Source organism: Terrabacter sp. R4-6 (assembly GCF_057529065.1).
Genome location: NZ_CP197224.1, coordinates 1,140,700 through 1,249,437, shown reverse-complemented (window position 1 = coordinate 1,249,437; position 108,738 = coordinate 1,140,700). Strand labels below are relative to the sequence as shown.

Annotated in this window: 116 protein-coding genes, 3 tRNA genes and 1 pseudogene (1 of these 120 only partly in view); 88 read left to right on the top strand and 32 right to left on the bottom strand. The window is 70.9% G+C overall.

The window, feature by feature from the left end; genetic code table 11:
* Positions 1–75 precede the first annotated feature (75 nt).
* Positions 76–402: a hypothetical protein gene (locus ACSSS0_RS05875; protein WP_487230376.1), complete on the top strand. Its 327-nt coding sequence runs from the start codon at positions 76–78 to the stop codon at positions 400–402.
* A 42-nt stretch (positions 403–444) separates the two neighbouring features.
* Complete coding sequence (locus ACSSS0_RS05870) at positions 445–1,689, top strand: D-arabinono-1,4-lactone oxidase (protein ID WP_487230375.1); 1,245 nt, start codon at positions 445–447, stop codon at positions 1,687–1,689.
* Between the two features lie 37 nt (positions 1,690–1,726).
* On the opposite strand, the gene ACSSS0_RS05865 is transcribed toward ACSSS0_RS05870, so the two are convergent.
* Complete coding sequence (locus ACSSS0_RS05865; RefSeq protein ID WP_487230374.1) at positions 1,727–2,206, bottom strand: MarR family winged helix-turn-helix transcriptional regulator; 480 nt, start codon at positions 2,204–2,206, stop codon at positions 1,727–1,729.
* A gap of 202 nt (positions 2,207–2,408) precedes the next feature.
* Here ACSSS0_RS05865 and ACSSS0_RS05860 point away from each other — a divergent pair, with 202 nt between their 5' ends.
* Positions 2,409–2,600: a BldC family transcriptional regulator gene (locus ACSSS0_RS05860; RefSeq protein ID WP_487230373.1), complete on the top strand. Its 192-nt coding sequence runs from the start codon at positions 2,409–2,411 to the stop codon at positions 2,598–2,600.
* Here the strand turns inward: ACSSS0_RS05860 and ACSSS0_RS05855 are convergent.
* Entirely contained in the window at positions 2,597–3,847 is a 1,251-nt protein-coding gene (locus ACSSS0_RS05855; RefSeq protein WP_487230372.1) for an AGE family epimerase/isomerase, read from the bottom strand. The genes ACSSS0_RS05860 and ACSSS0_RS05855 overlap by 4 nt on opposite strands.
* Positions 3,848–3,906: 59 nt before the next feature.
* Positions 3,907–4,479, bottom strand: a complete 573-nt coding sequence (locus ACSSS0_RS05850; protein WP_487230371.1) for a MarR family winged helix-turn-helix transcriptional regulator — start codon at positions 4,477–4,479, stop codon at positions 3,907–3,909.
* Between the two features lie 61 nt (positions 4,480–4,540).
* Between ACSSS0_RS05850 and icmF the strand changes: the two genes are divergently transcribed.
* Together icmF and ACSSS0_RS05840 are read left to right on the top strand one after the other, a co-directional pair.
* Entirely contained in the window at positions 4,541–7,810 is a 3,270-nt protein-coding gene (gene icmF / locus ACSSS0_RS05845; protein ID WP_487230370.1) for a fused isobutyryl-CoA mutase/GTPase IcmF, read from the top strand.
* Between the two features lie 43 nt (positions 7,811–7,853).
* Complete coding sequence (locus tag ACSSS0_RS05840; protein ID WP_487230369.1) at positions 7,854–8,609, top strand: helical backbone metal receptor; 756 nt, start codon at positions 7,854–7,856, stop codon at positions 8,607–8,609.
* 127 nt (positions 8,610–8,736) lie between these two features.
* Here the strand turns inward: ACSSS0_RS05840 and ACSSS0_RS05835 are convergent, their stop codons facing one another.
* Entirely contained in the window at positions 8,737–9,984 is a 1,248-nt protein-coding gene (locus tag ACSSS0_RS05835; protein ID WP_487230368.1) for a cupin domain-containing protein, read from the bottom strand.
* A complete protein-coding gene (locus ACSSS0_RS05830) occupies positions 9,984–10,256 on the bottom strand; it encodes a hypothetical protein (protein WP_020143298.1) in 273 nt (90 codons plus the stop codon). The genes ACSSS0_RS05835 and ACSSS0_RS05830 overlap by 1 nt, the downstream gene beginning before the upstream one ends.
* Positions 10,257–10,367: 111 nt before the next feature.
* Between ACSSS0_RS05830 and ACSSS0_RS05825 the strand changes: the two genes are divergently transcribed.
* Complete coding sequence (locus ACSSS0_RS05825) at positions 10,368–10,571, top strand: hypervirulence associated TUDOR domain-containing protein (protein ID WP_435984904.1); 204 nt, start codon at positions 10,368–10,370, stop codon at positions 10,569–10,571.
* Between the two features lie 13 nt (positions 10,572–10,584).
* On the opposite strand, the gene ACSSS0_RS05820 is transcribed toward ACSSS0_RS05825, so the two are convergent.
* Complete coding sequence (locus tag ACSSS0_RS05820) at positions 10,585–11,406, bottom strand: MBL fold metallo-hydrolase (protein WP_487230367.1); 822 nt, start codon at positions 11,404–11,406, stop codon at positions 10,585–10,587.
* A gap of 59 nt (positions 11,407–11,465) precedes the next feature.
* Here ACSSS0_RS05820 and ACSSS0_RS05815 point away from each other — a divergent pair, with 59 nt between their 5' ends.
* Positions 11,466–12,365: a hypothetical protein gene (locus ACSSS0_RS05815; protein ID WP_487230366.1), complete on the top strand. Its 900-nt coding sequence runs from the start codon at positions 11,466–11,468 to the stop codon at positions 12,363–12,365.
* A 50-nt stretch (positions 12,366–12,415) separates the two neighbouring features.
* On the opposite strand, the gene ACSSS0_RS05810 is transcribed toward ACSSS0_RS05815, so the two are convergent.
* The gene (locus ACSSS0_RS05810) at positions 12,416–13,792 is read right to left on the bottom strand and encodes an AI-2E family transporter (protein ID WP_487230365.1); all 1,377 of its coding nucleotides are present in this window, start codon (positions 13,790–13,792) and stop codon (positions 12,416–12,418) included.
* A 138-nt stretch (positions 13,793–13,930) separates the two neighbouring features.
* Here ACSSS0_RS05810 and ACSSS0_RS05805 point away from each other — a divergent pair.
* From ACSSS0_RS05805 to ACSSS0_RS05780, 6 genes are all read left to right on the top strand, one after another.
* Positions 13,931–14,003: transfer RNA gene (locus ACSSS0_RS05805), tRNA-Thr, on the top strand.
* Between the two features lie 61 nt (positions 14,004–14,064).
* Positions 14,065–14,141, top strand: a tRNA-Met gene (locus tag ACSSS0_RS05800).
* Positions 14,142–14,310: 169 nt separating this feature from the next.
* Positions 14,311–14,481 carry a 50S ribosomal protein L33 gene (gene rpmG, locus ACSSS0_RS05795; RefSeq protein ID WP_020143294.1) on the top strand — a complete coding sequence of 57 codons (171 nt, stop codon included), beginning with the start codon at positions 14,311–14,313 and terminating at the stop codon, positions 14,479–14,481.
* A gap of 103 nt (positions 14,482–14,584) precedes the next feature.
* The gene (locus tag ACSSS0_RS05790) at positions 14,585–15,031 is read left to right on the top strand and encodes an FAS1-like dehydratase domain-containing protein (RefSeq protein ID WP_435984908.1); all 447 of its coding nucleotides are present in this window, start codon (positions 14,585–14,587) and stop codon (positions 15,029–15,031) included.
* Positions 15,031–15,486 carry a MaoC/PaaZ C-terminal domain-containing protein gene (locus ACSSS0_RS05785; protein ID WP_487230364.1) on the top strand — a complete coding sequence of 152 codons (456 nt, stop codon included), beginning with the start codon at positions 15,031–15,033 and terminating at the stop codon, positions 15,484–15,486. The genes ACSSS0_RS05790 and ACSSS0_RS05785 overlap by 1 nt, the downstream gene beginning before the upstream one ends.
* A gap of 17 nt (positions 15,487–15,503) precedes the next feature.
* Complete coding sequence (locus ACSSS0_RS05780) at positions 15,504–16,577, top strand: UDP-N-acetylmuramate dehydrogenase (protein WP_487230363.1); 1,074 nt, start codon at positions 15,504–15,506, stop codon at positions 16,575–16,577.
* Positions 16,578–16,665: 88 nt separating this feature from the next.
* Here ACSSS0_RS05780 and ACSSS0_RS05775 read toward each other — a convergent pair whose 3' ends face one another.
* The 4 genes from ACSSS0_RS05775 to ACSSS0_RS05760 form a co-directional block, all read right to left on the bottom strand.
* The gene (locus ACSSS0_RS05775) at positions 16,666–17,349 is read right to left on the bottom strand and encodes a hypothetical protein (protein WP_487230362.1); all 684 of its coding nucleotides are present in this window, start codon (positions 17,347–17,349) and stop codon (positions 16,666–16,668) included.
* Between the two features lie 125 nt (positions 17,350–17,474).
* Entirely contained in the window at positions 17,475–18,503 is a 1,029-nt protein-coding gene (locus ACSSS0_RS05770) for an adenosine deaminase (protein WP_435984912.1), read from the bottom strand.
* Between the two features lie 91 nt (positions 18,504–18,594).
* On the bottom strand, positions 18,595–19,116 hold the full coding sequence (locus tag ACSSS0_RS05765) for a DUF5709 domain-containing protein (protein ID WP_487230361.1): 522 nt from the start codon (positions 19,114–19,116) through the stop codon (positions 18,595–18,597).
* Positions 19,113–20,519 carry an aspartate aminotransferase type Ic gene (locus tag ACSSS0_RS05760; protein ID WP_487230360.1) on the bottom strand — a complete coding sequence of 469 codons (1,407 nt, stop codon included), beginning with the start codon at positions 20,517–20,519 and terminating at the stop codon, positions 19,113–19,115. Before ACSSS0_RS05760 ends, ACSSS0_RS05765 begins: the two co-directional genes overlap by 4 nt.
* A 269-nt stretch (positions 20,520–20,788) precedes the next feature.
* Between ACSSS0_RS05760 and ACSSS0_RS05755 the strand changes: the two genes are divergently transcribed.
* The 5 genes from ACSSS0_RS05755 to rplA all read left to right on the top strand — a co-directional run bounded on the left by ACSSS0_RS05755 (position 20,789) and on the right by rplA (position 23,561).
* Positions 20,789–20,861 (top strand) — tRNA-Trp (locus ACSSS0_RS05755).
* A gap of 116 nt (positions 20,862–20,977) precedes the next feature.
* A complete protein-coding gene (secE, locus tag ACSSS0_RS05750; RefSeq protein WP_435984915.1) occupies positions 20,978–21,247 on the top strand; it encodes a preprotein translocase subunit SecE in 270 nt (89 codons plus the stop codon).
* Between the two features lie 83 nt (positions 21,248–21,330).
* Entirely contained in the window at positions 21,331–22,197 is an 867-nt protein-coding gene (gene nusG, locus ACSSS0_RS05745; RefSeq protein ID WP_487230359.1) for a transcription termination/antitermination protein NusG, read from the top strand.
* A gap of 97 nt (positions 22,198–22,294) precedes the next feature.
* Positions 22,295–22,726 (top strand): 50S ribosomal protein L11, encoded by a 432-nt coding sequence (gene rplK, locus ACSSS0_RS05740; protein WP_147066061.1) that lies wholly within the window; start codon positions 22,295–22,297, stop codon positions 22,724–22,726.
* A 118-nt stretch (positions 22,727–22,844) separates the two neighbouring features.
* Positions 22,845–23,561 (top strand): 50S ribosomal protein L1, encoded by a 717-nt coding sequence (gene rplA / locus ACSSS0_RS05735; RefSeq protein ID WP_435984917.1) that lies wholly within the window; start codon positions 22,845–22,847, stop codon positions 23,559–23,561.
* Positions 23,562–23,704: 143 nt separating this feature from the next.
* On the opposite strand, the gene ACSSS0_RS05730 is transcribed toward rplA, so the two are convergent.
* Complete coding sequence (locus tag ACSSS0_RS05730) at positions 23,705–24,940, bottom strand: IS30 family transposase (RefSeq protein WP_487228385.1); 1,236 nt, start codon at positions 24,938–24,940, stop codon at positions 23,705–23,707.
* 340 nt (positions 24,941–25,280) lie between these two features.
* On the opposite strand from ACSSS0_RS05730, the gene ggt reads away from it, so the two are divergent.
* Both ggt and ACSSS0_RS05720 read left to right on the top strand, forming a co-directional pair.
* Entirely contained in the window at positions 25,281–26,981 is a 1,701-nt protein-coding gene (gene ggt / locus ACSSS0_RS05725; protein WP_487230358.1) for a gamma-glutamyltransferase, read from the top strand.
* 237 nt (positions 26,982–27,218) lie between these two features.
* On the top strand, positions 27,219–28,475 hold the full coding sequence (locus tag ACSSS0_RS05720) for a choice-of-anchor P family protein (protein WP_487230357.1): 1,257 nt from the start codon (positions 27,219–27,221) through the stop codon (positions 28,473–28,475).
* A 98-nt stretch (positions 28,476–28,573) separates the two neighbouring features.
* Here ACSSS0_RS05720 and ACSSS0_RS05715 read toward each other — a convergent pair whose 3' ends face one another.
* Positions 28,574–29,524 carry a DUF3152 domain-containing protein gene (locus ACSSS0_RS05715; protein ID WP_487230356.1) on the bottom strand — a complete coding sequence of 317 codons (951 nt, stop codon included), beginning with the start codon at positions 29,522–29,524 and terminating at the stop codon, positions 28,574–28,576.
* Positions 29,525–29,844: 320 nt separating this feature from the next.
* Here ACSSS0_RS05715 and rplJ point away from each other — a divergent pair, with 320 nt between their 5' ends.
* Positions 29,845–30,429, top strand: coding sequence for a 50S ribosomal protein L10 (rplJ, locus tag ACSSS0_RS05710; RefSeq protein WP_020143278.1), 585 nt, complete (start codon positions 29,845–29,847; stop codon positions 30,427–30,429).
* A 69-nt stretch (positions 30,430–30,498) separates the two neighbouring features.
* On the top strand, positions 30,499–30,885 hold the full coding sequence (gene rplL / locus ACSSS0_RS05705; RefSeq protein ID WP_020143277.1) for a 50S ribosomal protein L7/L12: 387 nt from the start codon (positions 30,499–30,501) through the stop codon (positions 30,883–30,885).
* 268 nt (positions 30,886–31,153) lie between these two features.
* On the opposite strand, the gene ACSSS0_RS05700 is transcribed toward rplL, so the two are convergent.
* The 3 genes from ACSSS0_RS05700 to ACSSS0_RS05690 all read right to left on the bottom strand — a co-directional run bounded on the left by ACSSS0_RS05700 (position 31,154) and on the right by ACSSS0_RS05690 (position 35,003).
* Entirely contained in the window at positions 31,154–32,389 is a 1,236-nt protein-coding gene (locus ACSSS0_RS05700; protein ID WP_487230355.1) for an IS30 family transposase, read from the bottom strand.
* Between the two features lie 95 nt (positions 32,390–32,484).
* Positions 32,485–33,612 (bottom strand): pyridoxal-phosphate-dependent aminotransferase family protein, encoded by a 1,128-nt coding sequence (locus tag ACSSS0_RS05695; protein WP_487230354.1) that lies wholly within the window; start codon positions 33,610–33,612, stop codon positions 32,485–32,487.
* Complete coding sequence (locus ACSSS0_RS05690) at positions 33,612–35,003, bottom strand: FAD-binding oxidoreductase (protein ID WP_487230353.1); 1,392 nt, start codon at positions 35,001–35,003, stop codon at positions 33,612–33,614. Before ACSSS0_RS05690 ends, ACSSS0_RS05695 begins: the two co-directional genes overlap by 1 nt.
* A 172-nt stretch (positions 35,004–35,175) precedes the next feature.
* On the opposite strand from ACSSS0_RS05690, the gene ACSSS0_RS05685 reads away from it, so the two are divergent.
* Positions 35,176–36,177 carry a hypothetical protein gene (locus ACSSS0_RS05685; RefSeq protein WP_487230352.1) on the top strand — a complete coding sequence of 334 codons (1,002 nt, stop codon included), beginning with the start codon at positions 35,176–35,178 and terminating at the stop codon, positions 36,175–36,177.
* Here ACSSS0_RS05685 and ACSSS0_RS05680 read toward each other — a convergent pair.
* Complete coding sequence (locus ACSSS0_RS05680; protein WP_487230351.1) at positions 36,153–36,629, bottom strand: DUF4178 domain-containing protein; 477 nt, start codon at positions 36,627–36,629, stop codon at positions 36,153–36,155. The genes ACSSS0_RS05685 and ACSSS0_RS05680 overlap by 25 nt on opposite strands.
* Positions 36,630–36,780: 151 nt before the next feature.
* Here ACSSS0_RS05680 and ACSSS0_RS05675 point away from each other — a divergent pair, with 151 nt between their 5' ends.
* The 13 genes from ACSSS0_RS05675 (at position 36,781) to ACSSS0_RS05615 (ending at position 50,196) form a co-directional block, all read left to right on the top strand.
* Entirely contained in the window at positions 36,781–37,749 is a 969-nt protein-coding gene (locus ACSSS0_RS05675; RefSeq protein WP_435984924.1) for an ABC transporter ATP-binding protein, read from the top strand.
* 1 nt (position 37,750) lies between these two features.
* Positions 37,751–38,521, top strand: coding sequence for an MlaE family ABC transporter permease (locus ACSSS0_RS05670; RefSeq protein ID WP_435984925.1), 771 nt, complete (start codon positions 37,751–37,753; stop codon positions 38,519–38,521).
* A 10-nt stretch (positions 38,522–38,531) separates the two neighbouring features.
* On the top strand, positions 38,532–39,395 hold the full coding sequence (locus ACSSS0_RS05665) for an MlaE family ABC transporter permease (RefSeq protein WP_487230350.1): 864 nt from the start codon (positions 38,532–38,534) through the stop codon (positions 39,393–39,395).
* Positions 39,392–40,723: an MCE family protein gene (locus ACSSS0_RS05660; RefSeq protein ID WP_435984927.1), complete on the top strand. Its 1,332-nt coding sequence runs from the start codon at positions 39,392–39,394 to the stop codon at positions 40,721–40,723. Before ACSSS0_RS05665 ends, ACSSS0_RS05660 begins: the two co-directional genes overlap by 4 nt.
* On the top strand, positions 40,720–41,751 hold the full coding sequence (locus tag ACSSS0_RS05655) for an MCE family protein (protein ID WP_487230349.1): 1,032 nt from the start codon (positions 40,720–40,722) through the stop codon (positions 41,749–41,751). Before ACSSS0_RS05660 ends, ACSSS0_RS05655 begins: the two co-directional genes overlap by 4 nt.
* Positions 41,748–42,779, top strand: a complete 1,032-nt coding sequence (locus tag ACSSS0_RS05650; RefSeq protein ID WP_487230348.1) for an MCE family protein — start codon at positions 41,748–41,750, stop codon at positions 42,777–42,779. Before ACSSS0_RS05655 ends, ACSSS0_RS05650 begins: the two co-directional genes overlap by 4 nt.
* Complete coding sequence (locus tag ACSSS0_RS05645) at positions 42,779–43,993, top strand: MCE family protein (protein ID WP_435984930.1); 1,215 nt, start codon at positions 42,779–42,781, stop codon at positions 43,991–43,993. The genes ACSSS0_RS05650 and ACSSS0_RS05645 overlap by 1 nt, the downstream gene beginning before the upstream one ends.
* Positions 43,990–45,228, top strand: coding sequence for an MCE family protein (locus ACSSS0_RS05640; RefSeq protein WP_487230347.1), 1,239 nt, complete (start codon positions 43,990–43,992; stop codon positions 45,226–45,228). Before ACSSS0_RS05645 ends, ACSSS0_RS05640 begins: the two co-directional genes overlap by 4 nt.
* On the top strand, positions 45,225–46,523 hold the full coding sequence (locus tag ACSSS0_RS05635; protein WP_487230346.1) for an MCE family protein: 1,299 nt from the start codon (positions 45,225–45,227) through the stop codon (positions 46,521–46,523). Before ACSSS0_RS05640 ends, ACSSS0_RS05635 begins: the two co-directional genes overlap by 4 nt.
* An 85-nt stretch (positions 46,524–46,608) precedes the next feature.
* The gene (locus tag ACSSS0_RS05630) at positions 46,609–47,220 is read left to right on the top strand and encodes a hypothetical protein (protein ID WP_487230345.1); all 612 of its coding nucleotides are present in this window, start codon (positions 46,609–46,611) and stop codon (positions 47,218–47,220) included.
* Complete coding sequence (locus ACSSS0_RS05625; RefSeq protein WP_487230344.1) at positions 47,204–48,022, top strand: hypothetical protein; 819 nt, start codon at positions 47,204–47,206, stop codon at positions 48,020–48,022. The genes ACSSS0_RS05630 and ACSSS0_RS05625 overlap by 17 nt, the downstream gene beginning before the upstream one ends.
* Before the next feature lie 147 nt (positions 48,023–48,169).
* A complete protein-coding gene (locus tag ACSSS0_RS05620; protein ID WP_487230343.1) occupies positions 48,170–49,132 on the top strand; it encodes a nitrilase-related carbon-nitrogen hydrolase in 963 nt (320 codons plus the stop codon).
* 53 nt (positions 49,133–49,185) lie between these two features.
* Complete coding sequence (locus tag ACSSS0_RS05615; protein ID WP_487231191.1) at positions 49,186–50,196, top strand: agmatine deiminase family protein; 1,011 nt, start codon at positions 49,186–49,188, stop codon at positions 50,194–50,196.
* Positions 50,197–50,293: 97 nt separating this feature from the next.
* On the opposite strand, the gene ACSSS0_RS05610 is transcribed toward ACSSS0_RS05615, so the two are convergent.
* On the bottom strand, positions 50,294–50,797 hold the full coding sequence (locus ACSSS0_RS05610; protein WP_487230342.1) for a DUF4282 domain-containing protein: 504 nt from the start codon (positions 50,795–50,797) through the stop codon (positions 50,294–50,296).
* Positions 50,798–51,295: 498 nt separating this feature from the next.
* Between ACSSS0_RS05610 and rpoB the strand changes: the two genes are divergently transcribed.
* The 8 genes from rpoB (at position 51,296) to tuf (ending at position 66,054) form a co-directional block, all read left to right on the top strand.
* The gene (gene rpoB, locus ACSSS0_RS05605) at positions 51,296–54,778 is read left to right on the top strand and encodes a DNA-directed RNA polymerase subunit beta (protein WP_435984937.1); all 3,483 of its coding nucleotides are present in this window, start codon (positions 51,296–51,298) and stop codon (positions 54,776–54,778) included.
* Between the two features lie 121 nt (positions 54,779–54,899).
* Positions 54,900–58,796 (top strand): DNA-directed RNA polymerase subunit beta', encoded by a 3,897-nt coding sequence (locus ACSSS0_RS05600; protein WP_435984938.1) that lies wholly within the window; start codon positions 54,900–54,902, stop codon positions 58,794–58,796.
* A gap of 209 nt (positions 58,797–59,005) precedes the next feature.
* Positions 59,006–60,568 carry a D-alanyl-D-alanine carboxypeptidase/D-alanyl-D-alanine endopeptidase gene (gene dacB, locus ACSSS0_RS05595; RefSeq protein ID WP_487230341.1) on the top strand — a complete coding sequence of 521 codons (1,563 nt, stop codon included), beginning with the start codon at positions 59,006–59,008 and terminating at the stop codon, positions 60,566–60,568.
* 35 nt (positions 60,569–60,603) lie between these two features.
* Entirely contained in the window at positions 60,604–61,221 is a 618-nt protein-coding gene (locus ACSSS0_RS05590; RefSeq protein WP_487230340.1) for a hypothetical protein, read from the top strand.
* A gap of 437 nt (positions 61,222–61,658) precedes the next feature.
* Complete coding sequence (gene rpsL / locus ACSSS0_RS05585) at positions 61,659–62,033, top strand: 30S ribosomal protein S12 (RefSeq protein ID WP_020143255.1); 375 nt, start codon at positions 61,659–61,661, stop codon at positions 62,031–62,033.
* Entirely contained in the window at positions 62,033–62,503 is a 471-nt protein-coding gene (gene rpsG, locus ACSSS0_RS05580; RefSeq protein ID WP_056752779.1) for a 30S ribosomal protein S7, read from the top strand. Before rpsL ends, rpsG begins: the two co-directional genes overlap by 1 nt.
* 132 nt (positions 62,504–62,635) lie before the next feature.
* On the top strand, positions 62,636–64,753 hold the full coding sequence (fusA, locus tag ACSSS0_RS05575) for an elongation factor G (RefSeq protein WP_435984941.1): 2,118 nt from the start codon (positions 62,636–62,638) through the stop codon (positions 64,751–64,753).
* Between the two features lie 104 nt (positions 64,754–64,857).
* Positions 64,858–66,054: an elongation factor Tu gene (tuf, locus tag ACSSS0_RS05570; protein ID WP_020143252.1), complete on the top strand. Its 1,197-nt coding sequence runs from the start codon at positions 64,858–64,860 to the stop codon at positions 66,052–66,054.
* 271 nt (positions 66,055–66,325) lie between these two features.
* Here tuf and ACSSS0_RS05565 read toward each other — a convergent pair whose 3' ends face one another.
* From ACSSS0_RS05565 to ACSSS0_RS05545, 5 genes and pseudogenes are all read right to left on the bottom strand, one after another.
* Positions 66,326–67,153 (bottom strand): class I SAM-dependent methyltransferase, encoded by an 828-nt coding sequence (locus ACSSS0_RS05565; RefSeq protein ID WP_487230339.1) that lies wholly within the window; start codon positions 67,151–67,153, stop codon positions 66,326–66,328.
* Between the two features lie 63 nt (positions 67,154–67,216).
* Complete coding sequence (locus ACSSS0_RS05560) at positions 67,217–67,708, bottom strand: hypothetical protein (RefSeq protein ID WP_487230338.1); 492 nt, start codon at positions 67,706–67,708, stop codon at positions 67,217–67,219.
* Entirely contained in the window at positions 67,705–68,424 is a 720-nt protein-coding gene (locus ACSSS0_RS05555) for a hypothetical protein (protein ID WP_487231233.1), read from the bottom strand. The genes ACSSS0_RS05560 and ACSSS0_RS05555 overlap by 4 nt, the downstream gene beginning before the upstream one ends.
* A 189-nt stretch (positions 68,425–68,613) precedes the next feature.
* Positions 68,614–68,847: pseudogene (locus ACSSS0_RS05550) on the bottom strand (WXG100 family type VII secretion target); the annotation flags it as partial.
* 117 nt (positions 68,848–68,964) lie between these two features.
* Positions 68,965–69,714, bottom strand: a complete 750-nt coding sequence (locus tag ACSSS0_RS05545) for a DUF2785 domain-containing protein (protein ID WP_487230337.1) — start codon at positions 69,712–69,714, stop codon at positions 68,965–68,967.
* 121 nt (positions 69,715–69,835) lie between these two features.
* Between ACSSS0_RS05545 and ACSSS0_RS05540 the strand changes: the two genes are divergently transcribed.
* The 27 genes from ACSSS0_RS05540 to ACSSS0_RS05410 all read left to right on the top strand — a co-directional run bounded on the left by ACSSS0_RS05540 (position 69,836) and on the right by ACSSS0_RS05410 (position 86,354).
* The gene (locus tag ACSSS0_RS05540) at positions 69,836–71,140 is read left to right on the top strand and encodes a M18 family aminopeptidase (RefSeq protein WP_487230336.1); all 1,305 of its coding nucleotides are present in this window, start codon (positions 69,836–69,838) and stop codon (positions 71,138–71,140) included.
* A gap of 127 nt (positions 71,141–71,267) precedes the next feature.
* A complete protein-coding gene (locus ACSSS0_RS05535; protein ID WP_487230335.1) occupies positions 71,268–71,666 on the top strand; it encodes a thiol-disulfide oxidoreductase DCC family protein in 399 nt (132 codons plus the stop codon).
* Positions 71,667–71,995: 329 nt separating this feature from the next.
* Complete coding sequence (gene rpsJ, locus ACSSS0_RS05530; protein ID WP_009775966.1) at positions 71,996–72,304, top strand: 30S ribosomal protein S10; 309 nt, start codon at positions 71,996–71,998, stop codon at positions 72,302–72,304.
* 13 nt (positions 72,305–72,317) lie between these two features.
* The gene (rplC, locus tag ACSSS0_RS05525; protein WP_028785453.1) at positions 72,318–72,971 is read left to right on the top strand and encodes a 50S ribosomal protein L3; all 654 of its coding nucleotides are present in this window, start codon (positions 72,318–72,320) and stop codon (positions 72,969–72,971) included.
* Entirely contained in the window at positions 72,968–73,603 is a 636-nt protein-coding gene (gene rplD / locus ACSSS0_RS05520; RefSeq protein ID WP_487230334.1) for a 50S ribosomal protein L4, read from the top strand. Before rplC ends, rplD begins: the two co-directional genes overlap by 4 nt.
* Positions 73,600–73,899 (top strand): 50S ribosomal protein L23, encoded by a 300-nt coding sequence (rplW, locus tag ACSSS0_RS05515; protein ID WP_435984949.1) that lies wholly within the window; start codon positions 73,600–73,602, stop codon positions 73,897–73,899. Before rplD ends, rplW begins: the two co-directional genes overlap by 4 nt.
* 28 nt (positions 73,900–73,927) lie before the next feature.
* Complete coding sequence (gene rplB, locus ACSSS0_RS05510; protein ID WP_026864142.1) at positions 73,928–74,764, top strand: 50S ribosomal protein L2; 837 nt, start codon at positions 73,928–73,930, stop codon at positions 74,762–74,764.
* Positions 74,765–74,779: 15 nt separating this feature from the next.
* Entirely contained in the window at positions 74,780–75,061 is a 282-nt protein-coding gene (gene rpsS / locus ACSSS0_RS05505) for a 30S ribosomal protein S19 (protein ID WP_020143240.1), read from the top strand.
* A 26-nt stretch (positions 75,062–75,087) separates the two neighbouring features.
* On the top strand, positions 75,088–75,456 hold the full coding sequence (rplV, locus tag ACSSS0_RS05500; RefSeq protein WP_020143239.1) for a 50S ribosomal protein L22: 369 nt from the start codon (positions 75,088–75,090) through the stop codon (positions 75,454–75,456).
* Entirely contained in the window at positions 75,456–76,280 is an 825-nt protein-coding gene (rpsC, locus tag ACSSS0_RS05495; RefSeq protein WP_020143238.1) for a 30S ribosomal protein S3, read from the top strand. Before rplV ends, rpsC begins: the two co-directional genes overlap by 1 nt.
* Before the next feature lie 2 nt (positions 76,281–76,282).
* Complete coding sequence (gene rplP, locus ACSSS0_RS05490) at positions 76,283–76,702, top strand: 50S ribosomal protein L16 (protein ID WP_020143237.1); 420 nt, start codon at positions 76,283–76,285, stop codon at positions 76,700–76,702.
* Positions 76,702–77,088, top strand: coding sequence for a 50S ribosomal protein L29 (gene rpmC, locus ACSSS0_RS05485; RefSeq protein WP_435984950.1), 387 nt, complete (start codon positions 76,702–76,704; stop codon positions 77,086–77,088). The genes rplP and rpmC overlap by 1 nt, the downstream gene beginning before the upstream one ends.
* On the top strand, positions 77,085–77,375 hold the full coding sequence (gene rpsQ / locus ACSSS0_RS05480; protein ID WP_020143235.1) for a 30S ribosomal protein S17: 291 nt from the start codon (positions 77,085–77,087) through the stop codon (positions 77,373–77,375). The genes rpmC and rpsQ overlap by 4 nt, the downstream gene beginning before the upstream one ends.
* Positions 77,376–77,450: 75 nt before the next feature.
* Positions 77,451–77,819, top strand: coding sequence for a 50S ribosomal protein L14 (gene rplN / locus ACSSS0_RS05475; RefSeq protein WP_020143234.1), 369 nt, complete (start codon positions 77,451–77,453; stop codon positions 77,817–77,819).
* Between the two features lie 2 nt (positions 77,820–77,821).
* Positions 77,822–78,202: a 50S ribosomal protein L24 gene (rplX, locus tag ACSSS0_RS05470; RefSeq protein WP_435984951.1), complete on the top strand. Its 381-nt coding sequence runs from the start codon at positions 77,822–77,824 to the stop codon at positions 78,200–78,202.
* 2 nt (positions 78,203–78,204) lie between these two features.
* A complete protein-coding gene (gene rplE / locus ACSSS0_RS05465; protein WP_030194240.1) occupies positions 78,205–78,765 on the top strand; it encodes a 50S ribosomal protein L5 in 561 nt (186 codons plus the stop codon).
* 1 nt (position 78,766) lies between these two features.
* Positions 78,767–78,952: a type Z 30S ribosomal protein S14 gene (locus tag ACSSS0_RS05460; RefSeq protein WP_435984952.1), complete on the top strand. Its 186-nt coding sequence runs from the start codon at positions 78,767–78,769 to the stop codon at positions 78,950–78,952.
* 133 nt (positions 78,953–79,085) lie between these two features.
* Entirely contained in the window at positions 79,086–79,484 is a 399-nt protein-coding gene (gene rpsH / locus ACSSS0_RS05455) for a 30S ribosomal protein S8 (protein ID WP_020143230.1), read from the top strand.
* 12 nt (positions 79,485–79,496) lie between these two features.
* Positions 79,497–80,033: a 50S ribosomal protein L6 gene (gene rplF, locus ACSSS0_RS05450; RefSeq protein ID WP_028785452.1), complete on the top strand. Its 537-nt coding sequence runs from the start codon at positions 79,497–79,499 to the stop codon at positions 80,031–80,033.
* A 3-nt stretch (positions 80,034–80,036) separates the two neighbouring features.
* Entirely contained in the window at positions 80,037–80,411 is a 375-nt protein-coding gene (rplR, locus tag ACSSS0_RS05445) for a 50S ribosomal protein L18 (protein ID WP_435984953.1), read from the top strand.
* 40 nt (positions 80,412–80,451) lie between these two features.
* On the top strand, positions 80,452–81,108 hold the full coding sequence (gene rpsE, locus ACSSS0_RS05440) for a 30S ribosomal protein S5 (RefSeq protein WP_020143227.1): 657 nt from the start codon (positions 80,452–80,454) through the stop codon (positions 81,106–81,108).
* Positions 81,108–81,290, top strand: a complete 183-nt coding sequence (gene rpmD / locus ACSSS0_RS05435) for a 50S ribosomal protein L30 (RefSeq protein ID WP_020143226.1) — start codon at positions 81,108–81,110, stop codon at positions 81,288–81,290. The genes rpsE and rpmD overlap by 1 nt, the downstream gene beginning before the upstream one ends.
* A gap of 2 nt (positions 81,291–81,292) precedes the next feature.
* Positions 81,293–81,769 (top strand): 50S ribosomal protein L15, encoded by a 477-nt coding sequence (rplO, locus tag ACSSS0_RS05430; RefSeq protein ID WP_020143225.1) that lies wholly within the window; start codon positions 81,293–81,295, stop codon positions 81,767–81,769.
* 179 nt (positions 81,770–81,948) lie between these two features.
* Positions 81,949–83,271, top strand: coding sequence for a preprotein translocase subunit SecY (secY, locus tag ACSSS0_RS05425; RefSeq protein WP_435984954.1), 1,323 nt, complete (start codon positions 81,949–81,951; stop codon positions 83,269–83,271).
* Positions 83,272–83,323: 52 nt separating this feature from the next.
* On the top strand, positions 83,324–83,893 hold the full coding sequence (locus ACSSS0_RS05420; protein WP_435984955.1) for an adenylate kinase: 570 nt from the start codon (positions 83,324–83,326) through the stop codon (positions 83,891–83,893).
* 111 nt (positions 83,894–84,004) lie between these two features.
* Positions 84,005–84,859, top strand: coding sequence for a type I methionyl aminopeptidase (gene map, locus ACSSS0_RS05415; protein ID WP_435984956.1), 855 nt, complete (start codon positions 84,005–84,007; stop codon positions 84,857–84,859).
* A 64-nt stretch (positions 84,860–84,923) separates the two neighbouring features.
* Positions 84,924–86,354 (top strand): serine hydrolase domain-containing protein, encoded by a 1,431-nt coding sequence (locus ACSSS0_RS05410; protein WP_487230333.1) that lies wholly within the window; start codon positions 84,924–84,926, stop codon positions 86,352–86,354.
* 129 nt (positions 86,355–86,483) lie between these two features.
* Here ACSSS0_RS05410 and ACSSS0_RS05405 read toward each other — a convergent pair whose 3' ends face one another.
* Both ACSSS0_RS05405 and ACSSS0_RS05400 read right to left on the bottom strand, forming a co-directional pair.
* Entirely contained in the window at positions 86,484–87,224 is a 741-nt protein-coding gene (locus ACSSS0_RS05405) for a hypothetical protein (protein WP_435984958.1), read from the bottom strand.
* 36 nt (positions 87,225–87,260) lie between these two features.
* Positions 87,261–87,482 (bottom strand): hypothetical protein, encoded by a 222-nt coding sequence (locus ACSSS0_RS05400; RefSeq protein ID WP_487230332.1) that lies wholly within the window; start codon positions 87,480–87,482, stop codon positions 87,261–87,263.
* A 119-nt stretch (positions 87,483–87,601) separates the two neighbouring features.
* Between ACSSS0_RS05400 and ACSSS0_RS05395 the strand changes: the two genes are divergently transcribed.
* A complete protein-coding gene (locus ACSSS0_RS05395) occupies positions 87,602–87,946 on the top strand; it encodes an iron chaperone (protein ID WP_435984959.1) in 345 nt (114 codons plus the stop codon).
* On the opposite strand, the gene ACSSS0_RS05390 is transcribed toward ACSSS0_RS05395, so the two are convergent.
* The 5 genes from ACSSS0_RS05390 to ACSSS0_RS05370 all read right to left on the bottom strand — a co-directional run bounded on the left by ACSSS0_RS05390 (position 87,915) and on the right by ACSSS0_RS05370 (position 93,097).
* Positions 87,915–88,712 carry a M15 family metallopeptidase gene (locus ACSSS0_RS05390; protein ID WP_487230331.1) on the bottom strand — a complete coding sequence of 266 codons (798 nt, stop codon included), beginning with the start codon at positions 88,710–88,712 and terminating at the stop codon, positions 87,915–87,917. The genes ACSSS0_RS05395 and ACSSS0_RS05390 overlap by 32 nt on opposite strands.
* Positions 88,709–89,815 (bottom strand): D-alanine--D-alanine ligase family protein, encoded by a 1,107-nt coding sequence (locus ACSSS0_RS05385; RefSeq protein ID WP_487230330.1) that lies wholly within the window; start codon positions 89,813–89,815, stop codon positions 88,709–88,711. The genes ACSSS0_RS05390 and ACSSS0_RS05385 overlap by 4 nt, the downstream gene beginning before the upstream one ends.
* Complete coding sequence (gene alr / locus ACSSS0_RS05380; protein ID WP_487230329.1) at positions 89,812–90,996, bottom strand: alanine racemase; 1,185 nt, start codon at positions 90,994–90,996, stop codon at positions 89,812–89,814. The genes ACSSS0_RS05385 and alr overlap by 4 nt, the downstream gene beginning before the upstream one ends.
* 128 nt (positions 90,997–91,124) lie before the next feature.
* Positions 91,125–91,766 carry a response regulator transcription factor gene (locus ACSSS0_RS05375; RefSeq protein ID WP_487231190.1) on the bottom strand — a complete coding sequence of 214 codons (642 nt, stop codon included), beginning with the start codon at positions 91,764–91,766 and terminating at the stop codon, positions 91,125–91,127.
* 8 nt (positions 91,767–91,774) lie between these two features.
* Positions 91,775–93,097 (bottom strand): ATP-binding protein, encoded by a 1,323-nt coding sequence (locus tag ACSSS0_RS05370; RefSeq protein ID WP_487230328.1) that lies wholly within the window; start codon positions 93,095–93,097, stop codon positions 91,775–91,777.
* Between the two features lie 257 nt (positions 93,098–93,354).
* Between ACSSS0_RS05370 and infA the strand changes: the two genes are divergently transcribed.
* The 7 genes from infA to rplQ all read left to right on the top strand — a co-directional run bounded on the left by infA (position 93,355) and on the right by rplQ (position 97,529).
* Positions 93,355–93,576 carry a translation initiation factor IF-1 gene (gene infA / locus ACSSS0_RS05365; protein WP_013493543.1) on the top strand — a complete coding sequence of 74 codons (222 nt, stop codon included), beginning with the start codon at positions 93,355–93,357 and terminating at the stop codon, positions 93,574–93,576.
* A gap of 155 nt (positions 93,577–93,731) precedes the next feature.
* Entirely contained in the window at positions 93,732–93,845 is a 114-nt protein-coding gene (rpmJ, locus tag ACSSS0_RS05360; protein ID WP_006592630.1) for a 50S ribosomal protein L36, read from the top strand.
* A 225-nt stretch (positions 93,846–94,070) separates the two neighbouring features.
* Entirely contained in the window at positions 94,071–94,445 is a 375-nt protein-coding gene (gene rpsM, locus ACSSS0_RS05355; RefSeq protein WP_020143209.1) for a 30S ribosomal protein S13, read from the top strand.
* 71 nt (positions 94,446–94,516) lie between these two features.
* Positions 94,517–94,912, top strand: a complete 396-nt coding sequence (gene rpsK / locus ACSSS0_RS05350) for a 30S ribosomal protein S11 (RefSeq protein WP_034801606.1) — start codon at positions 94,517–94,519, stop codon at positions 94,910–94,912.
* A gap of 32 nt (positions 94,913–94,944) precedes the next feature.
* On the top strand, positions 94,945–95,553 hold the full coding sequence (gene rpsD, locus ACSSS0_RS05345; protein ID WP_045191881.1) for a 30S ribosomal protein S4: 609 nt from the start codon (positions 94,945–94,947) through the stop codon (positions 95,551–95,553).
* A gap of 164 nt (positions 95,554–95,717) precedes the next feature.
* Entirely contained in the window at positions 95,718–96,749 is a 1,032-nt protein-coding gene (locus ACSSS0_RS05340) for a DNA-directed RNA polymerase subunit alpha (protein ID WP_020143206.1), read from the top strand.
* A gap of 72 nt (positions 96,750–96,821) precedes the next feature.
* Complete coding sequence (rplQ, locus tag ACSSS0_RS05335) at positions 96,822–97,529, top strand: 50S ribosomal protein L17, sunset domain variant (RefSeq protein WP_487230327.1); 708 nt, start codon at positions 96,822–96,824, stop codon at positions 97,527–97,529.
* Positions 97,530–97,605: 76 nt separating this feature from the next.
* On the opposite strand, the gene ACSSS0_RS05330 is transcribed toward rplQ, so the two are convergent.
* Positions 97,606–98,148 carry an AMIN-like domain-containing (lipo)protein gene (locus tag ACSSS0_RS05330; RefSeq protein WP_487230326.1) on the bottom strand — a complete coding sequence of 181 codons (543 nt, stop codon included), beginning with the start codon at positions 98,146–98,148 and terminating at the stop codon, positions 97,606–97,608.
* Between the two features lie 126 nt (positions 98,149–98,274).
* On the opposite strand from ACSSS0_RS05330, the gene truA reads away from it, so the two are divergent.
* From truA to ACSSS0_RS05295, 7 genes are all read left to right on the top strand, one after another.
* Positions 98,275–99,141, top strand: coding sequence for a tRNA pseudouridine(38-40) synthase TruA (gene truA, locus ACSSS0_RS05325; RefSeq protein WP_487230325.1), 867 nt, complete (start codon positions 98,275–98,277; stop codon positions 99,139–99,141).
* Positions 99,142–99,203: 62 nt separating this feature from the next.
* Entirely contained in the window at positions 99,204–99,827 is a 624-nt protein-coding gene (locus ACSSS0_RS05320; protein ID WP_487230324.1) for a hypothetical protein, read from the top strand.
* 16 nt (positions 99,828–99,843) lie between these two features.
* On the top strand, positions 99,844–100,470 hold the full coding sequence (locus ACSSS0_RS05315) for a hypothetical protein (protein WP_487230323.1): 627 nt from the start codon (positions 99,844–99,846) through the stop codon (positions 100,468–100,470).
* A 65-nt stretch (positions 100,471–100,535) separates the two neighbouring features.
* Positions 100,536–102,218 carry an ABC-F family ATP-binding cassette domain-containing protein gene (locus tag ACSSS0_RS05310; protein WP_435984969.1) on the top strand — a complete coding sequence of 561 codons (1,683 nt, stop codon included), beginning with the start codon at positions 100,536–100,538 and terminating at the stop codon, positions 102,216–102,218.
* Between the two features lie 80 nt (positions 102,219–102,298).
* A complete protein-coding gene (locus ACSSS0_RS05305) occupies positions 102,299–103,348 on the top strand; it encodes an NAD(P)H-dependent flavin oxidoreductase (RefSeq protein WP_487230322.1) in 1,050 nt (349 codons plus the stop codon).
* A gap of 225 nt (positions 103,349–103,573) precedes the next feature.
* Positions 103,574–105,373: a carbohydrate-binding module family 20 domain-containing protein gene (locus tag ACSSS0_RS05300; RefSeq protein WP_487230321.1), complete on the top strand. Its 1,800-nt coding sequence runs from the start codon at positions 103,574–103,576 to the stop codon at positions 105,371–105,373.
* Between the two features lie 115 nt (positions 105,374–105,488).
* Positions 105,489–106,019 (top strand): YbaK/EbsC family protein, encoded by a 531-nt coding sequence (locus ACSSS0_RS05295; protein WP_487230320.1) that lies wholly within the window; start codon positions 105,489–105,491, stop codon positions 106,017–106,019.
* Between the two features lie 8 nt (positions 106,020–106,027).
* Here ACSSS0_RS05295 and ACSSS0_RS05290 read toward each other — a convergent pair whose 3' ends face one another.
* Positions 106,028–106,309, bottom strand: coding sequence for a WhiB family transcriptional regulator (locus ACSSS0_RS05290; RefSeq protein WP_020143197.1), 282 nt, complete (start codon positions 106,307–106,309; stop codon positions 106,028–106,030).
* A gap of 183 nt (positions 106,310–106,492) precedes the next feature.
* Here ACSSS0_RS05290 and ACSSS0_RS05285 point away from each other — a divergent pair, with 183 nt between their 5' ends.
* Complete coding sequence (locus tag ACSSS0_RS05285) at positions 106,493–107,578, top strand: MerR family transcriptional regulator (RefSeq protein WP_487230319.1); 1,086 nt, start codon at positions 106,493–106,495, stop codon at positions 107,576–107,578.
* Between the two features lie 159 nt (positions 107,579–107,737).
* On the top strand, positions 107,738–108,738 hold the start of the coding sequence (pulA, locus tag ACSSS0_RS05280; RefSeq protein WP_487230318.1) for a pullulanase-type alpha-1,6-glucosidase. 4,795 nt of this gene lie beyond the right edge of the window; the window shows 1,001 of its 5,796 coding nt (coding positions 1–1,001); it begins with the start codon at positions 107,738–107,740; its stop codon lies off the right edge, out of view.

Sequence of the window (108,738 nt, the reverse complement as noted above, 5' to 3'; positions counted from 1 at the left end):
TTCGCGCGCAACGGGCCTCACGCGGAGCCGACGGGAGTACCGTCGGGAGTGACGCATCGGACCCCGGAGGTGCCCATGGGTGATCGTGTAGGACTCCTCGTCATGCTGGCCGTCGTCGTGATCCTCGTCATCGGCCTGCTCGTCGTCGGACCCCGTCGAGCCGGACGCGACCCCAGCGAGTCCCTCAACAAGCATCGCGACGACACCGAGCAGGCGCGTCGCGACCATCCCGAGGGCGCCGAGCGCTCCCACCTCGTCGGCAACCCGCCGGTCGACACGATCACCCCTGACGGCTGGGGCGTGGCCCGTCCGGGTGAGGGCGCCGAGCCCGAGGAGCTGCCCGAGGACGTGCACCCCGAGCTCCACGAGGACCGCAGCCGCCGCCGGCGCCACCAGGCCTGAGACCGTCGGGTCGAGGTCCCCGGTCGCGGGCAGACTGGGGCCATGGCGGAGACCAACTGGGCCGGCAGCCACACCTACCGGTCCCCGATCGAGCGGGTGCGCTCGGTGGAGCACCTGCAGGAGATCGTCGCGGCGGCGCCGCGCGTCCGCGCCCTCGGGTCGCGGCACAGCTTCACCGACCTCACCGACATCACGGATGCCGACGACGCCGTGCTCGTCTCGCTCGTCGACCTGCCGACCGCCGTCGTCGTCGACCCGACGAGCCGCACCGCCCGCGTGACGGGCCATGCGGCATACGGCCAGGTGGCGACCCAGCTGCAGGCGGCGGGGTGGGCGCTCGGCAACCTCGCCTCGCTCCCGCACATCTCCGTCGCGGGTGCCGTGGCCACCGGCACCCACGGGTCGGGGGTCGAGAACGGCTCTCTCGCAACGGCCGTCGCCTCCCTCGACCTCGTCGGCCCGGACGGCGAGCTGCGCACGGTGAGCCGCGGGGACGCCGACTTCGAGGGCATCGTCGTCGCCCTCGGCGCCCTCGGGGTCGTCACGTCCGTGACCCTCGACGTGGAGCCGACCTACGACGTGCGCCAGGACGTCTTCACCCGGCTGTCGTGGGACGCGCTCGCGTCCGGGCTCGAGGCCGTCACGAGCAGTGCCTACAGCGTCAGCCTCTTCACCCGGTGGGGCGACGCGGGCATCGACCAGGTCTGGCTCAAGAGCCGCGGTGACCGGGCCCCGGCCGCGCCCTCCGGTGCCGTGGCGGCCACCTCGACGATGCACATGCTCGACGGCGCCGACGTCGACGCGGTGACGGCCCAGGGCGGCGTGCCCGGACCGTGGCTCGACCGGCTGCCGCACTTCCGGATGGGGTTCACGCCGAGTCGCGGCGCGGAGCTCCAGAGCGAGTACCTCCTGCCCCGCGAGCTCGCCCCGACCGCCGTCGAGCGACTGCGCGGGCTCCGCGACCGGATGGCGCCCGTGCTCCAGGTCGGCGAGCTGCGCACCGTCGCCGCCGACGGCCACTGGCTCAGCGGCTCCCACGGCCACGACGTCCTGGCCGTGCACTTCACGTGGGTCCGCGACGTGGAGCGGGTGTATGCCGTCCTGCCGGCGATCGAGGCAGCGCTCCTGCCGCTCGGGGCGCGGCCGCACTGGGGCAAGTGCTTCGCCGCGGGCGTCGAGGAGCTCGAGCCGCTCTACCCGCGGATGGCCGACTTCCGGGCGCTGCGGCGCCGGGTCGACCCCGACGGCGTCTTCGGCAACGCCTTCCTCGACCGCGTCATCGGCTGAGCCGGAGCGGGGGGCGGGTGCGGGCCGGCGGGACGGCTCAGCGGCGCTTGCGGCGCCCGGGGCTCGAGGTCGAGGAGGCGTCGATCCGTTCGGTGACCTCCCGCAGCGAGGCGGCGACGGTTTCCAGGGTGGCGGCCACCTCGGACAGGTCGCCGGCGTCGAACACGTCGAAGGCCTGGGGCATCCAGTCGCGGACCTCGCGCAGCCTGCGCACCCCGGACTCCGGCAGCTCCACGGTGCTGCGACGTCGGTCGTTCGGGTCGGGCACGCGGCGCACCATCTCGCGCTGCTCGAGACGGTCGAGCAACGTCGTCGTCGAGCTCGTCGTCAGGCCCAGGGCGGCCGAGAGCTCGGTCTGGCCCATGGGGCCGCGGGCGAGGAGGTAGCTGATGGCCCGGCTCTCGTTGACGGTGAGGTCGAGGTGCGCGGCCACGGCGATGCGGTAGCGCTCGCCGGCGAGGATCAGCTCTCGGAGGGCGACCGTCGCGTCGTCGCGTGCCTGGGCGCGGGGGCTCATGCGCCCAATGTACTGACGTCACCTCGTTCGTTGATCTGGTCGCTTGATTGTCGAATGAACTATCCGTACCGTGGCACGTGTCGGGAGCCCGGCGACGACCGCCCAGGCGGACCGGGGACCGGGATCCACCGGACTCGGGGTTGAGCAGCCAGCCCCGAGTCCGAGACCTCCACTGATGCTGCGATCGGGCGAGGGGACTGGCATGGACGGCGACGACACAGCGGTCGAGAGGCTGTTGACCCCGGCGGAGGTCGCGACGATCTTCCGCGTCGACCCCAAGACGGTCAGCAGGTGGGCGCGGACCGGCCGGCTCCACGCGCTCCGGACGCTCGGCGGTCACCGCCGCTACCCCGAGAGCGAGATCTGGGCCCTGCTCGACCGGCTGCAGGACTAGGCGGTCGGGGCCGACTGCAGGTGCCCGTCCCGGAGGGCCCCGGCGAACGACGTGATCTCCCCGAGCGCGCCGACGAGGCACGCCTGGTAGGCGTGGTAGACGTCCGGGCGTCCCTGCCAGACGACGCTCGACGGGGCGAGCTCGGGTGAGAGCTCGTGGCGCCACGACCCCTGCTCGGGGTCGACGAACCACTCGTGGGCGTGCTCCCACCACCGGTCGTACCACGCGGCATACGTCGGGTCGCCGGTCGCGAGGTGGAGCGTGCGTGCGGCGCCGATGGCCTCGGTGACGACCCAGTGCAGCCGGTCACGCACGACGGGCCTGCCCTCGAAGTCGGTGGTGTAGACGAAGCCCTCGTGGCCGTCGACGTCCCAGCCCTCGTGCACCGCGACGTCGAAGAGCGAGCGCGCCTCGTCGAGCAGCCAGGCGGGAGCCTCGGCTCCGAGCGCGTGCCGCAGGTGCAGCGAGAGCCTGGACCACTCGAGCAGATGCCCGGGGGTGACGCCGAACGGGCGGAACTTGTCGGTCGGGTGCTCGCGGTTGTAGTCGGGGCGCGGCTCCCAGCTCGAGTCGAAGTGCTCGGGAAGGCGGTAGTTCCACGACCGGGCGAAGCCGTGCACGACGCGCTCGGTGATCCGGAGCGCGTGGCCGAGCCAGCGCGGGTCGCGCGTCACGTCCCAGGCGGCGAGCAGCGCCTCGAGGGAGTGCATGTTGGCGTTGACGCCGCGGTATTCCTCGAGGTCGGTCCACGTGCGGTCCCACACGTCGAGGGCGAGGCCGTCGGACTCCCGCCAGAAGCGCTGCTCGTAGGTCTGCAGCGCCCGGTCGAGCAGGTCGTCCGCCCCCGGGCGCCGGGCGGCCGAGGCGGACGTGGCGGCGAGCACGACGAACGCGTGCTCGTAGGCCCGCTTGTCGGACACGTCCGGCGTGCCGTCGCCGTGGACCGACGCGAACCAGCCGCCGTGCTCGGGGTCGTGGAGCAGGCCGCCGGGGGCGAAGGTCGCGACGCCGTGGTCGACGACCGCCTCGAACGAGGTGTCGCCCTCGAGCACCGCCAGGGCGGCGACGTGGGTCATCCGCGCCGTGATCCACAGCTCGACGCCGTAGGCCGGGTCGAGCCTCCCGTCGTCGTCGAGCCACCCGAAGCCGCCGCCGGGTCGCTGCGCGGCGCGGGCGAGCGCCCGCAACGACCGCCGCTGCTCCGCGAGCCGGTCGAGGTGGTCCGGGGGCAGCGGGGTGTCGGGCATGGCTCCCAGTCTGCCGAGGTCGCGCCCCGGCCGCTGGCGGTCCGCGTAACGAACTGGGCTCAGAAGTCGCCCGCGCCGCGTCGAAGGCGGGTCAGCACGTCGACGAGCGAGCGCACGTCGGTGGCGCCGAGGTCGGGCTGCTCGAAGACCTCGGTGTTGAGGGCCTTGGTGGCACGCTCCGCGAGCTCGCGACCGCTCGGGGTGAGGGCGACGAGCATGGCGCGGCGGTCCTCGGGGTGCGTCGACCGGGTCACGAGCCCGGCGTCCTCGAGACGGTCGACCGCGTTGGTGACGCTCGTGGGGTGCACCTGCAGGCGGCTGCCGATGACCTTCATCGGGAGGGACCCGCGCCGGCTGAACCACAGCAGCATGAGCACCTCGTAGCGCGCGAAGGTCACGCCGAGCGGCCGCAGGGTCGCCTCGACGCGGGCGAGGACGATCTGGTGGGCGCGCATGAGGGAGGTGATCGCGGCCATCCCGTCGGCGGCCGGGCCCCAGCCCTGCTCGACCCACTGCTCCCGCGCCCGGGCGATCGGGTCGAAGCCGAGGCCGGACCCGGCGGCGACCCCGGCGGCCACGCCGGTCGTGACCCCGACGCTCGCGCCGCCCGCGGCGTTGGTCTGCGCACTCATGGCGCCATCGTAGGACGCCGACGCGTTGACGTCCATTAGTAGGAAGTCCTACTATTTTTCCATGTCCGACGCAGCGAAGCGCGATCACCACCAGCCGTCCCACCACGTCCGCCTCGTCACGGCGAGCAGTCTCTTCGACGGGCACGACGCGTCGATCAACATCATGCGGCGCATCATGCAGACGCAGGGGGCCGAGGTGATCCACCTCGGGCACAACCGCTCCGTCCAGGAGGTCGTCGACGCGGCGATCGAGGAGGACGTCCAGGGCGTCGCGGTCAGCTCCTACCAGGGCGGCCACGTCGAGTACTTCGAGTACCTCGTGCAGCTGCTCAAGGAGAACGGCGCCGGCCACATCCGCGTCGTCGGCGGGGGCGGCGGCGTCATCGTCCCCGACGAGATCGCGCGGCTGCGCGAGTCCGGCGTCACGATCTTCAGCCCCGAGGACGGCCAGCGCCTCGGCCTCGCCGGCATGATCAACACCGTCGTCGCCGACTGCGACTTCGACCCGTGGGAGCTGGGCGCACCCTCGCTCGAGGCCGTGCTCGCCGGCGAGCGGGCCTCCGTCGCACGCGCCATCACCGGCGCGCAGGAGGGCGACATCGACGACGCCATGCTGTCGGGCATCCGCGAGGCCGCCGGCCGACGCCGCGTGCCGGTCCTCGGCATCACCGGCACCGGCGGCTCGGGCAAGTCGAGCCTCACCGACGAGCTGGTCCGCCGCCTGCGCCTCGACCAGCAGGACAAGCTGCGTGTCGCCGTCCTCGCCGTCGACCCGACTCGCAGCCGTGGCGGCGGCGCGCTGCTCGGCGACCGCATCCGGATGAGCTCCCTCGACGGCGACCGCGTCTTCTTCCGCAGCCTGGCCACGCGCGGCGGCTCCCAGGTGCCGACCCACCTCGACGACGTCCTCGACGTCGTGCGGGCCGCAGGCTTCGACCTCGTCATCCTCGAGACGCCGGGCATCGGCCAGGGCGACGCCGCCGTCATCGACTACGCCGACGTCTCCCTCTACGTCATGACGCCGGAGTTCGGCGCGAGCAGCCAGCTCGAGAAGATCGACATGCTCGACCGTGCCGACGTCGTCGCCATCAACAAGTTCGAGCGCCGTGGCGCCGAGGACGCCCTGCGCGACGTCGGCCGCCAGATGGTGCGCAACCGCGAGGCCTTCGGCAAGAGCCCCGCCGACATGCCCGTCTACGGCACGTCGGCCGCCACCTTCAACGACGACGGCGTCACCGCGCTCTACCAGGAGCTGCGAGACCTGCTCGCCGACCACGGGATGCCGGTCGACGAGGGTGCGCTGCCGCGGGTCGCCACGAAGCAGTCCACTCGCATCGCGACGATCGTGCCCGCGTCCCGCGTGCGCTACCTCGCCGAGATCAGCGACACCGTCCGCGGCTACCACGAGGCCACCGAGCGGTATGCCGCCGCGGCCAGCCGGGTGCAGCGGCTCGAGTCCGTGCGCGCCGAGCTCGCGGCCGCCGCGGCGGCGGACGACCTCGACAGTGCCGAGAGCGCGGTCGGCGCCGTCGAGGCGCTGCTCGACCACGCCCGCACCGACGTGCCGGCCGACGTGGCCGGCGCCCTCGCCGCCTGGCCCTCCGTCGTCGAGTCCTACTCCGGCGACGAGCAGGTCGTCACCATCCGGGGCAAGGAGATCCGCAACACCCTGACCCGGGAGTCGCTCTCGGGCAACAAGATCCCCCGCGTCTCGCTGCCGCGCTACCGCGACCACGGCGAGCTCGTCAGCTTCCTGCGCCGCGAGAACCTCCCCGGCTACTACCCCTTCACCGCGGGTGTCTTCCCGTTCAAGCGCGAGGGTGAGGACCCCGCCCGCATGTTCGCCGGGGAGGGCGACCCGTTCCGCACCAACCGCCGCTTCAAGCTCGTCTCCGAGGGGCAGCCGGCGACCCGCCTGTCGACGGCCTTCGACTCCGTGACCCTCTACGGTCGCGACCCCGACCCGCGCCCCGACGTCTACGGCAAGGTCGGCACGTCCGGCGTCTCCGTCGCCACGCTCGACGACATGAAGGCGCTCTACGACGGCTTCGACCTCGTGTCCCCGACGACGAGCGTCTCCATGACGATCAACGGCCCCGCACCGACGATCCTCGCCTTCTTCCTCAACACCGCGATCGACCAGCAGGTCGACGCCTTCCGGGCGCGGGAGGGCAGGGAGCCGGGCGACGCCGAGCGCGAGGAGCTCACGGCATACGCCCTCGCCAACGTCCGCGGGACGGTGCAGGCGGACATCCTCAAGGAGGACCAGGGCCAGAACACCTGCATCTTCAGCACCGAGTTCAGCCTCAAGATGATGGCCGACATCCAGGAGTGGTTCATCGAGCGGAAGGTCCGCAACTTCTACTCCGTGTCGATCTCCGGCTACCACATCGCCGAGGCGGGCGCGAACCCCATCAGCCAGCTCGCCTTCACCCTCGCCAACGGCTTCACCTACGTCGAGAGCTACCTCGCGCGCGGCATGGCGGTCGACGACTTCGCGCCCAACCTCAGCTTCTTCTTCAGCAACGGCATGGACCCCGAGTACTCCGTGCTCGGACGCGTCGCCCGGCGCATCTGGGCCGTCGCGATGAAGGAGAAGTACGGCGCGGGGGAGCGGTCCCAGAAGCTGAAGTACCACGTGCAGACGTCGGGTCGGTCCCTGCACGCGCAGGAGATGGACTTCAACGACATCCGCACGACGCTGCAGGCGCTCATCGCGATCTACGACAACGCGAACTCCTTGCACACCAACGCTTTCGACGAGGCCGTGACGACCCCGTCGGAGGAGTCGGTGCGTCGCGCCCTCGCCATCCAGCTCATCATCAACCGTGAGTGGGGGCTCGCGATGAACGAGAACCCGCTCCAGGGCTCCTTCGTCATCGACGAGCTGACCGACCTCGTCGAGGCGGCCGTCCTCAAGGAGTTCGACCGCATCACCGAGCGCGGTGGCGTGCTCGGCGCCATGGAGACCGGCTACCAGCGTGGCCGCATCCAGGACGAGTCGATGCTCTACGAGCACCGCAAGCACGACGGCAGCCTGCCGATCATCGGCGTCAACACCTTCCGCAACCCGCACGAGGGGGAGGTGCCCCGCACGGTCGTGCTGGCGCGCGGCACCGAGGAGGAGAAGCAGAGCCAGCTCGCGCGGGTCCGGGCGTTCCGCACGGAGCACGAGGTCGAGGCGACGGCCGCGCTCGAGGAGCTCAAGGCGGTCGCCATCGAGGGTGGCAACGTCTTCGACGTCCTCATGCGCGCGGCGCGGGTGTGCTCGCTCCAGCAGGTGACCGAGGCCTTCTTCGAGGTCGGCGGCCAGTACCGCCGCAACGTCTGACCCCACCCCTCCACCCGTCGAGAGGCCATGAACCGTGTCGCCGGTGACGCTCGCAGACGACCTGGCGTATGCCGTGTCGTTGCCGACACCGCCACGCCGGGTCGTGTCGTTGGTGCCGTCCATCACGGAGGCGCTGGCGACGACGTGTCCGGAGCGACTGGTCGGCGCGACCGACTGGTGCACGCACCCGGAAGGGCTTGCGGTGCAACGGGTTCGGGGCACCAAGAACCCTGACCTCAAGGCCGTCGCTGCCCTGGCGCCGGACCTCGTCGTGGCCAACAAGGAGGAGAACCGCGAGCTCGACGTCCGTCGGCTGCGCGACGCCGGCGTGCCCGTCTGGGTCACCGACATCGAGACGGTGCCGGCCGCTCTGGACTCCCTCGGACGCCTCTTCGCCGAGGTGCTCGACGTCGGCACGCCCGACTGGCTCGTCGCGGCCCGTGACGAGTGGGGTGGTCCGGTGCCCCCGCCCGTCGTCGACGTGGCCGTGGCGATCTGGCGCGACCCGTGGATGGCCGTAGGTCGCGACACGTTCACCGGCGACCTCGTGGCCAGGCTCGGCTGGCGCAACGTCCTCGCCGACGCGTCGGAGCGATACCCGCACGTCGACGTGGCAGACCTCGACCGGGAGGATCTCGTCGTGCTGCTCCCTGACGAGCCCTACGTCTTCACCGCCGACGACGGACCCGAGGCGTTCACCCACGCCCGCACGGCTCTCGTCAGCGGTCGCCTGCTCACGTGGTACGGCCCGAGCCTCGTCGGCGCCCGGGCGTCCCTCACCGCAGCGTTCGAGCGCTGACCCCGGGAGCGACAACGCGCTCAACGCGCCGAGCAAAGCACGCACCGGCCGCCCGGCGCGAACGCACGCTGGCCACAAACTGGGTCCGTCCAAGAGGCGGGCCGGGGACCGGGGCTGTGTCGCTCCGTCAGTCGTCGGCGACGACGAGCAGCCCGGCGAGCATGAGCCGCCGCGCGAGCTCGAGACGGACCATGTCGGCACGCAGCACCCCGCCCGCCACGAGCGCGACGAAGGTCCCGACGTCGTGCGGCTCGACCGCGAAGTCGGCGAGCCGGCTGCGCAGGGTCGCCGGACCGAGACCCGTGGGAACGAGACGGGCGGCCACGTGCGGCCGGAGGTGGAGCAGCGTGTCGCCGCGCAGCGACTCGGCGGCAGCCACCTGAGCCAGGGGGCTGATCGGTGCGGGGCGCTGGGCGCCGCGCGCCCGCGCCTCGAGCGCGTCGACGACGGTGGCCGTGTCGATCTCGCCGAGAGCGCGCACGAGTGCGGCCCGCACGAGCTCGACGTCCGGGGCGATGGCCTCGTGGTCGAAGCCCGTCGGTGCGACGTCGAGCGAGGCGCGCACGCTCTCGTCGCGGCTGGCCTCGGCCAGCGCGATCGACACGAGCTCGTCGGCCACGTGGCGTCGTGTCCAGACGTGGACGCCCAGGGTGAGGTGCGTGCTGACCCCACCGAGCGCGGTCGCGGAGTGCAGCCAGCCGCGCGGCAGGTAGAGCACGTCCCCGGGGCGGAGCGTGAACTCGTGGTCGGGTGCCCGCCGTCCCGCCTCCTCGACCTCGGCCCGGTGGTCGGTCCACGGCTCGTCGCGCAGCGGTGACTCGTGCACGGGCGGCCGGACGCGCCAGCGCTTCTCGCCGCCCATCTGGAGCACGAAGACGTCGTGGACGTCGTAGTGGTCGCTGAAGCCGGTGTTCTGGCTGGGGGTGACGTACGCGTTGGCCTGGACCGGGTGACCCAGCTCCTCCGCGAGCTGCTGCGTGAAGTCGATGAGCGGACCCCACGTGCGGTGCAGTCCCTGCAGCACGATGGTGGCGCCGTCGGCGAAGAGCCCGAGCAGCTTGTCGTCGCTCACCTGGTCGGCGACGGAAGCCCCGACACCCCCGCTTTGGGTGAACTCCCGATCGCCGAGGGTGCGGCCGCTCCTGGCGACCCGCAGGAAGGGGGCGCGCAGCCCGCGCCGGGAGACGAGCTCGTCGACGGAGCCGTCGGCGAAGAGGTCGGACAGACCGCCCGGAAGGTCGGCGGCCCGGGTGACGACAGGCGTGTGCGCCCAGTGGTCCCGGGCGAACTCGTCGGCAGCGAAGGGGACGAGACGTGCCAGCGCCGAGCGCCCACGCTCGTGCGTGGGCGCCCGGCTCGTCGTGCCGGCGGTCATCAGATCGAGCTGGTCGGGTCCGCTCCGGCCCCACCGTCGGCGCCGCCGTCGTGGCTGCTCGTGTCGGCTCCGCCGTCAGCGGGACCTTCGGTGTCGGCGCCGCCGTCGGCGCCGCCGTCGTGGCTGCTCGTGTCGGCTCCGCCGTCAGCGGGACCTTCGGTGTCGGCGCCGCCGTCGGCGCCGCCGTCGTGGCTGCTCGTGTCGGCTCCGCCGTCAGCGGGACCTTCGGTCGTCGGGTCGTCGCTCACGGGGTCCAGCGGGTTGTCGCTCATGGCTTCTCCTCCACGGGGTGTGGCGCGGCGCCGGACGACGCCGTCGTCCCTGCACCTACCCGCTCCGAGCGCCTCTGGCACACGCCCTGGAGGCGTGTTCTCATCGGTGTCATGGCGATCTCGAAGGGTGACACCGTCCACTGGAACACGTCGCAGGGCCGCACCACCGGCACGGCGGTCGAGAAACGCGTCTCGGGGTTCACCTTCGAGGGCCAGACGTTCAACGCCTCGGAGGACGAGCCGTACTGGATCGTCGAGTCCGGCAAGACGGGTGCGAGGGCCGCGCACAAGGAGTCGTCGCTCGACGCTGGATGACCCCCGCGACGGCTCAGGTCAGGTGGTCGAAGTCGCCGCGCGTCCAGGCCGCATGGCGGTCGGCGGACCGCCGCAGCACGGCCTTGGCACCAGAGGGCACGACGGCGCCGAAGTTGTTGTAGAGGCGGTCGAAGTGCAGCGCCTCGAGCTGGCCCGCGACACGCTGGACCACGTTGCCCGACAGGGGGATCCGGTTCGGGTAGCTGCGCATGAAGCTGACCGAACGGCGATCGGGGTTGGGGAAGACGGCATCGCCGGCCAGGAGCACGCCACGCCCCTCGGCGCCCGCCGTCCACTCGACGACGGCCTGGCCGCGGAAGTGTCCGCCCACGCGGTGCAGCGTCAGTCCCGGTGCGACCTGGCGCTGCTCGTCGTAGAGCTCGACCAGCGGGTCCCGCCGCCGCACCCACTCGGCGTCGGGCGCGGCCACGAGCACCGGCACGTCGCCGAGGGCGCGGGCCCACTCCGTCTGCACGCCGTACATGTGCGGGTGGCTCGCCGCCACGGCCAGCGTCGGCCCGAGAGAGCGCACCAGCTCCACGGCGGCGTCGTCGATGTAGCCGACGCAGTCGAAGAGGAGCACGCCCTCGGGCACGCGGACGACCATCGTCTGCTGACCGATGCCGACCTCGGGCTCGGCGCGCAGGCCCCACAGGTCGGTCTCGACCGCGTCGACGGTGATCCGCGTGCCCGCCGCCCGCAGTTGCCCCAGGGTCGTCCACCGTTGGCCGTCGGCCGGCACCCACTGTCGCTCGTCCTCGCAGACGGCACACGGGCCCGGGGGCTCCGACAGGTCATCGGTCTCGACGGCGCACGTCGCACAGATCCAGATCACGGGCCAAGCCTGCCCCTCCGTCGCGGGCCGCACCAGCAGGTTTGCGGGAGGATGAAGGGGTGATCCTGCACCTGCGCGCCGCCGTCGAGCAGCTGTATGCCGCCCCACCCGCTCGTTTCACCCCGCTGCGTTCCGAGCTGGTGGCCCAGGCGAGGTCGGCCGGCGAGAAGGACCTCGCCGCCTCGGTGGGTGCCCTGCGCAAGCCGACCCTCGCCGCGTGGGCGGTCAACCACTTCGTCCGCGAGCACGCCGACGAGCTCGAGGAGCTCCGGTCGTTCGCCGAGCTGCTCCGTGAGGCCCAGCGCAGCCTCGATGCCGACCAGCTGCGGCTGCTCGGCCGCGAGCGGGCCGCGCGCGTCGACGCCCTGGCCGACCGCATCGCCGAGGTCGCGGCCGAGGACGGCGTGAAGCTGGGCGCCGGAGCCGCCCAAAAGGTGCGCGAGACCCTGACGGCCCTGATCGCCGACGAGGACGCCGAGGCCTCGGTCCTCACCGGTGCGCTCGTCAAGGCGCTCAGCTACTCCGGCTTCGGCTCGGTCGACGTGGCGGACGTCGTCGCCATCACGGACCCCGAGGACGACGACGCCGACGACGCCGGCACCGCCCGCGGCCGACCCTCGCTCTCCGTCCTGCCCGGCGGGGGAGGCGACCCCGTCGACCTCGAGGGACGACGTCGAAGCCGGCGCACCGCCGAGCGCGCGCGGCTCCAGTCGGCGCTCGAGGCCGCACGCACCGACCTGCGGGCCGCCGACCGGCAGGTCGCGGTCCTCACGGCCCGCCAGGAGGAGGTCACCGAGGGCATCGCCGACCTCGAGCGGCGCCTCGCGACGGCGAGGGCTCGGCTCGAGAAGGTGACGGGCGAGCTCGACGAGGCGGGCGGCATACGCAGTCGCCGCGAGCAGGAGGAGGCGGCGGCCCAGCAGGCGCTCGACGCGCACGACGCCCACGACGGGGAATGACCGGAAGCGGCGGTCCGCGTGCACCGCGACGGCGGCGCCACCTCCCGGGGCTACTTCTGGGGTCCGGACGCGTGGTCGCGGGAGAACCAGCGTCGCAGGGTCGCGCGCAGGCCCGTCGTGGGCTTCTCGACCGCCGGGGCGGCCGCGGCTGCGGCCTTCACCCGAGCGCGGGCCAGCCCGGGGAGGCGGGCCGTGAACGCCGCGTGCTGATGGTCGTCCCGGTGGTGCTCGACGGGCTGGACGTCCGCGAGCTGGGGGAGCAGCTCGTACTTGCGCGAGTAGATGTCGAAGAGCGCGAGGAGGAGTGCGGCGACGGGCACGGCCACGAAGGCTCCGGCGACGCCGAAGAGCGCCGCGCCGAACATCACCGCCGCGAACGAGACGGCAGGGTGCACGTCCACGGCGTCGGCCGAGATGCGTGGCTCGATGGTGACGTTCTCGATCTGCTGGTAGACGAGCGCGAAGCCGAGCAGCGCCAGGCCCTGCCAGGGCTCGGGGCCGACGAGACCGACGAAGACCGGCAGCGCGATCGCGATGTAGGTCCCGATCGTCGGCACGAACTGGGCCACGAGTCCGGTCCAGATGCCCAGGGCCAGCCAGTAGTCCATGCCGATGAGCAGCATGAACAGGCTGGAGAGGCCTCCGCAGATCGCGGCGAGCACGAGCCGGGCCGAGACGTAGCCACCGGTCTTGATGACGGCCAGGTCCCACGCGACGCCGATGACCTCCTGCTGGCGCGGCGGTGCGAGCTGGGCGACCCAGCGACGCAGGCGCAGGCTGTCGGCGGAGAAGTAGAAGGTGAAGAAGAAGAAGGTGATGGACGAGAAGAAGGCTCCCAGCACGGCGGCGACGGCGCCGATGAGGCCGCCGGCGACGCTGCCGGCGAGGCTGCTGAGGCCGCCGACGTCGTCCGTGAACTGGGCGAGCAGCTTGTCCGGGCTGAGATCGGCCCCGAACGTCTCGTTGGCCCAGGTCGTCGCGGCCTGGACCAGCGTCGGGATCGACGCGACGAAGGTGACGAGCTGGTCGGCGAGCAGCTTGCCGAAGGCGAGCATGAAGACGATGCAGAAGACGAGCACGCCGAGCATGACGGTCATCGTCGCCACACCGCGCCGCATCCGGCGGGAGAGCCGGGCGACGGCCGGCTCCATCGCGATGGAGGCGAGCATGGCCATGATGAGGGTGAAGATGACCGAGCCGCCGTCGTCGATGACGAACTTGCCGAGGGCGGCGATCGCGACGATGGCGACCGTGAGCCAGCCCGCGCGCCACACGCTGCGCCGGTCGAAGCGGACCTGGACGTCGACCAGGCGCGTCTCCACGTCACCGGCGTCGGATCCGGACGGGTCCACCTCGGACCCGACCCCCGCGTCCGGCGGCTCGGTGGCTGGACTCGGGCCGTGCCGACCATCGATGGGACCGCTCATGCCCTGATCCTCCCAGTCGGGACGCCGGCCGTCGGGGATCTGCTCGATTTCGTATCCGCGCCGCCGACCGTGTAGTCTCACCGTCGCACAACAGGTCGTCCTGAAGGCGTTCTCGCAACGTTCATCGGTGTCGACCGCGCCCCAATAGCTCAGTCGGCAGAGCGTTTCCATGGTAAGGAAAAGGTCTAGGGTTCGATTCCCTATTGGGGCTCTGGTCGGTCGGTTCCCGGTCCCCGTCGCAGTTCGCGGCGGGCCGGGGGACGACAGCCCATGGCGGGGTAGCTCAGCTGGTTAGAGCGCACGACTCATAATCGTGAGGTCGCGGGATCGAGCCCCGCTCCCGCTACCACTTCCGCGCGCACCCGGTTCGATTTCTCGAATCATCGGGGTGTCGCGTAACCTTGGACGTCGCGCCTGCGTGTCACCCCGGGATGCCGCCCGGAACGCGTGACGCGCCGCGCGACACCCGTCGCAAGACGACCGAACACCCAAGTACGTTCCCGAAAGAGCAGGTTGCCGTGGCCAGCAAGAGCAGCGACGTCCGTCCGAAGATCACGATGGCGTGTGTGGACTGCAAGGACCGCAACTACATCACCAAGAAGAACCGTCGGAACAACCCCGACCGTCTCGCCATGAACAAGTTCTGCCCGAAGTGCGGCAAGCACACGGAGCACCGCGAGACCCGCTGAACCCAGCGCTTTCCTCGACGCTCCCTCGGCCACCGGCCGGGGGAGCGTCGTCGTTCCCGGACGCCGTCGGGCCGCTGGTGGCGCCGGTCGATAGGCTGCCCGTATGCCGGTGAACGCAGACTTCCAGGGCCGGGTCTACCCGCCCACCGAGACCTATCGGGTCAGTGCCGCCAAGATCCGTGAGTTCGCCGAGGCCGTCGGCTCCGCCGATCCGGTGCACGTCGACGCTGAGGTGGCGCGCGCCCGCGGCTACGCCGACGTCATCGCGCCGCCGACGTTCGCCGTGCTCATCGCCCAGCAGTGCGACGGCCAGCTGATCCGTGACCCCGAGGCGGGCATCGACTTCTCCCGCGTCGTGCACGGTGAGCAGCGCTTCGTCCACCACCGGCCCCTGACGGCCGGCGACGCCGTCGTCGGCACGCTCCACGTGGACACGGTGCGTGAGGCCGGGGGGCACGCCATGGTGACGACGCGCACCGAGCTCGCCACCGAGGCGGGTGAGGCCGTCTGCACGGCCACGTCGACCATCGTCATCCGAGGAGCCGAGTGATGAGCGCCCAGCCGAGCACCCCGACGCCCACGCCGGTGCGGTCCATCTCCGACGTCGCGGTCGGTGACGCGTTGCCGCCGGTGACCGTCCACGTCGACCGCGCGCGTCTCGTCCAGTACGCCGGCGCCTCCCTCGACCGCAACCGCATCCACTGGGACGAGCCCTTCGCCAAGGCGGTCGGGCTGCCCGACGTCATCGCGCACGGGATGTTCACGATGGGTTCGGCCGTCACCCTCGTCACCGACTGGGTCGGCGACGCCGGCCGTGTCGTCGAGTACGGCGTGCGCTTCACCCGCCCGGTCGTCGTGCCCTACGACACCGGCGCCGACATCGAGGTCTCCGGCGTCGTCAAGTCCGCCGACCCCGAGACGAAGCGGGTCACCGTCGAGCTGACCGCGACCGCCGCCGGCGAGAAGGTCCTCGGCCGCGCGCTCGCCGTCGCGGTCCTCGACTGAGCCGGCCGGTCCAGCGCGTGCAGGAGCAACACGACGTCCCCCTGTCGACCCTCACGACGATGCGGGTCGGCGGCCCGGCGTCGCGCGTCGTCACCGCCTCGACCACCGACGAGCTCGTCGACGCGGTCCGTGAGGTCGACGACGCCGACGAGCCGCTCCTCGTCGTCTCGGGAGGGTCCAACCTCCTCGTCTCCGACGACGGGTTCGAGGGCACCGTCGTGCGCGTCGCCACCTCGGGGATCACGCCCGAGTCCGCCGACTACTGCGGGGGCGCCGTGGTCCGGGTGGCCGCGGGCGAGGTGTGGGACGACGTCGTGGCGCACGCCGTCGCGCAGGGGTGGGCCGGTGTCGAGGGGCTGAGCGGCATACCCGGTCTCACGGGCGCCACGCCCATCCAGAACGTCGGCGCCTACGGCCAGGACGTCTCGCAGACGGTCGCCCAAGTGCGCACGTGGGACCGCCAGGAGCAGGCGGTGCGGACCTTCATGAACGCCGACTGCGCCTTCACCTACCGCCACTCGCGCTTCAAGGGGCACTCGCGCTACGTCGTGCTCGACGTGGTGTTCCAGTTCGAGGTCGCCGACCTCAGCCGCCCGGTGGCGTATGCCGCCCTGGCGAAGGGTCTCGGGGTCGAGCTCGGCACGCGCGTCCCCCTCTCGGACGCCCGTGACGCCGTCCTGGAGCAGCGCCGGGCGCGCGGCATGGTGCTCGACGACGCCGACCCCGACACGTGGTCGTGCGGGTCGTTCTTCACCAACCCGATCCTCAGCCGCCACGAGTTCGACGACCTCGTCGAGCGCGTCGGGGAGCGGCTCGGGTGGGAGGGGCCGACGCCCCCGCGCTTCCCCGAGCCCGGGGGCCGGGTCAAGACGAGCGCCGCGTGGCTCATCGAGCACGCCGGGTTCGCCAAGGGCTTCGGCCTGCCGGCGCCGGCTGCACTGTCCACGAAGCACACCCTGGCCGTCACCAACCGCGGCGGTGCGACGACGTCCGACGTCCTCGCGCTCGCCCGGCAGGTGCGCGACGGGGTCCGCGACACCTTCGGCGTGACGCTCGTCAACGAGCCGGTCATCGTCGGCGACCAGCTCTGACGGCAGGCCCTCCAGGCACCCGGTCACACGGCAGAGGCCCCGGTTCCGTTGGGAACCGGGGCCTCTCGCGTCTGGACGTCCGCCGCGGCTACTTCGTCAGGACGACGGAGAACGTCTTGGCCGGGATGTTCTTGTCCGTCGTGCTGACGGCGTAGGCCGGCCGGTTGAAGGCCAGGCGCAGCGCGCTCGTCGTGCCCTTGTCGACCTTGAAGAAGACCCAGCCGCGGTCGCGGTCGTCGCGCTTGGTCGTCAGGAGCGGGTCGGCCTTGTAGGCCTTGCCGAACTCCGCCGTCGGCGCGACGTTCTGCTTCGGGCTCGTCGCGATGAGCGACAGCATCTTCGGGTCGAGCGACGCGGAGTAGCGCGAGCCGGCGTCGAACTCGACCTTGACCCCGACGATCTCGAAGGCCTCGGCCCCGACGGGCTGGTTCTTCGGGAAGGGCAGGTTGCGCGAGATGCGCAGCGCCGTGATCGTGTGGCCCAGCTGGGGGTCCTCGATGACGGCCTTGATGGTGCGCGTCGAGTACTTCGCCGGGGCGGCGGTCGTCGGCGCGGCGGTCGTGGTCGGCGCGGTCGACGTGGTCGTCGTCGAGCTGCTCGTCGCGGCCGGGGTCGTGCCGGCCGGAGCCGTCGGATCGGCGGTGACGGGCGACTCCCCGCTGCACGCCGCGAGCGCGACGACGGGGGCGACGAGACCGGCCACGGCGAGTCGTCGCAGGCGGGCGCCGGAGGCGGTCGATGGGCGTGTGGGAGCGGGGGCAGAAGTCTTCATCTCCCGACCAGCATGACCGGGCGCACCGATCCTGAGCAAACCCGGGGGGAGTGGGCGAGGGTCCCGGCCCCGCTCGGAGGAGCCCGTTACGCCCGGTTACGGCCCGGTCCGGCGTGTGGCCGGTGTCACGCCGGGCCGGCCAGCCAGGCGTCCACGTCGGCGAGCGCGGCCTTGCGCAGCCGGTCCGGCATCCGGCTGCCCTCGAGCGAGCCTCGAGCCAGCCGGGCGAGGCCCTCGTCGTCGAAGCCGAGCTCGCGGGCCGCGGCGTACTGCGCGGCCAGGCGGGAGCCGAAGAGGAGGGGGTCGTCCGCGCCCAGCGCGACGGGGATGCCCGCCTCGACGATCCGGTGCAGCGGCACGTCGCGGGCGTCGGCGTAGACCCCGAGCGCGACGTTGCTGCCGGGGCAGACCTCGAGCGTCACGCCTGCCTCGGCGACGGCGTCGAGCACCTGAGGGTCCTCGACGCTGCGCACGCCGTGGCCGATGCGGTCGGGGTCGAGGTGCTCCAGCGTCTCCATGACCGACTGCGCGCCGAGGAGCTCTCCGCCGTGCGGCACGAGGGCGAGGCCGGCTCGGCGGGCGATGGCGAAGGCCGGCGCGAAGTCGGCGACGGCCCCGCGCCGCTCGTCGTTGGACAGGCCGAAGCCGACGACGTCGCCGGCCTCCTCACCCGCGTGGTGGGCCGCGAGCCGGGCGAGCGTGCGGGCCTCGAGGGGGTGGCGCATGCGGCTCGCGGCGACGACGACACCGACGCCGATCTCTCCCTCGGCCGACACGGCCCGCGCCTCGTCGAGGACGATCTCGAGCGCCGGCGTGATGCCGCCGACGAAGGGTGCGTACGACGTGGGGTCGACCTGGATCTCGAGCCAGCGCGACCCCTCGGCCGCGTCGTCGGCCGCGGCCTCGCGCACGATCCGGCGCATGTCGTCCTCGCCGCGCACGCAGGCCCTGGCGGCGTCGTAGAGGCGCTGGAAGCGGAACCAGCCGCGCTCGTCGGTGGCCCGGGCCAGGCGCGGTGGCCAGCCCGTCACGAGGGCGTCGGGCAGACGGATTCCGTGCCGGGCGGCGAGGTCGCGCACCGTGTCGATGCGCATCGAGCCGGTGAAGTGCAGGTGCAGGTGCGCCTTGGGCAGATCCTGCACCGCTCGCGTCATGCGGGTCAGTGTGTCATCCGGCACCGGTGGGTGCGCAGAGGCCACGGCGGGCTGTTGCCCGGCCGTGGCCTCCCGTGGGTGCGTGCTGTTCTCAGTCCTCGTCGGGCTCGTCGGCGATCTCGTCGACGACGTGCATCGCCGCCTCCTCTGCCGACGCGCCGGCCCCGTCGACGCCGACGTCGCTGGCCCAGGCCTGCTTCTCGTCGTCGTCGTGCGCGCCCTCGTCGTCGGCCACGAGGCGGCCGGCGCGGGCGTCGCCCACCTCGTGGTCGCCGAGCCAGTCGTCCTCCGCGTCGATGGAGTCGGGGTCGTCGCCGCCCAGACGGTCGCCGTCGAGGCCGCTCTCGTTGTCGGGTGCGCCGTAGGCCGAGTTCGGGTCCGGCACCTCCTGGCGGATGCGCTCGTCGATCGTCTCGTCGATGGACTCCTCGTAGGCCGTCGTGCCGTGGGCGGTGACGCCCTGCGGCCGGTCGTTGGGGGAGTAGCCGCGGTCGAGGACGTCCTCGAGGTCGCCGTCGTCGAGGGTGTCCTCGGGCTGGAGCTGGTCCTCGTCGTCGACGCTGTAGGCCGTCAGGTCGTCGGCGATGGTCTCGTTGGGATCCTGGTCGCTCATCGCGAGGCTCCTTCGGTGGCGGTGGCGGTGGCGGTGGCGGTGGCGGTGTTCGAGGGGCTCGGGGCGTCCTCGGACGACGGCGTCGCGCCGTCGCCCTCTGCCCCTACCCCGGCGGCTCGGTCCTGCGTCAGCTTCTCGGCGGCGGCGAGGGCCACGCAGGTCGCGACACCGGCCATGGCCGTGCGCACCTCGTCGAGCACCGGGAAGGTCGGGGCGAGCCGGATGTTGCGGTCGCGGGGGTCGTGGCCGAGCGGGAAGGACGCGCCGGCGGGCGTCAGCGCGATGCCGGCCTCCTTGGCGAGCGCGACCACCCGTGACGCGGTGCCGTCGAGCACGTCGAGGTTGACGAAGTAGCCGCCGGTCGGGTGGCTCCACTCGGCGACCTCGAGGCCGGCGAGCCCGGTCGTCAGGGCCTCGTCGACCGCGGCGAACTTCGGCGCGATGATCTCGCGGTGCCTGCGCATGTGGGCGCGCACGCCCTCCGCGTCGTGGAAGAACTCGACGTGGCGCAGGTGGTTGACCTTGTCCGGACCGATGGAGCCCATCGCGAGGTGTCCGAGGTACCACTTCACGTTGGCAGTGCTCGCGGCGAGCACGGCCACGCCGGCGCCCGCGAAGGTGATCTTCGAGGTCGAGGCGAACATGATCGGCCGGTTCGGGTGCCCGGAGGCGGCGGCGAGGCTGAGGATGTCGGCGCTCTTGGCCTCGACCTCGGTGAGGTGGTGGAAGGCGTAGGCGTTGTCCCAGAAGATCGTGAAGTCCGGCGCCGCGGTCGGCATGGCCGCGAGGCGCGCGGCGACCTCCTGCGACACGACGGCGCCCGACGGGTTGGCGTAGGTGGGCACGATCCAGATGCCCTTGACGCTCGGGTCGTCCTTGACGAGCGCCTCGACGGCGGCCATGTCCGGCCCGTCCGAGTGCATGTCGACGGTGACCATCTCGATGCCGAAGGCCGCGAGCATCGAGAAGTGACGGTCGTAGCCCGGCACGGGGCAGATGAAGCGGACCGTCTCCTCCTGGCTCCACGGCCGCGGCGACTCGACGCCGCCGAAGAGGAGGAAGTCGACGATGGTGCTGTACATCATCGTCAGGCTCGAGTTGCCGCCGGCGACGACCTGGCCCGGCTCGACCCAGAGCAGCTCGGCGAACAGCTCGCGCAGCTCGGCGAGTCCCTCGAGGCCGCCGTAGTTGCGCACGTCGACGCCGGCCCGGTCCTTCGTCGCGGTCGGAAGGTGCAGCAGGTCGTTGGAGAGGTCGAGCTGCGCGGCGGACGGCTTGCCCCGCGTCAGGTCGAGCTTGAGCCCGCGCGACTGGAGCGCCGCGTAGGCTTCACGCTGCTCGGCGAGGAAGCCGGCCAGGTCGTCGTCGGACAGGGACGCGAGGGAGGTGCGCGGGTTCGTCACGTCTCGATCCTGCCACTGTGCCGCGGCGGCCGGGCGTCCGAGTCCGTATGCCGGGTCGCCCGGTTCCGGGCAGCCGCCCGGGCCGCTGCCCGGCAGAGCCCGACGGGTGCCCGACGCCGGCCCCACGGGCGTCCACGCCGGGCCTGCGCAAGGGGTTTCGGGTCGGTTCGCGTTGGGGCGCATCCGTCCCGTATGATCGTCCCTCGGACGGCTTCGCTGGCCATGCTGACGCATGCCGTCCCGCCGTGGGCACCCAACGTCCGCGGCGAAGGGCAATAGCTCAATTGGTAGAGCACTGGTCTCCAAAACCAGCGGTTGGGGGTTCGAGTCCCTCTTGCCCTGCGCATCCCAGTGATGTGGTCGTCGTGCAAGGCGGCACGCGGCTTCTGCCCTGACGTGGGTCACCACGGTCCGGGTGTGGCGCCCGCGGGCCGACACCCAGGCAGAAAGAAGGAATCGTGACGGAGACGAGCGCCAAGCGCGGGTCCGGCCGTGCCGACAAGGCTCGCGGCGGCAACCCCGTGTCGCGCCTCTTCGGCGCGATCAGCCTCTTCGTGCGCCAGATCCTCGACGAGCTGCGCAAGGTCGTGCGGCCGACGGGCCCCGAGCTCGTGCGCTACACGACCGTCGTGGTCGTGTTCGTCGTGATCATGATGGCGCTCGTGTCAGGGCTCGACTTCGGTCTGAGCCGGCTGGTCTCCTGGGTCTTCACCGGCTCGGCGACCTGACGCGCGAGCCACCCGGCCCCGGTCACGGGATGTCACCACTAGCCGTCACCGGCTGGTCCACGAGCAAGGAAGTAGGTCAGAGCGTGTCCGAGCAGTTCGCCCACGAGGGCGCCCCGAACGGCGAGAGCACCGAGAGCGACGTCGTCGACCCCGCGGTCGAGACCGACGAGCTCACGGCCTCCGACGTCGAGTCGGGTGCTGAGGACGACGCCACCGACTCCGACTCCGTCGACGAGTCCGACGCCGCCGAGCACGACGATGACGACGCGTCCGCCGAGGATGCCGCCGAGTCCGAGGGCTCCGACGAGTCCGACGACGAGCCGGCAGCCCAGGGCAGTGGCGACCCCGTCGCCGACTTCAAGGCCGACCTGCGCACCCGCTTCGGTGACTGGTACGTCATCCACTCCTACGCCGGTTACGAGAACCGCGTGAAGGCCAACCTCGAGACGCGTATCCAGACGCTCAACATGGAGGACTTCATCTTCGAGATCGAGGTCCCCATGGAGGAGGTCACCGAGATCAAGAACGGCCAGAAGAAGCAGGTCCGTCGCGTCCGGATGCCCGGCTACGTCCTCGTCCGCATGGACCTCACCGACGAGAGCTGGGGCGCCGTGCGCCACACGCCCGGCGTCACCGGGTTCGTCGGCAACGCCCACCAGCCGGTGCCGCTGTCGATCGACGAGGTCTTCACGATGCTCGCGCCGAACTTCGAGGCCGCCGCGGCCGCCGACGGCTCCGGCGCGTCGTCGGGCTCCAGCGCCCCCAAGGACGTGCGCGTCGTCGACTTCGAGGTCGGCGAGTCCGTCACCGTCATGGAGGGGCCCTTCGAGACCCTTCCGGCCACGATCTCCGAGATCAACCCCGACACCCAGAAGCTCAAGGTGCTCGTCTCCATCTTCGGCCGGGAGACCCCGGTCGAGCTCTCCTTCGCCCAGGTCGCCAAGATCTGATCGAGGGTCGTACGACCTCGTGCGGCTGACCGCACGAGGACATGCAACCGGGTCATCGCCCAAGGCGTCGGCCCAGCAACACAGAAGGTAGGCATCCATGCCCCCCAAGAAGAAGGTCTCCGGCTTCATCAAGCTGCAGATCCAGGCCGGTCAGGCCACCCCCGCCCCGCCCGTCGGCCCCGCCCTCGGTCAGCACGGCGTCAACATCATGGAGTTCGTCAAGGCGTACAACGCCGCGACGGAGTCCCAGCGCGGCAACGTCATCCCGGTCGAGATCACGGTCTACGAGGACCGCTCGTTCACCTTCGTGACGAAGACCCCGCCCGCCGCCGAGCTCATCAAGAAGGCCGCCGGCGTCGCCAAGGGCTCGGGTGAGCCGCACAAGACCAAGGTCGCCAAGCTCTCCCGCGACCAGGTCCTCGAGATCGCCCGCCAGAAGATGGAAGACCTCAACGCCCACGACGAGGAGATGGCGGCGCGCATCATCGCCGGCACCGCTCGCTCGATGGGCATCGACACCGAGCTCTGAGTCCGCTCAGCTCGACGTCACCCCGGCCGCACGGCATACGGACCGTATGCCGTCGGCCACGTGGGAGGGCCAGCGCTGGCCCGCACCACGACTCCACCACCACGCAAGGAGCAGTTCCATGAAGCGCAGCAAGAACTACCGCGCAGCCGCCGAGCTCATCACGCCCGGCAAGGTCTACGCCCCGCTCGAGGCCGTCCGCGTCGCCAAGCAGACCGCCAAGGCCAAGTACGACGAGACCGTCGAGGTCGCCATGCGCCTCGGCGTCGACCCCCGCAAGGCCGACCAGGCCGTCCGCGGCACGGTCAACCTGCCGCACGGCACGGGCAAGACCGCCCGCGTCCTCGTCTTCGCCAACGGCGACAAGGCCGAGGCCGCCCGTGAGGCCGGCGCCGACCACGTCGGCTCCGACGACCTGCTCGAGAAGGTCCAGGGCGGCTGGCTCGACTTCGACGCCGTCGTCGCCACCCCTGACCTCATGGGCAAGGTCGGTCGTCTCGGCAAGGTCCTGGGCCCCCGTGGTCTCATGCCGAACCCGAAGACCGGCACCGTGACGATGGACGTCGCCAAGGCCGTCGCCGACATCAAGGGCGGCAAGATCGAGTTCCGCGTCGACAAGCACGCGAACCTCCACTTCATCATCGGCAAGGCGTCCTTCGACGAGACGAAGCTCGTCGAGAACTACGCCGCTGCCCTCGAGGAGATCCTGCGTCTGAAGCCGGCCAGCTCCAAGGGCCGCTACATCGAGAAGGCCACCGTCTCCACGACGATGGGCCCGGGCATCCCGCTCGACTTCTCCAAGACGCGCAACCTCCTCGCCGAGGAGGACCAGGCCTGATCGCCTGACCCACGCAGCGCAGAGCCCGTCACCCCTCGAGGGTGGCGGGCTCTCGCCGTCGTGCGCCACGGACGCCGCTCCCGACCGCCGACACGACTCGCTCACTCGAGTGAGCGCTCCGTCCCACTCGAGTGAGGGCGGTTTCAGGGCGTGTGCGCAACGGTGAGTAGTTCGTTGAGTTTAGAGGCGGGGGTCTGGAAGCCGAGGGTGGCTCGGGGCCGGGTGTTGAGCAGCTGCTCGACGCGGGTGATCTCCTCGTCGGGGACGGTGGTGAAGTCGGTGCCTTTGGGGAAGAACTCGCGGATCAGGCCGTTGGTGTTCTCGTTGGTGCCGCGTTGCCAGGGCGAGTGCGGGTCGCAGAAGTAGACCGTGCAGTCGGTGGCGACGGTGAACCGGGCGTGGTCGGCCAGTTCGGCGCCTTGGTCCCAGGTCAGGGTCTTGGCCAGGTGGGCCGGGAGCGTGGTGATCATCGTGGTGAGCCGGTCGGTGACGGTGGCAGCGTCGCGCCGGCCCGGCAGCCGCGCGAGCATCAGGTACCGGGTGGCCCGCTCGACCAGCGTGATCACGGCGCTGGAGCCGCGGGCGCCGATGACCAGGTCGCCTTCCCAGTGCCCGGGAACGGCGCGGTCGGCCGCTTCGGCCGGGCGGGCGGTGATCGCGGCGTCCCCGACCCAGGACTTCCCCCGGGGCCGGGCGGCCAGCTTCGAGGCCGGCACCCGCGAGGTGCGCCCGCTGCGCAGCGCCTTCTCCCGGGCCAGCTCGGCGCGCAGGCTGCCGCGGCCCTGCACGTAGAGGGCCTGGTAGAGAGTTTCGTGACAGATCCGCATGGACTCATCGTCCGGGAAGCGCAGGACCAGCTCGCCCTGGATCTGCTGCGGGGACCAGTGCGAGGTCAACCCGTGCAGGACGACCGCGCGTAGCGCGGCGTGCTCGGGCCGGTCCAGCTTCCGCGGCTGGGGACGGGCCCGGTTGGCGCGGGTGCGGGCCTGCGCGACCCGCACCGAGTACACCCCGGCGACGCGGTTGCGGTGCAGCTCCCGGGTCACGCTCGAGCGGTGCACGCCCAGCTCGGCCGCGATCCGGGCCGGGCACCGGCCCTCACGCAGCCGCAGCGCGATCAGGCCCCGACCGGCCTCGGTCAACCGGCCCCGCGGGTCGGTGAAGTCACCGCGCACCGACGGCGCCGCCAAGGTCGGGTTGACCATCCCACCGACCGGTCCGATCCGCATCCTCATGCCGGCCACCTTGGCCCACCGGGCCACCGCGAACCGGTCCACCCCGACCTGCCGGGCGACCTCCAGCCCCGACAGCCCCTGCTCGAGCAGCCCCAACGCCTGCTCCCGCTGAGATAGCGAATACCTCCTCAGTCCACCAGCCATCGTCCCGCCTCCACACGACATCCGTGTTGCGCAGACGATCTGAGACCGCCGAGCGCTCCGTCCCAGTCGAGTGGCCTCGTACTCACACGGGTCCCGGACCTCGGATCGGTGGGGTGCTCGACGCGATCTGTGGTGTTTGCGCGGGTACGGTCGAAAGATGAGTCGTCACAGCGCACGCACCACGACACGTTCCCGCTGGGTCCTCGGCGCTCTCGTCGTCGGACTCCCTCTGTCCCTGTTGCCGGCCACGGCCGGTGCGCAGCCGGCGGTGGCTCCTGCCGCCGCAGCGGCTGACCGGGGCTGGCACGGCCATCCCACACCGTTGCCGAAGGTCCCCGTCATGACGGGGTCCGGTGGCGCGGTCAGCTCGGTCGACCGCGACGCCTCGCAGGTAGGCATCGACGTGCTGGCCCGGGGTGGCAACGCCGCTGACGCGGCGGTCGCGACGGCTGCGGCCCTCGGCGTCACGGAGCCCTACAGCGCCGGCATCGGCGGCGGTGGCTTCCTCGTCTACTACGACGCGCGCAGCAGACACGTCTCGACCATCGACGGCCGCGAGACGGCTCCGGCGACGTTCACCGACAAGACCTTCACGGACCCGGCGACGGGCAAGGCCATGGACTTCACCACCGTCGTCAACTCAGGGCTGTCGGTCGGCGTCCCCGGCACACCGGCGCTGTGGGCCAAGGCCCTGCGCGACTACGGCACGTTGTCGCTCAACGCCGCGCTCAAGCCCGCCGAGCGGCTCGCCGCCAAGGGTTTCGTCGTCGACCAGACCTTCGCCGACCAGACGGCGGCGAACGCCGCGCGCTTCTCGGTGTTCCCCGAGACGGCGAAGGTCTTCCTCCGCGACGGCAAGGCCCCGGCCGTGGGCACCGTCTTCACCAACCCCGACATGGCCAGGGCGTACCGCACGCTGCGCACGCAGGGCACCGAGGCGCTGTATGCCGGCCGGCTCGGCCGGGCGATCGTCGCGGAGTCCTCGGCCCCGCACACCAAGGCCGGGACCACGGTCATGGGCGGCCAGATGACGATGACCGACCTCCGGGCCTACCGGGCCCTGACGAAGGCGCCGATCCACTCCGAGTACAAGGGCTACGACGTCTACGGCATGCCGGTCCCGAGCTCGGGCGGCATCGCCGTGGCCGAGATCCTCAACCTCGTCCAGGCCTACGAGGACCGCACCGGGGTGTCCACGTCCGACCTGTCCGACGTCGACTACCTGCACCGCTTCTCGGAGGCCTCGGCGACGGCGTTCGCCGACCGCAACCGCTGGGTCGGTGACGTCCCGGGCGTGCCGGTCAAGGAGCTGACCGCCCCGGCCTTCGCCGCCGAGCGCGCCTGCCTCTTCGACCCGATGAAGGCCCAGGCCCGGCCCATCCCGTTCGGTTCGCCCGACGGCGCGTACACCTCGTGCGCGCCCGGCACGCTCGCACAGAACGAGCCCTACGAGGGGCAGTCGACGACGCACCTGACGGCCACCGACCGCTGGGGCAACGTCGCGTCCTACACCCTGACCATCGAGCAGACCGGAGGCTCGGGCATCACGGTGCCGGGCTACGGGTTCCTGCTCAACAACGAGCTCACCGACTTCAACTTCACGCCCCTCACGGCGGGCGTCCCCGACCCCAACCTGCCCGGCCCGGGCAAGCGGCCGCGGTCGTCGATGAGCCCGACGATCCTGCTCGACGACGGCAAGCCGTTCCTCGCGGTGGGCTCGCCCGGTGGCGCCACGATCATCACGTCGGTGTCGCAGACGATCCTCGGCTACCTCGACCGCGACCTGTCGCTCGTCGACGCGATCGCCGCCCCGCGCCTCAGCTCACGCAACGGCGCGAGCGAAGGAGCCGAGCCCGCGATCCTCGGAGGCCCGACGGGTGCGGCGCTGACGGCGATGGGGCACAAGCTCGCCTCCGCCGGCACGCCCAACGAGATCGGAGCCGTGACGGCGATCCGCAGCCTGGGCGGTGGCCTGTTCGAGGCCGCCGCGGAGACGACGCGCCGCGGCGGTGGCTCGGCGATGGTGGTCCACCCGCGCTGACCCGAAGGGCGGCGAGAACGACCACGACCACGAGCCCGGTGAGGCCGGTTCCCGACGGGGACCGGCCTCACCCGCGTCCTGGCGCCTGAGAGGTGGTTGAAACCGCAAAGGCTCCATTAGCACACAAACCTTGTGATCCCCGCATTCTGCCCATAACACGCCGCGGGGCTGCCTCGTTGGAAGCAGTACATCGGTCAGGGGATCGATGAGCAGGGCATCGATGACAGGAGCTCGACCATGAACAGGAAACTCACCGCGGTCCTCGCGGCGGCGGCCATCTCCGCGATGGCCGCGCCTCTCGGTGCCGCACCGGCATCCGCAGCCGCCCCGGCAGTCGGGGTCTCGGCCTCCGCCTACGGCACCTACGTCGTCGTCGGAGGCCTCGTGCGTTCCGGGCCCACGGCCCTCGCCTCGATCGGCTGCACGACCGCCTTCGGCCGCACGGTCACCGGATCCACGGCCACCGTCACCGTGCCGGCGGTCGGCTCGGTGGGCGCGACGCGCACGTCGGCTGCGACCTCGACGACGTCGGCCTACCGAACCAGCCGCTCCACGGCCACGACCGGAGCGGTCAACCTCCTCGGCGGTCTCGTCCGGGCCGACGCGGTCACGGCCGCCAGCACGGCGAACCTCAGCACGTCGGGTGCCTACACCGGGGGCAACCGCTCCGAGCTGCTCGGCCTCAAGATCGGCGGCCGAGCCCTCAACGCGAGCCCAGCCCCGAACTCGGCCATCACGCTGCGCACGTCGACCGGTGCGGCCCTCGCGACGGTCTACCTCAACACTCAGACCAAGGCGTTCTCCGGCAACGACTGGCGGGTCGGCACGACCGCCCTGCGAGTCGTCATCACGGCGAAGAACTCCCTCGGTCTGCCGATCGGGTCGCGCATCGACGTGGATGTCGCCAACACCTCGCTGTCGCGCCCGGTCCTGGGCCTCGTCTCCGGCATGGGCTACGCCACGTCGGCCAACCTCGCCGACGGCGCCGTGGCCTCGAGCCGCACCGCCCTCGCGTACCCCCCGTGCACGGGAGGCTCGGGGCGTGCGACGGTGGCCACCGCAGGTGTGCCGGGAGTCGTGTCGTCCGGCACGACGACCACCGACGTCCTCTCCACCATCACGGCCACGTCCCGACGGAGCCAGGTGAAGACCACCATCGGGGCGCCGCGTGTGCTGAGTGGCCTGATCAGCGCCGACACGATCGTCGCCGACACCTCGGCCGCCCAGACCAGTGCCGGCGCGACCCCGGTCACCACCGACGCCTCGCGGTTCGTCGGGCTGCGCATCGCGGGACTGCCGGCCATCACGTCGTCGGTCAAGCCCAACACGGTCCTCACCGTGCCTGGCCTCGGCCGCGTCACCCTGCACAAGGTGACGCGCACGGCGAAGTCGGTCGAGGTCGTCATGATCGAGGCCGTCACCGACCGGGTCCTGGGCTCGCTGCCGACGGGCTCCGTCGTGCGGGTCGGCTACTCCGCGAGCTCGCTGCTCTGACGCAGCGACGCCCGTGACGGGGCCGCGGCCGGCATCGCCGACCGCGGCCCCTCGCCTGAGTGGGTAAGGCTCTCGCTGGTGGCAGCGCGGACGGAGAGTCAGGCCGGCTTGGGAGTCGGCCAGGGCCACGCCGTGCAGCCCTTGAGGCCGTACGTCTGCTGCATCATCACCGGGGCTACCTTGCCCGTGCCGCCGCAGTAGGCGTGCGCGTGCCCGATCCCGTGGCCGACCTCGTGGTTGACGAGGTAGGTGCGGTAGCCGGCGATGTCGGTGCCGTAGGCCTTCGCGCCGAGCACCCAGCGGCGCAGGTTGAGCACGACCCGGCCCGAGTTGTGGCAGCTGACCTGGCCGCGGGTCTGCAACGGTGCGCAGAGCTTGTCGGTCGTGTCGGGGCTCGCGAGCGTGATGCGCAGGTCGACGGGGGCGCCCTTGGCCGCAGCGGCGGGGGAGACGTCGACGAAGCGGACGCCGTCCTTCGCCTGCCAGCCCCGTGGGTCGGTCAGCACGGTCCCCACCGTGGTCGCGAGGTCCTGAGCGCTGATGTCGAGACCGCCCTCGAGCTCCACGGTGTAGCGCACCGTGCGCCCGGTCGTGGGCGCCGGGCGCAGGGCCTTCTCGGGCATGGACACGACCGTGAACCTGCCGGACCCCGACTCGATGACCTCGCCCGAGTCGTCCTTGCCGTCGTGCCTCGCGGCACTCTTCGCGCCGCCCGACGTCGCGTCGTCGCCACCCGTCGTGCTCGCTTGTCCCGACGAGCCCGACGAGCCCGACGACGAGGCGCCGCCGACCTGCGAGTCGGTCGCGGCGTCGGGGACCCGCTCGACCTGGTCGATCGAGACCGCGGGCGCCGTCCCGGCAGCCATCGCGGCGCGAGACGCCCGCGAGACCGCTCCCTCGGGGATCGGCTCACCGGCACCCGCGGACGTCACGACCCAGAGGTCGGCGGCCACGCACAGCACGACGGCCAGACCCGCCCACGTCCGGCGGCGGCGGAACGCCTGCCGCTGTGCGGGGGTCGGGCGGCGGACTGCGCTGCCACTCGCCATGGGTGCCACGGTAGGTCACGTACCCGGTGCGGTGGGGGATCGGGCGTCGGACCCGCCGACGGCCGTCCTGCTCGATTTGGTCCGGGGCGGGTCGTGCCCGTACTGTGGTCCACGACCAATGACCGCCGGTTGGAGGGCGTGGGCAACCACGATCTCCCGAAGGTTCCGCACGATGCGGGCAGCCAGCGCAGGACACTCAGCCTCACGGCATACCTCGAGTATGTCGCTGCGAGCCCCGAGCGCCCTGCGCCGGGGCTCTTTTCGTGCAGGCCCTCCGGGCCCCTTCGACAGGCGGCACCACGCAAGGGAAGGAGGCCCAGATGGCGAACTCCGAGAAGACGGCTGCCATTGCCGAGATCGCGGACAAGTTCCGTGAGTCCGGTGCGGCCGTTCTCACCGAGTACCGCGGTCTGACCGTGGCCCAGCTCTCGCAGCTGCGCACCTCGATCCGGGAACACGCCACCTACGCCGTGGTCAAGAACACGCTCACGGAGCGCGCCGCCAAGGAGGCCGGTATCACGGCCTTCGACGGTCACCTCCAGGGCCCGTCGGCCATCGCCTTCATCACCGGTGACCCGGTCGAGGCGGCCAAGGGTCTGCGTGACTTCGCCAAGGCACACCCCCTCCTCGTGATCAAGGCTGGCGTCCTCGACGGCAAGACCTTGTCCCCCGAGGAGATCACGAAGCTCGCGGACCTCGAGTCCCGCGAGGTTCTCCTGGCCAAGCTTGCGGGCGCCATGAAGGGCTCCCTCAACAAGGCCGCCTACCTCTTCGTCGCTCCTCTGTCGCAGACGGCCCGCGTGGTCGACGCCCTGCGCCAGAAGGTCGAGGCGCAGGGTCCCGCCACGCCGGCTGCCGCCGACGAGGCAACCACCGACGTCGCCGAGGGTGGCGACGAGAGCTGAGCGCGCTCCTGCGCACCAGCTCGATTCAACAACACGCCACTCACGGCAATATCTAGGAAGGAAGCCACCATGGCGAAGCTCAGCACCGACGAGCTCCTTGACGCTTTCAAGGAGATGACCCTCATCGAGCTCTCCGAGTTCGTGAAGCAGTTCGAGGAGACCTTCGAGGTCACCGCTGCTGCCCCCGTTGCCGCGGTTGCCGCCGCTGCCGGTGGCGGCGCTGCCGCCGTCGAGGAGGAGGAGAAGGACTCGTTCGACGTCGTTCTCACCGCCGCGGGCGAGAAGAAGATCCAGGTCATCAAGGAGGTCCGCGCGCTCACGAGCCTCGGCCTCAAGGAGGCCAAGGACCTCGTTGACGGCGCCCCCAAGCCCGTCCTCGAGGGTGTCGACAAGGCTGCGGCCGAGAAGGCCAAGGAGCAGCTCGAGGGCGCCGGCGCCACCGTCGAGCTCAAGTGATCTGACCCGGCTCAGCCGGGATCACTGCTGTACCGCGAAGGCGGGTCCGACCTCTGGTCGGGCCCGCCTTTCGCGGTCTTCGATGGCACGGTCGCGGGGCTGGGTCGCGGTCGCGGGGCGTGACGACGCTCGCGGCGTGGAGCGTCGGCGGGCGTGTGCCGGCATGCTCGCCCCCAGCGCACCGGCCCGCCGCCGATGCCGCGAGCACCGCCACGCCCCCCGCCCTCCCGTCGAGTGCTCAGTCACTCCCGTCGGGTGCTCGGCGGTTTCAGGGCGTGTGCGCAACGGTGAGTAGTTCGTTGAGTTTAGAGGCGGGGGTCTGGAAGCCGAGGGTGGCTCGGGGCCGGGTGTTGAGCAGCTGCTCGACGCGGGTGATCTCCTCGTCGGGGACGGTGGTGAAGTCGGTGCCTTTGGGGAAGAACTCGCGGATCAGGCCGTTGGTGTTCTCGTTGGTGCCGCGTTGCCAGGGCGAGTGCGGGTCGCAGAAGTAGACCGTGCAGTCGGTGGCGACGGTGAACCGGGCGTGGTCGGCCAGTTCGGCGCCTTGGTCCCAGGTCAGGGTCTTGGCCAGGTGGGCCGGGAGCGTGGTGATCATCGTGGTGAGCAGGTCGGTGACGGTGGCAGCGTCGCGCCGGCCCGGCAGCCGCGCGAGCATCAGGTACCGGGTGGCCCGCTCGACCAGCGTGATCACGGCGCTGGAGCCGCGGGCGCCGATGACCAGGTCGCCTTCCCAGTGCCCGGGAACGGCGCGGTCGGCCGCTTCGGCCGGGCGGGCGGTGATCGCGGCGTCCCCGACCCAGGACTTCCCCCGGGGCCGGGCGGCCAGCTTCGAGGCCGGCACCCGCGAGGTGCGCCCGCTGCGCAGCGCCTTCTCCCGGGCCAGCTCGGCGCGCAGGCTGCCGCGGCCCTGCACGTAGAGGGCCTGGTAGAGAGTTTCGTGACAGATCCGCATGGACTCATCGTCCGGGAAGCGCAGGACCAGCTCGCCCTGGATCTGCTGCGGGGACCAGTGCGAGGTCAACCCGTGCAGGACGACCGCGCGTAGCGCGGCGTGCTCGGGCCGGTCCAGCTTCCGTGGCTGGGGACGGGCCCGGTTGGCGCGGGTGCGGGCCTGCGCGACCCGCACCGAGTACACCCCGGCGACGCGGTTGCGGTGCAGCTCCCGGGTCACGCTCGAGCGGTGCACGCCCAGCTCGGCCGCGATCCGGGCCGGGCACCGGCCCTCACGCAGCCGCAGCGCGATCAGGCCCCGACCGGCCTCGGTCAACCGGCCCCGCGGGTCGGTGAAGTCACCGCGCACCGACGGCGCCGCCAAGGTCGGGTTGACCATCCCACCGACCGGTCCGATCCGCATCCTCATGCCGGCCACCTTGGCCCACCGGGCCACCGCGAACCGGTCCACCCCGACCTGCCGGGCGACCTCCAGCCCCGACAGCCCCTGCTCGAGCAGCCCCAACGCCTGCTCCCGCTGAGATAGCGAATACCTCCTCAGTCCACCAGCCATCGTCCCGCCTCCACACGACATCCGTGTTGCGCAGACGATCTGAGACCGCCCTCACTTCCGAACGTCGAGTGGGCACTTCCGCGCAGCGACGACCGTCAGGCGGCGTGGGCCAGGGCGTCCTTCAGGGCTGCGAGGACGAGGGCGACGCGGTCGGGGCGGGCGTTGTGGCCCATGAGGCCGATCCGCCAGACGGTGGAGGCGAACTCGCCCACCCCGGCGCCGATCTCGAGGTTGTGGCGCTCGAGGAGGTAGCCGCGGACGGCAGCCGAGTCGACGCCGTCCGGGACCCGGACCGTCGTCAGCTCGGGGAGGCGGGCGCCCTCGGCGGCGAAGAGCGTCAGCCCCATCGACTCGAGGCCGTCCTGAAGGAGGCGACCGGCCTCGGCGTGGCGGTCCCAGACCTTCTCGAGGCCCTCGTCGGCGATGCGCTGCAGGCCTGCGTGGAGGCTCGCGACCATCGCGGTGGGGGCGGTGTGGTGGTAGGTGCGCTTGCCGGAGCCGGAGGCCTCACCGACGTAGCCGCCGAGCAGGCCGAGGTCGAGGTACCAGGAGGACGGCTTCTCGACGCGTCGGCCGAAGGCGCGGTCGCTGATGGTGAAGGGCGCGAGCCCGGGGGCGACGCCGAGGCACTTCTGGGTGCCGGCGTAGCCGATGTCGATGCCCCAGTCGTCGGCGCGCAGCTCGATGCCACCGATGCTCGTGACGGCGTCGACGAGCAGGAGCGCGTCGCCCTTGACCGCACCGAGGGCGGCGATGTCGGAGCGGACGCCCGTGGACGTCTCGGCATGCACCGCGGCGATGATCGTGGGGGACGGGTGGGCGGCGGCGACGCGCTCGGCGTCGACGGGCGTGCCCCAGTCGTGGTCGACCCGGACGACCTCCGCGCCGTGGCGGCCCGCGACGTCGACCATGCGCTCACCGAAGAGGCCGTTGACGGCCACGACGACGACGTCCCCGGGGGAGACGGTGTTGACGAAGGCGGCCTCCATCCCCGCCGACCCTGTCGCCGAGAGGGGGAGGGTGCGGCGGTTGTCGGTGCCCCAGACGTGGCGGAGCAGGTCGCACGTCTCGTCCATGATCGCGAGGAAGTCGGGGTCGAGGTGCCCGAGCAGGGGCGCCGCGAGGGCGAGCGTCGCCTCGGGGTAGGGGTTGCACGGGCCGGGGCCGAAGAGGTGCCGGTCGGCGATCGGACGACGGGTGGTGATGGGCGGCGTCGCGGTCATCAGAATCCTGCTCCGGGGTTGAGGATGCCCTGCGGGTCGAGGGCGTTCTTGATGCGGTGGGTCAAGGCCATGACGTCGGGCCCGAGCTGCTCGGGCAGGGCGGCCCGCTTGAGCCGGCCGACGCCGTGCTCGCCGGTGATGGTGCCGCCGAGCCCGATGGCGAGGCTCATGACCTCCGAGAAGGCCTGTGCTGCGCGGGAACCGGCGTCGGCGTCGCCGGCGGGGTAGACGATGACGGGGTGCGTGTTGCCGTCGCCGGCATGGGCGACGACGGGGATCTCGAGGCCGTGGCGGCGGGAGATCTCGGCGATGCCCGTGAGCAGGTCGGGCAGGCGTGGCACGGGCACGCCGACGTCCTCGAGCATGATCGCGCCCCGGCGCTCGATGGCCACGATCGCGGCGCGTCGGGCCGCGACGAACATCTCGCCCTCGGCGGCGTCCGTCGTCGTGAAGCACTCCCGCGCGCCGCCGTCCTGGCACAGGCGCTCCATCACGGCGATCTCCTCGCCGCGGGCCGCGCCCGGGGCGTCGGACTGGGCGAGCAGCATGGCACCGGCCCCGCGGTCGAGTCCCATGCTGCGGTGGTCCTCGACGGCGTTGACCGACGCCTGGTCCATGAGCTCCATCATCGACGCCCGCAGGGTGTTGCCGATGGCGACGACGACCCGCGCCGCGTCCTCGACGGTGTCGAAGGTGGCGACGAGGGTGGCGGGCGGCGCCTGGGCCGGGACGAGCCGCAGCGTCGCACGGGTGACGATGCCGAGGGTGCCCTCGCTGCCGACGAAGAGCTTGACGAGCGAGAGGCCCGCGGTGTCCTTGACGCGCTGGCCGCCGAGGTGCACGAGCGTCCCGTCGGCGAGGACGACGTCGAGGCCGAGCACGTAGTCGGTCGTGACGCCGTACTTGACGCAGCACAGGCCGCCCGCGTTGGTCGCGACGTTGCCGCCGATCGAGCAGATCTCGAACGACGACGGGTCGGGCGGGTACCAGAGCCCGTGCTCGGCCGCGGCCCGCTTCACCTCGACGTTGAGGGCGCCGGCCTCGACGACCGCTGTGCGCGTCGTCGGGTCGATCTCGACGGTTCGCATCCGCTCGAGGCTCAACACGATGCAGCCGTCGATGGCGTTCGAGCCGCCCGAGAGACCGCTGCCCGCACCGCGCGGGACGACGGGCACCTCGTGCTCGCCGGCCCAGCGCACGGTCACCTGCACGTCGGCCGCGCTCGTGGCGCGGACCACGGCGAGCGGCACTCCGGCTCCGGCGTCGGCCGTGTAGTCGAAGCGGTAGGCCGCGACGCTGTCGGGCTCGGTCAGCAGCGCACCGGGCGTCAGGGACTCGGCGAGTCCCTCGAGGGCGCGCAGGTCGGGAGCGTCCTTGCTCACTGTCGTCACCGGACCACCGTAACCACGACCGGCCGCGCGGCGCGTCCCGGGCGAGCCGATGACGTATGCCGTCCCGCCAGGACACGCACGAGCCCCCTGTCCTGCCCCCGGACGCCGCCACCGGGACGTGCTGCGGCCACGCCCCGCCGATCCGTCGACCGGTCCCGGTAGGTTTGCCCGCATGGGATGGCTGTCGCGCACCTTCAGGCCCGCTGCTGACGACGGTGCGGACGCCGCTGCCGACACCACGGTCCCGGGTGCGTCAGCGCCGTCAGCGCCGTCAGCGCCGCCCGCCGCGCAGGCAGCGCCGGCCGCCCCGGTGCCCGAGGCGCCGACGACGGACGCGTCCAGTCCGACGGGCCGCTACGGCCCGCTCGTGTGCGTGACCCGCTTCGACGCCGCGCCGGCCGAGCTCGAGTGGCAGCTGCCCCTCAACGGCGAGCTCTACCGGCTCATGCCGGGCTCGGACCGACCTGACTACTCGCTCCTCGTCCTCGAGCGGCCGCTGCACTTCTACCCCCGCGACGGGTTCGACCTGCGTCGGGTCGAGGCGGAGCAGCAGGTCCGGGACCGCAAGGGCCGCACCATGGTGCGCGTGCACGCGCTCCTGCTCTGTGCCCGCTTCGTCGGACAGCAGCTGCACCCCGGCATGCGCGACCTCGCCGTCAACCTCGCCTACGTCATCGACAACTCGCTGGCCCGGGACGCCGAGGTCGACTTCGGCAAGATCGAGTTCGCTGCGATCGGCTTCCTCAGCGAGGGACACACGCCTCGGGCCACGGCCGAGCCCCAGAGCGAGCCCCAGACCGAGCCGACGGATGAGGTCACCTCGCACGACGAGGCCGCCGGACGGCATACGTCCTCGGCGCTGCTCGACGAGCTGGCGACCACCCTGCGCCACGGCATCGAGGAGCAGCGCGGGGCCCCGGTCCAGCGGATGACCGCCGCCCTGACCATCGACGCCGACCACCGGCTGACCGGGCTGTCGGGCAACGCCGACGGGCAGGCGCCGGTGCCCAGCCAGGACACCTTCGCCCGGCTCGCCGACGTGCTCGCGCGCCTCGCGGCCCTCGAGGGGGCCGACCGGGTCGCCGCGGTCACCCTGCGCGTCGACGGGGACTCCGTGACCCATGAGGTCACCGCCACGCACGACCGAGGTCAGTCCCCGGAGACCTCGCGGTAGCTGCGGACCCTCGCGGGGTCGGCCAGGCGGCCGACGCTGATCTCCCACATGCCTCCGTCGAAGCTCTCGTAGACGAGCACGGCGTCGGCCGAGTCCGTCGCGACGAACTCGACGAACTCGCAGGTGCCCGTCGCCCCGAGGCCCGTGTCGCCCTCGGCGGTGTACGTGAGCGACCCGGCCTCGAGCAAGGTCCAGTCGCGGCCGTCGAGGCTCATGCCGGCGTGGTCGGGGTCGCCGTAGAGGTCGTCACGCGAGCGCCAGTGGATGACGCACCCGTCGCCACGCGGCTGCAGAGAGAGCCACTCCCGCGGACCCGACGAGGTGATGCAGTGCTCGCCCCACCGCGTGCCGGCGAGGTCGAAGCGGACGGTCCCGACGACACGGTACGTGCTGCCCTCGACCTCGAGCACCGCCCCCGGCGCGACCTGTGACGGCCGCAGTTCTGCCCGCATGCATCCTCCTGGCTCCACATGACTCGCACAGGTTAGCCGTCGGGGAGCGCTCCGGACCCTCGCAACACAACTCGCGCGTAACTTCCGCCCGGCGCCCTCGTTTCCCCCGTAGCCGAGTCGAGACGGCCAGGAAGACATAGGTGGATGCCACATGGGTGTGGAGATCGCGGTGACAGGTCTGACCAAGACCTTCGGATCGCAGACGATCTGGCGGGACGTGACCCTCACGCTTCCCGCGGGAGAGATCTCGGTCATGCTCGGGCCCTCGGGCACCGGCAAGTCCGTCTTCCTCAAGACGCTCGTCGGCCTGCTCAAGCCGGACGCCGGGTCGATCGTCATCAACGGACGTGACCTGACCCGCCTGCGCGAGGCCGACCTCTACGAGGTGCGCAAGCTCTTCGGTGTCCTCTTCCAGGACGGTGCCCTCTTCGGCTCGATGACCCTCTACGACAACGTCGCCTTCCCGCTGCGCGAGCACACGAAGAAGACCGAGGCCGAGATCAGGCGCATCGTGACCGAGAAGATGGACCTCGTCGGCCTGTCCGGTGCCGAGGGCAAGCTGCCGGGCGAGATCTCCGGCGGCATGCGCAAGCGCGCCGGGCTGGCCCGTGCCCTCGTGCTCGACCCCGAGATCCTCCTCATCGACGAGCCGGACTCCGGTCTCGACCCGGTGCGCACGAGCTACATCAACCAGCTCTTCGTCGACCTCAACGCGCAGATCGACGCGACGTTCCTCATCGTCACCCACGACATCAACACGGCCCGCACGGTGCCGGACAACATCGGCCTGCTCTACCACAAGCACCTCGCGATGTTCGGGCCGCGCGAGATGCTGCTCAGCTCCGAGGAGCCGGTCGTGCGGCAGTTCCTCAACGCGCAGACGATCGGCCCGATCGGCATGTCGGAGGAGAAGGACGCCGACGAGCTCGCCGCAGAGTCCGGCCAGGAGCTGCCGCCCCTACCGCCGATCGCCCTCCAGCTCCCGACGAGCGACGGCAAGCCGCGTCGCGCCGAGCGCCCCGCGGGCGGATGGTGCCGTGACAACGGCATCACCCCGCCACCCGGCTCGTTCGAGTCGCGCAACGCCGGCATCCCCGGTGTCCGGGTGGGGGCGAGCTGACGTGGCCGCACCCTTCACCGGCGCCCTGCGCCAGTCCGGCTCGCTCTTCGCGCTCGCGCTCGACGTGTTCCGGGCCATGCCGAAGCGACCGTTCCAGGTCAAGGAGTTCATCCAGCAGGCGTGGTTCATCGCGAGCGTCACGATCCTGCCGACCGCGCTCGTCTCCATCCCGTTCGGCGCGGTCATCGCCCTCCAGCTCGGCACCCTGACGCGCCAGCTCGGAGCCCAGTCCTACACCGGCGCGGCGAGCGTCCTCGCCGTGCTGCGCGAGGCGAGCCCCATCGTCACGGCGCTGCTCATCGCAGGCGCGGGCGGCTCGGCGATCTGCGCCGACCTCGGCTCGCGCAAGATCCGCGAGGAGATCGACGCCATGGAGGTGCTCGGCATCAGCCCGATCCAGCGTCTCGTCGTGCCGCGCGTCCTCGCCTCGATGCTCGTCGCGGTCCTGCTCAACGGGCTCGTGTCGGTCGTCGGCGTCGTCGGCGGCTACGTCTTCAACGTCATCGTCCAGGGCGGCACGCCCGGTGCCTACATCGCGAGCTTCACGGCGCTGGCCCAGCTGCCCGACCTCTGGACCGCCGAGATCAAGGCGCTGATCTTCGGGGCCATCGCGGCGGTCGTCGCGGCCTACAAGGGGCTCAACGCCGGCGGTGGCCCGAAGGGTGTCGGCGACGCGGTGAACCAGAGCGTCGTCATCACCTTCATGCTGCTCTTCGTCGTCAACTTCGTCATCACGGCCGTGTACTTCCAAGTCGTCCCGCAGAAGATCTGAGGAGAGGGCGATGGCCACGAAGACCCAGAACCTGGCTCGACCGGGCACGGAGCGGCTGCTCCACCTCGCGAGCCGGCCCTCCCGCGCGCTCGACTCGCTCGGCGAGCAGATGCGCTTCTACGTGCGCTCGCTCGCGTGGAGCGGGCGCACGCTGCGGCGCTACAAGAAGGAGGTCATCCGGCTGCTGGCCGAGGTCTCCCTCGGCACCGGCGCACTCTCGGTCATCGGCGGCACGGTGGGCGTCATCGCCTTCCTCGCCTTCTTCACCGGCACCGAGGTCGGCCTGCAGGGCTACTCCTCGCTGGAGCAGCTCGGCACCGGGGCCTTCACCGGCTTCTTCTCGGCCTACCTCAACACCCGCGAGATCGCCCCGCTCGTCGCGGGGCTGGCGCTCGCGGCCACCGTCGGCTGCGGCTTCACCGCACAGCTCGGTGCGATGCGCATCTCGGAGGAGGTCGACGCCCTCGAGGTCATGGGCATCCCGTCGCTGCCCTTCCTCGTGACGACCCGCATGATCGCCGGCTTCATCGCCGTCATCCCGCTCTACGTCCTCGGCCTGCTCAGCTCGTACGCCGCCACGCGCTTCATCTCGACGGCGTACTTCGGGCAGTCGGAGGGCACCTACGACCACTACTTCCACCTGTTCCTGCCACCGGGTGACGTGTTCTGGTCGTTCGCGAAGGTCATGGTCTTCGCCGTCGTCATCATCCTCATCCACTGCTACTACGGCTACACCGCGTCGGGCGGCCCGGCCGGTGTCGGCGTCGCCGTCGGCACCGCGGTGCGCACGTCGATCGTCGCCATCAACATCGTCGACTTCTTCCTGTCCCTCGCCATCTGGGGAGCCACGACGAGCGTGAGGATCGCCGGATGAGCGACACCAGTCCCGGGCCCCTCACCCAGCTCACGCGCTGGCGCATCGGCGTGAAGGCGTACGGCATCGTCTTCCTCGTCGTGCTGGCGCTGCTCGTGGGTCTGGCGATCGCCTCCTTCCAGAAGCGCTTCACGCCGGTGGTCATGGTCACCCTCGAGACCGACCGCCTCGGCAGCCAGCTCCAGGAGAGCTCGGACGTCAAGCTCCGCGGTCTGCTCGTCGGCGAGGTGCGCCACGTCGAGGCGACCCCGACGGGTGCGCGGCTCGAGCTCGCGCTCCAGCCCGACGAGGTCGCCAAGATCCCGTCGAACGTCAGCGCGCGGCTGCTGCCCAAGACCCTCTTCGGCGAGCGCTACGTCGACCTCGTCACGGCGACGTCGAACGCCCGGCCCATCGAGGCCGGCGACACGATCCCGCAGGACCGCAGCCGGGTGTCGATCGAGCTCGAGACGGTCCTCGACAACCTCTACCCGCTGCTGCGCACCGTGCAGCCGGCCAAGCTCGCGACGACGCTCAACGCGCTGTCGACGACGCTCGACGGCCGCGGCGACCAGATCGGCCGCAACCTCGTGCTCGTCGACCGCTACCTCAAGGCGCTCAACCCCAGCATGCCGACGATCCAGCGAGACATCTCCCTGCTCGCCGACACCGCCGACCTCTACGCCGGCGTCGCTCCCGACTTCTTCCGCCTCACCGAGTCGCTCCGCGTCACGAACAGGACCATCGTCGAGAAGGACCAGCAGCTCGCGGCCTTCCTCGTCGGCACGGCGGGGTTCGCCAACGAGGCGGCCGGCTTCCTGCGTGACAACGAGGAGCGCATCATCCAGGTCGGCCAGGTCAGCAAGCCCACGCTCCAGCTGCTCGCCGAGTACTCCCCGGTCTACCCGTGCGTGGCCTCGGGCCTCGTCAACTGGCTCCCGCGCGCCAACGCCGCCTTCGCGGGCGGCACCTTCCACATCACCCTCGAGGTCGTGCCTCCCCGCAAGCCGTACGAGCCGGGGGAGGAGCCGCGCTGGGACGACAAGCGCGGGCCGCACTGCTACGGCCTCCCGTCGCCCGACGGTTCGCAGGCGAACCCCTTCGCCGGCAACCACTTCGACGACGGCACGCAGCCCGCGAGCGACGCGACGCCCTTCTCGGCGGTGCCCCAGGCGCTGCTCGGCAACGCCTCCGCGGCCGACTCCGGCAGCGCCGGCACGGTCGACGAGCAGCGCGTCGTCGGAGCGCTCCTCGACCGCGACGGCCAGCCGTCAGACGCCGGCGCGAGCGGCATCCGGACCCTGCTCGCCGGGCCGATGATGCGCGGCACGGTGGTGAGCACCCGATGAAGGTCAAGGGCTCACTCGTCAAGCTCCTCGTCTTCGCGGCGGTCACCCTCTTCGCGACGAGCATCCTCGCGCTGACCATCGCCAACATCCAGCTCGGCTCCAAGGCGACCTACACGGCCGTCGTCACCGACGCCACGGGCGTCATCGCCGGTCAGGACGTCCGCATCGCCGGGGTCCGGGTCGGGGAGGTGACCGACGTGCGGGTCGCCCACGACGCGACGTCCGAGGGCGCCACCGCCGAGATCGACTTCTCCGTGCTCAAGAGCTCCGTGCTGACGAAGGGCACCGAGGTGACGGTCAAGTACCGCAACCTCGTCGGCCAGCGCTACCTCGCGCTGAGCCAGGGCACCGGCGCGCCTGCGCCGCTCGCCGACGGCTCGACGATCCCGCTCTCGCGCACCCACCCCGCGCTCGACCTCACCGTCCTCTTCAACGGCTTCAAGCCGCTCTTCGCCGCGCTGTCGCCGAGCGACGTCAACGAGCTCTCGGGCCTGCTCATCCAGACGCTGCAGGGCGAGGGTGGCGACCTCAACACCCTGCTCGCCAAGACCGCCAGCCTCACGTCGGCCATCGCCGACCGCGACGCCGTCATCGGGCGCACCATCGACAACCTCAACACCGTGCTCGGCACCGTCGACGCCCACGACCAGCAGCTGCTCTCGCTCATCGACCAGCTCCAGCGCTTCACGAGCGGCCTCGCGGCCGACCGCGAGACGATCGGGCGCTCGCTGTCCGGGATCAACACCCTCTCGGACGAGACCGCCGACCTGCTCGTCTCGACGCGCCCGCTCATCAAGGACGACGTCGCCCAGCTGCGCACCCTGGCCACGACGCTCAACAAGCCGGCCAACGTCAAGGAGTTCGACGACTTCATCACCGGTGCGCCGGGGCGGATCGCGACCCTGACGCGCACGGCCACCTACGGGTCGTGGTTCAACTTCTACCTCTGCAAGTTCGACACCAGGAGCCCGATCCTCCCGGGCGTGAGCCCCACCTACGACGTCTCGTCAGCGAGGTGCCAGTCATGAGCATCCCCTTCCGAGAGCGCAACCCGGTCCCGATCGGTGCGATCGGCCTGCTCGTCATCGCGGTCCTGCTCTACCTCGCGTTCAACGCATCCAGCCTTCCGCTCATCGGCGGCGGGACGGCATACAGCGCCGCCTTCTCCGAGGCCGGCGGCATCAAGCCCGACGACGACGTGCGCATCGCCGGCGTCAAGGTCGGCAAGGTGACCGGCGTCGACCTCGAGGACGGCCACGTCCGTGTCGACTTCACCATCACCGACGACGCGAGCTTCGGTCCGCAGACCGGCGCCTCGATCCGGATGAAGACGATCCTCGGCGAGAAGTACGTCGCGCTCGACCCCAAGGGCCAGGGCCAGCTCGACGCGGACGCGCAGATCCCCGTCGCGCGCACCGTCAGCTCCTACGACGTCATCAACGCCTTCCAGGACCTCACGACGACGACCGAGCGCATCGACACCGACCAGCTGGCGAAGTCCCTCACCGTCATCGCAACGGAGTTCAAGGACAGCCCGCAGTACGTCAAGGCGACGCTCGACGGCCTGTCCCGCCTCTCGCGCACGGTGGCGAGCCGCGACGCCGAGCTGGGCTCCCTGCTCCAGAGGGCCAACAGCGTCACCGGCCTGGTCCGCAGCCGCAACCAGCAGGTCAGCACGCTCATCAAGGATGCGGACCTGCTCATGGTCGAGCTCGTCAAGCGTCGCGACGACATCCGCACGCTCTTCCGCAACACCTCGGCGCTCGCCAAGCAGCTGACCGGCCTCGCACGCGACAACCGGGCACAGCTGAGGCCGGCGCTCGCCGAGCTCGACAAGACGCTCAGGATGCTCCAGGAGCACGACGCCGACCTGCAGAAGACGATCCAGGCGATGGCGCCCTTCACGAGGGTCTACGCCAACACCCTGGGCACCGGACGCTGGTTCGACACGTGGGTCTCCAACCTCATCGTGCCCGTCGGCACGCCCGGGCTCGCCCTGCCCGGGACGTCGCTGCCCGACCTGCTCCTTCCCGGCACCTCCGGAGGTGGTCGCTGATGCCCGCGCCCCAGGGCTCCCGTATGCCGTTCGGCCGGCTCCACGGCCCGGCCACCGTGCTCGGCAAGGTCGTCACCGGCCTCGTCGTCGTCGCGCTCGTCGCGGCCGCCGTCGTCTTCTGGCCCCGTCAGGGCCAGACGTCCGTCAGCGCCGACTTCACCCGGGCCGTCGGTCTCTACCCGGGGTCCGACGTGCGCATCCTCGGCGTCAAGGTCGGCCAGGTCGACACCGTGACGCCCGAGGGCGACCACGTGCACGTCACCTTCAGCTACGACGAGAAGTACCGCGTGCCGGCCTCGGCCAAGGCCGCGATCGTCGCGCCGTCGCTCGTCTCGGACCGCTACGTCCAGCTGCTCCCCGTCTACGAGGCCGGCCCTGCCCTGGCCGCCGGAACGCGAATCCCCATGGAGCGCACGGCTGTTCCGGTCGAGCTCGACCGGGTGTCCCAGAGCCTCGACGACCTCATGGTCGCTCTCGGCCCCGACGGCGCCAACAAGGACGGTGCGCTCAACGAGCTGCTGCGCACGTCCGCGGCCAACCTCGACGGCAACGGCGCCGAGATCAACAGCACGGTGCACGACCTCTCGACCGCGCTCTCGACCCTGTCCGGCAGCCGCGACGACCTCTTCGGCACGGTGAAGAACCTCCAGTCCTTCACCTCGATGCTCGCGACGAACAACGCGCAGGTGCGCCGGCTCAACTCCGACCTCGCGACGGTCGCGACCCAGCTGAGCGAGGAGCGCGAGAACCTCAAGGCGACGCTCGAGAGCCTCGGGGTCGCGGTCGACGAGGTGTCCGGCTTCGTCTCCGACAACCGAGCGCTGCTCAAGAGCAACCTCGACCGTGCGGTCACCGTGACCGACGCGTTCGCGAAGAACCGCCAGGCCCTGGCCCAGCTCCTCGAGAACGCACCGGTCGCCCTGTCGAACCTCCAGAACGCCTACCACCCCGAGACCGGCACCCTCGACACCCGCAACAACGCGAAGGGCCTCGACGACCCGCTGCTGCTCGTGTGCTCGATCCTCACGGGGCCGACGCAGACCGGCAACACCAAGCTGTGCGACTCCCTCAAGAAGGCGCTGCTGCCCAAGCTGCCCACCCTGCCGTCGCTGCCGAGCGGCTCTGCGCTGCAAGGCACTCCGCAGTCGAGCGGCCTCGTCAACCTGCGCGGTGCCGACCCCACCCTCGGCGGACTGCTCGGAGGCTCCCGATGACGTATGCCGTCCGCTCCCGTTCCCGACGCTGGTCCAGCGTCGTCGTGCTGGCCTCCCTCGCCCTCGGGGGCTGCAGCGCGTACGACCTCCCGCTCCCGGGTGGCGCCGGCACCGGCGACGACTCGTACACGGTCACCGCCGAGTTCGCCGACGTGCTCGACCTCGTGCCGCAGTCGTCGGTCAAGGTCAACCAGGTCACGGTGGGCTCCGTCGAGGACATCCAGGTGACGGGGTGGACCGCGACGGTGAGGCTCCGGCTCCCCGGCGACGTCGTGCTGCCCGACAACGCCACGGCGGAGCTCAAGCAGACCTCGCTGCTCGGCGAGAAGTACGTCGCGCTCGCAGCCCCCACCGACGTGCCTCCCGCAGGACGCCTCGGGCAGGGCGACCGCATCCCCTTGTCGCGCACGAGCCGCAACCCGGAGGTGGAGGAGGTCCTCGGCGCGATGTCGCTGCTGCTCAACGGTGGCGGTGTCGCACAGCTGAAGACCATCGAGGCCGAGCTCAACAACGCCCTCCGGGGCCGCTCCGGTGACGTCAAGGACCTGCTCACGCAACTCAACACGTTCGTGGGGGGACTGGACGCCCAGAAGGGCGAGATCGTCCGGGCCCTCGACAGCATCGACCGGCTCTCGTCGACCCTGGCGAAGAACCAGGCCAGGATCGCCGCCGCGCTCGACGAGCTGCCCAAGGGCCTGAAGATCCTCGCCGACCAGCGTCGGCAGCTCACGGCCATGCTCACCGCCCTGCGCGACCTCGGCGAGGTCGGCACCCGGGTCATCCGTGGGTCGCGGGCCGACCTCGAGGCCAACCTCCGGGCCATCAGCCCGATCCTTCGCCAGCTCAACAAGGCCGGTGACGACCTGCCGAAGAGCTTCCAGCTGCTCCTGACCTACCCCTTCCCCAACAACGCCCAGAACACCATCAAGGGCGACTTCACCAACCTCTGGGCGACCCTCGACACCGACCTCGACACGATCGCCGGCAACCTCGGTGTCGGGAAGCTCCCGACCCTGCCGGGCGTCCCCGGGCCGCCGCTCCCCTCGGTGCCGCTGCCGTCGGTGCCCGTGCCCTCGGTGCCCCTCCCGAGCGTCACGGTGCCGTCGGTGCCGGGCCTGCCCCTCCCGACGACGCTGCCGGGCGGACTGCTCGGTGCGAGCCCGTCCGGCTCGGGCGCCGGCTCGGCCGACGCGGCCTCGTGGTCCACGCTCTTCCCCACGGGAGGCTCCCGATGATCACCCGCACCGTCCGGCTCCAGCTGGCAGCCTTCGCCCTCCTGTCCGTCACGCTCGTCGCGATCCTGTCGGCGAACTACGTCGGGCTGACCGACAAGATCGCCGGCGGCAGCTACGTCGTGTCCGCCGACCTCGCCCAGTCGGGGGGCATCTTCGTCGGTGCCGAGGTCACCTACCGGGGTGTCACCGTCGGCAAGGTCGAGGGGATGCGCCTCTCGGGCGACGGTGTCGTCGTCGACGCGCGCCTCGACCGGGGCACGGAGGTCCCGAAGGACACCAAGGCGGTCGTCGAGAACCGCTCCGCGGTGGGCGAGCAGTACCTCGACCTCCAGCCGCGCACCGCCCGGGCACCCTACCTGGCATCGGGCGACGTCATCCCGCGCGACCGGACCGCGTTCCCGCTCCGCATCGACCAGCTGCTCCAGCACGTCGACGACACGGTGTCGTCGGTGCCGCGCGACGCCCTCGTCACGACGGTCGACGAGCTGGCCGAGGCGTTCAAGGGTGGCGGCTCCGACCTGCAGCGGCTCATCGACTCGGGTGACGCCCTGACCACGGCCGCGTCCGAGGCGCTGCCCGAGACGACCCGCCTCATCGACGACGGGCGGATCGTCCTCGACACGCAGGTGAGGAGCGGGGACGACATCCGCACGAGCGTGGCCGGCTTCGCGAACGTCGCCGACGCCCTGCGGGAGGCCGACCCCGACCTGCGCGTCGTCCTCGACCGAGGGTCCGTCGCCGTCGAGCAGCTCGACGCTCTCATCTCGGAGAACAAGCAGAGCCTGGCCGCGCTCCTCGCCAACTTCATCACCATCGGCAACGTGACGACGGCGCGTCTCGACGGCATCGAGCAGCTGCTCGTCACCTACCCCGACGTCGTGACGGGTGGCTTCAGCGTCGTGCCCGGCGACGGCACCGCGCACTTCGGGCTCGTCCTCAACGTCGACGACCCCAAGGCGTGCGAGGCGGGCTACGAGGGCACGACGAAGGTCGACCCGCACCGCACCACGGGCCTACCGCCGGTCAACCTCGACGCACACTGTGCCGCCTCGCGCGGCTCGGGCACCAACGTCCGCGGTGCGCAGAACGCGCCCAAACCCACCCGAGGCGGGCAGAGCGGTCAGAGCTACCCCATGTCGTTCGGGGCCACTCCGGTCGCCCTCGGCAACCGGGCCGTGACCTCCGGCAGCCCTGCCTCGTTGTCAGTCCAGTCGCCGGTCGCTCCGGCCGGTGGCGACGAACGGACCGACAACGGCACGAGCTGGCTCTGGATGATGCAGGAGGCGCTCCGCTAGCCGGTGACGGAAGGAAACCCCCTCGATGACGATGGTCACCACCCGCTCGGAGACCGGGCGGCCGCAGCGAGCCGAGCGGTCGCCCGTGAGCTCCACCGACCGCGAGACCCGCGAGACCCGCGAGACCCGCGAGCCTCACGAACTCACTGACGCCGCGGTGGGCTCCGGTCCCCCCGACGCGCCACGTGCGGGCCTCAGGGGTGTCCGCACGTGGCGTCCCACCCCGCGTCTGCTGTGGACGGTCACCGCCGTCCTGCTGCTCGCGGCGGTCGCCGTGACGGCGACCCTGGGACGCTCGGCGTGGCAGCAGCAGCGCGACGCCGACAACCGGGCGGCCGCGCTGGCCGCAGGGCGCCAGATCGCCGTCAACTTCGTGACGATGGACGCTGCGTCGTTCGACGCCGACACCAAGCGCGTCCTCGACGACTCGACCGGCGCCTTCCGCAAGGAGTACGCGTCGACGCTGGCCCAGCTGAAGCCCGTCGTCGCCGCCAACAAGACCGTCTCGACGGTCGAGCGGGCCGAGGCATCGCTCGTGTCGGGCGACGACGACTCGGCCAAGGTCATCGTCGGGGTCGTCGCGCCGACCTCGAACGCCTCGACCCCGAAGCCCGAGAAGAAGACGTACCGGCTCCGGCTCGACCTCGTGAAGGTCGGCGACGCCTGGAAGGTGAGCACCCTTGACTTCGTCAGCTGACCCCCGCCGCCCCCTCGCCGCGTCCGCCGCGTCCGCCGCGTCCGCCGCGGGCCCGCGCAAGCGCGTGGCCGGCGCCCGCCGCCGGTCCCCGGGCGCCGGAGCCTCTGCGCGGTCGACGGCCGTCCTCGACCGTGGCGCCACGACGAACGCCGACGCCCCCCTGAACGCGCCCGACGCCCCCGTCGCCCCCGTCGCCCCCGACGCCCGCGTCGAGGAGCGCGGCGCCGTCGTCGGCGACCGCACGGTCGACTCGGCCCACGGGCGCGAGTCCCGGGCCGACACCGAGCACGTGGAGACGAGCGGGAGCACGCGCGGCTCGGCCGGTCTCTGGGCCTCGGCCATCGGCGCGACGCTCGCGCTCGCCCTGCTCGCCGCCTCGCTCGTCTACGCCCTGCGTCCCGGGGTCTCCGACACCGACCGCACGGCCGCCGTGGGCTCGGCCCGGACCACGCTGGAGAGCCTGCTCAGCTACAGCGGCTCCGCCTTCGACAAGCACATCGGCGAGGTCACCCCACAGCTGACCTCTCCGTTCAAGGACCAGTTCACCAAGGTCGCCGCCACCGACATCAAGCCGATGGCCGTCAAGAACGACGCCACGGTGCAGGCCAAGGTCTACGACGCCGGCGTCATGGACGCCGACGGCGACGGCGGCGAGGGGACGACCGTGCGGGTCATGGCGTTCGTCAACCAGGCCACGACCACGAAGGCCCAGCAGGCTCCCGCGATCGACCAGAACCGGGTCATCGCGACGATGCGGAAGGTGGGCGACCGCTGGCTCGTCAGCCAGCTGTCCGCCTTCTGACGGGGGAAAGAGGGGGAACGAGGGGGAAGGTCCCGGGCGTCCGCGAGGTCGTCCGGGACCGAGGCGAGCCGGGCGCCGCCTGCGGGTCAGCCTGGGACCCGCGCGAGGCCCGGACCGCACCGCCGACGCTGCGGCATACTGCACGCTGTGAAGCTCATCCAGGCCAATGGCGTCCCAGAGTCCCTCGCCCGCGTCGACCAGCCGGAGGCCGCGCCCGTGCGCGTCGGCGTCGTCCAGCACGAGTGGGTCGACGACCCGGATGCTCTCGTCGAGACCCTTCGCGACGGCATCCGGACGGCCGCCGGAGCGGGCGCCTCGATCGTCTTCCTCCCCGAGCTGACGCTGTCGCGATACCCGGCCGACACCCTCCCCGAGGGCACGCCGTCGGCGACGGCCGAGGACCTCGAGACCGGCCCCACGGTGACCTTCGCCCGCGCCGCGGCCCGCGACTTCGGTGTCCACGTCCACGCCTCGCTCTACGAGCGTGCCGACGAGGGCGACGGGCTCGGCTTCAACACCGCGGTCGTCGTGGCCCCGAGCGGCGACGTCGTGGCCCGCACCCGCAAGACCCACATCCCCGTGACGGCCGGCTACTACGAGGACAAGTACTTCCGTCCCGGTCCGCCCGACGACGCGTACCCCGTTGTGGCGCTGGAGGATCCGTCGCTCAAGCTCGGACTCCCGACGTGCTGGGACGAGTGGTTCCCCGAGGTCGCCCGCCTCTACTCGCTCGGCGGCGCCGAGGTGCTCTGCTACCCCACGGCGATCGGGTCCGAGCCCGACCACCCGGACTTCGACACCCAGCCGCTGTGGCAGCAGGTCATCGTCGGCAACGGCATCGCCAACGGCCTCTTCATGGTCGTGCCCAACCGCTTCGGCACGGAGGGTCTCATCACCTTCTACGGCAGCTCGTTCGTCTCGGACCCCTACGGCCGCGTCCTCGTCCAGGCCCCCCGGGACGAGGCGGCGGTCCTCGTCGCCGACCTCGACCTCGCGCAGCGACGCGACTGGCTCGAGCTCTTTCCCTTCCTCGCGACCCGTCGCCCCGACTCGTACGCCGCCCTGACCGCCCCGGTGCGCGACGAGCACCGTCGTGAGGTGACGCAGTGACCGACGCCCTCCCGGCGCAGCCCGGGGTGGCCGTGGGGGAGCCCGGCTGGGTGATGCCGGCGGAGACCGCGCGGCACGACTGCACGTGGATGGCGTGGCCGAGCCAGGGCTACACGCTCGGCGAGACCCCCGAGGAGGTGGCCGCGGCGCGTCGCACCTGGGCCGCCGTGGCCAACGCGGTCGCCGAGTTCGAGCCCGTCCGCATGGTCGTCGTGCCCGCGGACCTCGACGTGGCCGCCGGGCACCTGCACCCCGACGTCGAGCTCGTCCCGGCCGCCCTCGACGACGCGTGGATGCGCGACATCGGCCCGACCTTCGTCCGGTCGGCCGACGGCTCGCGGCTCGGTGCGGTCGACTGGGTCTTCAACGGCTGGGGCGCCCAGTCGTGGGCCACGTGGGAGCACGACGCCCGCATCGGTGCCTTCGTCGGCGGCCTCTCCGGCGCCGAGGTCATCGGATCCTCCCTCGTCAACGAGGGCGGTGGCATCCACGTCGACGGCCTGGGCACGGTCCTGCTCACCGAGACGGTCCAGCTCGACCCGGGCCGCAACCCGGGCCTGACGCGCAGCGACGTCGAGGCGGAGCTCGCCCGCACCATCGGGGCGACGACGTGCATCTGGCTGCCGCAGGGCCTGACCCGCGACTACGACGAGTTCGGCACGCGAGGCCACGTCGACATCGTGGCCACCATCCCGAGCCCGGGCGTCGTGCTGCTCCACGAGCAGCAGGACCCCTCGCACCCCGACCACGCCGTCTCGCGTGCGCTGCGCGAGCTGCTCGAGGACGCCCGCGACGCGCGCGGCGAGCGTCTCGAGGTCCTCGGGGTCCCGGCTCCGCGCACCCTGGCGGACGCCGACGGGCCGGTGGACTGGTCCTACATCAACCACCTCGTCGTCAACGACGGCGTCATCGCCTGCACCTTCGAGGACGAGCAGGACGACGCGTCCCTCGGTGTGCTCGCCGACGCGTACCCCGGCCGGCGGGTGGTCGGCGTCGACGCGCGGCCGCTCTTCGACCGCGGGGGCGGGATCCACTGCATCACCCAGCAGCAGCCCGCCCTCTGACGCCGACCGGGCGCTGTCCCGCCAGACGTCGAGTGGGCACCCTCCCCGCGGGGAGAGTGCCCACTCGACGTGGAGGGGCCGCGGGCGGCCCGGGCGGTCAGGCCTGGGGGAGGCGCTTGTGGATGTCCTCGCTCATCCGGACGACCGAGAGGTAGAACTCGAGGGTCATGCGGATGACGGCGAGGTAGATGATCACGAAGATCGGGCCGAGGATGAGCGCGGCGAGACCGGTCCCGACGCTGTTGGCGAAGCCGGCGAAGACGAAGATGAGCCAGCTCGCGACGAGCGCCACGGTCGCCAGCAGGTAGACGAAGCGCACGAGGATCGGCGTGACGAAGTTCGTGAAGCTGAAGTCGAAGAGCGCCGTGAAGAAGCCGGCGCCCTCCCTCGCGGGGTCGGGGATGCTCGACATGCCGCTCGACCCACCGGTCGGCACCACGGGCGGCGGCGGGGGAGGCGTGCTGCCGGCACCCGGCGTGCTCGGAGCACCCGGAGCACCCGGAGCGGGCGAGGCGGGCTGGCTGCTCGGGAGCGGTGTGGTCGGGTCGCTCCCGGCCGGCTGGTTGAAGGACGGTTGCTCGGGCGGGTTCGGATCGGACATGGCTTCCCTCTCGGAAGGAGACGTCAACGGATCTCTGGCGTGCTCCATGCTAGGGCGGGGGCCCTCCCGACGGTCCTGACCGACGCCGCATCCCGGCGTGTTCGTGCAGGTCAGCGGGGTCGTGGACCGTGTCCGGCGGCGTGTCGCGACGCGCCTGCAAGGACGGGGGTCTTGACGTCGGGGCCGCGGAGGGCCATATTCGTCGCGTTCGCATCGCGAGCTCCCGGTCCGGGGGGCGTGGCAGGTCACGTCGAGGGCGCTCGGTCGTTCCAGACCGGGTGGGCGCCTCGTCAGACGATCTCCGCCTCTTGACCCGGCTGGACACTCCTGCCCTTTACCGGTAGGCTAAGCCTTTGCGCTGCCCATGCCCACCCTTCGCGACCTCGGTCAGGCCAATCACCATGCCATCCGGCATCGGTATGACCTCGGGACCCGCGAGCGGAGCCATGCGGCAACGCGGATCTGAAGATTCGAAAAAGGCCCGTGGAAGGACCCTCCTTGGCTGCCTCGCGTACTGCGACGAACATGTCCACCGCACAGACCCCTTCGGGGCGTCTGTCCTTCGCGAAGATTCGCGAACCACTCGAGGTCCCCGACCTCCTGGCGCTTCAGACGGAGAGCTTCGACTGGCTGCTCGGCAACGAGCGCTGGCAGGCTCGCGTCGCCGCGGCCAAGGCCGAGGGACGCACCGACGTCCCGGACCGGTCCGGGCTCGAGGAGATCTTCGAGGAGATCTCCCCGATCGAGGACTTCAGCGGCTCGATGTCGCTGTCGTTCCGCGACCACCGCTTCGAGGAGACCCGCAAGACGATCGAGTCGTGCAAGGAGCGCGACCAGACGTACGACGCACCGCTCTTCGTCACCGCCGAGTTCATGAACGCCCAGACGGGTGAGATCAAGAGCCAGACGGTCTTCATGGGCGACTTCCCGCTCATGACCGAGCGCGGCACCTTCATCATCAACGGCACCGAGCGTGTCGTCGTCTCGCAGCTCGTCCGCAGCCCGGGCGTCTACTTCGAGCGCACGCCCGACAAGACGTCCGACAAGGACATCTACACGGCCAAGATCATCCCGAGCCGCGGCGCCTGGCTCGAGTTCGAGATCGACAAGCGCGACATGGTCGGCGTCCGCGTCGACCGCAAGCGCAAGCAGTCGGTCACGGTCCTCCTCAAGGCCCTCGGCTGGACCGAGGCCCAGATCCTCGAGGAGTTCGGCGAGTTCGAGTCGATGCGCCTCACCCTGGAGAAGGACCACACCCAGGGCCAGGACGACGCGCTGCTCGACATCTACCGCAAGCTGCGCCCGGGCGAGCCGCCGACGAAGGAGGCCGCGCAGACGCTGCTCGACAACCTCTACTTCAACGGCAAGCGCTACGACCTCGCCAAGGTCGGCCGCTACAAGGTGAACAAGAAGCTCGGTCTCGACGCCTCGATCAACGACTCGACCCTGTCGATCGACGACATCGTCAAGACGATCAAGTTCATCGTCACGCTGCACGACGGCCAGGACTCGATGAAGGGCGTCAAGAACGGCGAGGAGATCGACGTCCGCGTCGAGGTCGACGACATCGACCACTTCGGCAACCGTCGTCTCCGCTCGGTCGGCGAGCTCATCCAGAACCAGGTCCGCACCGGTCTGTCGCGCATGGAGCGCGTCGTCCGCGAGCGCATGACGACGCAGGACGTCGAGGCGATCACCCCGCAGACCCTGATCAACATCCGCCCCGTGGTGGCGTCGATCAAGGAGTTCTTCGGCACCTCGCAGCTCTCGCAGTTCATGGACCAGAACAACCCGCTCGCGGGTCTGACGCACAAGCGTCGCCTGTCCGCGCTCGGCCCGGGTGGTATCTCCCGTGACCGCGCCCAGATGGAGGTCCGTGACGTCCACCCGTCGCACTACGGCCGCATGTGCCCGATCGAGACGCCGGAAGGCCCGAACATCGGCCTCATCGGCTCGCTCGCGTCCTACGGTCGCATCAACGCGTTCGGCTTCATCGAGACGCCGTACCGCAAGGTGACCGGCGGTCACGTGACCGACGACGTCGACTACCTGTCCGCCGACGAGGAGGACCGCTACGTCGTCGCGCAGGCCAACGCGCCGCTCGACAAGCAGAACAACTTCACCGAGGACCGCGTGCTCGTGCGCACCAAGGGTGGAGAGGTCGAGCTCGTCCCCGGCGACGAGGTCGACTACATGGACGTCTCGCCGCGCCAGATGGTCTCGGCCGCGACCGCGATGATCCCGTTCCTCGAGCACGACGACGCCAACCGCGCGCTCATGGGCGCCAACATGCAGCGTCAGGCCGTCCCGCTCGTCAAGAGCGAGGCGCCGATCGTCGGTACCGGCATGGAGTTCCGCGCCGCCCTCGACTCGGGCGACGTCGTCCGTGCCGAGAAGGCCGGTGTCGTCCAGGAGGTGTCGGCCGACCTCGTCACCGTCGCCAACGACGACGGCACGTACCAGACCTACCGCATCGCCAAGTTCGCGCGCTCCAACCAGGGCACGAGCTACAACCAGGTCGTCGTCGTCAACGAGGGCGACCGTCTCGAGGCCGGTGGCGTCATCGCCGACGGTCCCGCGACCGACGGCGGCGAGATGGCGCTCGGGCGCAACCTGCTCGTGGCGTTCATGTCGTGGGAGGGCCACAACTACGAGGACGCGATCATCCTCAGCCAGCGTCTCGTCCAGGACGACGTCCTCTCCTCGATCCACATCGAGGAGCACGAGGTCGACGCCCGCGACACGAAGCTCGGCCCCGAGGAGATCACCCGGGACATCCCGAACGTCTCCGAGGAGGTCCTCGCCGACCTCGACGAGCGCGGCATCATCCGCGTCGGCGCCGAGGTCCGCGACGGCGACCTGCTCGTCGGCAAGGTCACGCCCAAGGGCGAGACCGAGCTGACGCCGGAGGAGCGCCTGCTGCGCGCCATCTTCGGTGAGAAGGCCCGTGAGGTCCGCGACACCTCGCTCAAGGTTCCCCACGGCGAGACCGGCACGGTCATCGGCGTCAAGGAGTTCCGTGCCGACCTGGGCGACGACCTGCCGCCCGGCGTCAACCAGCTCGTCCGCGTCTACGTGGCCAACAAGCGCAAGATCACCGACGGTGACAAGCTCGCCGGCCGCCACGGCAACAAGGGTGTCATCTCCAAGATCCTCCCGGTCGAGGACATGCCCTTCCTCGAGGACGGCACGCCGGTCGACGTCGTGCTCAACCCGCACGGTGTTCCCCGTCGAATGAACCTCGGCCAGATCCTCGAGCTGCACCTCGGCTGGGCCGCCTCGCGCGGCTGGAAGATCGAGGGCAGCCCGGAGTGGGCCAAGGAGATCGCGCCCGACGCGCACGAGGCCCCTGCGGGCACGCGCGTGGCGACGCCGGTCTTCGACGGTGCCTCCGAGGACGTCGTCACGGGTCTGCTCGACTCGACGCTCAAGACGCGCGACGGGGTCCGCCTCATCGACGCCTCGGGCAAGACGCGCCTCTTCGACGGCCGCTCCGGCGAGCCGTTCCCGGAGCCCGTCGCCGTCGGCTACATGTACATCCTCAAGCTCCACCACCTCGTCGACGACAAGATCCACGCTCGTTCGACGGGTCCGTACTCCATGATCACCCAGCAGCCGCTCGGCGGTAAGGCCCAGTTCGGTGGCCAGCGCTTCGGTGAGATGGAGGTCTGGGCCCTCGAGGCGTACGGCGCCGCCTACACGCTCCAGGAGCTGCTGACGATCAAGTCGGACGACGTTCCCGGTCGCGTGAAGGTCTACGAGGCCATCGTCAAGGGCGAGAACATCCCCGACTCGGGCATCCCGGAGTCGTTCAAGGTCCTCCTCAAGGAGATGCAGTCCCTGTGTCTCAACGTCGAGGTCCTGAGCTCCGACGGCACGACGATCGAGATGAAGGAGTCCGACGAGGAGGTCTTCCGCGCGGCGGAGGAGCTCGGTATCGACCTGAGCCGGCGTGAGCCGTCCAGCGTCGAAGAGGTCTGAGAAGGCCACCTAACGACAAGCGGTGCGTATGCCGCTGAGCCCGCTCGGCGGCATACGCCCCCTCGTCAACGAACACCACTCAGACCAAAGACTTAACGAGAGTTACGAGAGAAGGAACCACGTGCTCGACGTCAACTTCTTCGACGAGCTGCGCATCGGCCTCGCCACCGCGGAATCCATCCGCCAGTGGAGCCACGGCGAGGTCAAGAAGCCCGAGACCATCAACTACCGCACGCTCAAGCCCGAGAAGGAGGGCCTGTTCTGCGAGCGCATCTTCGGCCCCACCCGGGACTGGGAGTGCAACTGCGGCAAGTACAAGCGTGTCCGCTTCAAGGGCATCATCTGTGAGCGCTGTGGCGTCGAGGTCACGCGCGCCAAGGTGCGCCGTGAGCGGATGGGCCACATCGAGCTCGCCGCCCCCGTCACCCACATCTGGTACTTCAAGGGTGTCCCGAGCCGCCTCGGCTACCTGCTCGACCTCGCCCCGAAGGACCTCGAGAAGGTCATCTACTTCGCGGCCTACATGATCACGTCCGTCGACGAGGACCAGCGTCACGCTGACCTGCCGTCGCTCGAGGCGCAGATCCAGGTCGAGAAGAAGGAGATCGAGAACCGCCGCGACGCCGACGTCGAGTCGCGCGCGCAGCTGCTCGAGCGCAACGTCGCCGAGCTCGAGGCCGAGGGTGCCAAGGCCGACGCGAAGCGCAAGGTCCGCGACCAGGCCGAGCGCGAGATGAACAACATCCGCAAGCGTGCCGACCAGCTGGTCGAGCGCCTCGAGCAGGTCTGGGACCGCTTCAAGAACCTCAAGGTCCAGGACCTCGAGGGCGACGAGATCCTCTACCGCGAGATGCGTGACCGCTTCGGTCTGTACTTCGAGGGCGGCATGGGCGCCGCGGCGATCCAGAAGCGCCTCGAGTCCTTCGACCTCGACGCCGAGGCGGATCTCCTCCAGGAGATCATCGCCACCGGCAAGGGCCAGAAGAAGACCCGCGCCATCAAGCGCCTCAAGGTCGTCAACGCTTTCCAGATGACGACGAACCACCCGTCGGGCATGGTCCTCGACGCGATCCCGGTCATCCCGCCGGACCTGCGCCCGATGGTGCAGCTCGACGGTGGCCGCTTCGCCACCTCGGACCTCAACGACCTCTACCGTCGCGTCATCAACCGCAACAACCGCCTGAAGCGCCTCCTCGACCTCGGTGCCCCCGAGATCATCGTCAACAACGAGAAGCGCATGCTCCAGGAGGCCGTCGACAGCCTCTTCGACAACGGCCGTCGTGGTCGCCCGGTCACGGGTCCCGGCAACCGTCCGCTCAAGTCGCTGTCCGACATGCTCAAGGGCAAGCAGGGTCGTTTCCGCCAGAACCTGCTCGGCAAGCGCGTCGACTACTCCGGCCGCTCGGTCATCGTCGTCGGCCCGCAGCTGAAGCTGCACCAGTGCGGTCTGCCCAAGCAGATGGCGCTCGAGCTGTTCAAGCCGTTCGTGATGAAGCGCCTGGTCGACCTCGACCACGCGCAGAACATCAAGTCGGCCAAGCGCATGGTCGAGCGTGCCCGCCCGGTCGTGTGGGACGTCCTCGAAGAGGTCATCACGGAGCACCCGGTGCTGCTCAACCGTGCACCCACGCTGCACCGTCTCGGCATCCAGGCGTTCGAGCCGCAGCTCGTCGAGGGCAAGGCCATCCAGATCCACCCGCTCGTCTGCTCGGCCTTCAACGCCGACTTCGATGGTGACCAGATGGCCGTCCACGTGCCGCTGTCGGCAGAGGCGCAGGCCGAGGCCCGCATCCTCATGCTGTCGAGCAACAACATCCTCAAGCCGGCTGACGGTCGTCCCGTGACCATGCCGACCCAGGACATGATCACCGGCATCTACCACCTGACCGACGCGGTCGACGGTGGCGGCATCGGTGCGGGTCGCGCGTTCTCGTCCCCCTCGGAGGCCCGCATGGCCTTCGACCGTGGCGAGATCCTGCTCGGCTCGGCGATCAAGCTGCGCCTGACGGACGCGGTGCCCCCGGCCGGCTTCGAGCTGCCCGAGGGTGTCGAGGCCGGCGAGGACGGCATCGTCAAGAGCATCACGCTCGAGACGACGCTCGGCCGCGCGATCTTCAACGACACGCTGCCGCTCGACTACCCGTTCGAGAACCGTCCGGTCGACCGCAAGCGTCTCTCGGCGATCGTCAACGACCTCGCGGAGCGCTACTCCAAGGTCCAGGTCGCCGCGTCCCTCGACGCCCTGAAGGAGGCCGGTTTCCACTGGTCGACCCGCTCGGGCTGCACCGTCGCCATCTCCGACGTCACGACGCCGGACAACAAGACGGCGATCCTCGAGGGCTACGAGACGAAGGCCGCCAAGGTCCAGACGCAGTACGAGCGCGGTCTCATCACCGACGACGAGCGTCGTCAGGAGCTCGTCGAGATCTGGACGCAGGCGTCCAACCAGGTCGCCAAGGAGATGGAGACCAACTTCCCGCGCACGAACCCCATCTACCGGATGGTGTCCTCGGGTGCTGGTGGTAACTGGTTCCAGATCCGTCAGATCGCCGGTATGCGTGGCCTCATGGCCAACCCGAAGGGCGAGATCATCCCGCGCCCGATCAAGGCGAACTTCCGTGAGGGCCTCACGGTGCTCGAGTTCTTCATCTCGACGCACGGTGCCCGTAAGGGTCTGGCCGACACGGCGCTGCGTACCGCCGACTCCGGCTACCTCACGCGTCGTCTCGTCGACGTGTCGCAGGACGTCATCATCCGTGAGGACGACTGCGGCACCGAGCGTGGCCTCAAGCTGCCGATCGCCCAGGTCAACGAGACCACGGGCACGCGTGCGCCGAGCGAGGTCGTCGAGGCCTCGGTCTACGCCCGCACCCTGGCCGAGGACGTCGTCGTCGACGGCCAGACGCTCGCGGTGGCTGGCATCGACCTCGGTGACGTCGTCATCGACGCGCTCTACGCGGCCGGTGTCGACGAGGTCCGGATCCGTTCGGTCCTCACCTGCGACAGCAAGGTCGGCACCTGTGCGGCCTGCTACGGCCGGTCGCTCGCGACGGGCAAGCTCGTCGACATCGGCGAGGCCGTCGGCATCATCGCGGCCCAGTCGATCGGTGAGCCCGGCACGCAGCTGACGATGCGTACCTTCCACACCGGTGGTGCGGCCGCGGCCGACGACATCACCCAGGGTCTGCCGCGTGTCGTCGAGCTCTTCGAGGCGCGTACGCCCAAGGGTGTCGCCCCGATCGCCGAGGCCACCGGCCGCGTCGAGATCGAGGACACCGACAAGGCGCGTCGCGTCCTGCTGACGCCCGACGACGGCTCCGAGCAGCACGCCTACCCGGTGAGCAAGCGTTCGCGCCTGCTCGTCGCCGACGGTGACCACGTGACCGTGGGTGACAAGCTCGTCCAGGGCGCGATCGACCCCAAGCAGGTCCTTCGCATCCTCGGCCCGCGTGCCGCCCAGAAGCACCTCGTCGACGAGGTGCAGCGGGTCTACCGTCAGCAGGGTGTGTCGATCCACGACAAGCACATCGAGGTCATCGTCCGACAGATGCTGCGTCGCGTGACGATCATCGAGGCCGGCGACGCCGACCTGCTGCCCGGCGAGCTCGCCGAGCGTGGTCGCTTCGAGGAGGAGAACCGCAAGGTCATGGCCGAAGGTGGCCGCCCGGCTGCCGGTCGTCCCGAGCTCATGGGCATCACCAAGGCCTCGCTCGCGACCGAGTCGTGGCTGTCGGCCGCGTCCTTCCAGGAGACGACCCGCGTGCTCACGCAGGCCGCCATGGAGGCCAAGTCCGACCCGCTGCTCGGCCTCAAGGAGAACGTCATCCTCGGAAAGCTCATCCCTGCCGGCACGGGCCTGCCCCGCTACCGGAACGTCAAGGTCGAGCCCACCGAGGAAGCCAAGGCCGCGATGTACTCGCTGCCGAACTACGACGCCTACGACTACGCAGGCTTCGGTTCGGGCACCGGCGAGGCCATCCGTCTCGACGACGAGGCTCTCGGTCTCGACCAGTTCTGACCGGTCCCGTCCGCCGCGTGAGCGGGGGGGGCGACGACCACCACGTATGCCGCTGGGCCGGCTCCCCGACCGGGGAGCCGGCCCTCGGCGCGTCCGGGGACGGACGTCTCGTCTCAACGCGCCTGAAACGGACAAATCGGACTAGTCTCCGGGGAACGGTGACAGTCCGGCGGCGCCAGGGTCGGCCGGCGACACCCCGGGAGGTCGTCATGCTCGGTGCTCCTCGCTCGCTCAAGGTCGTGCGCGGCTCGCGTGGCCCGCGCCACCGCCCCGTGCGCTGGCCCTTCCTCGTCGCGGTGGCCATGCTGGCCGTCGCGGCGCTCGTGGCCACGGCCCCACCGGGCTCCGGGGCCACGGTCTACTCCTCGCGGGACGCCGCCCTGCGCCGCGAGGTGGGCCGGCTCATGACCGACCCGAGCGTCACGGCCTCGACGGCGCACGTCGGGGTCGTCGTCGCCGACGCGTCCACCCGCGTGCCCGTCTACGTCCGCTACGCCAACACCCCGCTCGCCCCGGCGTCGACGCAGAAGACGTTCACCGCCGCGGCCGCGATGTACCACCTCGGCAGCGGCTACCGGTGGCGCACCGACGTCTACGCAGCCTCCGCCCCCGTCGGGGGAGTGGTCCCCGGGCGCCTCTACCTCAAGGGCACGGGCGACCCGACACTGCTCGAGCGCGACCTGACATCGCTGGTGAGCGCACTGCGGGCCAAGGGCGTCACCCGGGTCACGGGTGACGTCGTCGCCGACGCCTCCGCCTTCGACGAGGTGCGCTACAACCCCTACTGGTCCACGTCGTACGCGTCGAGCTACTACGCCGCGCAGGTGTCGGCCCTGACGCTGGCGCCCGACACCGACTACGACGCGGGCACCGTCATCGTCACCCCGACGCCCGGCACGAGCACCTCCAGCGCACCCCGGCTCACGGTGACGCCGGCGTCCGCGGCCTCGCACGTGCGACTCGTCAGCAGGGCGCGCACCTCCGCCACGGGGTCCACGACGACGATCGCGGTCACCAGGGCCTCGGGGACGAACACGCTGACCGTCACCGGTCAGGTGCCGCTCAAGCACTCGGCGGCCAGGAAGTGGGTGACGGTGAACGACCCGGCCCTCATGACCGCCCGGGCCCTGCGCGCCCGGCTCGTCGCGGCAGGCATCCGTGTCGACGGGACCGCGGTGCGCGGCACGACGCCGTCCTCCCGGGCGCTGCTCGCACGCCACACGTCGATGACCTTGGGGCAGCTGCTCGTGCCGTTCCTCAAGCTGAGCAACAACGGCCACGCCGAGGCCATCACGAAGACGCTCGGGTCCCGGTCGGGCCGTCCCGGCAGCTGGGCCGAGGGCACCACGGTGTTGCGCGACTACGCAGCCCGCGTCGGCATCCCCACCGCAGGCCTGCGGTTCGTCGACGGTTCGGGACTGGCCCGCGCCGACCGCCTGACCCCCAACCAGCTCGCGACCCTGCTCGACAAGCTCCAGCGCACCTCGTGGTGGCCCACCTTCCGCGCCGCGCTGCCGGTCGCGGGAACCGACCCGGTCCGGTGGACCGGTGGCACCCTGGCCAGCCGCATGCGGGGCACCGCGGCCGCCGGCAACCTGCGCGCGAAGAACGGGACGCTGACCGGCGTCACGTCGCTCGCGGGCTACGTCTCGGGCGCCGACGGCCGTCGCTACGTCTTCGTCATGATGAGCACGTACTCCGCCACCTCGCCGCGGCCGGTCGAGGACCGTCTCGGGGTGCTCCTCGCGCGCTGGCGCATGACCAACCGCTGACCCGCGGGACCCGCTGCCTCGGTAGGGTGGTCAGCATGACCGAGCCCACGGCCGACGTGCCGAACGCGCCCGAGCCCGCCGACCACACGCCGGCCGAGCCCTCCGCCGGCGCGCCTGCCGCCGAGCCCACCGACGAGCCGACGGACCGCGACGCCGAGGAGGCCGACAGCGGTCCGGCGCCGACGATCATCGTGCTCACCGAGGAGGCCCTCAAGCCGGTCGACGTCGACAAGATCATCGGGCTGCACGAGGACGACGCGCCGACCTACCGTGTCCTCGTCCCCGCCGACACCGAGCGCAACCTGCTCAGCTCCTTCCTCAACCACCTCAGCCTCTTCGAGATGCGGGAGGCCCTCGAGTCCCTGCGTCCCGTCGACCGGGGCGAGGCGCACGCCGACGCCGGCACCGCGCTGTCGACGACGCTGGCCGAGTTCGAGAGCCACGACGTCGTCGCGACCGGCGAGATCACGTCCGACGACCCCATGCCGACGCTCGTCGAGGAGGTGGCCCGTCTCGGCGCCCGCGAGGTCGTCGTCGTCACCGAGCCGCACGCGGTCGAGGACACCTTCCACACCGACTGGGCCTCGCGGGCCCGCGAGACGCTCGGCGTGCCCGTGCTGCACATGTATGCCGGTGACTGGCGCCTGGGCTGACCGGTCCCGGTCCCGTTCCAAGGCCCCCGGAGACCCCGGCTCTCCCGAGCCGGCCACCCGCCGCGGTGGGCCGAACGGGGTGCCCGCCGGACGGCATACCGCATCGGCCCCATGGGGCCCGGTCTAACCGATTTGGTCGGCGTGCCGCGCCCCGGTACGCTTGAACACTGTGTCTGAGGCACGCTCTCAGGCATGCGCGATGACGGCCTCGGTGCCCTGTCCGCCCGCTCACCGCGGACGTGACATCACTGCGGTCCAGAGCACACCTTTCGCCGGGCAACCCTTCCCACCGACTGCCTCCCGGCAGCCGCGAAGCAGGGGAGTGCAGGGGGAAGTACCGGTTCCGACACACCCGACCTCGGGGGTCGAGGGGCCGAACAGTCAAGGAGCCGTCCGCCAGGACGACTGACCACGAGCAACGTTATGGAGTAACCAGGTTGCCTACCATCAACCAGCTGGTCCGCAAGGGCCGCCAGGACAAGGCCAGCAAGGCCAAGACCCCGGCGCTCAAGGGCTCGCCCCAGCGCCGCGGTGTGTGCACCCGCGTGTACACCACCACCCCCAAGAAGCCGAACTCTGCCCTCCGCAAGGTCGCCCGCGTGCGCCTCAGCTCGGGCATCGAGGTCACGGCCTACATCCCCGGCGTCGGCCACAACCTGCAGGAGCACTCGATCGTGCTCGTGCGCGGTGGTCGTGTGAAGGACCTCCCGGGTGTGCGTTACAAGATCGTCCGCGGCACGCTCGACACCCAGGGTGTCAAGAACCGCAAGCAGGCTCGTAGCCGTTACGGCGCGAAGAAGGAGAAGAGCTGATGCCTCGTAAGGGACCCGCTCCGAAGCGCCCGCTCGTCGTCGACCCGGTCTACCAGAGCCCGCTCGTCACGCAGCTCGTCAACAAGATCCTCCTCGACGGCAAGAAGTCGATCGCCGAGATGATCGTCTACGGCGCCCTCGAGGGCTGCCGCCAGAAGACCGGCACCGACCCCGTCGCCACGCTCAAGCGTGCGCTCGACAACGTCAAGCCGGCCATGGAGGTCAAGAGCCGTCGCGTCGGTGGCGCGACCTACCAGGTGCCGATCGAGGTCAAGCCGAACCGCTCGACCACGCTCGCCCTGCGCTGGCTCGTCGGCTACTCGCGGCAGCGTCGCGAGAAGACGATGACCGAGCGCCTCATGAACGAGATCCTCGACGCGAGCAACGGCCTCGGTGCCGCTGTCAAGCGCCGCGAGGACACGCACAAGATGGCCGAGTCCAACAAGGCCTTCGCGCACTACCGCTGGTGACCCAGCGGTCCGGTCGGTATGCCGGGGAGCTCGCTCCACGGCATACCGCCGGGCACGCGCCCGCCCGTCGCACGACGCGGCCCACGGCGCCCACGATTTTCACTCCACGACGAATGAGACGAGAAACCTGACGTGGCACTCGACGTCCTGACGGACCTCAAGAAGGTCCGCAACATCGGCATCATGGCGCACATCGACGCTGGCAAGACCACGGTGACGGAGCGCATCCTCTTCTACACCGGTGTCAACCACAAGATCGGTGAGACCCACGACGGTGCGTCGACGACCGACTGGATGGAGCAGGAGAAGGAGCGCGGCATCACGATCACGTCTGCCGCCGTGACCTCCTTCTGGGAAGGCACCCAGGTCAACATCATCGACACCCCCGGGCACGTCGACTTCACGGTCGAGGTCGAGCGCTCGCTGCGCGTCCTCGACGGTGCCGTCGCGGTGTTCGACGGCAAGGAGGGTGTCGAGCCGCAGTCCGAGACGGTGTGGCGCCAGGCGGACAAGTACGACGTCCCCCGCATCTGCTTCGTCAACAAGATGGACAAGCTCGGCGCCGACTTCTACTTCACCGTGCAGACGATCAAGGACCGCCTCGGTGCGGAGCCGCTCGTCATGCAGCTGCCGATCGGTGCCGAGAACGACTTCCTCGGTGTCATCGACCTCATCTACATGCGTGCCCTCGTGTGGCCCGGCGACGCCAAGGGCGACGTGACGATGGGGGCGAAGTACGAGATCGCCGAGATCCCGGCCGACCTCCAGGCGAAGGCCGAGGAGTACCGCATGGCTCTCGTCGAGCGTGTCGCCGAGGCGGACGACGACCTCATGGAGAAGTACCTCGGTGGCGAGGAGCTGACCGAGGACGAGCTCAAGGCCGGCATCCGCAAGCTCACCGTGAACTCCGAGGTCTACCCGGTGTTCTGTGGCTCCGCGTTCAAGAACCGCGGTGTGCAGCCGATGCTCGACGCCGTCGTCGACTACCTCCCGTCGCCGCTCGACGTGCCCCCGATGATCGGCCACAAGCCGGGCAACGAGGAGGTCGAGCTGACGCGTGCTCCGAGCACCGAGGCGCCGTTCTCGGCCCTCGCCTTCAAGGTCGCCACGCACCCGTTCTTCGGCACGCTGACCTTCATCCGCGTCTACTCGGGCCACATCAGCTCGGGCACGAGCGTCATCAACTCGACCAAGGGCCGCAAGGAGCGCATCGGGAAGCTCTTCCAGATGCACGCCAACAAGGAGAACCCCGTCGAGGAGGCCATGGCCGGCCACATCTACGCGGCCATCGGCCTCAAGGACACGACGACCGGTGACACCCTGTCGGACATCAACGACCAGATCGTGCTCGAGTCGATGACCTTCCCCGACCCGGTGATCCAGGTCGCCATCGAGCCCAAGACGAAGGGCGACCAGGAGAAGCTCGGCACGGCCATCCAGAAGCTCTCGGCCGAGGACCCGACCTTCCAGGTCCACCACGACGAGGACACCGGCCAGACGATCATCGCCGGCATGGGCGAGCTGCACCTCGACATCCTCGTCGACCGCATGAAGCGCGAGTTCAAGGTCGAGGCCAACGTCGGCAAGCCGCAGGTGGCCTACCGCGAGACGATCCGTCGTCCCGTCCTCAAGTACGACTACACGCACAAGAAGCAGACCGGTGGCTCGGGCCAGTTCGCCAAGGTCCAGGTCAGCTTCGAGCCGCTGGGCGAGACCGAGGACGGCTCGATGTACGAGTTCGTCAACGGTGTCACCGGTGGTCGCGTGCCGCGTGAGTACATCCCGTCGGTCGACGCCGGTATCCAGGACGCGATGCAGTACGGCGTGCTCGCCGGCTACCCGCTCGTGGGCATCAAGGCGACGCTCAACGACGGCGCGTACCACGACGTCGACTCCTCGGAGATGGCGTTCAAGATCGCCGGCTCGATGGTCCTCAAGGAGGCCATCCGCAAGGCTGACCCGGTCCTGCTCGAGCCGATGATGGCCGTCGAGGTCCGTACGCCCGAGGACTACATGGGCGAGGTCATCGGCGACATCAACTCCCGCCGTGGCCAGATCCAGGGCATGGAGGACATCAGCGGCGCCAAGGTCGTCAAGGGCCTCGTCCCGCTGTCCGAGATGTTCGGCTACGTCGGCGACCTGCGCTCCAAGACGCAGGGTCGCGCGAGCTTCTCCATGGAGTTCGACTCCTACGCAGAGGTCCCCAAGGCCGTTGCCGAGGAGATCATCAAGAAGACCCGCGGGGAGTGACTGCGGGACATCCCGTAGTCTCTTCCATCGGAAACCACCCCAACAGCGCCACGTCCTGCCCTGGTCGTACGGCGTAACACGAGATAGTCCTGAGGAGGACCACAGTGGCGAAGGCAAAGTTCGAGCGGACCAAGCCGCACGTCAACATCGGCACCATCGGTCACATTGACCACGGCAAGACGACGCTGACGGCTGCGATTTCCAAGGTTCTGCACGACAAGTACCCCGACCTGAACCCCCAGTTCGCGTTCGAGGACATCGACAAGGCTCCCGAGGAGCGCCAGCGCGGTATCACGATCTCGATCGCGCACATCGAGTACCAGACGGAGGGTCGTCACTACGCCCACGTCGACTGCCCGGGCCACGCTGACTACGTGAAGAACATGATCACGGGTGCGGCTCAGATGGACGGCGCGATCCTCGTGGTCGCCGCCACCGACGGCCCCATGCCGCAGACGAAGGAGCACGTCCTCCTGGCCCGCCAGGTCGGCGTCCCCTACATCGTCGTGGCGCTCAACAAGGCCGACATGGTCGACGACGAGGAGATCCTCGAGCTCGTCGAGATGGAGGTCCGTGAGCTCCTGTCGCAGTACGAGTTCCCGGGCGACGACCTTCCGGTCGTGCAGGTCTCGGCGCTCAAGGCGCTCGAGGGCGACGAGAAGTGGGGCCAGTCGGTCCTCGACCTCATGGACGCCGTCGACAACTCCATCCCGGAGCCCGAGCGCGACGTCGACAAGCCGTTCCTCATGCCCGTCGAGGACGTCTTCACGATCACCGGTCGTGGCACCGTCGTCACCGGTCGTATCGAGCGCGGCATCCTCAAGGTCAACGAGGAGATCGAGATCGTCGGCATCCACACCGGTCCGCCGGCCAAGACGACCGTCACGGGCGTCGAGATGTTCCGCAAGCTCCTCGACGAGGGTCGCGCCGGCGAGAACGTCGGTCTGCTCCTTCGTGGCACGAAGCGCGAGGACGTCGAGCGCGGGCAGGTCATCTGCAAGCCGGGCTCGATCACCCCGCACACGGACTTCGAGGCTCAGGTCTACATCCTCTCGAAGGACGAGGGCGGCCGTCACACGCCGTTCTACGACAACTACCGTCCGCAGTTCTACTTCCGTACGACGGATGTGACGGGTGTCGTGCACCTGCCCGAGGGCACCGAGATGGTCATGCCCGGCGACAACACCGACATGACGGTCGAGCTCATCCAGCCGATCGCCATGGAGGACGGCCTCAAGTTCGCCATCCGTGAGGGTGGCCGCACGGTCGGCGCCGGTCGCGTCACGAAGATCATCAAGTGATCTGACGCTGCACCTGCAGCACCAGCTTCACCTGCAGTTCCGGTAGGGCCCGTTCCGCTTCGGCGGTGCGGGCCCTTCCGCGTCCCTGCGCAACGTCGCTCGCTGATGGTGGCGATCGTCGCAAGACGCTCGAGGCGGCGCGCGGCCTGGAGCGTCGGCGGCCACTTCCGGCGTCCCTTTGCTTGCGTATGCCGTATGCCGTATGCCGTATGCCGTATGCCGTATGCCGTATGCCGATGCCGCTCGTGCCGTCGTGCGCCACGCTCCTTCGTCAGCGGCAGGTGCCGGTGGTGTAGCGGACCTGTTGGGTGAGATGCAGCTGGTCGTCGTCGCCCCGGTCCGGCTCGAGGGCCGACTCGATCCGGGTGAGGACCTCGGGCATCTCGTCGTCGGGGACGGCGGCCCAGAGCTGGCGCAGGCCGAGGGTCATCGTCCAGGCGCGCCAGGCCTCGCCGTCGGGGAGGGCGACCTCGAGGGGCTCGTCGTGGCTGTCCACGTCGGTGGCGCCCGCGGCATCGAGGAGGGCGGCCATGGTGTCGGTGGTGGCGAAGGGGCCCGTCCGGCCGGTGGTGCGGGCGTCGAGGACCTGGGGTGGGGCATACGGAAGCAGGACGGCCTCGGCGGCGGCCCAGGCGGCGTCGGTGGGGCCGAAGGTGGACAGGCCGAGGCGGCCCCCCGGGCGCAGCAAGGAGATCCATCCCGCGAGGGTCTGCGCCGGTTGGGGGTCGAAGAAGAGCACGAGCGAGGCGGTCAGCGCGTCGAAGGTGCCGGCCGGCAGGGTGTCCGGCGACGCCTCGCCGACGACGACGTCGATGCGGGCTCCGCGTGTCTCGGCCTCGTCCCGCAGGTGGATGGCCATGGCGGGGGAGAGGTCGACGGCGGTGACGTGCCCCGTCGGCCCGACGGCGTCGACGAGTGGGAAGGTCGCTGCTCCCCGTCCGGCGCCGACGTCGAGGGCCCGGTCACCCGGCTGCGGCGCGGTGAGCTCGACGAGCCTGGTGCCGATCGGGCCGAACCACGGCACGCCGCCCCGGTCGTAGCCGGGGGCGAGCTGGTAGAAGAGTGCGGCGACACCGGCGCGGCGCTGGGAGGGGTCCATGGCCCGATGGTCCTCCTGCAGCGGCCGAAGCGGCAGGGGAGCGAGCTGTCGGGTGTGGCGGGCCTACTGGCCGAGGGCGACGAGGACGACGGTGTCGGAGTCGGCGGCGAGGTAGGCCTTGGCGCGGAAGGAGCCCTGGGCGAAGAGCGCGTCGAGCGACGTGGACCGCAGGAGCTGTCCGGAGGGCAGGGCGGAGCGGACCCCGTCCTCGACGTCGGGGGTCTCGGTGGTCGGCTCGGGGGAGGCGGCCCGGAGGGCGGCCGCGGTCTCGGGGGTGACCTCGACGACGGCGTCGATCCAGTACGTCGACGGCCCGGGAGCCTCGCCGCCGAGCGTCCCCGACATCCACGTCGCGGAGACGGGCTGTCCCAGCGCGCTGAAGCGCTTGGTCAGCGGCTCGAGGTCGGTGCGCACGTCGCCGGTGCCGGTCTTGGTCGCGCTGCTCACGGTGCTCCTCGTGCGGTCGGTGGTCGGAGCGGGGTCGGTGCTGCACCCCGCGGTCAGGGTGAGGGTCAGGGCGGCCGCAAGCGCGGCCGCGGCGGGGCGGGTGCTCATCGGCTGCTCCCTCGTTCGTCGGCTCGGTCCTCACGACCCAGGCCGGGGGTGCGCTCGACATCGCCCGGACCCACGTCGATGCTCGGCGGCGGTGAGCCGACCGGCCACGTGATCGTACGCGTGACGTCGCCGCTCGACGGGAAGGGCTTGGCCCACCCGATCTCGGTGAAGCGGCCGTTCTCGTTGTCGCCGGCGCCGCTCGCGATGTCCGCCTGGTCGGGGTTGAAGTTGTAGTAGTCCTCGGCGTGCACGGTGACCTGCATCGAGACCTGGCCGTTCTCGACGGTGACGTCGGCGCTGCTCCACTGCTGGTAGCCGCCGATCGTCTTCTGCCAGTTCTCGGTCGTCGGGTAGGCCGTCGCCGGGTGTGCGTCCCCGGTCATGCTGAAGTGCGAGTTGCCGTTGCGCACCATCTCGTCGACGGCCGCGGCGGTGCGGGCCACCTCGGAGTTGACGTTGGCCGCGATGGACGGGTCCTCCTTGAAACCCTCCTCGTAGTCGAAGCGCACGGGCTCGCCGTTGTTGTCCCAGTAGTGGGCGTACATCGCCGTCGCGTCGTCGAGGTCGGACTTGACCAGGCGTCCGCCCTCGAGCTTGGCCATCCACTCGAGCTTGGCGATGTGGTCGCGCCAGTTCGAGTCCTTGGAGTCGTACTCGAAGCCCTCGTCCCACTCGATGTCGGGCTTCTTCGGCTCCCCGAAGTCGTAGCCGTCCACGGGCCCGCCCGTGCCGGTGGTCGCCGGTGGTGGGGGACTCGTCGGTGTCGGGGCCGGTCCCGGGGAGGGGGAGGGCGTGGGTCCGAACGACATCGGGACGCCCGTGCCGAGCGGGCCTCCGCCTCCGGCGCCACCCGATCCACCTGTGCCGCCGGCCTGCCCGCTGGCCCCACGCTGCCGCGCGGCGTTCTCGCGCAGCTTTGCGCCGAGACCGTGCAGGGCGCGTTCCAGTGCGTCGATGCTCGGTGCCGACGACCGCCAGTCACCACGGAAGGAGTCGAAGTCCCTTCCGCCCCAAGCAGTTCCGAGTGCGCCGAACGCGTGGTCGACGGCATTGCGTGCCGCACGGCACTCACCGGCGAAGCGGTCGAGCTGGCCCGCGCTGCGATCGAGAGCGTCCGGATCAGCGCCCTTCCTGTACACGACCACGGCTGATGCCCTCCCCGAGCTGTCGGTGTCCGCGGCGGCCGAGGGGTGGCCGCCCCCCAAACCCTAGGCAGGGTGGGCGTGCTCGGCCAATGGGGAGCACTCCCCGTCGTCTCAGGTCGTCCTCGGCCGCCAGAACCAGGGCGTCACCTCGGCGAGGAGCCCGGCCACCTCGCGCCGGACGAGATCCTCGTGGGCCACGGCGACCGGCTGCCCGCCGCGGAGGACCTGCTCGCCGAGCGCCACGTGGAGCGAGCGCAGCGTCCGCATGGTGTTGCTCGCCTCGGCGGGCACCGGACCCGGAGAGCCCGCGGCGAACATCGCGCGAACGTGGTCGAGCCAGCCGACCGACGTGGCCTCGTCGACGTCGTCGCGGGTCAGCACGAGGGCGAGCGCGCAGGCGAGCCGGTCGTCCTCCTGGTCGCGCCACACGAACGTCGTCGGCGCGACGAGGCGACGCCCCAGGGCCTCGAGCAGGGCCGCGGCGTCGCCGACCCCGGCGGCGCCGCACTCACCGAAGAAGTCGGCGCCGTGCGCGACCGCGTGCACCCACCCGAGCGCAGGGTCGTGCCCCCGAAGGTCCTGCTCGGTGACGTACCAGCGGGTCACGGCCTCCACCCAGCCCGGCTCGTAGTCCCCGGCCGAGACGAGCGAGGCGAGGACGAGAGGCGCGAAGGCGCGCGCCTCGACCCGCTCGTGAGCCAGCCGCACGAGCATCTCCGAGGCGAGCCACGCGCGGTCGTCGGCGCCGAGGTCACCCTCGCGCACGCGGCGCGCCAGGGCGGCATACGCCCCTTCGTCCCGCACGGCGGGGTCGGGGGAGGCGAGGTCGTCGACGAGCGAGCGGAGCACGGTGTCGGGCATGCGAGCGATCCTGCCAGTCCCTCCTGCCGGGGAGCCGCTCGGCCACCGACGGTGGCCTGCGTCGCGCCGGACCTCGGCCCGACCGGTGCGGCCGACAGGTCGGCGGATAGGGTCGGGAGCCATGGCGCACACGTTCGACACCGACACCGAAGCCCAGGGGCTCATCGACTACGTCGACGCCTCGCCGACGCCGTTCCACGCGTGCGAGCAGGCCGCCGAGCGACTCGTCGCGGAGGGCTTCACCGAGGTCGTCGAGACCGAGCCGTGGCCGACCGAGCCCGGTCGGCACTACCTCGTGCGCGGTGGGTCGCTCATCGCCTGGGACACGATCGGCGCGCACGGCGCCGGTGCCGGGCCCGCTGCGGGCTTCCGCGTCGTCGGAGCGCACACCGACAGTCCCAACCTGCGCATCAAGCCCAACCCCGACCACACGCGGGCCGGCTGGCAGATGCTCGGCATCGAGCCCTATGGCGGCCTCATCCTCAGCTCGTGGCTCGACCGCGACCTCGGGCTCGCCGGCCGGGTCGCCGTGCGCGGCGCCGCGGGAGTCGAGGCGCGCACCTTCCACGGGCGCGACGCCCTGCTGCGGGTGGCGCAGCTCGCGATCCACCTCGACCGCACCCAGAACGACGCGCTCACGCTCAACAAGCAGGCCCACATGGAGCCGCTCTGGGGGGTCGGCGACGAGCCCGGCGACTTCGTCGGCTACCTCGCGGAGCAGGTCGGGGTCGACCGCGAGGACGTCCTGTCGTGGGACGTCATGACCCATCCGGTGCAGCCGTCCACGCGCCTCGGCCGGGCGCGCGAGCTCATCGCCGCCCCGCGCCTCGACAACCTCGCGACGTCGTATGCCGGCGTGCGGGCCCTGCTCGACGCCGTGGCCACCGAGCCCGCCCACGTGCCCGTCCTCGTGCTCTTCGACCACGAGGAGATCGGCAGCACCTCCGAGCGCGGAGCCACCTCGACGCTGCTGCCCTCGGTGCTCGAGCGCATCGTCACGGCCGGCGGCGGCACCCGGGACGACTACTGGCGAGCCCTCGCGGCCACGGTCATCGCGTCCGGGGACATGGGTCACGCCACCCACCCCAACTACGCCGACCGCCACGAGCCGATGCACCAGATCCGCGTCAACGGCGGCCCCGTGCTCAAGGTCAACACCAACCTGCGCTACGCGACGGACTCCGTCGGCGCGGCGGCGTTCCGACTCGCCTGCGAGCAGGCCGGGGTCCCCATGCAGACCTTCGTCACCCGCAGCGACCTGCCGTGCGGGTCGACGGTCGGCCCCGTGACGTCGTCCCTGACCGGCGCCACCACCGTGGACTTCGGCGCGGCCGCGCTGTCGATGCACAGCACGCGCGAGCTGATGGGCGCCGAGGACCCGGCGATGTATGCCGGAGCGCTGAGCGCCTTCCTCGCCCCGGCCTGAGCGGCCGGCGGGGGAGCGCGCCACCCGCGCAGGGGAAGCTTCGCCGGTGCCCGTGCGCACTAACAGACGTCCTCGGTCGGAGGCGACGAGGTGCGGGACGGCGCTCGCGGGGTGCGATGATCACCGGGTGGAGACCACGCTCGTCGTGCCGGACCGGCCAACCCTCGTCTACGACGCCGACTGCGGGTTCTGCACGCGCAGTGTGCAGTTCATCAAGCGGTGGGTCGACCGGCGGGACCGCTACGACGTGCATCCCTGGCAGTCGCTCGACCTCGCGGCCGTGGGTCTCACCCCGCAGGACTGCGACGAGGCGGCCCAGTTCATCACCGCCGACGGCAGCATCCGCTCGGGTCATCGCGCCATCGCGAGCGCGGCGACGCACGGCGCCCCGGCCTGGCGACCCGCCGGCCACCTCCTCATGGCACCCGGCGTCTCGTGGGTGGCCGCGAAGGCGTACCGCTGGGTGGCCGAGCACCGCCAGCATCTGCCGGGCGGCACCGCCGCCTGCGCCCGTCCTCTCCACTGACGACGCGCCACGTGCACGGCCCTGCGGTGGCGTGCCGGCCCGATTTGATAGTGCGGTGCGCGCTCTGGCACACTGTTCAGGTTGCTTGACGCGCGTCGCTGACCCATGTCGGTGCCGCCGCCCCTTGAGAGCCTCCTGACGGGGACTCGCCCGGACTCCTCTCGGAGGCCCGAGGGAAGCGCAAGTTACCCGGTTCGGCCGGGCAATCCACACGAAAGTGGCACTCAGGTGCGCACCTTTCACCGCGAAGCGGGCGCGACACGCCCGACCTCGGGGGTCGGATGGCCAAGGGAACCGGTAGTCAGAAGCGAGAGAGAGACGTTCATCAGATGGCGGGACAGAAGATCCGCATCCGGCTGAAGTCGTACGACCACGAGGTCATCGACAACTCGGCCCGGAAGATCGTTGACACAGTGACGCGCGCCGGCGCGACCGTGGTGGGACCCGTCCCGCTGCCGACGGAGAAGAACGTCTTCGTCGTGATCCGGTCGCCGCACAAGTACAAGGACAGCCGCGAGCACTTCGAGATGCGCACGCACAAGCGCCTCATCGACATCATCGACCCGACGCCCAAGGCCGTCGACTCGCTGATGCGTCTCGACCTGCCGGCGGACGTCAACATCGAGATCAAGCTCTGAGGCGGTTGTAGAGATGACTGTTGCTCAGAAGAACGTCAAGGGCGTGCTCGGCGAGAAGCTCGGCATGACCCAGGTGTGGGACGCAGACAACAAGCTCGTCCCCGTGACCGTGGTCAAGGCCGGCCCCTGCGTCGTGACGCAGGTGCGTGCCGACGAGACCGACGGCTACTCCGCGGTCCAGATCGCCTTCGGTGCGATCGACCCCCGCAAGGTGAACAAGCCGATGAGCGGCCACTTCGAGAAGGCCGGCGTCACGCCGCGCCGTCACCTCGTCGAGCTCCGCACGGCCGACGCCGCCGACTACGAGCTCGGCCAGGAGATCACGGCCGAGTCCTTCGAGGCCGGCCAGCGCGTCGACGCGACGGGCACGACCAAGGGCAAGGGCTTCGCCGGTGTCATGAAGCGTCACGGCTTCCACGGCGTCAGCTCCTCGCACGGTGCGCACCGCAACCACCGCAAGCCGGGCTCCATCGGCGGCTGCTCGACCCCGGGCCGTGTCTTCAAGGGCATGCGCATGGCCGGTCGCATGGGTGGCGTTCGCCAGACGACCCAGAACCTCCAGATCCACGCCGTTGACGCCGAGAAGGGCCTCCTGCTCATCAAGGGTGCCGTCCCCGGCCCCCGCGGTGGCATCGTCCTGATCCGCACGGCTGCGAAGGGTGCATGATCCACATGGCCACGAAGACCCCCAAGCTTCCCGCTGACATCTTCGACGTCCAGACCAACGTCCCGCTGATCCACCAGGTCGTGGTGGCACAGCTCGCGGCCGCTCGTCAGGGCACGCACTCGACGAAGACCCGCGGCGAGGTCCGCGGCGGTGGGCGCAAGCCCTACCGCCAGAAGGGCACCGGTCGCGCCCGTCAGGGCTCGACCCGCGCCCCGCAGTTCGCCGGCGGTGGCGTCGTCCACGGCCCGCAGCCGCGTGACTACTCCCAGCGCACCCCGAAGAAGATGAAGGCCGCCGCCCTGCGCGGAGCCCTCTCCGACCGGGCCCGCTTCGACCGCATCCACGTCGTCGACTCCATCGTCTCGGGCGACCTGCCCTCGGCGAAGGACGCCGCCGCGCTGCTCGCCGGTCTGACCGAGCGCCCCAACCTTCTCGTCGTGCTCGAGCGCGGTGACGAGGTGGCGTTCAAGTCGGTCCGCAACCTGCAGAACGTCCACGTGCTGGTCGCCGACCAGCTCAACACGTACGACGTCCTGTGCGCCGACGACATCGTCTTCACCCAGGCCGCCCTCGACGCGTTCGTCGCCGGTCCCGTGAAGGCTGACAAGGCCGACAAGGAGGCCACCAAGTGAGCATCCACGCCAAGGACCCCCGCGACATCCTGATCGCGCCGGTCGTCTCCGAGAAGTCGTACGGTCTCCTCGACGAGGGCAAGTACACCTTCATCGTCGACCCCCGTGCGAACAAGACGGAGATCAAGATCGCCATCGAGCAGATCTTCAACGTCAAGGTCGACAAGGTCCACACCCTGAACCGTCAGGGCAAGACCCGTCGCACCCGATTCGGCCTCGGCAAGCGCAAGGACACCAAGCGTGCGATCGTCTCCCTCCGCGAGGGAACGATCGACATCTTCGGTGCGGGCGCCTGAGATCGACGAAGAATAAGGACACACGAACATGGGTATCCGTAAGTACAAGCCGACCACGCCGGGCCGTCGTGGCTCGTCGGTCGCCGACTTCGTCGAGATCACGCGTTCCACCCCGGAGAAGTCGCTCGTCCGCCCCCTGTCGAAGACGGGTGGCCGCAACAACGCGGGCCGCATCACCACGCGTCACATCGGTGGCGGCCACAAGCGTGCCTACCGCGTCATCGACTTCCGTCGCCACGACAAGGACGGCGTGCCGGCCAAGGTCGCTCACATCGAGTACGACCCCAACCGCACCGCGCGCATCGCGCTCGTCCAGTACGCCGACGGCGAGAAGCGCTACATCCTGGCTCCGAACAAGCTGAAGCAGGGCGACCCGATCGAGAACGGCCCCGCGGCCGACATCAAGCCGGGCAACTCGCTTCCGCTGCGCAACATCCCGGTGGGTACGGTCGTCCACGCGATCGAGCTCAAGCCCGGTGGTGGCGCGAAGATCGCCCGCTCCGCGGGTGCTCGCGTGCAGCTCGTCGCCAAGGACGGCCCCTACGCCCAGCTGCGTATGCCGTCCGGTGAGATCCGCAACGTCGACGCGCGCTGCCGCGCGACCGTCGGCGAGGTGGGCAACGCCGAGCAGAGCAACATCAACTGGGGCAAGGCCGGCCGCATGCGGTGGAAGGGCAAGCGCCCGACCGTCCGTGGTGTCGCCATGAACCCGGTCGACCACCCGCACGGTGGTGGTGAGGGCAAGACGTCCGGTGGACGTCACCCCGTCAGCCCGTGGGGTCAGGCCGAGGGCCGGACCCGCAAGGGACACAAGGAAAGCGACAAGCTCATCGTTCGTCGCCGCCGTACTGGCAAGAAGCGCTGATAAGGAGCCTTTGGAATGCCTCGTAGCCTGAAGAAGGGCCCCTTCATCGACGACCACCTTCAGAAGAAGGTGGACGCCCAGAACGAAGCGGGCACCAAGAACGTCATCAAGACCTGGTCGCGCCGTTCGGTCATCAGCCCGGACATGCTAAGCCACACCTTCGCCGTCCACGACGGCCGCAAGCACGTCCCGGTGTTCGTCACCGAGTCGATGGTCGGCCACAAGCTCGGCGAGTTCGCACCGACCCGCACGTTCAAGGGTCACGTGAAGGACGACAAGAAGGGTCGTCGTCGCTGATGGCCACCGAATCCAAGGAAGAAGTCATGGAAGCCAAGGCTTCGGCGCGGCACGTCCGTGTCAGCCCGCAGAAGGCTCGCCGTGTCGTGGACCTGATCCGCGGCAAGGCCGCCACCGACGCCGTCACGGTGCTCACCTTCGCTCCGCAGTCGGCCTCCGAGCCGGTCAAGAAGGTGCTCGAGAGCGCCATCGCCAACGCCCGCGTCAAGGCTGACCGCGAGTCGGTCGCCTTCGACGAGCGCAACCTGGTCATCACGGCCGCGTTCGTGGACGAGGGCCCGACGATGAAGCGATTCCGGCCGCGCGCCCAGGGCCGCGCCGGTCGCATCAACAAGCGCACGAGCCACATCACCGTGGTCGTCACGCAGCCGGAGAACACGAAGGGAGCCCGCTGATGGGTCAGAAGGTCAACCCGCACGGCTTCCGTCTGGGCATCACCACCGACCACAAGAGCCGCTGGTTCGCAGACTCGACGAAGTCGGGTCAGCGCTACCGCGACTACGTCAAGGAAGATGTCTCGATCCGTCGCCTGATGGAGAAGGGCATGGAGCGCGCCGGCATCGCATCGGTCGAGATCGAGCGCACCCGTGACCGCGTCCGCGTGGACATCCACACCGCCCGCCCCGGCATCGTCATCGGTCGCCGCGGCGCCGAGGCCGACCGCATCCGCGGCGAGCTCGAGAAGCTCACGGGCAAGCAGGTCCAGCTCAACATCCTCGAGGTCAAGAACCCCGAGATCGTGTCCCAGCTGGTCGCCCAGGGCATCGCCGAGCAGCTCTCGGCCCGTGTCGCGTTCCGTCGCGCCATGCGCAAGGGCATGCAGTCCGCCCAGCGCGCCGGTGCCAAGGGCATCCGCGTGCAGGTCTCCGGCCGCCTCAACGGCGCCGAGATGAGCCGCACCGAGTTCTACCGCGAGGGCCGCGTCCCGCTGCACACCCTGCGTGCGCAGATCGACTACGGCTTCTACGAGGCCCGCACCACGTTCGGCCGCATCGGCGTCAAGGTGTGGATCTACAAGGGCGACATGACGGCCAAGGAGCTCGCTGCCCAGCAGGCCGCCGCTCCGCGCCCGTCGCGTGGCCCGCGTCGTGACGGCGGTGACCGTCCGAACCGCGCCCGTCGTGGTGACCGCAACGAGACCGCCGCTGCTCCGGCAGTGAACGAGACCGCTGCTGCCGAGGCCCCCGCCGCGGCCAGCACCGAGAATGAGCAGGCCTGACCATGTTGATTCCCCGTCGAGTCAAGCACCGCAAGCAGCACCACCCGAACCGCCACGGTGCGGCCAAGGGTGGTACGACGATCGCGTTCGGTGACTACGGCATCCAGGCTCTCGAGCCGGCCTACGTGACCAACCGTCAGATCGAGTCCGCTCGTATCGCGATGACCCGCTACATGAAGCGTGGCGGCAAGGTGTGGATCAACATCTACCCCGACCGTCCGCTCACCAAGAAGCCCGCCGAGACCCGCATGGGTTCCGGTAAGGGTTCGCCGGAGTGGTGGATCGCCAACGTCAAGCCGGGTCGCGTCATGTTCGAGATCTCGGGCGTGGCAGAGCCGGTGGCGCGTGAGGCCATGCGCCTCGCGATGCACAAGCTCCCCATGAAGTGCCGCTTCGTTCAGCGTGAGGGTGGTGACATCTGATGGCAGTCGGAACCAAGGACCTGGCTCCCGAGCAGCTGCGTGGTCTGGACGACACGAAGCTGGCGGACGAGCTGAAGAAGGCCAAGGAAGAACTGTTCAACCTGCGTTTCCAGTCGGCCACCGGTCAGCTGGACAACCACGGCCGTCTGCGCGCCGTCAAGAAGGACATCGCGCGCATCTACACCGAGATGCGTGAGCGCGAGCTCGGCATCGGCTCGGCCCCCGCCGCCCCCAAGGCGCCGGAGAAGGCCGAGAAGGTCGAGAAGAAGGCTGCCAAGGCCGACAAGAAGGCCGACAAGGCCGACAAGGCTGACAAGCCCGAGAAGGCTGACAAGGCCGAGAAGAAGGCCAAGAAGGCTGACAAGGCGCAGGAGGCTGACGCATGAGCGAGCAGGAGAAGGTCGTGAGCGACCAGGCGAGTGAGCGCAACTACCGCAAGACCCGTCAGGGCTACGTGGTGAGCGACAAGATGGACAAGACCGTCGTCGTCGAGGTCGAGGACCGCGTCAAGCACGCGCTCTACAGCAAGGTCATCCGCCGCACCAGCAAGGTCAAGGCGCACGACGAGCAGAACGAGGCCGGCGTGGGCGACCGCGTGCTCATCATGGAGACGCGTCCGCTCTCCGCGACGAAGCACTGGCGCATTGTCGAGATCCTCGAGAAGGCCAAGTAAGCCACCCCCCATTTCCGTTCGGCAAGGCTCATCCGGGCAACCGGTGAGAACCAGCACGACGACAGGAGTTAGACAGTGATTCAGCAGGAGTCGCGGCTGCGCGTCGCCGACAACACCGGTGCCAAGGAAATCCTTTGCATCCGTGTTCTCGGCGGCTCGGGCCGTCGCTACGCCGGCATCGGCGACACCATCGTCGCCACCGTCAAGGACGCGATCCCTGGCGGCAACGTGAAGAAGGGTGACGTCGTCAAGGCCGTCATCGTCCGCACCGTCAAGGAGCGTCGCCGCGCCGACGGTTCCTACATCAAGTTCGACGAGAACGCTGCGGTGATCCTCAAGGCCGACGGTGACCCCCGTGGTACCCGCATCTTCGGCCCGGTGGGCCGCGAGCTGCGCGAGAAGAAGTTCATGAAGATCATCTCTCTCGCGCCGGAGGTGCTGTGAGCATGGCGAAGAACACCATCACCAAGATGAAGATCAAGAAGGGTGACCTCGTCCAGGTCATCTCGGGCCGCAGCCAGAAGAACGGCGGCGACCGGGGCAAGCAGGGCAAGGTCATCGCGGTCTACCCCGAGACCCAGCGTGTGCTGGTCGAGGGCATCAACCGCGTCACCAAGCACGTCAAGGCCGGCGCGACCGCCCGTGGCACGCGCACCGGTGGCCTGACGCACACCGAGGCTGCGATCCACGTGAGCAACGTCGCGATCGTCGACCCCGAGTCGAAGAAGCCGACCCGCGTCAAGACGCGTGTCGAGACCGTCGAGCGCAATGGCCGTCAGAAGGCGGCCCGCGTCCGTGTCGCGGTCAAGTCGGACAAGGACCTCTGAGAATGACTGAGACCAGCACCAAGCCGCGCCTTCAGCAGCGCTACCAGGACGAGATCAAGAGCTCGATGCTCGAGCAGTTCGGCTACGCCAACGTCATGCAGGTTCCCGGCGTCGTCAAGGTCGTCGTCAACATGGGTGTCGGTGACGCGGCGAAGGACAGCAAGCTCATCGAGGGTGCCGTCCGCGACCTCACCGCCATCACGGGCCAGAAGCCGGTCGTGACGAAGGCTCGCAAGTCGATCGCCCAGTTCAAGCTGCGTGAGGGCATGCCCATCGGCGCCCACACGACGCTCCGCGGTGACCGCATGTGGGAGTTCCTCGACCGTCTCGTCACGATCGCCCTCCCGCGCATCCGTGACTTCCGTGGCCTCTCGCCGAAGCAGTTCGACGGCAACGGCAACTACACGTTCGGCCTGACCGAGCAGTCGATGTTCCACGAGATCGACCAGGACCGGATCGACCGCGTGCGAGGCATGGACATCACCGTGGTCACCACGGCGACCAACGATGACGAGGGTCGCGCGCTGCTCAAGCAGCTCGGCTTCCCCTTCAAGGAGAACTGACATGGCCAAGACCGCGCTCGTTAACAAGGCGAACCGGAAGCCGAAGTTCAAGGTCCGCGGATACACCCGTTGCCAGAAGTGCGGTCGCCCGCACTCGGTGTACCGCAAGTTCGGCCTCTGCCGCATCTGCCTTCGCGAGATGGCGCACGCGGGCGAGCTGCCGGGCGTGACCAAGAGCTCCTGGTAATCGGCTCCCCGAGCCCAGAGCAACCCCAAGACCAACACACCTCTGACACCGTAGGTCGGCCACACGACGGCCCAGCCGTCGCCGGGCAGATAGCCCCGGTCGAAACCCCGGTGAGGAAGGGCGGAGAGCCCACATGACCATGACTGACCCGATTGCGGACATGCTGACCCGCGTCCGGAACGCCAACTCGGCGCACCACGACGTCGTCTCCATGCCGTACTCGAAGCTGAAGAAGAACATCGCCGAGATCCTCCAGAGCGAGGGCTACATCGCCTCGTGGAAGATCGAGGAGGCCGAGGTCGGCCAGACGCTGACCATCGACCTCAAGTACGGCCCGAACCGCGAGCGCTCCATCGCCGGTGTGCGTCGCGTGAGCAAGCCCGGTCTGCGCGTCTACGCCAAGTCGACGAACCTGCCCAAGGTTCTCGGTGGCCTCGGCGTCGCGATCCTGTCGACGTCGAACGGTCTGCTGACCGACCGCCAGGCACACGAGAAGGGCGTGGGTGGGGAAGTCCTCGCCTACGTCTGGTAAGGAGACACTGACATGTCGCGAATCGGACGACTTCCGGTCTCCATCCCCTCGGGTGTGGACGTCAAGGTCGAGGGCCAGGACGTCATCGTCAAGGGCCCCAAGGGTGAGCTCTCCCTGACCGTCGTGCAGCCGATCACGGTCGAGCTGGGCGAGGGCAACCTCGAGGTCAAGCGCCCCAACGACGAGCGCGACTCGCGCTCGCGCCACGGCCTGACCCGGTCGCTCATCAACAACATGGTCCTCGGTGTCACCGAGGGCTACGAGAAGAAGATGGAGATCCACGGCACGGGTTACCGTGTCGCCGCGAAGGGCTCGGACCTCGAGTTCTCGCTCGGATACTCGCACCCGATCCTCATCCAGGCTCCCGCCGGCATCAGCTTCGCCGTCGAGAACCCGACCCGCTTCTCGGTGCAGGGCATCGACAAGCAGCTCGTCGGTGAGGTCGCGGCGAACATCCGCAAGCTGCGCAAGCCCGACCCGTACAAGGGCAAGGGCGTTCGCTACGCGGGCGAGCAGATCCGTCGCAAGGTTGGAAAGGCCGGTAAGTAAGCCATGGCAATGATCATCAAGCGCGGTAAGTCCAAGGCTGCCGCCCGCATCCGTCGCCAGGTGCGCGGTCGCAAGAAGATCGCCGGCACCGCGGTCCGTCCCCGCCTCGTCGTGTCGCGCTCCAGCCGTCACCTCTTCGTCCAGGTCGTCGACGACACCGTCGGCAAGACCGTGGCCTCGGCCTCGACGATGGAGGCCGACCTGCGCTCCTTCGACGGTGACAAGACGGCCAAGGCCAAGAAGGTCGGCGAGCTCGTGGCCGCCCGTGCCAAGGACGCCGGTATCGAGGCCGTCGTGTTCGACCGTGGTGGCAACAAGTACCACGGCCGTGTCGCGGCGATCGCCGAGGGCGCCCGCGAAGGCGGTCTGTCCCTGTGAGCAACTTCGTGAACGCAATTGTTGAGATGAGGAACATCTGATGCCCGGACAGCAGCGTCGAGGCACCGGCCCCGCCGGTGGCGGCGAGCGCACCGAGCGCGGAGACCGCCGTGACAACCGCGGCGGCCGCGACAACCGCGACAGCCGTGACGACAAGAACCAGTACGTCGAGCGCGTCGTGACCATCAACCGTGTCGCCAAGGTCGTCAAGGGTGGTCGTCGCTTCAGCTTCACCGCCCTCGTCGTCGTCGGTGACGGTGACGGCACCGTGGGTGTCGGCTACGGCAAGGCCAAGGAAGTTCCCGCGGCCATCGCCAAGGGTGTCGAGGAGGCCAAGAAGAACTTCTTCAAGGTCCCGCGCATCCAGGGCACCATCCCGCACCCCGTCCAGGGTGAGGCCGCCGCAGGCGTCGTCATGCTCCGCCCCGCCGCCCCCGGTACCGGTGTCATCGCCGGTGGCCCGGTGCGTGCGGTGCTCGAGTGCGCCGGCGTCCACGACGTCCTCAGCAAGTCGCTGGGCTCCGACAACGCCATCAACATCGTGCACGCCACGGCCCAGGCCCTGCGCGAGCTCGAGCGCCCCGAGTCGGTCGCTGCCCGTCGTGGCAAGACCCTCGAGGAGGTCGCTCCGGCGGCCATGCTCAAGGCCCGCGCCGCCGGTATGGCCGAGGCCCAGGCTGCGAAGGCTGGTGCGTGATGGCTCGTCTCAAGGTGACCCAGACCCGTTCCGAGATCGGTGGCAAGCAGAACCAGCGTGACACGCTGCGCAGCCTCGGTCTGAAGCGCATTGGCGACGTCGTCGTCAAGGAGGACCGTCCCGAGATCCGCGGGATGGTCAAGACGGTCACGCACCTCGTGTCCGTCGAGGAGGTTGACTGACCATGGCCGACAACGCCAAGAAGTCGGGCGAGTCCGCCCTCAAGGTCCACCACCTGCGTCCGGCCCCCGGAGCCAAGACCGCCAAGACCCGCGTCGGTCGTGGTGAGGGCTCCAAGGGCAAGACCGCCGGTCGTGGTACCAAGGGCACGAAGGCCCGTTACCAGGTCCCGGAGCGTTTCGAGGGCGGCTCGATGCCGATGCACATGCGCCTCCCGAAGCTCCGCGGATTCAAGAACCCGTTCCGCACGGAGTACCAGGTCGTCAACCTGGACCGCCTGCAGCTGCTCTTCCCGGAGGGTGGTCAGGTGTCCGTCGCCGACCTCGTCGCCAAGGGTGCCGTCCGTGACGGCTTCCCGGTGAAGGTGCTCGGCACGGGCGAGATCTCCGTCAAGGTCGAGGTCGAGGCGCACAAGTTCTCGGCGTCCGCCAAGGAGAAGATCGAGGCCGCCGGCGGCACGGTCACGGCCCTCGCCGGCTGAGACCGGGCTTCGAGTGACCACCACACACCTCGTGTGAGCAGCGCCCCGGGCGCCCGACCCGCGAGCCGACGTGACGTCGGCCACCGCGGTGGGGGCCCGGGGCGTTGCGCCTTTGCGTTAACCTTCCACGGATTGCATGACTTACGCCGCGCCACCGTGCGGCCCCCCAGGAGGACCCAGTGCTCGCCGCCTTCGCACGCGCGTTCCGTACCCCGGACCTGCGCAAGAAGCTGCTCTTCACGCTCGGCATCATCGTGCTGTTCCGGCTCGGATCGCACGTGCCGACGCCGGGCATCAGCTACAGCCTGGTGCAGGACTGTCTGGACGCCAGCAAGGGCCAGAGCGGAGACCAGAGCGGGTTCCTCAACCTCGCCAACCTCTTCAGCGGCGGTGCGCTGCTGCAGCTGTCGGTCTTCGCGCTCGGGATCATGCCGTACATCACGGCGAGCATCATCATCCAGCTGCTCACGGTCGTCATCCCGCGCTTCGAGGCGCTCAAGGAGGAGGGCCAGTCGGGACAGAGCAAGCTGACGCAGTACACCCGCTACCTGACGATCGGTCTCGCGATCCTCCAGTCGGCGACGCTCGTCACCTTCGCGCGCAACCCGTCCAGCCTCTTCGGCGGCACCTGCGAGTCGATCATGACCGACCAGTCGATGGTCACGATCCTCATCATGGTCCTGACGATGACGGCCGGCACCGGCCTCATCATGTGGTTCGGCGAGCTGATCACCGACAAGGGCGTCGGCAACGGCATGTCCCTCATGATCTTCACCTCGATCGCGGCCGGCTTCCCGGCCTCGCTCTGGGCCATCAAGGAGAACAAGGGCTGGGGCACCTTCCTCGGCATCCTCGTCCTCGGCGTCTTCGTCATCGCGGCGGTCGTCTTCGTCGAGCAGTCCCAGCGCCGCATCCCGGTGCAGTACGCCAAGCGGATGGTCGGGCGCCGGATGTACGGCGGCACGTCCACCTACATCCCGCTCAAGGTCAACATGGCCGGCGTCATCCCGGTCATCTTCGCGAGCTCGCTGCTCGCCCTGCCGGGCCTCATCGCGCAGTTCAACACGCGCGCCGACGGCAACAACCCGGGCTGGGTCCAGTGGGTCCAGGACAACCTCGTCAAGGGCGACCACCCCATCTACATGGCGACCTACGTCGCCCTCATCCTCTTCTTCACGTTCTTCTACGTGTCCATCACGTTCAACCCGACCGAGGTCGCGGACAACATGAAGAAGTACGGCGGCTTCATCCCGGGTATCCGGGCCGGGCGACCCACGGCCGAGTACCTCAACTACGTCCTGACCCGAATCACCGTGCCGGGTGCCATCTACCTCGCCATCGTCTCGCTGATCCCGCTCGTGGCCCTCGTCCTCGTCGGCGCCAACCAGAACTTCCCGTTCGGTGGCACCTCGATCCTCATCGTCGTCGGTGTGGGCCTGGAGACGGTGAAGCAGATCGAGGCGCAGCTGCAGCAGCGTCACTACGAAGGGTTCCTCCGTTAATGTCACCCCAGAAAGTCACTCGCTGCGCTCCCGACCTCCCGGGGGCTCCGACATGCGACTGATCATCCTCGGCCCGCCCGGCGCCGGTAAGGGCACGCAGGCAGCCAGGATCGCCGAGCGTCTCGGCATCCCGGCCATCTCGACCGGCGACATCTTCCGCGCCAACATCAAGGACCAGACCCCGCTCGGCGTCAAGGTCCACGAGATCATCACGTCCGGCGGCTACGTCTCCGACGAGATCACCAACGAGATCGTCGAGGACCGGCTGACCTGGGACGACGCCGCACACGGCTTCCTCCTCGACGGCTACCCGCGCACCGCGGGCCAGGTCGACGCGCTCGACGCCATGCTGTCGCGTCACGGGCACGCGCTCGACGCGGTGCTCGAGCTCGAGGTCGACGAGGACGCCATCGTCGAGCGGCTGCTCAAGCGCGCCGAGACCGAGGGTCGCGCCGACGACACCGAGGACGTCATCCGCGAGCGCCAGGCGATCTACCGCAAGGAGACCGCGCCCCTCGCGGAGCACTACGAGGTCGCCGGCCTCCTCGTCAAGGTCGACGGCATGGGCGCCGTCGACGACGTCACCGACCGTGTCATCGCGGCCCTGCCGCAGCACGCCTGAGCACGCCTGAGCACGCCTGAGCGACGGCGTACCGACGCCGTGGCGACGCCGCCGTGAGGTGTCGTCAGGTGTCGTCAGGTGTCGTCATTTCGTCACCGAGAAGGACCATCGATGTTCGGACGCCGGAACCGGCTCCAGGGCCGCACCGACGAGCAGCTGCGCCTCATGCGTGAGGCGGGGCTGCTCGTCGGGCGCACGCTCGAGCTGCTCGCGAGCGAGCTGCGCCCCGGCCTGACGACGCTCGAGCTGGACCGCCTCGCGGAGGACTTCATCCGTAGCAACGGCGGCATCCCCAACTTCCAGCTCGTCCCGGGCTACAGCCACACGCTGTGCACGAGCGTCAACGACGAGGTCGTCCACGGCATCCCGGGCCCCCGGGTCCTCGAGGCCGGCGACATCGTCTCGGTCGACTGCGGCGCGGAGGTCAAGGGGTGGAACGGCGACGCGGCCTTCACCGCGGTCGTCGGTGGGCGCGAGGCCGGTCGTCCCGAGGACCTCGCCCTCATCGACGCCACCGAGGCCGGCCTCTACGCGGGGATCGCCGCGATGCACGTCGGCGGTCGCCTCTACGCCGTCGGCGACGCGGTCGAGGCCAGCATCGAGGCCGCCGCCGAGCGTGACGGCCGGACCTACGGCGTCATCGACGAGTACGTCGGCCACGGCATCGGCACCCAGATGCACATGGATCCCCAGATCCCCAACTACGCGGTGCGCGAGACGGGTCCCAAGCTCGTCGACGGCTTCACGGGCGCCATCGAGCCGATGGTGACCCTCGGCGGCATCGACACCAAGGTGCTCGCCGACGACTGGACCGTGGTGACCCTCGACGGCACGCGGGCCGCGCACTGGGAGCACTCGGTCGCCGTCCGCGAGGACGGTCTGTGGATCCTCACGGCCGTCGACGGAGGCCAGGCTGCCCTCGCGGCTGCCGGGGCGGCATACGCCCCTCTCGACGTGACCGCCTGACCTTCCGCGACTCGCGGCGGGCCGCCGGCCCACCCGGCGGCTCCGGACGCGTAACGTCGCGCTCGTGAGCCTTCCCCGCAGCACCCCGTCGGCGCAGGGCGTCGACGCCGCCGGCATCCACGCGTTCGTCGACGCCGCGGAACGCGACAACCTCGGGCTGCACAGCCTCATGGTCGTGCGTCACGGACACGTCGTGGCCGAGGGCTGGTGGAGGCCGTATGCCGCCGACCGCGTCCACCTCGCGTACTCCCTCTCGAAGACCGTGACGGCCACGGCCGTCGGCTTCCTCGTCCAGGAGGGGCGCCTGTCGCTCGACGACCGGGTCCTCGACCACTTCCCCGAGCTCGACCGCGCCCTGGTGGCCGACGGCTGGGAGGACGTGCGGATCGCGCACTGCCTCTCGATGACGGTGGGTCACGAGGAGGACGCGTGGGGGCGGGTCTTCGACCGGATGAGCGGCGGCGGCGGCGACGGGGACGACTGGGTGCCCCGGGTCTTCGCCACGCAGCCGACCCGGCCGCCGGGGACCGTCTTCGCCTACAACCAGGTGGCGACCTACCTGCTCGCCGTCATCGTGCGCCGAGTCACCGGCGTCGGCGTGGCCGAGGTGCTGCGCCCGCGGCTGCTCGCCCCCCTGGGCCTGCCCGACATCCCCTGGCACCGCGACCCGCTCGGGCGCGAGCTCGGGTTCACCGGCTCGCACCTGACGACCGAGGCCATCGCCTCCATCGCCCAGCTCTACCTCGACCGCGGCCGGTGGGAGGGTCGGCAGCTGCTGTCCGAGGCGTGGGCCGAGGAGGCGACGCGCGGCTTCGGGCCGGTCAGCGAGGACCCGGACGCCGATGAGGACTGGCGCCGGGGCTACGGCTACTCGTTCTGGATGCAGCGCTTCGGCTACCGCGGCGACGGGGCCTACGGACAGTTCCTCGTCGTGCTGCCCGAGCACGACACGGTCGTGGCGGTCACGGCGGAGCAGGCGCGCATGCAGTCCACGCTCGACGGGCTGTGGGCCCACGTCGTGCCCGCCATCGGCGGCGGTGGCTCCGGCGACGGCGACCGTGCCCTGGCCGAGCGCCTCGCGGGTCTCGAGATCCCGGCCATGTCGGGGGACGCGCTGGGTCCGGAGTATGCCGAGTTCAGCCGTTCGGACGCCTCCGACCTCTCGGCCGACTACACGGCCGTCTCCGTGACCCGTGACGGTCCCGACGTCGTGCTCGGCCTCAGCCGGCGCGCCGAGTGGCTGCGCGTCCCCGTGGGTCGGGGCCTGTGGCGCGAGGGAGAGCTGGTGGCAGCGGGAGCGACCCTGCCCGTCGTCGCGAGCGGTGGGTGGGTCGACGAGGACACCTTCCGCGCCGAGGTCATCGCCATCGAGACGCCCCACCGCTTCCGCATCGAGGCGCGGCTGCGTGGTGCCGATGCCGACCTGACGTGGCGGATGGTGCCGCTGACCGGCTACGACCCGCTGTGGCTCGCGACGCGCTGGTCGTACGCCTGACGCCGGCTCTCGCCGTGAGGGTGCGTCGGGGGCCGTCGGGCGTCGGGCGGAGCGGGCGGGGCGCGCGCCGACCCGGCCCGTGACGGCTCGGGTGTCTCCGGAGTGCCGTCGGCGGATTCGGCGGACGCTCTAGCGGCCGAGGCCCCCGGGCGTGCCGCCGACGTGCACGACCATCCGCTCGGCGACGACGCGAGCGTTGGCCTGGAGCACGTCGAGGGGGACCCGCGGGAGGTTCTCCTCCCAGTCGATGAGCGGCGACCCGCGGAACTGGAGCATGCGGGCGGGGCGACCGAGGAAGAACAGGTGCAGGTGGGCTCCGCCGTCGCCGTACTTCGCCAGCTGGGCCCGCCCGACGCTCGGCACGTGCTCGACGGCGTCCGACACCGCGACGACGAGCTGGCCCATCTCGGCCGCGAGGTCGCCCGGCAGGGAGGGCAGGTCGTGGTGCGCGAGGGGCATGAGCATGAGCATCACGGGCAGGCCGGTGTCGACGGAGAGCGTGAGGCGCCACCGGGCGTTCGACCAGACGAGCCGGTCATCGGTGTCCCCGAAGCCGCCGGCGCACCAGCAGTCGGCGGCGTGCTCGCCGCGCCGTGCGGGCTCCTCGTCCGCCGGAGGCTGCACCGGCTTGAGGCGCAGGCCCTCGATCTCGTAGGGGTAGATGTCCCAGCCGGGCATCTCCTCGACCGCGACAGGAAGGCGGCCGTCCGCGCCGGCCGCGGCCGCGATGCGTGCGTAGTAGTCCTCCACGCTCTCCGCGGCCGACGGGGGCGCCGTGACCGCGTCCGTGCGGTCAGGCGGCGTCTCCTGAGCCGGTGACGGCGTGGAGGTGGCGGGTGGGACGGTGGCGTCAGCGCCGGGCTCGGTCACCCGGCCAGTATGCCGCTCCCACCCGCCGGCTCCCGGCTACTTCGAGGGCTGAGGCGTCGAGCAGCCGATGCGCGGGTCGAGCCCGACGTAGTTGAGCGGTCCGGCGACGATCGTCACGGCCGTCGTGGCCAGCCGGCCGCAGCTGGGGTCGGACGAGCCGAAGTAGCCGCGCTGGAAGGCGGCGAAGACGCCGATGAGGAGCCAGAGCAGCACGACGACGGTGGAGGTCTGCGTGCGCGTGCGGGTGCGAGCGCTCATGGTGGCCTTTCGTGGAGGGTCGTCACGACGACGACCGTGGAGGGGTCGCCCACCCATACCCGGGCGACCGGGGGTGGCGAACCCGCCCGTGGCGGCGACGGTGGTGCGACCATGGCCGGGTGGGAACGATCGGCGACTACCTCGGCGGACTCGAGCCGGCCCAGCGCGCAGCCCTCCAGCACGTCGTCGACGTCGCGCGTCGCGTGGCACCCGAGGCGGACGAGGGCACGAGCTACGGGATGCCGGCGCTGCGCCTCGCCGGCCGCCCGCTCCTCGGGATCACGGCGGCGGCCAAGCACCTCTCGGTCTTCCCGTTCAGCCCGGCCGTCGTCGAAGCCGTCGCGCCCGACCTCACGGGTCACTCCCTGAGCAAGGGCACGATCCGTTTCGCCGTCGACCAGCCGATCCCCGACGAGGTCATCGAGCGCATCGTCACCCTGCGCCGGGCCGAGCTCGAGCGCTGAGCGTCGTCGTCGCGCCTGCGACACCGTCCGGCGCAGTGACCGGTCCGTGGATCGCGAAGGGACTGCCGGTGACGTGGGCCCAGTAGCGGTCCCCGAACGACCAGTGCCACCACTCGGTCGGGTAGTTGACCATGCCTGACCGTCCCAGGGCGCGAGCGAGCGCGCCCCGCCGGTGGCGCGCCTCGTCACCGATGCCGGGGGCGTCGAAGTAGCACGCCCCACCGCTCTGCTCGGGGGTCGCGTCGACGGGGCAACCGAGGTCGAGCCGGCGCCCGTCGTCGTCGCAGAGCGTCAGGTCGACGGCGGCCCCGCTGACGTGCGGGGCCGTGGCCGGTGGGGCCACGAAACGGCTCGCCAGCCGGTCGAGGGCGTGAGCGTCGAGCCCGGGCTGCTCGGTCGCGAGGCGCGCCCGGTACGCGGCGTGGATCATCCGCTGGGAGTCCAGCGGACGAAGTCCCTCGACGACGAGCAGGTGCAGGTCGTCGGGGAGCAGGGCCCCGGCCTCGCCGAGACGGTCGGCGAGCGTGCGTCGGACCAGCCGGTGCGGTCCGGGCGGGGGCGCGGTCGCCCGGTCCGGTGCAGAGCCGGGCAGACCGAGACCCGGTGGTGGTGGCGGGGGCTGGTGCTCGACCCGCACCCCGACGCTCGCGAGGTCGACCAGCGGGGAGCCGTCCTCGACGACGGGGATGGAGCTGACCCGCGGGTCGGCGAGCAGCAGCGTGCTCGTGGAGCTGCCCATCGACGTCCGGCTCGGCGACGCGCTCATCCGACGACCACACCACGGGGCGCGTCGACCGGCAGGCCGACGGCGGTGCGCACGAGGACGTCGACGAGCGCCGGATAGGTCAGACCGGCGGCGGCCCACATCCGCGGGAACTGCGACGCCGGGGTGAAACCGGGGAAGGTGTTGACCTCGTTGAGCACCGGCCCGTCCGGTCCCACGAGGAAGTCGACACGGGCGAGACCGCGACACCCGAGCGCCCGGTACGCCGTCGTCGCCAACTCACCGAGGCGCGCCGTCTGCTCCGGGGGGAGCGGGGCGGGCACGGTGAACCTCGTCCCGGCCCCGGCGTACTTGGCGGCCTCGGTGAAGAACGGCTCGTCGGGGTCGCTTTCGACGAGCAGGGCGGGCCCGCACCGCACCTGCCCGTCGGGCAGCTCGAGCAACGGCACGTCGACCTCGAGGCCGGCCACCTCTGCCTCGACGAGGACTCCGTCCGTCCCGTGCTCCAGGGCGGTCGAGAGCGCTCGCGACAGGGCGTCCGGCAGACCGCCGCCCGGCAGGGCGCCCGGCAGAGCACCCGACGGGGCCCCGGGCGTCCGGCGACGACCGCCGTCGGCGCTCGCGTCGACCCTGGTGACCCCCACGCTCGACCCCCCGTGCACCGGCTTGACGAACAGCGGGCCGCGCAGCCCGGCCCCGAGCACGTCGTCGACGAGGCGCTGGAGGTCGGCGGCCGAGCGCGTCGCGGCGACCGCCCGCTCCGAGGGGACGAACAGTCCCGGCGCGACCGGCACCCCGGCGGCGGCCACGACGAGCTTCGTCAGCTGCTTGTCCAGGCACACGGCGCTCGCCGCGACGGGCGAGCCGACGTAGGGCACCCCGAGGATCTCGAGGAACCCCTGCACCGTGCCGTCCTCGCCGAGCACCCCGTGCAGCGCGGGCACCACCACGTCGCAGCCCCGCAGCGTCTCGGCGGCGTGCAGCACGCCCGAGCCCGCGCCGGTCCGCCACTCGCCCGACCGGTCGACGAGGACGGGCACGACGTCGTGGCCCGCGCTCCGCAGGCCGGCGACGATCCCCTCACCGCTCGCGACCGACACGTCGTGCTCCGAGCTCGTGCCCCCGTGGATGACGGCGACCCTCATCGTTCCTCCGTTCCGACGCCGGGCACCGCGATGCCGTGGGCGCGCCCGACGTGTCGGCGCGCGACCCTTGCGCCGATGCCCGTGTAGATCTCGTGCTCGTTGGTGCCGGCCCAGCGCGCCCAGTCACGGGCGGTCGGCTCGCCGCGGTCGCCCGCGCCGAGGACGAGGACCTCCGTGCCGACCGCGACCGGCTCCGGGCCCACGTCGGCGACGACCTGGTCCATGCACACCCGTCCGATGAGCGGCGCCCGGCGCCCGCCGACCCAGACGCTCGCCCGGCCGGTGGCGGCTCGCGGCAGCCCGTCGGCGTAGCCGAGCGGCACGAGCGCCAGGTGGGTGTCGCGCGTCGTGCGGCCGAGGTGGTCGTAGCCGACCCCGCGGCCCGCGGCGACGTGGCGCACCTGGACGACCCGGGTCCGCAGGGTGAGCGCGGGGCGGAGCCCGTCGCCGATCCCGTAGATCCCGGCTCCGACCCGGACGAGGTCGTATGCCGTGTGGCGCGAGTTCGTTTGCACCGCAGCGGTGTTCGCCAGGTGGACGACCTCTGGTCGCAGTCCGGCGACGCGGGCGAGGTCGACGCCGACGCGGAACATGAGCAGCTGCCGGTGGGTGGCGACCGCGTCGGGCTCGCCGCCGTGCGAGAGGTGGGACCACAGACCGGCGACCCGGACCCGGCCGGCCGACTCCAGCGCTGCGGCGGCCGAGACGAGCCGGGCCCAGTCCTCGCCCGGGCAGCCGCTGCGGTGCAGGCCGGTGTCGAGCTTGAGGTGGATGCGGGCGCGCCCCGTGGCGCGGGCGACCGCGGCGAGGTCGACGGGGCTGCTCACCGAGAGGTCGACGTCGGCGGCGACAGCCTCCTCGGCGCGGGCCGGCTCGAACAGCCAGGCGAGGACGGGAGCCGCGATGCCGGCCCGACGCAGCTCGAGCGCCTCGCTGATGCGGGTCACCCCGAGCCACGACGCCCCGGCGGCGAGGCAGGTGCGCGCGACCGGCACGGCGCCGTGCCCGAACGCATCCGCCTTGACGACGGCCATGAGCCGGGTGCCGGCGCTGTCGCGGAGGGCGCGGACGTTGGCCGCGACGGCCTCGTGGTCGACGACGGCCTCGGCGAGCTCGCCGGCCAGCAGGACGGGCCCCGGTGACGCGGGGTCGACGGTGGTCGACGGGTCGGTCTCGATCATGGCTCGACGCTAGGAGCGCGGCCCCGGGACGCACATCGGGCCGTGGGCCGAACCCGGCCTCCTCCCGTGGGAGGAGCCGGTTGCCGGCCGGGTGGAGGCCGCTGCGGCCACGTGCGGTCCGCACCGGCTCAGGACAGTGCCACGGCACCCGTCTGGTAGGCCAGCACGACGAGCGCGACGCGGTCGCGCACCCCGGTCTTGGCCAGGATGTGGCCGACGTGCGTCTTGACCGTCGTCTCGGACACGAAGAGGGCCTCGGCGATCTCGGAGTTCGTCAGACCGTTGGCGATGGCCACCCAGACCTCGCGCTCGCGGTCGGTCAGGGCCGTGGTGCGGTCGAGGAGCGCCGGCGCCACCGGGGCGCTCCGGACGTAGGTCTCGACGAGGCGGCGCGTCGTCGACGGGGCGATGACGGCGTCGCCGGCGTGCACCGTCCGGATCGCGGCGAGGAGGTCCTCGGGAGGCGCGTCCTTGAGGAGGAAGCCGGAGGCGCCGGCCCGCAGGGCCGTGAAGGCGTACTCGTCGAGGTCGAAGGTCGTGAGCACGAGAACCCTGGTGGCGCAGCCACGCTCGACGATCAGACGGGTGGCCTCGATCCCGTCCATCCGGGGCATGCGGACGTCCATGAGGACGACGTCCACCGGCACCGTGGAGAGGGTGTCGAGACACTGCTGCCCGTCGGCGCACTCGGCGACGACGAGGAGGTCGGGCTGCGACCGGACGAGCATCGCGAAGCCGGCGCGCACCAGCGCCTGGTCGTCGACGATCATGACGCGGATCACTGGGACACCTCGATGGGCCGGGCGGCCTCGGCGGCGAGGCGGGGCAGAGTCGCCACGACCCGGAAGCCGCCGCGGGGGTCGGGCCCCGTGACGAGCGAGCCGCCCAGCACGTCGACCCGCTCGGCCATGCCGCGCAGCCCGTGGCCGGGGGCGCCGCCGTCCCCGCCGTCCCCGACGCCGTCGTCGACGACCTCGACGACGACGCGGGTCGGGTCGACCGTGACGCTCACCCACGCGGTCGCGTCGTCGCCCGCGTGCTTCATGACGTTCGTCAGGGCCTCCTGGGCGATGCGGTACGCCGTCAGCCCGGTCGCGGCGTCACCCTCGGTCGCGTCGCGGGGGAGCAGCTCGCCCTCCTGGCGCAGGTGCACGACCCTCCCGCCCGCGGTGAGGCCCGCCACGAGCGTCTCGATGTCGGCGAGGCCCGGCTGGGGTGCGTCCGGGACCTCGGTCGCGTCGTCGCGGAGCACGCCCAGCAGCCGCCGCATCTCGGCCAGCGAGGCCCGCCCCGTCGCGGCGATCGTCGCGAGCGCGGTCGTCGCGGCGTCGGGGTCGGAGGCGGCCGCGAAGCGCGCCCCGTCGGCCTGCACGATCATCACCGACAGCCCGTGCGCCACGACGTCGTGCATCTCGCGGGCGATCCGCTGCCGGTCGGCCAGGCCGTCGGCGCGGCTCACCGCAGCACGCTCGGCCCGCTCGTGCGCGGCCGCCTCGGCCGCGTGCGACGCGGACTCGTGCTGCAGGGCGGCCCGCTCCCGGGCAGCCCGGACCTGGTCGGCGACGGCCCACGTCAGCACGACGACCGCGCCGCTGTTGAAGAGGAAGACGGCGACGCGGTCGGACAGGAAGGTCTCGAGCGGCGGCAGGAAGTAGCCGTAGCGGACGAAGAGCAGCGCGGTCGCGAGGCCGATCGAGCCCAGGGCCGCCGCGAGGGCCCACAGCCCGCCCCGCCGGTCGGTCCACAGCGTGACGCCGAAGAGTGCGACGAGCGCCATGAGCACCGTCGGCAGCCCGAGCATGGCGCCGAGGGCATACAGCAGGTAGGCGAGGACGCCGCACGCCGCGAACGTCGCGCGCGGGAAGCGGGGGAGCAGGAGCAGGGCGAGCGCACCGAGCCCGATCCCGACGTAGCCGAGGACCGCGGGCTGGTCCCGGACGTTGACCCACCAGGCGCTGCGGCCCAGCACCGCGGCGACCGTGATCGAACCGACGAAGTAGAGCAGCGCGATGATCGCCCCGACGCGGTCGACGAGGGGCCGGCCCGCAGCTGCGGGTGCCGCCGGTGCGGCGGCAGCCTGGGGTCTGGGCCGGACGGTCACGCGAGCACGCTACCCAAGGCGGCGGCATACGGGATCCTCCCGTGGGAGGACCTCTGCGAGGTCACGGGCGCGCCCCGGTCCGAGGGGGTCGTCGCCCTCGGCCACGATTTCGGGGAACGGCCCCACGTGGCGTAGTCTTGTGCGTTGGGTGTCGTGTGCCTCGGCGCCTGAGTCACTGCTGTGCGACGAGCACGGCACCCAGGCACGCCCCAAGGCCGGCTCAGTCCGGGTCGGCCACCAACAGATAGACGGAGGATATGGCCAAGAAGGACGGTGTCATCGAGATCGAGGGCACGATCGTCGAGGCTCTCCCGAACGCGATGTTCCGGGTGGAGCTCTCCAACGGTCACAAGGTGCTCGCACACATCTCGGGCAAGATGCGACAGCACTACATCAGGATCCTCCCGGAGGACCGTGTGGTGGTCGAGCTCTCGCCCTATGACCTGACCCGCGGTCGGATCGTCTTCCGCTACCGCTGAGCACCAGGGTCGGCCGCGACCGGTCCGCGAGAGCGGGCATGTCAGGCCGGGACGAGTGCGAGGCACCAACTCCCGATTACACAACCAAGCACCTGATCGTCACGTGCCCTCCGGGGCCCGCGGTGGCAGGCGCGCGATCTGAAGACAGCAGGCAGATGAAGGTTCAGCCGAGCGTCAAGAAGATCTGCGACAAGTGCAAGGTGATCCGCCGCAACGGTCGGGTCATGGTGATCTGCGAGAACCTGCGCCACAAGCAGCGCCAGGGCTGAGCAGAAGCACCACCCTCGCCGTCGACAGAACTTCGACAGCACGCAAGACAAGTGAATGAAAGCAGCACCCGGCCCCTGATGACCGACCGTCGTGTCGGCGCAGGACGTCACCCCCGGCACGGAGGCCGGGGACCGGTGGTCCGTCCTTCTGTGTGGCGGACCGTGACCCCGGATCGGTGCCTTGCTCCAGACCTCCGCGTAACAGAAATCAGGAGACAACCCAACATGGCTCGTCTTGTTGGAGTCGACCTTCCGCGCGAGAAGCGCGTCGAGGTCGCACTGACCTACATCTTCGGTGTCGGTCGCACCCGTTCTAAGGAGGCGCTGGTTGCCACCGGCGTCGACCCCAACACCCGCGTCAAGGACCTCGGTGAGACCGAGCTCGTTGCGCTTCGTGACTTCCTCGAGGGCAACTACCGCCTCGAGGGTGACCTTCGCCGTGAGGTGCAGGCCGACATCCGCCGCAAGGTCGAGATCGGCTCCTACGAAGGTCTCCGTCACCGTCGTGGTCTGCCCGTGCGCGGTCAGCGCACCAAGACCAACGCGCGCACCCGCAAGGGCCCGAAGCGCACCGTGGCCGGCAAGAAGAAGGCCAAGTGACCCTGATCGAGACCGCCCCGGCGAGCTCATCAGTGGTCCACACCGACATTCAGTTCTGACGTAGGAGAAAAATGCCTCCCAAGGCTCGTGTGACGAAGGTTCGTCGCAAGGAGAAGAAGAACGTCGCCCACGGGCACGCTCACATCAAGAGCACGTTCAACAACACGATCATCTCGATCACGGACCCCACCGGTGCCGTGATCTCGTGGGCCTCTGCCGGCCAGGTCGGCTTCAAGGGCTCGCGCAAGTCCACCCCGTTCGCCGCCCAGATGGCCGCCGAGGCTGCTGCTCGCCGCGCCATGGAGCACGGCATGCGCAAGGTCGACGTCTTCGTCAAGGGCCCGGGCTCGGGCCGCGAGACGGCGATCCGCTCGCTCACCGCCACCGGCCTCGAGGTCGGCGCGATCAGCGACGTCACGCCCACGCCGCACAACGGTGTCCGCCCGCCCAAGCGCCGTCGCGTCTGATCCGGCCCTGAGCGAGAGAGAGAACTAGAAACATGGCTCGTTACACCGGCCCGATCACCAAGAAGTCCCGCCGCCTCAAGATGGACCTCGTCGGCGGCGACAAGAACTTCGAGCTCCGTCCCTTCCCGCCCGGCCAGCACGGCCGTCGCCGGATCCAGGAGAAGGAGTACCTCACCCAGCTCCAGGAGAAGCAGCGCGCCCGCTTCCAGTACGGCGTCATGGAGAAGCAGTTCGTCCGCTACTACAAGGAAGCGGCGAAGCGCCCCGGCAAGACCGGCGAGAACCTTCTCCAGATCCTCGAGTCGCGCCTGGACAACGTGGTCTACCGCGCGGGCCTGGCCCGCACGCGTCGCCACGCCCGCCAGCTCGTGACGCACGGTCACTTCGAGGTCAACGGCGTGCGCGTCGACGTCCCGAGCTACCGCGTCGAGCAGTACGACATCATCACGGTCCGCAAGCAGTCCGTCGAGAGCTTCCCGTTCGAGCTGGCTCGCCAGACGTTCGGCGAGCGTCCCGTCCCGGCCTGGATGCAGGTCGTCGACGGCTCGCTGCAGATCCTCATCCACCAGCTCCCGGTGCGCGCGCAGATCGACTCGCAGCTCACCGAGCAGCTGATCGTCGAGCTCTACTCGAAGAACTGACACCAGCCCCACGTCCGTATGCCGCTGGGCCCGCCCAGCGGCATACGGCCGGGGTTGTGCCTGGGGTCGCGCTCGCAGACAGAGCCGAGCCGGCCCGCCCGGATCACGACCGGGCAGTTTCACGAGGCGTCATATGGCGGTCGCCCGTGGGAAGGAAATGAACAGTGCTCATCGCACAGCGTCCCGTGCTCTCCGAAGAGGTCGTGGTCGAGAACCGCAGCCGCTTCACCATCGAGCCGCTCGAGCCCGGCTTCGGCTACACGCTCGGCAACTCCCTCCGTCGCACCCTGCTCTCGAGCATCCCGGGCGCGGCGGTCACCTCCATCCGCATCGACGGCGTGCTCCACGAGTTCACGACCGTTCCGGGCGTGAAGGAGGACGTCACCGAGATGATCCTCAACATCAAGGGCCTCGTCGTCTCCTCGGAGCACGACGAGCCGGTCGTCATGTACCTGCGCAAGCAGGGCCCGGGTGCGGTCACCGCCGCCGACATCACGCCTCCGGCTGGTGTCGAGGTGCACAACCCCGACCTGCACATCGCGACGCTGAACGACAAGGGCAAGCTCGAGATGGAGCTGACCGTGGAGCGTGGCCGTGGCTACGTCTCGGCGCAGCAGAACAAGTCCGGTGACCAGGAGATCGGCCGCATCCCGGTCGACTCGATCTACAGCCCGGTGCTCACCGTGACCTACAAGGTCGAGGCGACCCGAGTCGAGCAGCGCACGGACTTCGACAAGCTCATCGTCGACGTCGAGACGAAGAACTCGATGACCCCGCGTGACGCCATGGCCTCGGCCGGCAAGACGCTGGTGGAGCTCTTCGGTCTGGCGCGCGAGCTCAACGTCGAGGCCGAGGGCATCGACATGGGCCCGTCGCCGACGGACGCCGCGCTCGCCGCGGACCTCGCCCTGCCGATCGAGGACCTCGACCTCACCGTTCGTTCCTACAACTGCCTCAAGCGCGAGGGCATCCACACCGTGGGTGAGCTCGTGGGCCGCAGCGAGGCCGACCTGCTCGACATCCGCAACTTCGGTGCGAAGTCGATCGACGAGGTCAAGGCCAAGCTCGTCGGCATGGGTCTGGCCCTCAAGGACAGCCCGCCCGGGTTCGACCCGTCTGCCCTCGTCGACGGCTACGGCGAGGACGACTACAGCGACGACGACGACCAGTCGTTCGTCGAGGACGAGCGTCTCTGACCAACCGCTTCTTGACCGAGCCCTCGGCGCCCTGCTCGAGAACGGCCTGGTCGGACTTCTAGGAGAAACGAAATGCCCACCCCCACCAAGGGTCCCCGCGTCGGTGGCGGCCCCGCCCACGAGCGGCTGATCCTGGCCAACCTCGCGACGTCGCTCTTCGAGCACGACAAGATCACGACGACCGAGGCCAAGGCCAAGCGTCTGCGTCCGCTCGCCGAGCGTCTCATCACGTTCGCCAAGCGCGGCGACCTGCACGCCCGTCGTCGCGTCCTCACGGTCGTGCGCGACAAGGGTGTCGTCCACCGCCTCTTCGCCGAGATCGCCCCCGACATGGCGGCTCGCGAGGGTGGTTACACCCGCATCACGAAGATCGGCCCCCGCAAGGGTGACAACGCCCCCATGGTCGTCATCGAGCTCGTCCGCGAGCCGCTGTCGGCCAAGAAGGCGACGGTCAAGGAGGCCGAGGCCGCCACGAAGCGCGCTGCGAAGCAGAGCGAGTCGAAGCAGGCCGCTGCCGAGACCAAGGCCGCCGAGGACGCCGACAAGGTCGAGACGACCGAGGCCACCGAGGCCGCTGCCACGCTGCCCGAGGGCGCCGTCGCCGCGAACGAGGACGGCTCGTCGCCCGACGACAGCTACACCGTCAAGGGCAACGCCGACTCCGGCAAGTACCACGAGGCCGACGGCCAGTGGTACGACCAGACGGTCGCCGAGTTCTGGTTCAAGTCGGCCGAGGACGCCGAGGCCGCCGGTTTCACGAAGGCCGGCTCGGGCTCCTGAGCCACGTCGAGTGACGTCGCGCCCCGGCGCGACGAGAGAAGGGCCCCGCACCACTGGTGCGGGGCCCTTCTCGCGCTCACCAGCGGTGGGCGACGTCGACGACGAGACGTCGGCCCCCGTCGGCATCGACGAGCACGAAGGCGCGCATCGGCAGCCGGGCCCGCACGCCGAGGCCGTAGTCGGTGTAGCCCTCGAAGCTGCCCACGCCCTTCAGCTGCCGGAAGGTGGTCCAGCCGGAGAAGGTCGTCGTGGTCGGGCGGAGGGTCGACGGGGCGTCGACGGTGACCTGGATCCTCGCGCCACCACTCACGGCGACGGGCAGGCCGCTGCCCGGCGCCGTGACGGCGCTGACGTAGCGCACGCTGTAGCCGAGGGTGCCGCGGCCACGGGCGACGTCGACGACGAGCCGGTCGTAGCAGGTGTGGCGGCCGGCGCGGACCCCCGTGACCGCGCCGGTCCAGAGCTGGGCGGGGCTCGTCGCCTTGGCGGTCGAGCCCCAGGTGATGCCGCAGTACGGTGCGGTCGACGCGGTGGCGGCTGCGCCCGTGCCGGCGGCGACCGGTGCGGCGAGGACGGCAGCGCACGCGGCGACGAGGAGGCTGCGGGTGACGGTGTGCATGGAGGTTCCCCCTTCTGGCGGGCCCGGGCCCGGTGGTCCGTGCCTCACTTCTAGGACGTGCAGCGCTCCACGGCGGTTGACGGGTGCCCGATGCGCGTCAGCAGACTCCCGTTAGGCTCGGGCGCCATGAATGCGTCGAGCGAGTCGAGCGGATCCACGCTGCGCGTGCGCCTCGACCTGGCCTACGACGGGACCGGCTTCTCCGGCTGGGCCGCGCAGCCGGAACTGCGCACGGTGCAGGGAGAGCTCACCGCCGCCCTGACCACGGTGCTGCGCAGCCCCGAGCCCGTCCGGGTCACCGTGGCCGGTCGCACCGACGCCGGCGTCCACGCGCGCGGTCAGGTCGCCCACGTGGACCTCGACCCCGAGGCGTGGGCGGCGCTCCCGGGACGCTCCGACCGCGAGCCCGGGGTCGCCCTCGTCAGCCGTCTCGGCGGTCTGCTGGCCCCGGACGTCGTCGTGCGTCGCGCCGCCGTCGCCCCGGTCGGCTTCGACGCACGCTTCTCGGCGGTGGAGCGGCGCTACCTCTACCGCCTCGCCGACCCGGACGCCGCCCGCGACCCCCTGCGCCGCCACGACACGGTCTGGTGGCGTCGCCCCCTCGACGTCGAGGCGATGGACGAGGCGGCGCGCTCGCTCGTCGGCCTGCGCGACTTCGCGGCGTTCTGCAAGCAGCGCGAGGGCGCGACGACCGTGCGCACCCTGCTCGACTTCTCGTGGGTCCGCCTGCCCGACGGTGTGCTCGCCGCGACGGTGCGGGCCGACGCGTTCTGCCACTCGATGGTGCGGTCGCTCGTCGGCGCCGTGGTGCCCGTCGGGGAGGGGCGACGCGCTGTGGAGTGGCCGCGGTCGCTCCGGGACCGGGGCGAGCGCACCGCGGGGATCCACGTCATGCCCCCGCACGGCCTCAGCCTCGAGGAGGTGCTCTACCCGCCGGACGCCGACCTGGCGGCACGAGCGTCGCTGACGCGGGCCCGACGGTCGCCCGCGTGAGCGGTGTCTCAGGCCCGAGACCGGACCGGCGTCCGCTCGGCCGCTGTGGTTGGATCGACCGCATGAAGGCCCGCCCGACCCGCGTCGTCTCGGTGGGCGTCCTCACGTGCACGCTCGTGCTCACGGGCTGCTCGAAGGACACCACCGCCTCGCCGCCGTCGGTGTCGAGCAGCTCGGCCACCTCCTCCTCGGGCAGCACGTCGGGCGCCGGCGGCTCGGCCACGACCACGACCACCGAGGGCGACGAGGTCCGGGGCCGTTCCGGTGCCTTCACCGTCGTGCCCCCGGAGGGCTGGACCGAGGCGACCGACAAGGCGACCGGCGTCGCCGACATCGACGTCGTGCTCCTCTCGTCCAAGAAGGTCGGGTCCTTCGCCAACAACCTCGTGGTCACCTCGGCCGCCGGCGACCGGTCGGTCCTCGACGACGAGCTGGCCAAGGGACGTCAGCAGCTGGCCGCGGCGGGACGCACGGTCTCCTCGGCGCCCGACAAGACCGTCTCGGGCTCCCCGGCCGTCGGCTTCACGACGACCTTCGAGCAGCAGGGCATCAAGGTGCTCGCCCGCTCCTACGGCGTCGCACGTGGCGGCCGCATCTATCTGCTCACCCTCAGCTCGTCCCAGGCTGACGCGACGCACGCGATGGCCGAGTTCGACGAGCTCCTCTCGACCTGGACGTGGACGTAGCCCGATGGCGGCGCGCGTGAGGACGTCGGCGGCCCTGCTCCCGGCGATCGCCCTGGTCGTGGGCCCGGGCCTCGCCGGGTGCGCCGGCGACCCCGCCCCGGCGACGCCGACCCCGACCGACGTCGGCGTCGTGCACCTGCCGACGTCCGCGCCACCGACGACGGACAGCGCCGGTCACCCCATCAAGGCGCTCCCCGCCGCGGTCGGCCCCGTCGCGATGACCGAGGACCGTGTCCGCGGCATCGACTACAGCTACCTCCAGCCGGTCGGGTGGAGCCGGGCGGAGCGCGAGCTCGACCCGCCGACGGACACCCTCGTGCAGCCCGACGACGACGAGGTGCCGGCCTTCATCGCCGTCGAGCGGCCGATCAAGGTCGGGTCGCACTCGCTGGCCGAGGTCGTCGACGGGCTCCGGGAGGGCTTCGAGGCCAAGGGCCTCACACCGATGGCGGCGCCCGAGCGCGACATCGCCGGCTACCGGGCGATGGGCATCGTCGTCGACCAGTCGGAGCAGGTGCGCCATGTCTACTACGTCGTCGCCTACACCGAGCAGGCCTTCGCGATACGGCTCACCTACGACCCCGCACACCCGGAGGCCCTCGACGTCTACCGCGCCGTGCTCGACTCCTGGTCGTGGGGGTGACGCGTGCGCGACCGGATGCTTAACCGGGTGACGCGGCCACACGGCATACGTCAGGCTTGACCCCCGTGGGCCACGTCGACGTCAACTCCGTCTCCTTCAGCCTGCCGGACGGCAGGCCGCTGCTCAACGACGTCTCGGTGCGGGTCGGCGAGGGCGCCAAGGTTGCGCTCATCGGGCCCAACGGGACCGGCAAGACGACGCTGACCCGGATCATCGCGGGCGACATCGCCGCCCACGAGGGCGCGGTCACCCGGTCGGGCGGCCTCGGCGTCATGCGCCAGTTCATCGGCAAGGTGCGCGACGACACGACCGTGCGCGACCTGCTCGTCTCGGTGGCCCCCGACCGCATCCGCGCGGCGGCCGAGGAGGTCGACCGCTGCGAGCTGCTCATGATGGAGCGCGACTCCGAGGACGACCAGATGGCCTACGCCCACGCGCTCGTCGAGTGGGGTGAGGCCGGCGGCTACGAGCAGGAGACCCTCTGGGACCAGTGCACCGTCGCGGCCCTCGGCATCCCCTACGAGCAGGCGCAGTGGCGCGCGGTCACGACGCTCTCCGGCGGCGAGCAGAAACGGCTCGTGCTCGAGGCGCTCCTGCGCGGCCCCGAGGAGGTGCTGCTCCTCGACGAGCCCGACAACTACCTCGACGTGCCGACGAAGCGCTGGCTCGAGGAGGCGCTCGTGGCCTCGCCGAAGACGGTGCTCTTCATCAGCCACGACCGTGAGCTGCTCGACCGGGTCGCCACCCGGGTCGCGACGCTCGAGCCCGGCGGCGCCGGTGCGACCCTCTGGGTGCACCCCGGTCGGTTCGCGACCTACGCCCAGGCCCGCTCCGACCGCAACGACCGACTCGAGGAGCTGCGTCGACGGTGGGACGAGGAGCACGTCAAGCTCAAGACCCTCGTCCAGACGCTCAAGGTCAAGGCCAAGTTCAACGACGGCATGGCCTCGCGCTACCAGGCCGCGCAGACCCGGCTGGCCAAGTTCGAGCAGGCCGGACCGCCCGAGGAGACGCCGATGACGCAGTCGGTCAAGATGCGCCTCACCGGTGGGCGCACGGCCAAGCGCGCCATCGTCGCGACGGGCCTCGAGCTGACCGGCCTGATGAAGCCGTTCGACCTCGAGGTCTGGTACGGCGAGCGGGTCGCGATCCTCGGCAGCAACGGCTCGGGCAAGTCGCACTTCCTCCGGCTGCTCGCGTGCGGCGGCACCGACCCCGAGCGCGAGCACCAGCCCGTCGGCGACGTGCGGCCGGTGCCCGTCGAGCACTCCGGCGTCGTGCGACTCGGCTCGCGCGTGCGTCCGGGATGGTTCGCGCAGACGCACGAGCACCCGTCCCTCATGGGGCGCACCCTCCTCGAGATCCTGCACCGCGGCGACGAGCACCGCGAGGGGCGACCGCGTGAGCAGGCCGCCCGCGCACTCGACCGCTACGAGCTGGCGCGCTCGGGCGAGCAGAAGTTCGAGTCGCTGTCGGGCGGGCAGCAGGCCCGCTTCCAGATCCTGCTGCTCGAGCTGTCGGGCGCGACGATGCTGCTGCTCGACGAGCCCACCGACAACCTCGACCTCCAGTCGGCCGAGGCGCTCGAGGAGGGGCTCGACCGCTTCGAGGGCACCGTCGTGGCCGTCACCCACGACCGGTGGTTCGCCCGCGGCTTCGACCGCTTCCTCGTCTTCGGCGCCGACGGCCGCGTCTACGAGTCGACCGAGCCGGTGTGGGACGAGGGGCGGGTCGTCCGGCCGCGGTGACACCGCCCACACCGTCCACACCGTCCACGGCGCCCGCACCGCCCGGTGCCCCGGCCGGGGGAGCGGAGTAGCGTCGGGGCATGCTGCTGCGAACGCTCGAGACCGGTGTCGTCGGCGCGCCCATGGCGGGAGGCCCGACGACGCCCGAGCTCGTCGCCGCGGTCGGCGATGCCGGCGGTCTGGGCATGCTGGCTGCCGGCTACCTCACCGCCCCACAGCTCGCGTCGGCCATCGCCGAGGTGTGGGACGCGAGCCCGCGCCCTTTCGGCGTCAACCTCTTCGTGCCCGCCCAGGCGAACGCGTATGCCGTCGGGCCCGGAGAGCTGAGCGGCACCGAGCGCGTGGAGGCCGTGGCTGCCTACCGCGAGGCGCTCGGCGAGGACGCCCGGTCCGTCGGCGCGGAGCCCGGGGAGCCGAAACCCGGCGACGACGACGACTGGGAGCGCAAGCTCGACCTCGTCGTCCGCGAGCGAGTTCCCTTGGTGTCGTTCACCTTCGGGCTCCCGAGCACGGCGGTGCTCGGTGAGCTGCGGCGCGCCGGCATCGAGACGGTCGCCACGGTCACCGACATCGACGAGGTGGCCGCGGCGCTCGGCGCAGGCGTCGACGGGCTGTGCCTCCAGGGTCCGGCAGGCGGTGGACACCGGGGCACGCTCGACCCGGCCAAGGAGCCCTCGGGTGCCGACCTGCTCGACCTCGTCGCCGCCGTGCGGTCGCAGACGGACGTCCCGATCGTCGCTGCGGGCGGCATCTCGACCCCCGATCGGGCCGCGAAGGTGCGTGCCGCCGGTGCCGACGCCGTCCAGATCGGGACCGCCCTGCTGCTGACCCCCGAGGCGGGCACCGGCCTCGCCTACCGCCGCGCCCTCGCCGATCCCGCCTACGAGCGCACCGCGGTGACGCGGGCCTACTCGGGCCGCCTCGCGCGCGGTCTCGAGACCGACTTCCTGCGTCGGCACGACGGCCAGGCCCCGGCCGCCTACCCGGAGGTCCACCACCTCACGGTGCCGCTGCGGCGAGCGTCGGCCCGGGCCGAGCGGCCCGACCTGCTCGCGCTGTGGGCCGGCACGGGCTGGCGGTCGGCCCGACCGGTGCCCGCCGCCACGGTCGTCGCCGAGCTGGCCCGCTGACCGACCGGACCGTGGCGGGACAGGCCCGGGACGGTGCTGTCGGTCCCGTCGGTGATGTCCGGCGGACCCCCGGGTGACCCTGCAGGTGGGAGCGCCCGTTTCGGGTTGCGGGGTGTGCCCTGCGGCGGTTGACTGCCGCAAGTTCTTGCATGTGAGTGCAGGAACTTCCACGAGGTGACGGCCGCGCCGTCGCACCCACCGCACGTCTCGACGAGGAGATGCCGCATGCGCCTGCCCGAACCGTCCACACCGCCCCCACCACCCGGACGCGAAGGGCCGCGCCGGCGTCCGCGCCGCTGGAGGCTCGTCGCCGCGGCGGTCGCCGCCCTCGCCGCGGTCGGCTGGTCCGTCGCCGGGCCGGTCGACGGACCCGCGGCCGTCGTGCAGCAGGCCGCCGCGACCCCGCCGGGCGGCAAGGACGTCACCGCGACCCTCTTCGAGTGGCGTTACGACGCCGTCGCCCGCGAGTGCACCAACGTGCTCGGGCCGAAGGGCTATGGCTTCGTCGAGGTCTCACCGGCGGCCGAGCACGTCCAGGGTCCGCAGTGGTGGACGTCGTACCAGCCGGTGAGCTATCGCATCGCTGGCCGGCTCGGCGACCAGACCGCCTTCCGCTCGATGGTGACCGCGTGCCACGACGCGGGGGTCAAGGTCGTCGCCGACGTCGTCGTCAACCACATGAGCGCCGGGTCGGGCACGGGCACGGCCGGCAGCAGCTACACGAAGTACGCCTACCCGAGCGTCTACTCCGACCGCGACTTCCACGGCTGCCGGCAGAACATCAGCACCTACGCCGACCGCACCAACGTCCAGACCTGCGAGCTCGTCGGCCTCGCCGACCTCGACACGGGCAGCGACTACGTCCGCGGTGCGATCGCCGGCTACCTCAACACCCTGCTCGGCCTCGGCGTCGACGGCTTCCGCATCGACGCCGCCAAGCACGTCGCCGCGACCGACCTCGCCGCCATCAAGGCCAAGCTGACCAACCCCAACGCCTTCTGGGTCCACGAGGTCATCTACGGGGCCGGCGAGGCCGTGCAGCCCACCGAGTACACGGGGTCCGGTGACGTCGACGAGTTCCGGGCGGCATACGACCTCAAGCGGATCTTCACGAGCGAGAAGCTCAGCTACCTCAGCAGCTGGGGTGCCTCGTGGGGCTACCTGCCGAGCGGCAACGCGCGCACGTTCGTCGACAACTGGGACACCGAGCGCAACGGCTCGACCCTGAGCTACAAGGCGGGCGCGACGTACACCCTGGCCAACGTCTTCATGCTCGCCTGGCCGTACGGCGCCCCGAACGTCTTCTCCGGCTACGAGTGGAGCGACCCCGACGCCGGACCGCCGCTCGGTGGCGCCGTCAACGCGTGCTACTCCGACGGGTGGAAGTGCCAGCACGCGTGGAGCCAGATCGCCGGCATGGTGGGCTTTCGCAACGCCGTGGCAGGGACCGCCGTGACGAGCTGGTGGAGCAACGGCAACAACGCCATCGCCTTCGGGCGCGGCTCCAAGGGCTACGTCGTCGTCAACCACGAGACCGGCCCCGTGACCGCGACCTTCCAGACCTCGCTGCCCGCCGGGACGTACTGCGACGTCACGCACGGCACCGTCACGTCGGGCACCTGCTCGGCGGCGACGTACACGGTGAGCGCCTCGGGGACCTTCACGGCGACGGTCGGCGCCAACGAGACGATCGCGCTGCACGTGGGCGCCGTCAGCGGCGCCGTTCCGGCGACGGCGTCGGTGAGCTTCGGCGTCAACGCCACGACGTCCGTCGGCCAGGACGTCTACGTCGTCGGCGACGCCGCCGCGCTGGGCTCGTGGGCGCCGGCCTCGGCCATCGAGCTCGACCCGTCCGCCTACCCGGTCTGGAGGCGCACCGTGTCGCTCACCCCGGGGACCGTCGTGCAGTACAAGTACCTCCGCAAGGACGCCGCGGGCACCGTGACGTGGGAGTCGGGCGCCAACCGCACCGTCACGGTGCCGGCGTCGGGGACGGTGACGCTCGACGACACCTGGCGTCCCTGACGGTCGCCCGTGTGCCGTCGGGCCGTCTGCGGTCCGGGCCGTATGCCGTCGGGCGGGCCCGACGGCATACGGGCCCCGCGGCGCGGCGAGGGAGCGGGCGGCCTACGCTCGGGGCATGCCCAGCCCTGAAGGAATCCTGACGTGGGTGGCTGCCTCGGAGCGCCCCGACCTGCTCGCGCCACCCGTCGCCGCGGCGCTCGAGCACGTGCCGGGCGTCCGGGTGGCCCCGATCGACTCGACGCTCGCCGACACGGCGGCTTTCTGCGAGGCCTACGACGTCGCGCCCGAGGCATCGGCCAACTGCGTCGTCGTCGAGGCGCGCCGTGGCGAGGAGACGACCCTCGCCGCCGTCATGGTGCTCGCGACCGACCGGGCCGACATCAACCGTGTCGTGCGCAAGCACCTCGGCGCTCGCAAGATCTCGTTCGCCGACCAGTCGAAGGCCCAGGAGCTGACCGGCATGCAGCAGGGCGGGATCACGCCCGTCGGGCTGCCGGCGGGCTGGCCCGTGCTCGTCGACGAGGCGGTCGTCGCGGCCGGTCCGGTCGTCATCGGCGCGGGTGTGCGCGGCGCCAAGCTGCTGCTCGACGGGTCGGCGCTCGCCGCCCTGCCGACGGCGGAGGTCATCGCCCTCGCCGTGCGCTGACGGCTCGGTCAGCCGGCGACGTCCCAGAGCATCTGGGCGCGCTCGGTCGGCGTCGTGCCGCCCCAGATGCCGAACGTCTCGGGCACCCGGAGCGCGTGGTCGAGGCACCGTTCACGGACGGGGCACGAGGCGCAGACCATGCGGGCGGCCTCGGTCTGCTCGCGACGCTCGCGCTGGTCGAGCTCCTGGTCGTCCGCGAAGAACTGCTCGACGGCCTTGGTGCGGCAGCGACCCTGCTCCTGCCACTCGTACGAGGAGTAGGTGGGGCGCGGAAGGCGAGTGATCGTCATGGCTTCCTCCGTGGGTCCGATCGAGCGATCTGATGCAGAACTTACGCAGAACTTACGCATTGCACAAGAGGTCTGCATAAGTTTATGATCGGGGTGCCCGATCGGCGCTGGAGCGGTCCATGACGGGAATCTCGGACCGCTCCGCCCGACGCGGGCGACCAACGTGAAACGGTGATGATCGACATGAACCCGCAGCCGGCAACCCCGAGCGAGCCTGGCCAGACGGGGCCCGACGACCCCGAGCCGGGGGAGCGGCCACCCGAGCTGGGCTGGCCCGTCGGTGTCGTGTCCGAGCGGCTGGCGATCGCGGCACCGACGCTCCGCTCCTGGGACCGTCGCCACGGTGTCGGCCCGAGCCTGCGCACGCGCGGCAACCACCGGCGCTACACCGAGCTCGACATCCGACGCGTGCTGCTGATGTCCCGCCTGACCGCCCAGGGCGTGCCCGCTCAGAGCGCGGCGGACTCGGTGCTCACCCTGGACGCCGCGGCGATCGCCGAACGTCTCGAGGGGGACGGCGTGCTCGAGGCCCTGAGTGAGCGTGGCGGGTCCGGGCGCGCGCCCGGCGGGGCGGGCGACGCGACGGACGGCGCGGTCTCCGTGTCGGTGGGCGACGCCGCGGGGTCCGGGCAGGATGCGACCGACCTCGTCGAGGCCATCGTGGGCGCGGCCCGGGCGCTCGACCCCCGCACCATGGCCCTGCTCTACCGACAGGTCATGCGCCGCCGCGACGTCGGCCGGGCCTGGGTCGACGTCTTCGCGCCGGCGCTGCGCCGGGTCGGTGCCCTCTGGGAGGAGGGGCGGCTCGGGGTCCAGTCCGAGCACCTGACGAGCGAGCTGCTCCAGTCCGAGCTGCGCGCGGTCGTGCGGGCCAACCGGCTGCGCGTCTCCGGCCTGCCCGTCGTCCTGGCGAGCGCCGACGACGAGCAGCACCACCTGCCGCTGCTCGCGCTCGAGGCGGAGCTCGCGCGCCACGGGGTGGCGAGCCTCTTCCTCGGCCCGCGCGTGCCGTCCGACGCCCTCGTGTCGGCGCTGCGCGAGTCGCAGCCGCGGGCGGTCTTCCTCTGGGCCTCTCTCGCCCGGCCGCAGGCCGAACCCTTCTGGCGCGACCTCGATGTCGTGGACTGGCCGCTCGAGGTCGTCGTCGGCGGGCCCGGCTGGCCGGACGGGATCGTCGTGCCGGAGGGTCCGGTGAGCGTGACGCGGGTCGCCGACTTCGACTCGGCCGTGGCTGCCCTCGTCCCGCGCCCGGCCCGTCCAGCGCGCTGAGCGGCTGCCGTTCCGCGCAAGAAACCGCAACATCCTGAGCGTGAGTGCAAAATTTTGCAGTTCGGGTCTGGCGTGGTGTCCGATACGGGCGCTAGGTTCTCCCCGGTGGTCGAGCGTCCAGACGCGGGCGTGAGCGACCCAGCCCACAAAGGAGTGCGCATGCGCCGTCGCCCGGCCCTGTCCGTCGCCAGCATCTCGGCCCTCGTCATGGCCGGACTCGCCGTCCCCCTGGCCGGGGCCCCGACCGCCCGGGCCGACGCCCCGCGCACCGCGACGGTCGTCGGGTCGCTGCAGGACGAGCTGGGCTGCAGCGGCGACTGGAAGCCCGACTGCACCGCGACCGACCTCACGCTCGAGCCCGGCACGACGACGTATGCCGCCGAGTTCCGGGTGCCCGCGGGCAGCTACGAGCTCAAGGTCGCGATCAACCACTCGTGGGACGAGAGCTACGGCAAGGGCAGTGGCAACGTGCCGCTCGTCCTCGCCGGCCCGGCCACGCTGCGCTTCACCTACGACGACACGACGCACGCCATCGGGATCGCCCCCACCGACCTGCCCGGCGCCGCCACGAAGGCCGACACCAAGCTCGCTGCCTCGTCGCTCCGGTCGCTCGCGACGAAGGAGCGCTTCTACTTCGTCATGGCCGACCGCTTCGCCAACGGTGACACGGCCAACGACAAGGGCGGCCTCACGGGCGGACCGCTCTCCACCGGCTTCGACCCGACGAACGAGGGCTTCTACCACGGTGGTGACCTCAAGGGCCTGACCGGCAAGCTCGACTACATCAAGGGCCTCGGCACGACCGCGATCTGGCTCACCCCGTCGTTCAAGAACCGCGCCGTGCAGGGCAGCGGCTCCGACGCGAGCGCCGGCTACCACGGCTACTGGATCACCGACTTCACGCAGATCGACCCCCACCTGGGCACCAACGCCGACATGAAGGCACTCATCTCGGCCGCCCACGCCAAGGGGATGAAGCTCTACTTCGACATCATCACCAACCACACCGCCGACGTCATCTCCTACGACGGTGGCACCTACACCTACGTCAACAAGGAGACGAGCCCCTACGAGGACGCTCGCGGCAACGTCTTCGACGACGCCGCCGTCGCCGGCAAGCCGGCCTGCTCCGGAGCCACGGTCCCGAACTGCTTCCCGAC

What these genes read in the sequence shown, in the direction of transcription:
- ACSSS0_RS05875 (WP_487230376.1), top strand. Translation starts at nt 76, where the DNA reads ATGGGTGATCGTGTAGGACTCCTCGTCATGCTGGCCGTCGTCGTGATC.
- ACSSS0_RS05870 (WP_487230375.1), top strand. Translation starts at nt 445, where the DNA reads ATGGCGGAGACCAACTGGGCCGGCAGCCACACCTACCGGTCCCCGATC.
- ACSSS0_RS05865 (WP_487230374.1), bottom strand. Translation starts at nt 2,206, where the DNA reads ATGAGCCCCCGCGCCCAGGCACGCGACGACGCGACGGTCGCCCTCCGA.
- ACSSS0_RS05860 (WP_487230373.1), top strand. Translation starts at nt 2,409, where the DNA reads ATGGACGGCGACGACACAGCGGTCGAGAGGCTGTTGACCCCGGCGGAG.
- ACSSS0_RS05855 (WP_487230372.1), bottom strand. Translation starts at nt 3,847, where the DNA reads ATGCCCGACACCCCGCTGCCCCCGGACCACCTCGACCGGCTCGCGGAG.
- ACSSS0_RS05850 (WP_487230371.1), bottom strand. Translation starts at nt 4,479, where the DNA reads ATGAGTGCGCAGACCAACGCCGCGGGCGGCGCGAGCGTCGGGGTCACG.
- icmF (WP_487230370.1), top strand. Translation starts at nt 4,541, where the DNA reads ATGTCCGACGCAGCGAAGCGCGATCACCACCAGCCGTCCCACCACGTC.
- ACSSS0_RS05835 (WP_487230368.1), bottom strand. Translation starts at nt 9,984, where the DNA reads ATGACCGCCGGCACGACGAGCCGGGCGCCCACGCACGAGCGTGGGCGC.
- ACSSS0_RS05830 (WP_020143298.1), bottom strand. Translation starts at nt 10,256, where the DNA reads ATGAGCGACAACCCGCTGGACCCCGTGAGCGACGACCCGACGACCGAA.
- ACSSS0_RS05825 (WP_435984904.1), top strand. Translation starts at nt 10,368, where the DNA reads ATGGCGATCTCGAAGGGTGACACCGTCCACTGGAACACGTCGCAGGGC.
- ACSSS0_RS05810 (WP_487230365.1), bottom strand. Translation starts at nt 13,792, where the DNA reads ATGAGCGGTCCCATCGATGGTCGGCACGGCCCGAGTCCAGCCACCGAG.
- ACSSS0_RS05790 (WP_435984908.1), top strand. Translation starts at nt 14,585, where the DNA reads ATGCCGGTGAACGCAGACTTCCAGGGCCGGGTCTACCCGCCCACCGAG.
- ACSSS0_RS05785 (WP_487230364.1), top strand. Translation starts at nt 15,031, where the DNA reads ATGAGCGCCCAGCCGAGCACCCCGACGCCCACGCCGGTGCGGTCCATC.
- ACSSS0_RS05775 (WP_487230362.1), bottom strand. Translation starts at nt 17,349, where the DNA reads ATGAAGACTTCTGCCCCCGCTCCCACACGCCCATCGACCGCCTCCGGC.
- ACSSS0_RS05770 (WP_435984912.1), bottom strand. Translation starts at nt 18,503, where the DNA reads ATGACGCGAGCGGTGCAGGATCTGCCCAAGGCGCACCTGCACCTGCAC.
- ACSSS0_RS05765 (WP_487230361.1), bottom strand. Translation starts at nt 19,116, where the DNA reads ATGAGCGACCAGGATCCCAACGAGACCATCGCCGACGACCTGACGGCC.
- rplK (WP_147066061.1), top strand. Translation starts at nt 22,295, where the DNA reads ATGCCCCCCAAGAAGAAGGTCTCCGGCTTCATCAAGCTGCAGATCCAG.
- rplA (WP_435984917.1), top strand. Translation starts at nt 22,845, where the DNA reads ATGAAGCGCAGCAAGAACTACCGCGCAGCCGCCGAGCTCATCACGCCC.
- ACSSS0_RS05730 (WP_487228385.1), bottom strand. Translation starts at nt 24,940, where the DNA reads ATGGCTGGTGGACTGAGGAGGTATTCGCTATCTCAGCGGGAGCAGGCG.
- ggt (WP_487230358.1), top strand. Translation starts at nt 25,281, where the DNA reads ATGACGGGGTCCGGTGGCGCGGTCAGCTCGGTCGACCGCGACGCCTCG.
- ACSSS0_RS05720 (WP_487230357.1), top strand. Translation starts at nt 27,219, where the DNA reads ATGAACAGGAAACTCACCGCGGTCCTCGCGGCGGCGGCCATCTCCGCG.
- ACSSS0_RS05715 (WP_487230356.1), bottom strand. Translation starts at nt 29,524, where the DNA reads ATGGCGAGTGGCAGCGCAGTCCGCCGCCCGACCCCCGCACAGCGGCAG.
- rplJ (WP_020143278.1), top strand. Translation starts at nt 29,845, where the DNA reads ATGGCGAACTCCGAGAAGACGGCTGCCATTGCCGAGATCGCGGACAAG.
- rplL (WP_020143277.1), top strand. Translation starts at nt 30,499, where the DNA reads ATGGCGAAGCTCAGCACCGACGAGCTCCTTGACGCTTTCAAGGAGATG.
- ACSSS0_RS05700 (WP_487230355.1), bottom strand. Translation starts at nt 32,389, where the DNA reads ATGGCTGGTGGACTGAGGAGGTATTCGCTATCTCAGCGGGAGCAGGCG.
- ACSSS0_RS05695 (WP_487230354.1), bottom strand. Translation starts at nt 33,612, where the DNA reads ATGACCGCGACGCCGCCCATCACCACCCGTCGTCCGATCGCCGACCGG.
- ACSSS0_RS05685 (WP_487230352.1), top strand. Translation starts at nt 35,176, where the DNA reads ATGGGATGGCTGTCGCGCACCTTCAGGCCCGCTGCTGACGACGGTGCG.
- ACSSS0_RS05680 (WP_487230351.1), bottom strand. Translation starts at nt 36,629, where the DNA reads ATGCGGGCAGAACTGCGGCCGTCACAGGTCGCGCCGGGGGCGGTGCTC.
- ACSSS0_RS05675 (WP_435984924.1), top strand. Translation starts at nt 36,781, where the DNA reads ATGGGTGTGGAGATCGCGGTGACAGGTCTGACCAAGACCTTCGGATCG.
- ACSSS0_RS05665 (WP_487230350.1), top strand. Translation starts at nt 38,532, where the DNA reads ATGGCCACGAAGACCCAGAACCTGGCTCGACCGGGCACGGAGCGGCTG.
- ACSSS0_RS05660 (WP_435984927.1), top strand. Translation starts at nt 39,392, where the DNA reads ATGAGCGACACCAGTCCCGGGCCCCTCACCCAGCTCACGCGCTGGCGC.
- ACSSS0_RS05655 (WP_487230349.1), top strand. Translation starts at nt 40,720, where the DNA reads ATGAAGGTCAAGGGCTCACTCGTCAAGCTCCTCGTCTTCGCGGCGGTC.
- ACSSS0_RS05650 (WP_487230348.1), top strand. Translation starts at nt 41,748, where the DNA reads ATGAGCATCCCCTTCCGAGAGCGCAACCCGGTCCCGATCGGTGCGATC.
- ACSSS0_RS05645 (WP_435984930.1), top strand. Translation starts at nt 42,779, where the DNA reads ATGCCCGCGCCCCAGGGCTCCCGTATGCCGTTCGGCCGGCTCCACGGC.
- ACSSS0_RS05640 (WP_487230347.1), top strand. Translation starts at nt 43,990, where the DNA reads ATGACGTATGCCGTCCGCTCCCGTTCCCGACGCTGGTCCAGCGTCGTC.
- ACSSS0_RS05635 (WP_487230346.1), top strand. Translation starts at nt 45,225, where the DNA reads ATGATCACCCGCACCGTCCGGCTCCAGCTGGCAGCCTTCGCCCTCCTG.
- ACSSS0_RS05615 (WP_487231191.1), top strand. Translation starts at nt 49,186, where the DNA reads ATGCCGGCGGAGACCGCGCGGCACGACTGCACGTGGATGGCGTGGCCG.
- ACSSS0_RS05610 (WP_487230342.1), bottom strand. Translation starts at nt 50,797, where the DNA reads ATGTCCGATCCGAACCCGCCCGAGCAACCGTCCTTCAACCAGCCGGCC.
- dacB (WP_487230341.1), top strand. Translation starts at nt 59,006, where the DNA reads ATGCTCGGTGCTCCTCGCTCGCTCAAGGTCGTGCGCGGCTCGCGTGGC.
- ACSSS0_RS05590 (WP_487230340.1), top strand. Translation starts at nt 60,604, where the DNA reads ATGACCGAGCCCACGGCCGACGTGCCGAACGCGCCCGAGCCCGCCGAC.
- rpsG (WP_056752779.1), top strand. Translation starts at nt 62,033, where the DNA reads ATGCCTCGTAAGGGACCCGCTCCGAAGCGCCCGCTCGTCGTCGACCCG.
- ACSSS0_RS05565 (WP_487230339.1), bottom strand. Translation starts at nt 67,153, where the DNA reads ATGGACCCCTCCCAGCGCCGCGCCGGTGTCGCCGCACTCTTCTACCAG.
- ACSSS0_RS05560 (WP_487230338.1), bottom strand. Translation starts at nt 67,708, where the DNA reads ATGAGCACCCGCCCCGCCGCGGCCGCGCTTGCGGCCGCCCTGACCCTC.
- ACSSS0_RS05545 (WP_487230337.1), bottom strand. Translation starts at nt 69,714, where the DNA reads ATGCCCGACACCGTGCTCCGCTCGCTCGTCGACGACCTCGCCTCCCCC.
- ACSSS0_RS05540 (WP_487230336.1), top strand. Translation starts at nt 69,836, where the DNA reads ATGGCGCACACGTTCGACACCGACACCGAAGCCCAGGGGCTCATCGAC.
- rpsJ (WP_009775966.1), top strand. Translation starts at nt 71,996, where the DNA reads ATGGCGGGACAGAAGATCCGCATCCGGCTGAAGTCGTACGACCACGAG.
- rplC (WP_028785453.1), top strand. Translation starts at nt 72,318, where the DNA reads ATGACTGTTGCTCAGAAGAACGTCAAGGGCGTGCTCGGCGAGAAGCTC.
- rplD (WP_487230334.1), top strand. Translation starts at nt 72,968, where the DNA reads ATGATCCACATGGCCACGAAGACCCCCAAGCTTCCCGCTGACATCTTC.
- rplB (WP_026864142.1), top strand. Translation starts at nt 73,928, where the DNA reads ATGGGTATCCGTAAGTACAAGCCGACCACGCCGGGCCGTCGTGGCTCG.
- rpsS (WP_020143240.1), top strand. Translation starts at nt 74,780, where the DNA reads ATGCCTCGTAGCCTGAAGAAGGGCCCCTTCATCGACGACCACCTTCAG.
- rplV (WP_020143239.1), top strand. Translation starts at nt 75,088, where the DNA reads ATGGAAGCCAAGGCTTCGGCGCGGCACGTCCGTGTCAGCCCGCAGAAG.
- rpsC (WP_020143238.1), top strand. Translation starts at nt 75,456, where the DNA reads ATGGGTCAGAAGGTCAACCCGCACGGCTTCCGTCTGGGCATCACCACC.
- rplP (WP_020143237.1), top strand. Translation starts at nt 76,283, where the DNA reads ATGTTGATTCCCCGTCGAGTCAAGCACCGCAAGCAGCACCACCCGAAC.
- rpmC (WP_435984950.1), top strand. Translation starts at nt 76,702, where the DNA reads ATGGCAGTCGGAACCAAGGACCTGGCTCCCGAGCAGCTGCGTGGTCTG.
- rpsQ (WP_020143235.1), top strand. Translation starts at nt 77,085, where the DNA reads ATGAGCGAGCAGGAGAAGGTCGTGAGCGACCAGGCGAGTGAGCGCAAC.
- rplX (WP_435984951.1), top strand. Translation starts at nt 77,822, where the DNA reads ATGGCGAAGAACACCATCACCAAGATGAAGATCAAGAAGGGTGACCTC.
- rplE (WP_030194240.1), top strand. Translation starts at nt 78,205, where the DNA reads ATGACTGAGACCAGCACCAAGCCGCGCCTTCAGCAGCGCTACCAGGAC.
- ACSSS0_RS05460 (WP_435984952.1), top strand. Translation starts at nt 78,767, where the DNA reads ATGGCCAAGACCGCGCTCGTTAACAAGGCGAACCGGAAGCCGAAGTTC.
- rpsH (WP_020143230.1), top strand. Translation starts at nt 79,086, where the DNA reads ATGACCATGACTGACCCGATTGCGGACATGCTGACCCGCGTCCGGAAC.
- rplF (WP_028785452.1), top strand. Translation starts at nt 79,497, where the DNA reads ATGTCGCGAATCGGACGACTTCCGGTCTCCATCCCCTCGGGTGTGGAC.
- rplR (WP_435984953.1), top strand. Translation starts at nt 80,037, where the DNA reads ATGGCAATGATCATCAAGCGCGGTAAGTCCAAGGCTGCCGCCCGCATC.
- rpsE (WP_020143227.1), top strand. Translation starts at nt 80,452, where the DNA reads ATGCCCGGACAGCAGCGTCGAGGCACCGGCCCCGCCGGTGGCGGCGAG.
- rpmD (WP_020143226.1), top strand. Translation starts at nt 81,108, where the DNA reads ATGGCTCGTCTCAAGGTGACCCAGACCCGTTCCGAGATCGGTGGCAAG.
- rplO (WP_020143225.1), top strand. Translation starts at nt 81,293, where the DNA reads ATGGCCGACAACGCCAAGAAGTCGGGCGAGTCCGCCCTCAAGGTCCAC.
- ACSSS0_RS05420 (WP_435984955.1), top strand. Translation starts at nt 83,324, where the DNA reads ATGCGACTGATCATCCTCGGCCCGCCCGGCGCCGGTAAGGGCACGCAG.
- map (WP_435984956.1), top strand. Translation starts at nt 84,005, where the DNA reads ATGTTCGGACGCCGGAACCGGCTCCAGGGCCGCACCGACGAGCAGCTG.
- ACSSS0_RS05400 (WP_487230332.1), bottom strand. Translation starts at nt 87,482, where the DNA reads ATGAGCGCTCGCACCCGCACGCGCACGCAGACCTCCACCGTCGTCGTG.
- ACSSS0_RS05390 (WP_487230331.1), bottom strand. Translation starts at nt 88,712, where the DNA reads ATGAGCGCGTCGCCGAGCCGGACGTCGATGGGCAGCTCCACGAGCACG.
- ACSSS0_RS05385 (WP_487230330.1), bottom strand. Translation starts at nt 89,815, where the DNA reads ATGAGGGTCGCCGTCATCCACGGGGGCACGAGCTCGGAGCACGACGTG.
- alr (WP_487230329.1), bottom strand. Translation starts at nt 90,996, where the DNA reads ATGATCGAGACCGACCCGTCGACCACCGTCGACCCCGCGTCACCGGGG.
- ACSSS0_RS05375 (WP_487231190.1), bottom strand. Translation starts at nt 91,766, where the DNA reads ATGATCGTCGACGACCAGGCGCTGGTGCGCGCCGGCTTCGCGATGCTC.
- infA (WP_013493543.1), top strand. Translation starts at nt 93,355, where the DNA reads ATGGCCAAGAAGGACGGTGTCATCGAGATCGAGGGCACGATCGTCGAG.
- rpmJ (WP_006592630.1), top strand. Translation starts at nt 93,732, where the DNA reads ATGAAGGTTCAGCCGAGCGTCAAGAAGATCTGCGACAAGTGCAAGGTG.
- rpsM (WP_020143209.1), top strand. Translation starts at nt 94,071, where the DNA reads ATGGCTCGTCTTGTTGGAGTCGACCTTCCGCGCGAGAAGCGCGTCGAG.
- rpsK (WP_034801606.1), top strand. Translation starts at nt 94,517, where the DNA reads ATGCCTCCCAAGGCTCGTGTGACGAAGGTTCGTCGCAAGGAGAAGAAG.
- rpsD (WP_045191881.1), top strand. Translation starts at nt 94,945, where the DNA reads ATGGCTCGTTACACCGGCCCGATCACCAAGAAGTCCCGCCGCCTCAAG.
- rplQ (WP_487230327.1), top strand. Translation starts at nt 96,822, where the DNA reads ATGCCCACCCCCACCAAGGGTCCCCGCGTCGGTGGCGGCCCCGCCCAC.
- ACSSS0_RS05330 (WP_487230326.1), bottom strand. Translation starts at nt 98,148, where the DNA reads ATGCACACCGTCACCCGCAGCCTCCTCGTCGCCGCGTGCGCTGCCGTC.
- truA (WP_487230325.1), top strand. Translation starts at nt 98,275, where the DNA reads ATGAATGCGTCGAGCGAGTCGAGCGGATCCACGCTGCGCGTGCGCCTC.
- ACSSS0_RS05320 (WP_487230324.1), top strand. Translation starts at nt 99,204, where the DNA reads ATGAAGGCCCGCCCGACCCGCGTCGTCTCGGTGGGCGTCCTCACGTGC.
- ACSSS0_RS05305 (WP_487230322.1), top strand. Translation starts at nt 102,299, where the DNA reads ATGCTGCTGCGAACGCTCGAGACCGGTGTCGTCGGCGCGCCCATGGCG.
- ACSSS0_RS05300 (WP_487230321.1), top strand. Translation starts at nt 103,574, where the DNA reads ATGCGCCTGCCCGAACCGTCCACACCGCCCCCACCACCCGGACGCGAA.
- ACSSS0_RS05295 (WP_487230320.1), top strand. Translation starts at nt 105,489, where the DNA reads ATGCCCAGCCCTGAAGGAATCCTGACGTGGGTGGCTGCCTCGGAGCGC.
- ACSSS0_RS05290 (WP_020143197.1), bottom strand. Translation starts at nt 106,309, where the DNA reads ATGACGATCACTCGCCTTCCGCGCCCCACCTACTCCTCGTACGAGTGG.
- ACSSS0_RS05285 (WP_487230319.1), top strand. Translation starts at nt 106,493, where the DNA reads ATGAACCCGCAGCCGGCAACCCCGAGCGAGCCTGGCCAGACGGGGCCC.